This is a genomic window from Mycobacterium sp. P2_H7, from assembly GCF_056403275.1.
Window position 1 is genome coordinate 387,724 of record NZ_JBFUFU010000010.1, and the last position, 113,087, is coordinate 500,810.

Genomic DNA, 113,087 nt, shown 5'->3' on the forward strand with positions numbered 1-113,087 from the left:
GGTGCCGAGACGGCCGCGGCCCATCCGCAGCAGCAGCATCGCGAGATCTTTGCCTTCGGGGCCGAGCGCGCTGTAGCGCTCGATGACCTTCATCTCCCGGCTGTGCACCAGCCGGGTGCCGCCCGAGGCCATCCGGATCTTGCCGATGGTCTGGGAGACCTCTTTGCGGCGCGCGATGGCGGCCAGGATCTCGGCATCGAGCCGGTCGATCTCCAGGCGCAGCTCGTCGATATTCGGCGCTTCGGTTTCGGTACTCATGTTTTCCTCGCTGTTGGTGGGTTCTGATTTCATCCGGTTCCGGGCCTCACACAACAGACGAGCCCCGGATCCGGATGCGGACCGCGGGGCTCTGGGGAAGCAGCTAGACCACGGGCACCGCGGATCGGTACCCGTAAAAAAATCGTCCATGCTGATGGAGCACGATTCGAGTGTGCCACCAACGGCCAGGCCAGCGCAAAGTGTCACTGTCCGGCGGTAAGTTTGTCCTCGATATGACTCTTGCTCCTGACACCGACAACCTGCTGGACGGCCTCAACCCGCAACAGCGCCAGGCAGTGCTGCACGAGGGTTCGCCGCTGCTGATCGTCGCCGGGGCGGGCTCGGGGAAGACGGCGGTGCTCACCCGCCGGGTCGCCTACCTGCTGGCCGCCCGCGACGCCGGCGTCGGCCAGATCCTGGCCATCACCTTCACCAACAAGGCCGCCGCGGAGATGCGCGAGCGCGTAGTGGCGCTGGTGGGTCCCCGCGCCCGCAACATGTGGGTGTCGACGTTCCACTCGACGTGCGTGCGCATCCTGCGCAACCAGGCCTCACTGATGCCCGGGCTGAACTCGAACTTCTCCATCTACGACGCCGACGACTCACGGCGGCTGCTGATGATGATCGCCAAGGACATGGGCCTGGACACCAAGCGGTACTCGCCGCGGGTGCTGTCCAACGCCATCTCCAACCTGAAGAACGAACTGATCGACCCCGACCGCGCCGTCGCCGAGCTGACCGATTCCTCCGACGACATGTCGCGCACGGTGGCCTCGGTGTTCGGCGAGTACCAGCGGCGCCTTCGGGCGGCCAACGCCTTGGACTTCGACGACCTGATCGGCGAGACGGTCTATGTGCTGCAGGCATTTCCACAGGTTGCGCAGTACTACCGCAGACGGTTCCGGCACATCCTGGTCGACGAGTACCAGGACACCAACCACGCCCAGTACATGTTGGTGCGTGAGTTGGTGGGACATGATCCAGATGACCAGGTGCCCCCCGGCGAGCTGTGCGTGGTCGGTGACGCAGACCAGTCCATCTACGCGTTCCGCGGCGCCACCATCCGCAACATCGAAGACTTCGAGCGCGACTACCCGAACGCGACAACCATTCTGCTGGAACAGAATTACCGCTCCACCCAGACCATCCTGAACGCCGCCAACGCGGTCATCTCCCGCAATGCCGGGCGGCGCGAGAAGAGGTTGTGGACCGATTCCGGCGAGGGTGAGCTGATCGTCGGCTACGTCGCCGACAACGAGCACGACGAGGCACGGTTCGTGGCGGGCGAGATCGATGCGCTGGCCGACCAGGATCAGATCAACTACAACGATGTGGCGGTCTTCTACCGCACCAACAACTCGTCCCGTGCACTGGAGGAGGTGTTCATCCGGTCCGGCATCCCGTACAAGGTCGTCGGCGGTGTGCGCTTCTACGAGCGCAAGGAAATCCGCGACATCGTGGCCTACCTTCGGGTGCTGGACAACCCCGGCGACTCGGTGAGCATGCGACGGATTCTGAACACCCCGCGCCGCGGCATCGGCGATCGCGCCGAGGCATGCGTGGCGGTGTACGCGGAGAACACCGGCGCCAGCTTCAACGACGCGCTGCAGGCAGCCGCCGAGGGCAAGGTCCCGATGCTCAACACCCGATCGGAGAAGGCGATCGCCTCCTTCGTCGAGCTGCTGGACTCGCTGCGGGGCCGGCTCGACGGTGAACTCGGCGATCTGGTCGAGTCGGTGCTCGACCGCACCGGGTACCGTCGAGAACTCGAATCGTCCAGCGACCCACAGGATTTGGCCCGGCTGGACAACCTGAACGAATTGGTCAGCGTCGCACACGAATTCAGCATCGACCTGGCCAACGCGCAGGCGTTGCGCGAAGAAGAGGACCTGGTCGACGAGGACATCCCCGACACCGGGGTGCTGGCCCAGTTCCTGGAACGCGTGTCGCTGGTGGCCGACGCCGACGGCATTCCCGAGGAGGGGTCGGGAGTGGTCACCATGATGACCCTGCACACCGCCAAAGGCCTCGAATTCCCCGTGGTTTTCGTCACCGGCTGGGAGGACGGCATGTTCCCGCACATGCGCGCCCTCGGTGACCCGACCGAACTGTCCGAGGAGCGCCGGCTGGCCTACGTCGGTATCACTCGGGCCCGGCAACGGCTGTACCTCAGCCGAGCCAAGGTGCGGTCCTCATGGGGGCAGCCGATGCTCAACCCGGAATCCCGCTTCCTGCGCGAGATTCCGGAGGACCTGATCAACTGGCGTCGGGTCGAGACGCCGGCCTCGGTGTTGAGCGCGCCACGAAGCGTCGGCCGGTTCGCCGACTCGGCGCGTCCAGCACCGGCGAAGGCACGCAACAGGCAGATCATCACGTTGGAACCCGGCGATCGGGTGACACACGACAAGTATGGACTGGGCCGGGTGGAAGAGGTATCCGGCATGGGCGAATCGGCGATGTCGCTCATCGATTTCGGCAGCGCGGGCCGGGTCAAGTTGATGCACAACCACGCGCCGGTGAGCAAGCTCTAACCCGGATGGTTCCACGGCTGGTCGGCTACCTCCGCGGGGACGGGTAGCCGCGACTCCGGAAGCGGCGGTACCGATCCCAGTGCCGCGTTCTGGTCCAGTCGCGCGCCCGCGACCCGACCCTGACCCCAGCCGACGAGTTCGCGGTATCCACCCAGCAGGCCCGCCGCGGAGACAACGGCTTCATCGGCATGGGGGCTGCCCGGCGGCACCGGTGCCGAGACGGGTGAGACATACAGGGCATCGGTGGGACAGTAGGCCTCGCACATGAAGCAGGTCTGACAATCCGACTGCCGAGCGATCACCGGAATGCCGTCCGCGCCGCGGTCGAAGACATCGGTGGGGCATACCTTCACGCAGACATCGCAGGTGATACATGCACCGGCAGAGACGATCTCGATCACGCCACGGCATCCGAGGAGAGCAGGCGCGGCGCGCGCGGATCCGGTGCGGTCCACACGGTGTCCAGCCCGCCGACCAGGATCCGATGTGGGGAGCCCTGATCCGAGCCCGGCAGATCCTCGCGGCGGTGTAGGCCCCTGGTCTCGGCGCGGGCCAGCGACGCTGCCGTGATCCACCGGGCCGCGGCCACCAGTGCGAGTGCCTGGCGTGGTTTGTAGGCGTCGCGCGGTGCGACGGGGGTGCAGCCGCCGGACAGTTGCTGCCACATCACTTCCAGTGCGGCAGCGGATTCCGTCAGTCGCGAGTGTGATTTGCGGTAGCTGCGGGTGGGGGGAAGCACGTGTTCCTGCGCGGCGCGCACCACGTCGTCGACGGACGGGGCGGCGGCACTGCCCGTCGCGGTGCGGGTGCCCCAGATAGGTGCGGGCCTGCGGCGGCGCCCGAAGTTGGCCGCCGCCTGTCCGGCGAAGGTGCCCGACGCGATGGCCCACGCCCCGTTGTGGCTGCCGCCACCACTGACCGACCCGGTGATGAGTTCCCGCGTCGCCGTGTCGCCGGCCGCATACAGGCCAGGAACCGTTGTTGCACAATCAATTCCGGTCAGGCGCAGGCCTCCGGTGCCGCGTACCGAACCCTCGTACACCATCCGCAGCGGATAGGCGGTGGTGAACGGGTCGATGCCGGCCTTGTCCAGCGGCAGGAAATAGTTGGGCTGGGCATCGCGCATCGCCTGCCGGGCATGCGCGGGGGCGCGATCCAGGCGCGCGAACACGCGGTTGCCTTTGGCCAGCTCACGCTGGGCGTCCTGCCGTCCGATCAGTCCGGGCGCGGCCTGCAGGGGACGTCCGCGCTCGTCGTAGAAGCTGGCCCACTGCAGCATCCGGCCTTTGGTGTGGGTGCCCCACTCCGGCGCAAGCGCATAGGCGGTGCAGAATTCCATACCCGAGAGCTGCGCGCCGTGCTCGGCGGCCATCAAAAGACCGTCGCCGGTGTTCACGTTCGTCCCGAAAGCACCGGACAGGAAGGCGGTTCCGCCGGTGGCCAGCACCACGGCACCCGCGGTGATGCGCCAGGGCCGCCCGCCGTCCTGGCGGGCGATCCCCGTTGCGCCGCTGATGGCCCCGTCGGCGTCGGCGACCAGTTCCGTCGCGGGGTGGTGATCGAGAAGGTGCACGCCGCGCCGGTGGGCCCTGCGGCGCATGCGGCGCATGTATTCCGGGCCCTGCAGGCTGCTGCGCTGTGGACGTCCGTCCGCGCCGGTGGGGAAGGGATAACCCCAGTCGGCAAGCTGTCCGATCTGATCCCAGGCGGTCTCCACCACCCGGTACATCCAGTCGGAGTCGGTGAGTCCGCCTGCCGCGCGTTCGCGCTCCCGGATCGACTCCTCCCGGCGTGATCCCGGGCCGACGAGCCACAGGTTGTTGCCGCCGGAGGCGGTGGCACCGCTGGTCCCGCAGTACCCCTTGTCCACCAAAATGACTCGGGCGCCGCGGTCCGCCGCCGTGATGGCGGCCCAGGTGGCCGCGGGGCCTCCGCCGATCACCAGTACATCGGTGGACCGTTCATCGGGTTCGGTCATGGCCCACCTCCTCCTTGACGCCGAGTTCGTCGAGCAGGTCACGGCGTAGGTCGGCGAAACCGTCGGACCCGCGGGTACGCGGGAATGGCAGCTCGACGCGGCGGTCCAGCGACACCTGGCCGCCGGACAGCACGACGACGCGGTCCGCGAGCAGGATCGCCTCGTCGACATCGTGGGTGACGTGCAGGACCGCCATGTTCCGGCGAGACCAGAGTTCGTGCAACAGGCGGTACATCTTGAGCCGGGTCAGCGCGTCCAAGGCGCCGAACGGCTCGTCGAGCAACAGCAGGTCGGGTTCGCGGACCAGGGCACGCGCCAGGGCAACACGTTGTGCCTCACCGCCGGACAACGACAGTGGCCATGCCGCGGCCTTGTCGCCCAGGCCGACCTCGTCGAGGGCGGCCCGCCCGCGGGCAACCCGGCTCGGGGTGTCGGGACCCGAGCCGCGCAGTGCGAAAGTGACGTTGGGCAGGGCTCGGCGCCAGGGCAGCAGCCGGGGATTCTGGAACACCACCGCACGGGAGCGCGGCACGACGACCGATCCGGTGACCGCCTCGTCGAGGCCGGCCATCGCGCGCAGCAGAGTGCTCTTGCCGGATCCCGAGCGGCCCAGCATGGCGACGAACTCCCCGCCCGCGATCTGCAGGTCCAAACCATCGAGCACCTGCTGGGCGCCGAAAGACCGCCGGAGCCCGGTGATCTGGACGACTGCGGTCACGAGACCCCGTCGAATCCGTTGCGCCACGACAGCAGCAGCCGCTCCAGTATTCGCACCAAGGTGTAGGACAGCAGGCCGGCAACCGCGTAGATGACGATCACCAACAAGGACACGTCGAATTGGAGGTTGGTCTGGGCCCGCGACATCAGGAAGCCGATGCCCTCCGTGGTGTTGATCATCTCGGCGAAGATCAAGCTCAACCATGCGCTGGAGAGTCCGAGTCTCAGGCCGACAAGGAAATTCGGCATCGCGCCGGGCAGGATCACCTGGGTGATCAGGGTGTGCCGGGGCGCCTCGACGGTCTGGGCCATCTCCACCAGTTGCCGGTCCACCCCGCGGATGCCGGAGTAGGTGTTGATGTAGATCGCGATGGCTACACCGGTGGTGATCAACACGATCTTCGGGCCCTCGCCGATACCCATCCAGATGATGAGCAGCGGGGTGAGCGCGAAATTCGGTACGGCCTTGAGGATCTGCATGGTCCAGTCGAGCAGATCCTCGCCGCTGCGGGTGAGCCCCGCCAGCACCGCCAGCGTCAGTCCGATCAGAATGCCGAGCGCGGTGCCGGTCACCACCCTGGTCGCCGAAGCGCCGACGTGCAACGCCAACTGGCCGTCGCCGAGCAGACGCCACGCGGTGGCTGCCACCTCGGTGGGCGGCGGGAACAGGTTGCGATCGAGCAACTCCGTGGCCGAGCCGGTCGCCCAGGCCGCGAGGATTGCCAGTGGTCCGATCAGTCGGCGTAGCGGGCGGGGGATGCGCGCCCACAATCCTTTTCGGTGGCCAAGCCCCGCGACCACGTCGACCAGATCCGGCCCGGCCACCCCGGTGCCGACCGTGGCCGTCGCCGTCATGATTTTGCCCCGGCCCATTCCCGGACGGAGTACTCGTTGTCGAAGGAGCCATCGGCATTGAGGAACTCATACGCCGCCGACAACTGATCGAGGCCGACTGCCGGGAATGGTTCGGTATTGAATTCCTCTGCCCGGGTGGACTTCTTGACGTAGGCGAGATCCGTGTCATCGGTCTTGGCGACCCAGGCCAGATAATCGTCGAAATGCGCGGTGATGTCGGTGTTGACCGCGGTGACCGCCCGCTGCCACACCTCGCGGAAACCGGGGTGAGCATCGGTGAACGAGGCCAGCGTGATGTTGGCGCCGGTGCTACCGAGGGCGTGCTTGGACAGGCTGTCGATGACGGGGAAACCCTTGTCCTGGAGCTCGATTGCGCTGGCTCCGGTCAGGATGGTGGCGTCGATCTTTCCGGAGCTGAGGCCGGCGATGGATTCGGGCGTCGGCACATCGCGCACCTGGATTTTACCGGTCAGACCGGCAGCGTCGATGAGCTGACGCGCGGCCCGGTCCCGGATGGTGCCCTGCGGTGCCGTGACGGCCTTGTCGACCAAACCGCCGATCTCGGTAGGGCCACCCTTGGCGCCTACCAGCCAGGCATCGCCGTTTACCGAATCCAGCGACAGCAGAACCACTTTCGGGTCACGGCTGCGGGCCCGCAGCGCGGGGTTGTCGCCGACGGCGGCTACGTCGATGGCACCGGCGAACAGCGCGGACACGACATCACTGCCGGACTGGAAGAACGAGTACTCGATCTTGTCGACGCCGGCCGCTTTCAGCTTGTCGGTCAGGATGCCCTGCCGGTCACCCCAGCCCAGGGACCCGGCGGGTGTGCCTGTCACCGAGGTCGCGCCGATGCGCAGCGTGAAACCCTTCGACGAGTTCTCCGTACTGCTGCAGGCAACGGCCGTGAGGGCCAAGGCCGCGACCACGAGAAGGTGAAACAAGCGGCGGAACATGGGAGTGGCGGCCTCCGAGACGGTTTTGGCTGGCGTGGGTGCGCACGCGAATCAATCTCAGTAGACGTCGGTGTTCGAACTGCAGGCGACCGTTTGGCTCAAGCTGACTGGAAGAGTGCTGTGTACCGGACGGTCATTCCTGGCGCGCCCACCGCGCCGTCGCAGGCGCCAATGCCAGCACGATCGCCGCGACGGGCAGCACCGGCATCGCGTACACCACGGGATGCAGCCGGGCGCCCGCGATGAACAGGCAGCCGAAGATCAGCAGGCCGATGGCCGCCCCGACGACGATGAGCAACCGACCCATCCGGTGGCGCAACAGCAGCGCGATCAGGCCACCGATCCCCGCGGCGGCGGAGATCGCGGTCAGGAATCCGATGGCCACGCAGAACAACCGGTCGGTCCGCCACCAGCCCGCGATCAGGTCGGTGGCGATGACGGCGGTGGCCCAGCCCGTCAGGATGCTCAACACCGCGGCGGCGATGGCCGTGGCCGGCCCGGCGGCGCGACGCGACGGCACCGCGCGCGGAGTGGGCCTGGGGATGTAGCTGGTCTGCTCGGACTCGGCGGGGGTGCGGACGAACGTGGTGCGATCGTCGCCGAGTACGGGTGCGACGGCCGGAAACGAGCCGGTGGGGTTCCGGCGGATGATGCTGGTGCGGGGATCCTCGGGTATGGCTTCGGGACTCACGTCATCCAACGTAGGTGCCGGGGCTAAGCCCCCGCTGGGCGAGCCACGGCACCGGGTCGATGCGGTTGCTGCCGTTGAGCAAGACTTCGAAGTGGCAGTGCGGGCCGGTGGAGTTGCCGCGGTTGCCGATGGTCGCGATCTGATCGCCGGCCATCACGCGCTGACCCACCGACACCAGCCAGGTGTTGACGTGCCCGTACAGGGTGACGGTGCCGTCGCTGTGGCGGATCTTGACCCACGCGCCGTAGCCCGCGGTCGGTCCCGCGTCGACGACGGTGCCGTCCGAGACCGCCACGATGGGCGTGCCGATCGGTCCGGCGATGTCGATGCCGGCGTGCAGGACACCCCAGCGGTAGCCGAAGCCCGACGTCCACACGCCCTTGGTGGGCATGACGAACAGCGGCCGGGATAGCCGGGCCTCGCGCTCGGCGCGCTCCTGGGCGAAGGCGGCGGCCTTGGTGATCTCCTCGGCGTGCACGGCGGAGCTGGCCGCCGGCTCGACGGTGACGATCTGCATGCCGTCCGAGGAACCGGTGATGACGCCACCGCTGATCCCGGACTGGCCGGCCGTCAGCACGGTGTCCGATGCGGTGGTGGTCGAGTCAGCGGTGCTCAGGGTGTAGGCGCCCGAGGCGGTGGCGCCGGCGGCCATGGCGGCGATCAGCAGCCGGCTCTTCACGGCGCCGACGGTCTGCTTGCGATGCGAGCCGCCACCGAGACGCTGGCCGCGGATGTCGATGATGTCGGTCTTGGCCAGGCCGTCGCTCAGATCGGTGTGGCTGTCGCGGTAGCCGCGGGTCGAACGCTTGGGTTCATCGGAGTCGACTGCCGCTTCGAACTCGGAGGGCACCGCCAACCGCAACGGCACCAGATCGTCGGTGTCGTGCATGTCGTCGAGCTCCGGGGCGGCGATGACGCGCTGCTCCTTGTCGAAGGCCGAACTATCCCGGAAATCGAGTTCATGCAGGTCACCGAACTCGTTGAACGGGATGATGTCGGTGACTTCAGCGGCAGAGAGGGGACTGCTCTTGGTGCGAGCGCTCGTCGCGGTCCCCTTGTCGGGGCGGGGCGAACTGTGCTCAGGCAACCTGCGATGTCCTTCTTTTCGTGACCTTGCCGTGATCTGGACCAGTAGGCACGTTAACCAAACCCGGATGAGGGTGGCAACCTAAGTGGGTATTCCAACCGGGATTGTGAGCTGTATCACTGGCGGGCCCCGGTGAGATATAGCACAACTCAGGTGGGCGATGCGGGTGGTCGCGCCGAGGGTCGATAAAGTGCCCAGCGAGCCGGTCTAGGCCCACACGCTGAATTGAAGTCAAACGTCAACGCAGACAGACAGGGATTTCTCAGAGCTCATGGATCTCTTCGAATATCAGGCGAAAGAGCTGTTCGCCAAGCACAACGTTCCCACTACCCCCGGCCGCGTCACCGATTCAGCCGACGACGCCAAGGCGATCGCCGAAGAGATCGGCAAGCCGGTCATGGTGAAGGCTCAGGTCAAGGTCGGCGGCCGCGGTAAGGCCGGCGGCGTGAAGTACGCGGCCACCCCCGCTGATGCGCTGGAGCACGCCTCCAACATCCTCGGCCTGGACATCAAGGGCCACGTCGTCAAGAAGCTCCTTGTTGCCGAGGCCAGCGACATCGCCGAGGAGTACTACATCTCCTTCCTGCTCGACCGCTCCAACCGCACCTACCTGGCCATGTGCTCGGTCGAGGGCGGCATGGAGATCGAAGAGGTCGCCGCGACCAAGCCCGAGCGTCTCGCCAAGGTGCCCGTCGACGCCGTCAAGGGTGTCGACCTCGCCTTCGCGCGGTCGATCGCCGAGCAGGGCCACCTGCCCGCCGAGGTGCTCGACGCCGCGGCCGTGACCATCCAGAAGCTCTGGGAGGTCTTCATCGGCGAGGATGCCACCCTTGTCGAGGTCAACCCGTTGGTGCGTACGCCCGACGATCAGATCCTGGCGCTGGACGGCAAGGTCACCCTCGACGCCAACGCGGACTTCCGCCAGCCCGGCCACGCCGAGTTCGAGGACAAGGACGCGACCGATCCGCTGGAGCTGAAGGCCAAGGAGAACGACCTCAACTACGTCAAGCTCGACGGCGAGGTCGGCATCATCGGTAACGGCGCCGGTCTGGTCATGTCGACGCTCGACGTCGTCGCCTACGCGGGCGAGCGCCACGGCAACGTGAAGCCGGCCAACTTCCTCGACATCGGTGGCGGCGCCTCGGCCGAGGTGATGGCCAACGGTCTGGACGTCATCCTGGGCGACAGCCAGGTCAAGAGTGTCTTCGTGAACGTATTCGGTGGCATCACCGCCTGCGACGCGGTCGCCAACGGCATCGTCGGCGCGCTCAAGAAGCTCGGCGACAGCGCCAACAAGCCGCTCGTCGTGCGCTTGGACGGTAACAACGTCGAAGAGGGTCGCCGCATCCTCGACGAGGCCAACCACCCCCTGGTCATCCAGGCCGAGACCATGGACGCCGGGGCCGACAAAGCCGCCGAGCTGGCCAACAAGTAAGGGAGCCGAACAAAGATGTCAATCTTCCTCAACAAAGACAGCAAGGTCATCGTCCAGGGCATCACCGGCGGCGAGGGCACCAAGCACACCAAGCTGATGCTCAAGGCCGGCACCCAGGTCGTCGGCGGCGTCAACGCCCGCAAGGCCGGCACCACGGTCGCCCACGTCGATAAAGACGGCAACGATATCGAGTTGCCGGTGTTCGCTTCGGTGGCCGAGGCCATCAAGGAGACCGGCGCCGACGTGTCGATCGCCTTCGTCCCGCCGGCGTTCTCCAAGGACGCCATCATCGAGGCCATCGACGCCGAGATCCCGCTGCTGGTCGTCATCACCGAGGGCATCCCGGTGCAGGACAGCGCGTATGCGTGGGCTTATAACGTCGAAAAGGGCGAGAAGACGCGCATCATCGGGCCGAACTGTCCCGGCATCATCACCCCCGGTGAGTCGCTGGTCGGCATCACGCCGAACAACATCACCGGCAAGGGCCCGATCGGACTGGTGTCCAAGTCCGGCACCCTGACCTACCAGATGATGTACGAGCTGCGCGATCTCGGCTTCTCCACCGCCATCGGCATCGGCGGCGACCCGGTCATCGGCACCACCCACATCGACGCCATCGAGGCGTTCGAGAAGGATCCCGAGACCAAGCTGATCGTGATGATCGGCGAGATCGGTGGCGACGCCGAAGAGAAGGCCGCCGCCTACATCAAGGCCAACGTCACCAAGCCGGTCGTCGGCTACGTCGCGGGCTTCACCGCTCCCGAAGGCAAGACGATGGGCCACGCCGGTGCCATCGTGTCCGACGGTGCGGGCACCGCGGCCGGTAAGCAGGAGGCACTGGAGGCCGCCGGCGTGAAGGTCGGCAAGACCCCTTCGGAGACCGCCGCCAAGGCACGCGAACTGCTCGCCAACCTGTAAGTCGTTCTGACGGAAAGGCCCCCGCCACATCGGCGGGGGCCTTTCTGCTGCCGGCTACAGGTGCTCGGCCAGGAACCGCTCGACGGCGTGGTACATGTCGATCTGGTTGTCCGGGTTGAGGAATCCGTGTCCCTCGTCCGCCTTGACCATGTATTCGACCTCGACGCCACGGTCGCGCAGGGCGGCCACCATGTTGTCGGATTCGGCCTGCACCACCCGGGAATCGTTGGCGCCCTGCACCACCAGCAGTGGGGTGCGGATCTGGTCGACCTTGGTGATCGGCGAGCGCGCCAGCATATCGGCTTCCTGCGCCGGGTCCGACGGGTCGCCGACGTAGAGATGCCAGTTGCTCGCCAGGAACGGCCGCGCGACGGTCGGCAGGGTGCGCATGAAGTTGGGCAGGCTGGAGATACCGACGTAGTCGATGGCCGCGGCGAAGACATCCGGGGTGAACGTCACGCCGACCAGGCTGGCATAGCCGCCGTAGGAGCCGCCGAAGATCGCCACCCGGTCCTTGTCGGCAATGCCTTGTTGCACAGCCCAATTCACCGCGTCGATCAGGTCGTCGTGCATCTTGCCCGCGAATTCACCGATGGCGGCCTTGACGAACGCCTTGCCGTAACCCGTCGATCCGCGGAAGTTGACCTGCAGCACGGCGTATCCGCGATTGGCGAGCAGTTGTACATCGGGCTGAAAAGTCCAGCAGTCGCGAGCCCACGGACCGCCGTGGACCAGCAGCACCAGCGGTAGGGGTTCGGTGCCCTCGTCGTCCGACCCCACCGGCAAGGTGAGATACGAATGCAGGGCCAGGCCGTCACGCGAGGTGATGGTCACCGGTGTCATCGGGGCGAGGGCGCGGGGGTCCAGGTGCGGGTAGGGGCGGAATAGAAGTCGGCTCTCGCCGGTGGCGTGGTCGTAAAGATAAGTGGCCCAAGGGTCGCGATCGTGGGTGAAGTTCACCACCCAGCGCCGGCCCTCGGCATCGCAGGACAGCGCCGCCAGATCGCCGTCGGAGAGCCCGGACAGTTTCTCCAACACCTCGGCGAACTCCGGGTCCAGTGCGTGGATCACCTGACGCTCCCCGTAGTACCGGGCGCCGATCAGTTCGCCGCTGCGGGAACTGAGGATCAGCGGCGAGGGCAGCATCATCTGGGAGGCGAGGTCGAGGGTGGGGTGGCTGTCCACCTCGGTCTCCGCGCCGGTGGCCACGTCGACGCGTACCAGACGGGTGCGATCGGTGCCTTCGTTGGATCCCAGCCACAGACCGGTGCCGTCGGGTGTGACGGCGATGGGGTGGATGCCCAGCGGATAGTCGGTGCCGTCGTAGGTCTTGATGCTGCGCAACGACTTTGCGCCCTTGTCCCAGCGTGACAGCTCGACGTCGCCATCGGCGGTGAGGACGGAGGTGAACAGGTCGCCGTTCTCGCTGGACAGCCAGCTGATGACGTTGCCCGGGTTCTCCGCGAGCAGGGTCAGTTCTCCGGTGGCGATATCGAGTTCGTAGGCGTCGAACAGTTCGGGGTTGCGTTTGTTGAGTTGCACGACGGCCTTTCCCGGGCGGCCCTTGAGAAGGTCGAAATCGGCCCTGGTGCCGGGGAACGGCGTCAGATCGACCGCCGGGGCTTCCGGGTCCTCGAGGTCGACGCGATAGACGTGCCAATGTTCGTCGCCGCCGTTGTCCTGCATGTACAGCAGCCACCGCGAATCATGGGTCCACCGATAGATGTACACGCTGCGGGTGTCGTCGGCTGTGACGCAGCGGGCGGATTCCTCGGAGTCGAGGTCCTGTACCCACACGTTGAGCCGGTTCTTCCACGGTGCGAGGTAGGCAATCCGGGTGCCATCCGGCGAGATGTTCGCCGCTGTGCGCTCGGGCGGGCTGAAGAACTCCTCGACGGTGATCTTCTCGGGTCGCATGGTCGTCCTTTCTCGGGGCGTGTTTGTCCGACGGGCCTGCTGGTGCGCGGGCTCGGGGTGTATTCGGTTGGGGGAGTGGGTATCAGCGCACCACCGGGCCACCGAGGCGGCCGTCGGTCGCTTCCCGGATGCCGCGGTCGATCAGCCCGTACGCCTCGTCCTGGCTGACTTTCTTTCCCTCGATGATCACGGCGCGGCCGACGTCCTCGTCGATGACGCGGAAGGCTCCGGTGACGGTGGCGGCGCAGAGCCGCACCGTGAGGTCGTCGGCCGCCAGGTCCAGTCTGTCGGCGATCACCGGGATCAGACCGCGCTCCATCTCGTCGTGCACCATCAGGTAGGCCGTCCGCAACGCCGGGTCACTGGCGGACATGGTCGCGATCCGCAAGGCGGCGACTTCATCCGCGATGTCCTGCGGTGACAGTGGGTACGTGATGGCCTCGGCTGCGAGATGCTCGATGAGGGACAACTCGTGTGGCCAGCGATGCGCCGAGGCCAGGAATCGCTCCAACGACTTGGCCAGCAGCGGCTCTACACAGCTCTCCTTGGAACGGAAGTAGCGCCAGATGGTTCTGGTGGAAAGCCCTGCCGCAGCGGCGATATCGTCACCGCTGGTCGCTGCCACCCCGTTTTCCCAGAAGAGGGCAGCCGCATGTCTGGATACGGCCAGCCGGGCCTGCGCCTGCTTGTCGCTGATCTCGACCACACCCTTCCTGTCACTTAGTGACACCACCACTGTGGCACTTGGTGACAGGTTCGTCAAGGAGTAGGCAGGCCTTCGCGGTAACGCAGGACGTGGCGCACCAGCGGTTCGGTGAGGTCATACCAGCTGGCCCGCTTGTCTCCGGTCTCCGATTTCGCTGCCGCCACCCAGCGTGCGGTGACCAGCCGGCCCAGCGCGGCCGACGCGGTCTGGCTCGAAATACCCACTGCGGCGGCAAGATCAGAGACGGTTCGCGCACCGTCGCCGCGTGCGATCTCGACGACGAGGCGTTGTTCGCCGACCGGCAGCTGCCACAGGCGTTCCTGGTACGCGGGCGTGAGCCGGTCCAGCAGGGCCGTCACCACCGGTGTCACGGCGTGCAGTCCGTCGCGGTCGGCGATGTCGGCGACCATGCGCCATACCCGTGGTGCCCCGCCGGCCAGCGATGCGATCTCGGCGACGCGGCGCAGCCCGTCGGTTGATTCCACGTAACTCGCCAGAGCGTCGTTCCCGCGCTCGCGGGCAGCCCCGGCGACGATCCGGGCCGCGTCTGCGGCGGCCAACTCGGTCAGCTCCTCGATGATGAAGGATCCGTACCAGGGCCGGCTGCGCGACGACACCCCGGGAAACAATGCCGGTGATGTCGCCAGAATCGTCACCGCGGTGGATGTTTCGACCCAGGCGCGCAGGCTGCCCTGCCCCGCCTCGCCGATGGCGTCGAACACCCGGTCCAGATTCTCGATGACGGCGAGCACCATCCTGCCGTCGGCGATATCGAGGATGACGCGTTCCAGCGCGACGACGTCGTCGCGGGCGTGCTTGGTGCCCGGTTCGTGTGCGCGCAGGAGTTCGACCAGCAGGTCCGCGTAGCTGCCGATGGCCAGGGCGTCCTCGGGAATGACAAGGGGCAGTATGGATTCGGCGTGCTCTGTCAGTGTGCGATGCAGCGTGACCCGCACCGCGTGGGTCTTGCCGCTGCCGCGGGGCCCGACGATCAGGGTGTGTGGGCGCGACCCGTCGGCAGAGGCGGTGCCGAGGCGAGCGACGAGTCGCGCCAACAGGGCTTCCCGGCCGACCGTGCGTGCGTCGAGGTCCGCGGCGTCGGCGGTGCCGGGGCTGTACAGGGGAGCGCTCATGGTCGCGCCATCATCGTCGCAGTGCCCGCCAGGCGCGCTGCACCAGTCCGGATGCGAACGAGTCGTCGTCGCCATGGCGGCGTAGATAGTGATCCTGCTCCAGGCGCTCGATGAACGACACCAGCCGGTCGCGCTCCCGCACGGGCGACCCTTCGCTGCTGAGCAGTTGCAGAACTGTGTTGACGCCCAACGGTTCCGGGGCGTGGGCGTAGATGTCCAGCAACCCGGCGATGGCCGGTGCGTCCTCGCCGTAGTAATGGCGCAACCGGTCCCGGTAGTGCCGGAGATCCCATGGATCATGTGGGTCGGTGATGGCCGCATCGAGAAGCAGCGGGATGCGTTCGGCGCTCACCGGCTCGCCGAGCCGAGCGGCCGCGGCCACCAGATGCTGGATGTAATAGGGCACGTTCTCGGCCGCGCCGGCGATGGCCGCGGCTACCGCATGAGCGTCGGTGGTGTTCACCTGGGCACCCAGCAGGAGGCACTCGGCCAGGTAGGTGGCGTGATCGTGCCGGATCGGCCCGACCGTCACCTTGCGGATGTCGTTGACCGAACTCAGGGCCTCGCCGGAAATGTGGTGGAAGCCGATCGATCCCGACAGCACCGTGGCCAACCGGCCGGCGTGGTCCTGGCGCAGCCTGCGGAGGAGATGCAGGAAGCCGTCTCCGCCGCCCGCCTTCTCGCGTTCGAGATTGCGGGCCAGCACGGTGACCTCGTCGATGAACAACACCAGCGGCCCGTCGGCGGTGCGAGCCACCGACCGTTGGAGCAGGTCGTCGAGCGCGGCTTCGGCGCGGGCTCGTTCGAACCGCACCGGGCCGGTTCCGAAGGCGATCTTCCAGCGGTCGACCTCTTGGCGCAGCGTGGTGTCGAGTCGGCCGAGTTCACCCGCGAGGGCGGAGATGAACTCGGCATAGGACTGTCGTTCTGCGCTGACCGAGATGACGGTCAGCCCACTCTGGCGTGCGGTGTGGGCGACCAGGCGGGACAACGACGTCTTGCCGTGCCTGCGGTCACCGACCAGCGCGGCGCCGCCGTCCGGAAGGCTCGCCAGGATCTCCTGCTGCTCCCGAACCCGGCCGACGACATTCTCCGGTGGCACCACACCACCCACCACCAGGGACATCGGACGAACGGGCCAGGACATGTCGGTCATCCTACGTCCATGTTGTTGTACGTCGGAATAGACGTACAACAATTATGACGCGTAATAGCCCGGGAAATTGGAACGTGTTCCGGTTTTCCATTAGCCTGGCGAATTAACACGCGTCAGGAGATTTGCCATGGTCGATCCACGCACCCCCGTCATCGTCGGGGTCGGACAGTTCACCGAGCGGCTCGGCGATGCCGGCTACCGCGGGATGTCCTCGGTGGACCTGGCCGCCGCCGCAACCCGCGCCGCGCTGGAGAACACCGACGCCGACGCCACGGCCGTCGCGCGATCGATCGACGTGTTCGTCGGGCTCCGGCAGTTCGAGATCTGTACGCCGTTCTCGGAGGCGCCGCTGGGCTGTTCGGACAATTACGTGCGCTCGGTCGCGGCACGTGTTGGTGCCGACCCGGCCCGCGCCGTGCTCGAACCGTTGGGCGGGCACGGCTCGCAGAAGGTGGTGACGGAGTTCGCGGGTGCCATCGCCGCCGGCCATGCCGAGGTGGTGCTGGTACTGGGGTCCGAGAACGGCTCCACGCTGCGGTATTTCGCCGACCGTGACGACAAGCCGGATCATTCCGAGCAGGTCGGTGGTCAGCTGGAGGACCGCGGGTACGGATTCGACCAGTACATGAACGAGTACACCGCCACGCACGGACTCACCGGCGCGCCGGTGCAGTACGGGTTGCTGGACAACGCCCGGCGGGCCCGGCTGGGGGTGTCGGTCGATGACTACCGGCAGGCGATGGCCGAACTGTTCGCGCCGTTCTCCAAGGTCGCTGCCAAGAACCCGTATTCGTCGGCGCCGACCGAACGTTCTGCCGACGAGTTGGCCACCGTCACGGCCGCCAACCGGATGATCTGCGATCCGTACCCGCGCCTGATGGTGGCCCGCGATCAGGTGAACCAGGGCGCCGCGATCCTGGTGATGTCGGTGGCGGCGGCCCAGCGACTCGGGGTGCCCGAGGAGAAGTGGGTCTACCTGCGCGGGCACGCCGATATGGTCGAGCAGCCGCTGCTGGACCGGGCGGATCTGAGCACCAGCGCGTCTGCGGAACTGGCAGTGGCCGAGGCGCTTCGGGTCGCCGGCATCGGGCTGGCGGATGTGTCCACCTTCGATCTGTACAGCTGCTTCCCCTTCCCGGTGTTCACCGTGTGCGATACGGCAGGGCTGGCCACCGATGATCCGCGGGGGCTGACGCTGACCGGTGGTCTGCCGTTCTTCGGTGGCCCGGGCAACAGTTATTCACTGCACGGAATCGTCGAGACCGTCCACGAGATGAGGGACAGGCCAGGTCAATTCGGTCTGGTCGGCGCCAATGGCGGTGTGATGAGCAAGTATTCGGTCGGGGTCTACTCCGCCGACCCGGCCGAATGGGTGGCCGATCGCAGCCGCGACCTGCAAGCCCAGATCGACGCCCTGCCGACGGTCTCCGTCACCCGCCATCCCGACGGAATCGGCACCATCGAGACCTACTCGGTGCGCTACGACTGGACGCCGCCCACCGGGATCATCATCGGCCGCCTGGATGCCGACGGATCGCGCTTCATGGCGACGAGCACGGACGAGACGCTGGTGGCTCTGCTGTCCGACGGCGAGCCGCTCGGCGCAAGTATCTCGGTACAATCAACCGAGAACGGCAACCGCGCGACACTGGCCTGACGGCCAGCAAACACGTCCCCGCGGCCGTGTCGGCGCCACCGTCGCGCACCCGGACAGCGAAGCCGAATTACATTCTCGCTGATCCGAATTCGGTCAGGTGAGCAGGAATCGATCATGTAGTGCCGCGAGCAGTCGGCGTGCCTCGTCGACGCGGGTGTGCTGGCGGGTCAATCCGTCCGGACGTTTGGCGTCGGCCGGGTGGCTGCGCTTCCACTTCTCCTCGGCGGCGACGGCATACGCGCTCAATTCGGCGATCTCGGCCTCCAGGAGTGCCGCGAAAAGGCGGGCCTGCGCGGCGTCGGCCGTGCCGGGGTGCGATCTCCTGGCGGCCACGAGCACCGGCCGGGTGGGGATGCGGTATTCGTATTCGTCCGAGATCGGGGCGACTGACATGGGTGCATCGTTGGGTCTGAACCGGTGGATGTCCTGTGGGTTCTGCCATGCCTTCGTCGATCGACGTTCACCCGGAGGTCACCAAAAAGACGGCTGGAGGCTACCTTTCCGTCGGCCCAGCAAACCTACGGATCGACGGGATAGCGGCTGGGGATCGCGATGCGGTTCCAGGCGTTGATGACCACGGCCAGCCACTCGACCGCGGAGATCTCGTCGTTCGTCAGGTGGGCGGCCGCGTCTTCATAGATCGCATCGGGTAGTTGCCCGTCCGCGATCAGAGTGATGGCCTCCACCAACGCCAGCGCGGCCCGTTCCTTGACGTCGAAGTAGCCGGTCTCCCGCCAGGCCGGGAGCACCGCGATCCGATCGGCCGACTCGCCGTCGGCCGCGGCGTCCTTCGCGTGCATACGGACGCAGAACGCGCACTGGTTGAGCTGCGAAGCCCGCAGGCGCAACAGGTGCGCGAACCCGGTGGCGATGCCCGCCTTCTCGACCACCTCGGAGGCGAGCCGGTCGAGTCCGGCGACGGCGCGATACAGCTCGGGCGCGGATTTCCCGAGATTCACTCGTTGGGTCATGGCCCGTATTCTGCACCGCACGGGTTGGGCCCGAATGGAATTGGCGCCAACGAGTTGTGTCAGACGAGGGCGGCGAGCTTGCCGGCCAAGCGCTCGACGTAGGCGCCGACCTCCGCCTCGGACTTGTCCGGCAGGCCGAACAGCACTTCGGTGACGCCGAGTTCGCGCCAGTGCGCCAGCTTGTCCGCGTCGGGCTTGAAGTCGAGCGCGACGATCTGGGGTGCCGCGTCGCGGCCTGCCGCGGCCCAGGTGTCCTGCAGCAGCTTCACCGGCGCGTCGATGTCGAAGTCGCGCGGCGTGGTGATCCAGCCGTCGGCGGACTTTGCGATCCACTTGAAGTTCTTCTCGTTGCCCGCGGCGCCGACCAGGATGGGGATGTGCGACTGCACCGGCTTCGGCCACGCCCAGCTGGGGCCGAAGTTGACGAACTCGCCGTCGTACTCGGCTTCTTCCTGGGTCCAGAGCGCGCGCATGGCCTCCAGGTATTCGCGCAACATGGTCCGGCGCCGCCCCGGCGGCACCTTGTGGTCGGCGAGTTCGTCTGTGTTCCAGCCGAATCCGACACCCAGGCTGACCCGGCCGCCGGACAGGTGATCCAGCGTGGCGATCGACTTGGCCAGCGTGATGGGGTCGTGCTCGACGGGTAGGGCCACCGCCGTCGACAGCCGGACCCGATCGGTCACCGCGGCCACGCCACCGAGGGACACCCACGGATCCAGCGTGCGCATGTAGCGGTCGTCGGGCAGCGTCTCGTCGCCGGTTGTCGGGTGGGCGGCCTGGCGCTTGATCGGGATATGCGTGTGCTCGGGCACGTAGAAAGTCGTGAAGCCGTGATCATCGGCGAGCTTGCCGGCGGCGGCCGGGGCGATGCCACGGTCGCTGGTGAAGAGTACGAGCCCATAGTCCATGGCAAGAATTAGAACGTGTTCTAGTCCGTAGAGCAAGGCCGGGGTGTCACCTGCGGCCGGTATGACCGCAGGAAGGGTGCGTGCGACGGGTTCGGCAGGGTTGTCCGGCGGCGCCGGAATTGGACGCGGCGATGCCCGCCGGGGTGCCGACAGTTCTCAGGATCAGTCCGATCTATACCCGTGACGACGCGGTGCGACCGGGCTGGAATCAGCCGTCATGAGCACTGAACGGATTGCCGATCACGTCAAGTTCGCCTATTGGGTGCCCAATGTCAGCGGTGGTCTGGTGACCAGTGATATCGAGCAGCGCACGGACTGGAATTACGAGTACAACAAGAAGTTGGCGCAGACCGCGGAGAACAACGGGTTCGAGTATGCGTTGTCGCAGGTGCGGTACGAAGCCAGCTACGGTGCGGAGTTCCAGCACGAGTCGACCAGTTTCAGCTTGGCGTTGCTGTTGGCCACGGAGCGGTTGAAGGTGATCGCGGCGGTGCATCCGGGGTTGTGGCAGCCGGCGGTGCTGGCCAAGTTGGGCGCGACCGCTGATCACCTCTCGGGTGGGCGGTTCGCGGTGAATGTGGTGTCGGGGTGGTTCAAGGACGAATTCACCCACCTGGGTGAGCCGTGGCTGGAGCACGACGAGCGTTATCGGCGCAGTGCGGAGTTCCTGCAGGTGCTGCGCAAGATCTGGACCGAGGACGATGTCGACTTCCGCGGCGATTTCTACCGGATCCACGATTTCACGCTGAAGCCCAAGCCGTTGAACACCCCCGAGCGTCCCAACCCGGAGTTGTTCCAAGGGGGTAACTCGACGGCGGCGCGGCGCAACGGTGGGTTGTACGCGGATTGGTATTTCTCCAACGGGAAGGACTTCGCGGGTCTCACCGAGCAGGTGGTGGAGGTGCGTGATCATGCCCGGGAGGTGGGCCGTGAGGTGCGGGTGGGGTTGAACGGTTTCATCATCGCCCGCGATACCGAGAAAGAAGCCCGAGACACCCTGCGCGAGATCATCGCCAAGGCCAACAAGCCGGCGGTGGAGGGGTTCCGTGGGGCGGTGCAGCAGGCCGGTAACTCGACAGGTGACAAGAAGGGCATGTGGGCCGATTCGTCGTTCGAGGACCTGGTTCAGTACAACGACGGATTCCGGACCCAGCTGATCGGAACCCCGGAGCAGATCGCCGAGCGGATCGCCGCGTACCGCAAACGTGGGGTGGATCTGATCCTGGGTGGCTTCCTCCACTTCCAGGAAGAAATCGAGTACTTCGGCAAGCACGTCCTGCCCCTCGTCCGCGAAATCGAAGCGTCCGAAGACCACACGGTCGACGCCCCGGTGCTCGTATCGGCTTGACGTCTCTCACAAGTGGGTGCGCTAGCGTGGGTGGTCGAGATCGCTGACACAGGAGAGTCATGACCTACCCACCCGGTAGTCCCGGATATCCGCCCGCCCAGCAGAGCAATCAGTACGCCGCTCCGACCCAGCAGTTCGGAAAGCCCGCCGATCCGGCGGGTCCGTCCAAGCTGCCGATCTACCTGTTCGCCGCGGTCGCGGTGCTCGGACTGCTGACGTACGCGTTCAACTTCGGCCCGTTGCTGACGATCACGAGCTCGGATTTCCCGCAGTTCGGGAGCGCCAGCGGCAGCACCATCGGCATCGGCCTGGCCGTCGCCGCCTCCGTGCTCGCCGGACTGATCGCCGCGGTGGGCCTGCTGCCCAAGCAGAAGGTGTCCGCCGGTGTGGTGGCGGCCATCGCGCTGCTGTCGTTCCTGCTGGTCCTCGGCGAGGTGATCAACGCGCCGCAGGGTGTGACCATCGGCTGGGCGCTGTACCTGGTGATCATCAGCACCGTGCTGCAGGCGGGCGTCGCGATCGCGGCGCTGCTGCTGGAATCCGGCATCATCACCGCCCCGGCGCCGCGCCCGCAATACGAGCAGTCCTACGGGCAATACGGTGCGCCGTACTATGGCCAGCCGGGCCAGCCCGGAGCGCCCTACGGCCCGCCTCAGGGTCAGCCGCAGCAGCAGGGCCGACCCGGCTACGCGCCGCCGTCGCAGTATGGCGGCGGATACCCGGGACAGAACACCGGCGGTTTCTCCGCCGTCCCGGCACCCGGCCACCAGAGCGGCCCGCCGACGCCGCCCACCGGCTTCCCCGCGTTCGGGCAGCCGCAGCCGGCCGGCTCCTCGGAGCCGACCACCGCGGTCCCCATGCAGCCGCACGCCGCGTCCTCACAGCAAGCCGGGCCGCCGCCGTCGTAGTCTGGGCGTCGCGCGTCCGGCGGTCGGGTGCGTGAGCGCCGGCGAGGAGCGACCCAGCTAGTGGACAACCGTTCGGTCGACACCCGACAGGCACGTGACCTGCTGCGCGTCGCGTTCGGTCCGTCCGTGGTCGCCCTCGGGATCATCGCTGCCGTGACGTTGCTGCAGCTGCTCATCGCCAACAGCGATATGACGGGTGCCTTCGGCGCCATCGCCAGCATGTGGCTGGGCGTGCATCAGGTGCCGGTGTCGATCGGCGGGCGCGAGCTCGGCGTGATGCCGCTGCTTCCGGTGCTGCTGATGGTGTGGGGTACCGCACGGACGACGGCCGCGGCTTCGGCCCGGTCGTCGTGGTTCGTCATCCGCTGGGTGGTGGCCTCCGCGCTCGGCGGTCCGCTGCTGATCGCGGCGCTGGCGCTGGCGGTGATCCACGATGCCTCCTCGGTGCTCACCGAACTTCAGACACCGAATGCGGGGCGCGCCTTCGCCGGCGTGCTCGTGGTGCATGCCGTCGGCGCTGTCATCGGCGTGATCATCACCGGCAAGCTGCAGACCCTTCCATGGCTCCCGCGCTGGCTGCCCGACGCGCTGCGCGCGGCGGGTGCCGGTGTGCTCGCGCTGCTCGGACTGTCCGGCGTCGTCGCGGTCGGATCGATGGTCGTGCACTGGGGCACCATGCACGACTTGTTCGGGATCACCGACTCGATGTTCGGCCAGTTCAGCCTGGCGGTGCTGTCCGCGCTCTACATCCCCAACGTGATCGTCGGCACCGCGGCGGTGGCCGTCGGATCGAGCGTGCATGTCGGGCTGGCCACTTTCAGCTCGTTCACCGTGCTCGGTGGGGACATCCCGGCGGTGCCCGTGCTGGCGGCTGTGCCGACACCACCGTTGGGACCCATCTGGGTCGCGTTGCTGATCGTCGCCGCGGTCGCCGCGGTGGCACTCGGCCAGCAGTGCGCCCGGCGCCCGGTGCCGTTGCCTGCGGCCGCGGCGAAACTGGTGGTGGCCGCGGCACTCGCCGCGGCGGTCATGGCGTTGCTCGGGTACGCCGGCGGCGGACGCCTCGGCAACTTCGGCGACGTCGGGGTCGACCAGGTCACGTTCGCGCCCGCGGTGTTCCTGTGGTTCGTGTCCATCGGTGGGCTCACCGTGGCGATGGCCGGCGGTCTGGCGCGGCGACCCAAAACGGTCAAGCCGGTGCCGGTGCCTGTGTCGGAACCCGACCCTGAGCCCGAACCCGATGACGCCGTCACCGTGGTGTTCGGTGATCCCGAAGAACTCCAGATGATCGCCGAGCCCGAGGCGGCGGAACCGATCGACGAGCCGGAGCCGCCGCTCGACGTTGAGTTCGATCCGGCGTTTGATCCGGGGTTGGATCCGGAAGAGCACTTCCTGGCCGACGGGGATCCGGCCGAAAAGCCCCGCGAGCAGGGCGACTAGGCTGCTGGGCGTGCAGCCCCCGCTTCGAGTGCCCCCGACGGCGCCCTCGCGGCTGGTGGTGCTGGCGTCGGGCACCGGATCGCTGCTGGAAGCACTGCTGGCAGCGACTGCCGGGGACTTTCCGGGCGAGGTGGTCGCGGTAGGCACCGATCGGGCGTGCCACGCTCTGGAGATCGCCGCCCAGGCAGGTGTTCCGTCGTTCACCGTGCGGCTGGGCGACCATGACGACCGGGCCGGCTGGGATGCCGCGCTCACCGCGGCGGTCGCCGGCTACGAGCCGGACCTGATCGTCAGCGCAGGATTCATGAAAATACTTGGGCCGGAGTTTCTTTCGAGATTCTCCGGACGTGTCGTCAATACCCACCCGGCGTTGCTGCCTGCCTTCCCCGGCGCGCAGGGCGTCGCCGAGGCGTTGGCCTACGGGGTGCGGGTGACGGGCGCCACGGTGCACCTCGTCGACGCCGGGGTGGATACCGGGCCGATTCTGGCGCAGGAAGCCGTGCCCGTGCTCGATGATGACAACGCAGAGACTCTGCACGAACGCATCAAGGTGGTCGAACGTCGGCTGCTGGTGGACGTGCTGGCCGCGGTGGCTACCCGCGGTCTCACCTGGACGGGGCGAAAGGCTAACTTCGGATGAGCGACAAGAAACCGATCCGGCGCGCGTTGATCAGCGTGTACGACAAGACCGGACTGGGGGCGCTGGCCCGCGGACTGCATGACGCGGGCGTGACCATCGTGTCGACCGGTTCGACCGCGAAAACGATTGCCGAGGCCGGTGTTCCGGTGACGCCCGTGGAGGATGTCACCGGTTTTCCCGAGGTACTCGACGGACGGGTGAAGACGTTGCACCCGAAGGTGCACGCCGGGTTGCTCGCCGACACCCGTAAAGCCGAGCACCTCAGCGCGCTCGACGAACTCGGCATCGAAGCCTTCGAACTCGTCGTGGTGAACCTGTATCCGTTCAGCGAGACGGTGGCCTCCGGCGCCGCACCCGACGAGTGCGTCGAGCAGATCGACATCGGCGGCCCGTCCATGGTGCGTGCGGCGGCGAAGAACCATCCCAGCGTGGCCGTGGTCGTCGAGCCGCTGGGCTACGAGGGCGTGCTGGCCGCGGTGCGCGCCGGCGGGTTCACCCTCGCCGAGCGGAAGCGGCTGGCCGCGTTGGCCTTCCGGCACACCGCGGAGTACGACGTGGCGGTCGCGAGCTGGATGGGCACGGTGCTTTCCCCCGAAGAAGGCAACGCTCCCGACGGGCCGCCGCAGTGGGTCGGCTCGACCTGGCGGCGTGCCGAGGTACTGCGCTACGGCGAGAACCCGCACCAGGGTGCCGCGCTGTACCGCAACGACGCGGGCTGGCCGGGCCTGGCGCAGGCCGAGCAGTTGCACGGCAAGGAGATGTCGTACAACAACTACACCGATGCCGACGCCGCGTGGCGCGCCGCGTTCGACCACGAGCAGACCTGTGTGGCCATCATCAAGCACGCCAACCCGTGTGGGATCGCGATCTCATCGGTGTCGGTGGCCGATGCGCACCGTAAAGCCCATGAGTGCGACCCGCTTTCGGCGTTCGGCGGCGTGATCGCCACCAACACGACGGTCAGCGTGGAGATGGCGCAGACGGTGGCCGACATCTTCACCGAGGTGATCGTCGCACCGGCGTACGAGCCCGGTGCGGTGGAAGTGTTGTCGGGCAAGAAGAACATTCGCATCCTGGTCGCGTCCGAACCGCAGGAATCCGGTGTCGAATTCCGTCAGATCAGTGGCGGACTGCTGCTGCAGGAGCGCGACGCCCTGGACGCAGCCGGGGATGACCCGGCCAACTGGACGCTGGCGACCGGCACCCCCGCCGATCCCGCGACACTGGCCGATCTGGTGTTCGCGTGGCGCACCTGCCGCGCGGTGAAATCGAACGCCATAGTCGTCGCTTCCGACGGCGCGACCGTCGGCGTCGGTATGGGACAGGTGAACCGCGTGGACGCCGCCCGGTTGGCGGTGGAGCGCGGCGGTGACCGGGTCAAGGGTGCCGTCGCCGCGTCGGACGCCTTCTTCCCGTTCCCTGACGGACTCGAGACGCTGACCAATGCCGGCGTGAAAGCGGTTGTGCACCCGGGTGGTTCGGTGCGTGACGACGTGGTGACGGCAGCCGCCGAGGCCGCGGGTGTCACCCTTTACCTGACCGGGGCGCGGCACTTCGCGCACTGAGGCCGACTCGGGCCCACAGCGCGTCGCGGGCCCGGGTGACGATGGAGCGTCGGGTGTCCCTGGGCAGGGCCGACACCATCGTCCAGCCGATGCGCTCCAGGAAATCACGCTCGTCGGTGGGCCGTTGCGCACAGTCGATGCCGACCTTCCACTTTGGCCAACCCATCGCGATCACGAGGTCGCTGATGTGGAGCCTGGTGCGGGGTGTCGGTATGCCCGAGAAACTGTGCAGCATGAGGCGGACTTGCGTTTCCCAGCGCGATGCGGAACCGGCATCCATCCGGGCTATCGCCTGTCTGGCGGCGATCATTCCGTGCGCAGCTGGATAACGCTCCTCGAGGTGCCAGATGTCGTCCTTGCGCAAGCCGGTGATGCGGGCCAACGCATCGAGGTGTTCGACAGCGGCAACCAACTCCAGGTGTCGGGCGAGGTCGAGGGCCGTGCGTTCCGGGGTGGTGATCGGTACGGCCGCAATGACCCGGATCTCATCCACGGTGATGCGTTCATTGCGGACGATGATGCCGTCGGGGTGCTTGCTGTTCGGTGCGATGAGTTCAATTGACGCGGCATCCGAAATCCAGGGCACGCCGTACAGTGCGGCAGCGGTCCGGCCGGCGATGATGGCCCGACGGCCGCTCCACAGCCACGCCGCTGTGGTCCGGGCGATCAGACTGGGCGTAGTCCCCTTCGGCACATAGACATTCGGGTAGAGGGGGGTGAACCGCCAGCGCAGTTCACCCCTGGTGAGCATCCCGCTCGCGACGGCTTCCGAGCCGATGATCGGTTCCATAGCGGCATCGTGACAGGGGCCACCGACGTCTTTGGCGTGCTCCAGCGAGATCGACGTGATGGCTGTGGATAACTCACAACGACTCTGACGTCGATCTCGCTGGAGCACCCAACAAGACGACTACAGGCGTCAGGCGCTGGCCTCGTCGCGCTGCACCGTCGTCACATAGGCCACGAACGACGCGATCTCCTCGACGGCGCGGCGGGCGTCCGGGTTGACGTCGAAGGACAACTGGAACATGTGCATTGCCTTGTCCCACACCTGAACCCAGACCGGCACTCCGTCGGCGCGCAGCCGATCGGCCAGCGTGAAGGTGTCGTTGCGCAGCATCTCGTTGGTGCCGATCTGCAGCAGGAACGGGCCAAGTCCGCGCATGTTCGCCTCGGACGGCATCACCGGCACCGGCCGGGTGCCGTTCACGGTGGCGAACACGTCGTAGATGAACTTGACCGTCATGAATGGGAACAGCACGTCCATGTGTTCTTTGAGGGCATCGTATTTGAGCTGCATATCGGCAGACGTCAACGCGGACAGCAGGACCTGGCCCGCCGGTACCGGCAGGCCCGCGTCGCGGATCGCCAGCGCGGTGTCGGCGGCCATCAGACCACCTGCCGAATCACCGGCGAGCACAACGTGTTCCGGTGAGAAGCCGAGGGCCAGCACATGCTGGTATGCCTCCACCCCGTCCTCGACGGCCTCGTCGATGCTGGCCTGCGGAGCCAGTCGGTAACCGACGTTGAAGACCTGCGCGCCGGTGGACTCGGACAGTTTGGAGGCGAACCGCCGGTGCGAGTTGAGCCCGAGGGTGACCAGTGCTGAACCGTGGAAGTACACGATGACGCGTTCGGAGTCCCGCGCGTTCGGGGCGACGATCCACTCGGCGGGGCAGTGCGGCAGGGTCTCTTTGGTCACCGCGGTGCCCGGCAGGGGACGGATGATGCGTAGCGGCCGGTCGATGAGATCGAGGTGCGCCCGCTGCAGCCCGGCCGGCCATACCTTGTTGAACATCAGGCCGATGACCGTCAGCACGCCGAGCACCGGCCGGAGCAGGATCGACGTCAGCAAACCGAGCAGCTTGGACTGTCGCGAGGCAGGGCCGAACTGCACCGTCGTCGGCCGATCACGCCATTCGAGCAAATTCACGGTACCCATGGTACCGGGTATTCTGGCGGCTGGAAATCACAGGTGGCCATGCCTGCACCCGCGAGCAGTCGTAGCGTGGAGTGGTGACGTCACCTAACAATCTGCCCCGTACCGTCGGCGAGCTGCGCGCAACCGGGCACGTCGAACGCGGGATCAAGCAGGAGATCCGGGAGAATCTGCTGGTCCGCCTCGCGGACGGCGACGATATCTGGCCCGGTCTGTTCGGTTTCGAGGACACCGTGCTGCCCCAGGTCGAGCGGGCATTGATCGCCGGGCACGACTTCGTACTGCTGGGCGAACGCGGACAGGGCAAGACCCGTCTCCTTCGCTCGATTGCCGGACTGCTCGACGAGTGGACCCCCGTCATCACCGGCTCCGAACTCGGTGAGCATCCCTACAGTCCCATCACCCCGGAATCGATCCGGCGCTCCGCCGAGGTCGGCGACGACCTCCCGATCTCCTGGCGCCACCGCAGCCAGCGTTACACCGAGAAGCTCGCCACGCCGGACACCAGCGTGGCCGACCTGGTCGGCGACATCGACCCGATCAAGGTGGCCGAGGGTCGCAGCCTGGGTGACCCCGAAACCATCGCCTACGGCCTCATCCCGCGCTCGCACCGCGGCATCGTCGCCATCAACGAACTGCCCGACCTCGCCGAGCGCATCCAGGTGTCGATGCTCAACGTGATGGAGGAACGCGACATCCAGGTCCGCGGCTACACGCTGCGCCTGCCGCTGGACGTGCTCGTCGTCGCCAGCGCCAACCCCGAGGACTACACCAACCGCGGTCGCATCATCACTCCGCTCAAGGACCGCTTCGGCGCCGAGATCCGCACCCACTACCCGCTGGAGCTCGAGGCGGAGGTCGCCGTCATCAAGCAGGAGGCGCACCTGAGCGCGCCGGTGCCCGATTACCTGCTGCAGATCGTCGCCCGGTTTGCCCGGTCGCTCCGTGAATCCACCGCCATCGACCAGCGTTCCGGAGTGTCGGCGCGCTTTGCGATCGCCGCGGCCGAAACCGTAGCCGCCTCGGCGCGTCACCGTGGGGCACTGCTGGGGGAGCAGGAGCCGGTAGCCCGCGTGGTGGATCTCGGCACCGTGATCGACGTGCTGCGCGGCAAACTCGAATTCGAGTCCGGCGAGGAGGGCCGCGAACAGGTGGTGCTGGAGCATCTGCTGCGGCGCGCGACGGCCGACACTGCGTCCCGCGCGCTCGGCGGAATAGACGTGGGCCCACTCGTGGTTGCCGTCGAGGGTGGCTCGCCGGTGACGACGGGCGAACGGGTCAGCGCCAAGGACGTGCTGGCCGCCCTGCCGGATCTGCCGGTGCTTGACGCCATCGCCGAACGGCTCGGCGCGAACACCGACGGGGAACGTGCCGCCGCGGTGGAGCTGGCATTGGAAGCGTTGTACCTGGCGAAGCGGATCGACAAGACCTCGGGTGAGGGCGAAACTGTTTATGGCTAAAAACCTCTCGCGGTACTCGCGATATACCGGTGGCCCGGATCCGCTGGCGCCCCCGGTCGATCTGCGCGAAGCGCTGGAACTGATCGGCCAGGACGTGATGGAGGGCAGCTCCCCGCGCCGTGCCCTCTCCGAGTTGCTGCGCCGCGGCACCCGGGACATGCCGGGCGCGGACAAGCTCGCCGCCGAGGCCAACCGCAAACGTCGGGAATTGTTGCAGCGCAACAATCTCGACGGCACCCTGCAGGACATCAAAAAGCTGCTCGACGAGGCGGTGCTGGCCGAGCGCAAGGAGTTGGCCCGCGCGCTCGACGATGACGCCCGGTTCGGCGAGATGCAGATGGAGTCACTGTCACCGTCGCCGGCGAAGGCGGTGCGCGAGCTCGCCGACTACGAGTGGCGTTCGCCGGAGGCCAAGCAGAAGTACGACGAGATCCGGGATCTGCTCGGCAGGGAGATGCTCGACCAACGCTTCTCCGGGATGAAGCAGGCGCTGGAGAACGCGACCGACGAGGACCGTCAGGCCGTCAACGAGATGCTCGACGATCTCAACGGTCTGCTCGACAAACATGCCGCCGGGCAGGACACCGAGCAGGACTTCGATGATTTCATGGCCAAGCACGGCCAGCATTTCCCGGAGAACCCGCAGAACGTCGAAGAGCTGATCGACTCGCTGGCCAAGCGCGCCGCGGCCGCCCAGCGCTTCCGCAACAGCCTGTCCGCCGACCAGCGTGCCGAGCTCGATGCGTTGGCGCAGCAGGCTTTCGGCTCGCCGTCGCTGATGAACGCGCTGGACCGGCTGGACTCCCACCTGCAGGCCGCCCGGCCCGGCGAGGACTGGTCGGGGTCGCAGGAGTTCTCCGGTGGCGATCCGCTGGGCATGGGTGAGGGCGCGCAGGCCCTGGCCGACATCGCGGAGCTGGAGCAGCTGGCCGAGCAGCTGTCGCAGAGCTACGCGGGCGCCACGATGGAAGACGTCGACCTGGATGCGCTGGCCCGCCAGCTCGGCGAGGACGCGGCGGTCAACGCCCGCACGCTGGCCGACCTGGAGCGTGCGTTGATGAATCAGGGCTTCCTGGACCGTGGTTCGGACGGTAAGTGGCGGCTGTCGCCCAAGGCCATGCGCCAACTGGGTCAGGCCGCCCTCCGCGACGTCGCGCGGCAGCTGTCGGGCCGCAACGGGGAGCGCCAGACCCGGCGGGCCGGCGCGGCAGGCGAATTGACCGGAGCCACCCGGCCGTGGGAGTTCGGCGACACCGAACCCTGGAACGTGACGAGAACTCTCACCAACGCGGTGCTGCGCAACGCGGGCACCGGCGAGGGGGGCCCGCTGCGGATCACGGTCGACGACGTCGAGATCTCCGAGACCGAGACCCGCACCCAGGCCTGCGTGGCGCTGTTGGTGGACACCAGCTTCTCGATGGTGATGGAAAACCGATGGCTGCCGATGAAGCGCACCGCGCTGGCACTGAGTCATCTGGTGAGCACCAGGTTCCGGTCCGACGATCTGCAGATCATCGCGTTCGGCCGGTATGCCCGCACGCTCAGTGCAGCCGAACTCACCGGACTGGAAGGCGTGTACGAGCAGGGCACCAACCTGCACCACGCGCTGGCCCTGGCCGCCCGGCACCTGCGCAGGCACCCGAATGCGCAGCCGGTCATCATGATCGTCACCGACGGTGAACCCACCGCGCATCTCGAAGACTTCGGCGGCGGTGACGGCTCACAGGTGTTTTTCGATTACCCGCCGCACCCGCGCACCATTGCGTGCACGGTCAAGGGTTTCGACGAGATCGCCCGGCTGGGCGCGCAGGTGACCATCTTCCGGCTCGGCAACGAGCCGAGCCTGGCACGGTTCATCGACCAGGTCGCCCGCCGGGTGCAGGGCCGCGTGGTCGTCCCCGATCTGGACGGGCTGGGTGCAGCGGTGGTCGGTGACTACCTGACGTCGCGGCGCCGGTAGGCGTCAGTCGTCGTCGGTGCCGGGGTGGCGGCGCTTCTTACGCTTCACGCCGACGCTGCCCCACAGCGAGAACCCACGCACCCGCACGCGCGGGGCGCCAGGCGAGCCGCTGCCGTCCACGCTGTGGTCGAAGCTGCCCATCACCGCGACCCCGCCGATGTCGACGTTGATCTCCGGCGGCACCAGGATGGTTTGGCCGCCGAAGATCGAATAGCTGCGGATCTCCACGTCGGGTGTGGTGAAGTCGGCGTAGCGAAGGTCGACCACGCCACCGCCGAACAGCGCGAACGTGGTCAGCTTCATGGGGACGTTCCACCGCCCGCGCCGTTCGTAGCCGCTCATGATGGCCAGCAGCAGGGTCGACGGTGCCGGACGACAGACACCCTTACCGGTGGTGCTACCGCCGGGCAGATCGGCGCTGAGCCGCTCCAGATCGGCGCACGTCTGCGCGGCATACGCCTTGGCCAGCCGGGTCTCGTACTCGTCCAGTGAAAGGCGACCCTGAGCGGCGGCATCGGTCAGCAACTGAGCGACCTGAATCCGGTCGGTGTCGGCAGCCCGTACCGATCCGCTCCGCGGCGCTGTGGGGCTCATCAGTGCCATCTGTTCTTTGCGCAGGCGCTCATCACTGACGAGCCTACGACGAATGTCGGCACATGCAATACCGGCGGCCAAATATTGTCGCGCTCGCCGATGTTTGCTGTAATTGCATCCCTCGGGTCAGGACGGCCAGTTCGGCGACCGCTTCTGGAGGAAGGCGAGCATGCCTTCGCGGGCTTCGTCGGAGACGAACAGTTCCGCCGACTGGACCGCGAGCTCCTCGGCGTGTGCATCGAAGTCGGCCAGGGTGCGCGCCGTGGTCAGGGCCTTTGACGTTCGTAGCCCCTGCGGCGAGGCCTTCCCGATCTCGGCGGTCAGTGCCGTCACCGTGGGATCGACGTCGTCGGTGGCGATGCTGATGAGGCCGATGGCAGCGGCTTGGGCGGAATCGAACTTCTCACCGGTGACGAAGTAGCGACCCGCTGCGCGAGCGGTCAACTTCGGCAGCAGAGTCAACGAGATGATCGACGGCGCGACCCCGATCCGGGCCTCGGTCAGGGCGAAGGTACTGGCCGGCCCGGCCACCGCGATGTCGCAGGCGCCGACCAGTCCCATGCCGCCGGCCCGCACATGTCCGTCCACCGCCGCGATGACGGGGATGGGCAGTTCCAGGATGGAACGCAGCACCACCGTCATCTCGCGGGCCCGGTCCACCGCGAGGTCGCCGGGATCGCCGCCGGTCGCCTCGCTCAGGTCCGCGCCTGCGCAGAACGTCTTACCGGTGTGCCCGAGTACCACCGTGCGGATCCCCGGTGCGTCGGCGGCGCGCGCCAGCCCGTCGCGCAACTGGGTCACCAGGGTGGTGGAGAGCGCGTTGTGGTTGTGCGGTGAGTCCAGGGTGAGCCGCGCGACGACGCCGTCGGTGTCGTAGCGGACCAGGGTGTCTGTCATCAGTGGGACCTCATCAGTAGGACCGCGGCAGGCCCAGTGAGGTCTGGGCGATGAAGTTGAGGATCATCTCGCGGCTGACGGGGGCGATGCGGGCCAGCCGGGAGGCGGTGAGCACCGATGCGATGCCGTACTCCTTGGTCAGTCCGTTGCCGCCGAGGGATTGCACGGCCTGGTCGACCGCGCGTACCGACGCCTCGCCTGCGGCGTATTTGGCCATGTTGGCGGCCTCTGCGGCGCCGAAGTCGTCCCCGCCGTCGTAGAGCGAGGCGGCCTTCTGCATCATCAGTTTGGCGAGTTCGATCTCGATGTGGTTCTGCGCCAAGGGATGTGAGATGCCCTGGTGTGCGCCGATCGGCGTCTTCCAGACTTGGCGGGTCTTGACGTAGTCGGTGGCCTTGTTGATGGCGAAGCGGCCCATGCCGACCGCGCTGGCGGCACCCATGATCCGTTCGGGGTTCAGCCCGGCGAACAACTGGGCGATGGCAGCGTCCTCGGAGCCGACGAGGGCGTCGGCGGGGAGCCGGACATCGTCGAGGAACACCTGGAACTGGAACTCGGGGCTGACGATCTCCATCTCGATCTTGGTCCAGTGCAACCCGGGGGTGTCGATCGGCACCACGAACAGCGCGGGCTTGAGGTTGCCGGTCTTGTGATCCTCGGTGCGCCCGACGACCAGCACGGCTTGCGCCTGGTCGACCCCGGAGATGTAAACCTTCTGGCCGGACAGGATCCAGTCGCTGCCGTCGCGGCGCGCGGTGGTGGTGATGCGGTGGCTGTTGGATCCGGCGTCGGGTTCGGTGATGGCGAAGGCCATGGTGATCGAGCCGTCGGCGATGCCCGGGATCCAGCGCTTCTTCTGGTCCTCGGTGCCGAACTTGGAGATGATGGTGCCGTTGATGGCGGGGGAGACGACCATCATCAGCAGCGCCGACCCGGCGGCCGACATCTCTTCCATGACCAGGCTCAGTTCGTACATGCCGGCGCCGCCGCCGCCGTACTCCTCGGGCAGGTTGACCCCGATGAAGCCGAGTTTGCCTGCCTCATTCCACAATTCGGTGGTGTGCTGCCCGGCGCGGGCCTTCTCCAGATAGTAGTCCTGGCCGTAGTTGGCGGCCATGGCCTTGACGGCGTCACGCAGGGCGCGCTGTTCCTCGGTTTCGATGAAGCTCATGGTTGTTCTCCTTCGGGGGTCTGGACAAGGGCGAGTACGGCGCCGACGTCGACCTGCTGACCGGCGGCGACATTGAGTTCGGTGAGCACACCCGCGTGCGGGCTGGCGAGGGTGTGCTCCATCTTCATGGCCTCCAGCCAGATCAATGGCTGCCCGGCGGTGACGGTGTCGCCGACCACGGCGCCGACGCGCACCACCGATCCCGGCATGGGGGCGAGCAGCGACCCGTGAGCGACGGCGTCGTCGGGGTCGGGGAAGCGCGGCACCGCGGTCAGTCGCACCGCACCCAGCGGGGAGTCGACGAAAACCTCGTCACCGTAGCGGGATACGTCGAACGCCCGCTCCACTTCGCCTACCGTCAGCACCACCCGGTCGGGTGTCGCGGCCACCACGGACACGGCGTCCCCGTCTGGAAGTTCGACACCGGCTCGGGTGAACCGGTAGCGGACCAGATGTTCATCGCCGGCCGCGTCCCGGTATGTCCGGGTCTGATACCCCGAGGCGAGGTTGCGCCAGCCGCTGGGCGCGGGCGCGAATACCGTTGCGGTGGCGCGGTTGTGCGCCGCATCGGCCAGCGCGGCGGCCATGCAGGACGGAGCGCTCGCCGCAGCGGATGAGGCGGCGAGCGAGGCCAGCCCGTGGGTGTCGAAGAACGCCGTGTCGGTGTCACCGGCGCGGAAGGCCTCGTGGCGCAACACATTGACCAGCAGATCGCGGTTGGTGGTGATCCCGTGCAGCTCGGCGCGGGCCAGCGCGTCAGCCAGGATCGAGGCGGCCCGCTCCCTGGTCGGGGCGAAGGAGATGACCTTGGCCAGCATCGGGTCGTAGAACACCGAGACCACCGAGCCGTCGACGATGCCGGAGTCCACCCGCACGCCGCTGCGGCCGCCCAGCGTGCCGAACTCGGTGCGCGCGCCCGGCACGCCGAACCGGTACACCGGACCGGCCTGGGGTTGCCAGTCCTTGGCCGGATCCTCGGCGTAGAGCCGCGCCTCGATCGAATGCCCGTGCGCAGCGGGAGGTTCCGGATCCAGCCGGCCGCCGTCGGCCATGTCGATCTGCAGCTCGACCAGATCCAGGCCGGTGGTCTCCTCGGTGACGGGATGCTCGACCTGCAGCCGGGTGTTCATCTCCAGGAAGAAGAAGTCATCACCTTCACCCGAGGCCATGAACTCGACCGTGCCTGCGCCGGTGTAGCCGATCGCGCCGGCGGCGAGGCGGGCCGCCTCGAACAACTTCTCCCGCATCCCCGGCGTGCGTTCCACCAAGGGCGACGGCGCCTCCTCGATGACCTTCTGATGCCTGCGCTGGATGGAGCATTCGCGTTCCCCGACCGCCCACACGGTGCCATGTGCGTCGGCCATCACCTGGACCTCGATGTGGTGACCGCTGGCCAGGTAGCGCTCGCAAAACACCGTCGGATCACCGAAAGCCGACTGGGCTTCCCGCTGCGCGGCGGCGACTTCGTTTGGCAGCGCGGCCAATTCACGTACCACCCGCATCCCGCGGCCACCGCCGCCGGCCGATGCCTTGATCAGCACCGGCAGCTCGGCTGCGGTCACGGTGTCCGGGTCGAGTTCGGCCAGCACCGGTACCCCGGCCGCCGACATCAACTTCTTGGCTTCGATCTTGGAGCCCATCGCTGCCACCGCGGGCACCGGCGGGCCGATCCAGATCAGCCCCGCTTGCTGCACGGCGGCCGCGAAATCAGGATTCTCCGAGAGGAACCCGTAGCCGGGATGGATCGCGTCGGCGCCGGAGGCCCGGGCGGCGGCGATCAACTGGGCGCTGTCCAGGTAGCCGTTGCGGCCCTCCAGACGGACCCGGGTGTCGGCGTCGGCGACGTGTGGGGAGGCGGCATCGGGATCGGTGTACACCGCGACGGTGCTGATACCGAGCCGACGGCAGGTGGTGAAGACGCGGCGGGCGATCTCACCGCGGTTGGCAACCAGGACGCTACGAATCATCGGCTGTGCTTTCTGTTCTTCGCGCAAGCGCTCATCACTACATCCTGAAGACGCCGAAGTTCGACGTCCCCTCGATCGGGCCACTGGCAATGGCGGACAGGCACATTCCCAGCACGGTCCGGGTATCGCGCGGATCGATCACCCCGTCGTCGTAGAGCCGGCCGGACAGGAACACCGGTAGCGACTCCGCTTCGATCTGCGCCTCGACGGCGGCTCGCAGCGCGGCATCGGCGTCCTCGTCGACGGTTTGGCCGCGCGCCTGCGCGGCGGCGCGCGACACGATCGAGAGCACCCCGGCCAACTGGGTGCCGCCCATCACCGCGGATTTGGCGCTGGGCCAGGCGAACAGGAAACGTGGATCGTAGGCCCGCCCGCACATGCCGTAATGCCCGGCGCCGTAGGAGGCGCCGATCAGCAGGGAGATGTGCGGCACCGTCGAATTGGAGACGGCGTTGATCATCATCGAGCCGTGCTTGATCATCCCGCCCTCTTCGTACTGCTTACCCACCATGTAGCCGGTGGTGTTGTGCAGGAACAACAACGGGGTGTTGGAACGGTTGGCCAGCTGGATGAACTGGGTGGCCTTCTGGGACTCCTCGCTGAACAGCACACCCCGCGCGTTGGCCAGGATGCCCACCGGATAGCCGTACAGCCGGGCCCACCCGGTGACCAACGACGAACCGTAGAGCGGCTTGAACTCGTCGAAGTCGGAGTCGTCCACGATCCGGGCGATCACGTCGCGCGGATCGAACGGGATGCGCAGGTCGGCTCCGACCAGCCCGATCAGCTCTTCGGGGTCGAACCGCGGCTCGGTCACCGCAGCGGGGGCCGGGCCCTGCTTGTGCCAGTTCAGCCGCGCCACGACGCGCCGGCCGATCCGGATGGCATCCAGCTCGTCGGCTGCCAGGTAGTCGCCCAGACCGGAAGTGCGCGAATGCATCTCCGCCCCGCCCAGGGACTCGTCATCGGATTCCTCGCCGGTGGCCATCTTCACCAGGGGCGGCCCGGCCAGGAACACCTTGGAGCGTTCCTTGATCATCACGACGTGGTCGGACATGCCGGGGATGTAGGCGCCGCCCGCAGTGGAGTTACCGAAAACCAGCGCGATGGTCGGAATGCCGGCCGCGGACAACCTGGTCAGATCCCGGAAACCGCGGCCGCCCGGGATGAAGATCTCCTTCTGGGTGGGCAGGTCGGCCCCGCCCGATTCGACCAGGGAGATCAGCGGCAGCCGGTTCTCCAGGGCGATCTGGTTGGCCCGCAGCATCTTCTTCAACGTCCACGGATTTGTGGTGCCGCCCTTGACCGTCGGGTCGTTGGCGACGAGCATGCACTCGACGCCTTCGACGGCGCCGATGCCCACCACCACACTGGCGCCGACGGTGAAGTCGGTGCCCCAGGCTGCCAGCGGGCTGAGCTCCAGGAACGGCGCATCGGGATCGAGCAGCAGTTCGATGCGCTCGCGCGCCGTCAGCTTCCCCCGGGCATGATGGCGCTCAACATATTTCGGTCCGCCACCGGTCAACGCCTTGGCGTGCTCGGTGTCGAGGTCCGCGAGCTTGGCGGTCATCGCCGCGGCCGCGTCGGTGTAGGCGGCCGAACGTGGATCCAGGGTGGATTTCAAGCGTGTCATGACTGATACCCCAACGTCTTGGCGGCCAGCGAGGTGAGGATCTCGGTGGTCCCGCCGCCGATGCCGAGGATCCGCATGTCGCGGTACTGCCGCTCCACCTCGGACTCGGCCATATAGCCCATGCCGCCGAACAATTGGACGGCCTGGTTGGCCACCCACTCGCCGGACTGGACGGCGGTGTTCTTCGCGAAACACACCTCGGTGATCAGATTCGACTCGCCGGCCAGTTCACGTTCCACCAGGGCCCGGGTGTACACCCGGGCGACATCGATGCGGCGGGCCATCTCGGCCAGCGTGTTCTGCACGGACTGACGGGTGATCAACGGCTTGCCGAAGGTCTCCCGGTTACGGCACCAGTCGACGGTCAGGTCCAGGCAGCGCTGCGCACTCGAATACGCCTGGGCAGCAAGGCCCACCCGTTCGGAGACGAAGGCTCCGGCGATCTGCAGGAAGCCGCTGTTCTCGACACCTACCAGATTCGCGGCCGGCACCCGAACGTCGGTGTAGGACAGTTCGGCGGTATCGCTGGAACGCCAGCCCATCTTGTCCAGCTTGCGGCTCACCTCGAAACCGGGGGTGCCCTTGTCGACGACGATGAGCGACACCCCGGCCGCTCCGGGCCCGCCGGTGCGCACCGCGGTCACCACGTAGTTGGCCCGCACGCCGGAGGTGATGTAGGTCTTGGCGCCGTTGATGATGTAGTACGGCCCGTCAGCGCCCGAAATCAACTCAGCTTTGGTGGTCAGGTGCCCGACATCGGAGCCGCCACCGGGTTCGGTGATCGCCAGGGATCCGATCAGGTTGCCCTGCAACGTCGGACGCACATAGGTGTCGATCAGGCGCTGGTCACCCGAGGCGATCATGTGCGGGACCGCGATGCCGCAGGTGAACAGCGATGCGAACACGCCACCGGGAGCACCCGCCTGGTGCATCTCCTCGCAGATCACGACGGCGTCGGCGCCGTCGCCGCCCCCGCCGCCCACCGACTCGGGCATGCCGGCCCCGAGCAGGCCGGCCGCGCCGGCCTTGCGATGCAGATCCCGCGGCAGGTCGCCGCTGCGCTCCCACTCGTCGGCGTATGGCAGGACTTCGCGTTCGGCGAAGGTGCGCACCGCTTTGCGGAGCTCGTCGCGTTCTGGGGTGTGCCAGATGTCGGTCACAGCAACCTTTCCGGGATGTCGAGATATCGGGATCGCAACCATTCACCGAGGCCCTTGGCCTGCGGGTCGAACCGGGCTTGATAGGCGACACCCTTGCCGAGAATGCCGTCGATGACGAAATTGACCGCACGCAGATTCGGCAGCACGTGCCGGGTGACGCCCAGAGTGGCTGTCTCAGGCAATAATTCGCGCAGCTTGTCCACCGTCAGGGTGTGTACCAGCCACTGGAACTGGGGATCGGTCCGCACCCATACCCCGACGTTGGCCGACCCACCCTTGTCGCCGCTGCGGGCACCCGCGATGCGGCCGAGCGGGGCGCGGACCACCGGTCCGTCGGCGGGCGGCGCAGGCAGCGGGGGCTCCTCGACCGCGTCGAGTTCCAGGGTGTCGGTGGCGGGGGCGATGTCGACGCGGCCACCGTCGGCGTGCACCGCGATATGGGGCACCAGCCCGGCGTCGACGTAGCCGGGAGAGAACACGCCGTACACCTGGCCCTCGCCCGGGGATGAGGTCGAGGTGAAACCCGGATAGCTGGCGAGTGCCAGTTCGACTGCAGCCGAAGAGAACTGGCGTCCGACGGTGGCCGGATCGGGATCGCGCACCACACAGTGCAACAGCGCGCTGGCGGTTTCCTCGGTGTCGGCATCGGGGTGGTCGGTGCGGGCCAGCGTCCACACCAGCTCGGCGGGCCGCGTTTTCAGGCTGCTCTCCAGCTGGCGTTGCAGCAGTTCGGCCTTGGCTTCGATGTCCAGGCCGGTGAGCACGAACGACGTCGCATTGCGGAAGCCGCCGATGCTGTTGAGCGACACCTTCAGCGTCGGCGGCGGTGCCTCCCCGCGAACCCCGGCGACCAGTACCCGATCCGGTCCGTCGGCGGACAGCGTCACCGAATCCATCCGCAGCGTGACGTCGGGGTTCGCATAGCGCGCCCCGGTGATCTCGTAGAGCAGTTGTGCGGTCACGGTGTCGGTGCTGACCAGCCCGCCGGTGCCGTCGTGCTTGGTGATGACCGAGGATCCGTCGGCGGCGATCTCGGCCAGCGGGAAGCCGGGGCGCCCGAGGTCGGCGACCTCGGTGAAGAAGGAGAAGTTGCCCCCGGTCGCCTGGGTGCCGCATTCGATGATGTGGCCCGCGGCGACGGCACCGGCCAGCGCGTCGTAGTCGGTGCGGGTCCAGCCGTGGTGGGCGGCGGCCGGCCCGACGATCACGGAGGCGTCGGTGACGCGCCCGGCAACAACGACGTCCGCGCCCGAGTTCAGGCAGTCGGCGATGCCCCACGCGCCCAGGTAGGCATTGGCCGAGAGGGGGGCGCCGAACCCCAGCTGGTCCGCGCGCGAAACCAGGTCATCGCCCTCCACGTGGGCCACGTTGACGGTCAGGCCCAACCGGTCGGCGAGCTCGCGCACCGCGGTGGCCAGGGCCGCGGGGTTCAGCCCGCCGGCGTTGGCGACGATCTTGACGCCCTGGTCCAGCGCCAGGCCGAGGGACTCCTCCAACTGGCGCAGGAAAGTCTTCGCGTAGCCCAGGCCCGGATTCCTGGCGCGGTCGCGCGCCAGGATGAGCATGGTGAGTTCGGCGAGGTAATCGCCGGTCAGGTAGTCCAGCTCTCCGCCGGAGAGCATCTCCCGCATCGCCGCGAGGCGATCCCCGTAGAAGCCTGAACAGTTGCCGATTCGGACGGCTGCAGACGCCACGCATTCTCCCTTGAACTGGACGCGATCAGACCACGGCCCAACCAACCGGTAGGTTATCGGGTACCGCCGGTCTCGAGTCAAGGGGCGAGTGGCGCGCACAGGCTCGTTTTGGAGCCGACGCGGCTCACCGGCTATCCTCAATTGCAATTGTCGCCGCTGATGTTCCGCGCGACTTTGACTTTTGGGAACCAAATCTTAAGGAGGAGCACGTCATGGCCGTGCCGAAGCGGAGAATGTCGCGCTCGAATACCCGGAGCCGTCGCGCACAGTGGAAGACCGAGGCCACCGGCCTGGTCAACGTGAACGTGGCCGGACAGCAGCACAAGGTGCCTCGTCGCCTGCTCAAGGCTGCCCGTCTCGGTCTCGTCGACCTCGACCGCAAGTAGCGCGCTGAGCTGGGTTCCACCCGGCTTCGACCGCTCTGCGGCGCGCCTCTCAGGTCGCTCTCAGACACGCAGGTGACACTGTGGCGGTGCGCATTCTTGTCGTTGACGATGATCGCGCTGTGCGCGAATCACTGCGCCGGTCGCTCTCCTTCAACGGGTACTCGGTCGAGTTGGCCCAGGATGGTGTCGAGGCGCTGGATCTGATTTCCAGTGACCGCCCCGACGCGTTGGTTCTGGATGTCATGATGCCGAGGCTCGATGGCCTGGAGGTCTGTCGGCATCTTCGGAGTACCGGTGACGATCTGCCGATCCTGGTTCTTACCGCCCGGGATTCGGTATCCGAGCGGGTGGCCGGCCTCGATGCCGGTGCCGATGACTACCTTCCCAAGCCGTTCGCCCTCGAAGAGCTGCTGGCCCGGATGCGCGCGCTGCTGCGGCGCCGGGTGCCGGACGACAGCATCGAGAACCGTGCGCTGACCTTCTCCGATCTGAGCCTGGATCCGGTGACGCGCGAGGTCACCCGTGGTGAACGGTCCATCAGCCTGACCCGCACCGAGTTCTCCCTGCTGGAGATGCTGATCGCCAATCCGCGCCGAGTGCTGACCCGCAGCCGCATCCTCGAAGAGGTGTGGGGTTTCGATTTCCCGACGTCGGGCAACGCCCTCGAGGTGTACGTCGGTTACCTGCGTCGCAAGACCGAGGCCGAAGGAGAATCGCGGCTGATCCACACCGTTCGCGGGGTGGGTTACGTGCTGCGTGAGACTCCACCCTGATGTCAGACGTGAAAGCGCCGCCCCGTCGATACGGCACGGTCCGCAACGTCAGTTCGGTGTCGTTGCGCTGGCGGGTGATGCTGCTCGCCATGTCGATGGTGGCCATGGTCGTGGTCCTGATGGCCGTCGCCGTGTACGTGGTGGTGTCGCGGTCGGTGTTCGCCGATATCGACACCCAGTTGCACAGCCGGGCCCAGCTGCTCATCGAGAGCGGGTCGCTCGCCGCTGATCCGGGCAAGGCCATCGAGGGCACTGCCTATTCGGATGTGAACGCGATGCTGGTCAGCCCGGGTCGCTACATCTACACCGCCAACCAGCAGGGCCAGACCCTGCCGCTCGGCGCGCCGGAGAAGGCGGTGGTGCAGGGCGAGCTCCTGATGTCGCTGCGTACGGCCAACGATCAGCGGGTGCTGGCCGTGCATCTGGCCGACGGCAATTCGCTGCTGATCTCCAAGAGCCTCCGCCCGACGCTGGCGCTGCTCAAACGGCTGGGCACCATTCTCGCGATCGTCGGTGGTGCGGGTATGGCCGTGGCCGCCATCTCCGGTGGGATGGTGGCGCGAGCCGGCCTACGCCCGGTGGGCAGACTGACCCAGGCGGCCGAACGGGTGGCCCGCACCGATGACCTGCGGCCGATCCCGGTGCTCGGCACCGACGAACTCGCGCGCCTCACCGAGGCGTTCAACATGATGCTGCGGGCGCTCGCCGAATCCAGGGAACGCCAGGCCAGGCTGGTCACCGACGCGGGCCACGAACTGCGCACGCCGCTGACCTCGCTGCGCACCAACGTCGAGCTGTTGATGGCGTCGATGGCGCCGGGAGCGCCCCGGCTGCCGGACGACGAGATGACCGGCCTGCAAGTCGACGTCATCGCCCAGATCAGTGAATTGTCCACGCTGGTGGGCGATTTGGTGGACCTGAGTCGGGACGACGCCGGCGCCGTCGTCCACGAGGCGGTGGACATCTCCGACGTGGTGGAGCGCGCCCTGGAGCGGGTTCGCCGGCGCCGTGGCGATATCGAGTTCGACGCCGATGTCATCTCGTGGGAGATCTACGGCGATGCCGCGGGGTTGTCCCGGGCGATCCTGAATCTGCTGGACAACGCGGCGAAGTGGAGCCCGCCCGGCGGCCGGGTGACGGTGCGCCTGCAGCAGCGCGACGCCGTGCACGCCGAACTGGTGGTCGCCGATCGGGGACCCGGCATTCCGCCGGAGGAACGCGACCTGGTGTTCGAGCGGTTCTACCGGTCCACCTCGGCGCGGGCCATGCCCGGATCCGGTCTCGGCCTGGCGATCGTCAAACAGGTGGTGCTCAAACACGGTGGGACGCTTCGGGTTGAGGACACCGTGCTCGGTGGTGATCCGCCGGGCACGTCGATCCGGGTCGTGTTGCCCGGGCGGCGGGCGATCCTCGACGGCAACGCCGATGTGTCGGCCGCGACACGCACCGTCAATTCGGTGGACGGCGCGGTGGCGGGCGCGGAGAATCATTGACGTTCGGCCTGGGGGAGTGTGGCGCATCGGGACGCGAGGGGGATTCGGCGTCCCTTGTCGATCTCTAAGTGGATTCTCAGCCCAGCTGGGCACTGTGTAGGTGATGGATGCGTTGACCAGGAAACAGGACCTCGACGGAAAGAGCGCGGAGCCACATGACGAACCACCCCAGGTACACGCCCCCGCAGCGCCCCGGCGGGTATGAGCCAGGGTCCGGGTATCCCACTCCGCACGGTGTCCCGCAGGCAGGTCCTCAACACGGCGCGCAGCATGGTCCGCAGACCGGCTACCAGCCGACCTACGACTGGCGTTACGCGCAGCAGCCCCGTCAGCAGCACCCCCCGCAGCCGCAATACGATCCCTATCGGCCGTCCGCAGTACCCCCACCGAGGCCGGAGAAGCGTTCGCGCACAGGCGCTTTGGTCGCCGGAGCGGTTGCCATAGCGGTGGTGTCGGCCGGTGTCGGAGGTGGGGTGGCGGTCCTGGCCCAGCCCGACCAGACCACGGCCACCTCGTCGTTCGGTGGTGCGACCCCGGGTATGCCCGCCGCGAACCTGCCCGTCGGCTCGGTCGAGCAGGTCGCGGCGAAAGTGGTGCCCAGCGTGGTCAAGCTGGAGACCGACATGGGCAGGGCGTCCGAAGAGGGCTCGGGCATCATCTTGAGCACCGACGGGCTGATCCTGACGAACAACCACGTGGTGGCCGGCGCCGGTCCCGGCACTCCGCCCCTGCCCGGGGCGCCGAGCGCGCCCGCGGGGGCCGCGCAGACAAAGGTGACCTTCGCCGACGGCCGCACCGCGATGTTCAGCGTCGTCGGTACCGACCCCAGCAGTGACATCGCGGTGGTGCGCGCCCAGGGCGTCTCCGGTCTGACGCCGATCACGGTGGGTTCTTCGGAGAACCTGCGGGTCGGTCAGGACGTGGTGGCCATCGGATCGCCCCTCGGTTTGGAGGGCACCGTCACCACCGGCATCGTCAGCGCGCTGAACCGGCCCGTGGCGGCCGGCGGCGACGCCAAGAATCAGAACACCGTCCTGGACGCCATCCAGACCGATGCCGCGATCAACCCGGGTAACTCCGGTGGTGCGCTGGTCAACATGAGCGGCGAGTTGGTCGGCGTGAACTCGGCCATCGCCACCCTCGGTGGCGACTCCGGCCAGTCCCAGAGCGGTTCGATCGGTCTCGGTTTCGCGATCCCGGTCGACCAGGCCAAGCGCATCGCCGATGAGCTGGTCCAGGGCGGGACCGCCTCGCATGCCTCCCTGGGCGTTCAGGTCGGTAACGACGCAGCCGTCGACGGCGCCAAGATCGTCGAGGTGACTGCCGGTGGTGCGGCGGCGTCGGCCGGCCTGCCCAGCGGTGTCGTGGTCACCAAGGTCAACGACCGGGTGATCGGCAGCGCTGACGCACTGGTGGCGGCGGTGCGCTCGAAAGCGCCGGGCACCAAGATCACCGTGACCTACCTGGATCCGTCCGGGAAGCCGGCCACCCTCGACGTCACGCTGGGCAAGGCAGCCCAGTGACGCGCACGCGTGGCGACGCACGGCTGTCGGCTGCTTCGTTGTCTCCGGCCGGATATACGGTTGCACTCATGGAACAACCTGGGTCGGTGTTAGGGCGTGCACTCGTCGTCGTGGTCGACGACCGGACTGCACATGGGGAAGAGGATCACAGCGGGCCGTTGGTCACCGAATTGCTCGGTGAGGCGGGATTCCTGGTCGACGGTGTCGTGGTGGTGGCCGCCGATGAGGTGGAGATCCGCAACGCGCTGAACACCGCCGTCATCGGCGGCGTCGACCTGGTCATCTCGGTCGGCGGCACGGGTGTGAGCCCACGCGACGTCACTCCGGAGTCCACCGTCGACATCCTGGACCGCGAGCTGCTCGGCATCTCCGAGGCGCTGCGGTCGTCGGGTCTGTCCGCCGGCATCATCGACGCGGGCGTCTCGCGTGGACTGGCCGGGATCTCCGGCAGCACCCTCGTGGTGAACATCGCCGGTTCTCGGGCCGCGGTGCGCGACGGTATGGCCACGCTCGGTCCGCTCGCGGGTCAGATCATCGGCCAGCTGTCCAGCTTGGACATTTAGCACCGTTTGTCAGGCCCGGAATATGACCGTTCTCGCACGTGAGGGAAGAAATCGCAGGCCCGCAGCGTTACGTTCATGTGAACACGCCGGTGCCGATAAATGTGATGTTGGTCACAGCAGGAGCGTGATGTGAGCGGACCCTCCAAGCCATCGCGAGATGTAGTTAACGCCATCTTCGGCGAGGAGCTGCCGAGCACGACGCGTGACGAGCGGGCCGAGGATTTGCCGGCCGACGCGTCCGAACGGGACCGGTGGCTGCGTGACAACGTGCCGCCACACCACGGCTGAGCTGTGATTTCGTCCTGATCGGCTGGAATCTTCTTGATTTCGAGAGAAATCGCTGCGCGACTCGGCGTGCAAGGCAAATTTGTCACCGCTGTGGTGTGACGCCCCTGGTGCGCTCGATCGTTGCTGGTTATGCATGCCTCAGCAAACTTTGCGAGTGTGAGACATGGTCGGCCGGCGGCGCCATGTACGCGTTGCCGGGTGGATGCCTCCCCGTTATGTTCCTCGTGTCAACGATGAGCAAAGAGTAAGAGCAACATGTGGGCTTTCTAATTCGGTCCACATGGAGGTCTTGCAAGGTGTGAGGTTGCGCTAGGGCCGGGCCTCACATCGACAGATACGGTGTCACGCCAGAACACCGTCGGCACAGCTAGGGAGAACATGAAGGCATTCAGTCGGGTGCTGCTTGCGATGGTGGCGGCTATTGCCGCGCTGTTCGTGGGCACGGGCACCTCTCACGCGGGTCTGGACAACGAGCTGAGCCTCGTCGATGGCAAGGACCGGACCCTGACCATCCAGCAGCGAAGTACATCGTGTCGGGCGAGGGTGCCGATGACTTCGAGGGCACGTTGGAGCTGGGTTACCAGATCGGCTTCCCCTGGTCGCTGGGTGTGGGTATCAACTTCAGCTACACCACCCCGAACATCCTGCTCGACGATGCGACGCCGGCGAACCCGCTGCAGGTCATCACCCCGAACCTGTTCCCGGGTGCGTCGATCAGCGCGGATCTGGGTAACGGCCCGGGCATCCAGGAGGTCGCGACGTTCTCCACCGATGTGGCCGGTGCCAACGGTGCGGTCGCGGTGTCCAATGCGCATGGCACGGTGACCGGTGCTGCCGGTGGTGTGCTGCTGCGTCCGTTCGCTCGGTTGATCGCCAAGGAGGGTGACTCGGTCACCACCTACGGCGAGCCATGGAACATGAACTGTGAGCAGAACCACCTCGGCGTCGGCGACGACTTCCTTCTCCTTACGGAACCTGCTGAACGGCACCACGATCAGGAAGTACACGACCGTGGCGACCAGGACGAAGTTGATGGCGGCCGACAGCAGCACGTTGAGGTCGACGGTCTGCCCGCCGCCGATGTTGATGCGCAGGATTCCGTAGTCGGAATCGCTGCCTGCGCCGATACGGTTGATCAGCGGCTGGATGATGCTGTCGGTGAACTTGGTGACCAGCGCCGTGAACGCGGTACCGATGACGACGGCGACCGACAGATCGACGATGTTGCCGCGTAGGAGGAACTCTTTGAAACCTTTGAGCATGCGGGGACCCTTCCTGCAGTTGCGATGACGTGATCGACGACGCAAACCTTACCGAGCAGACGGCACGTCGTCCTCAGTGAAATGTGACCGTGATCTGCCTGGTCAGTGCCATGCCCGCCACCTTGTTGGCCGCTGTGCGAGGCAAGGCCACCAGGACGACCCGGTCCGCGCCCGTCGCCGCACCCGTCCCGCGTGGGGATACCAGTGCCACCACCGCGTCGGTGGCGATCACTTCCGGGTCGGCGTCGGTGCCGCCTGCGGTGCTGCCGCCGGCCAGGATGTCGACCACATCGCCGGGCCGGATCAGGTCGACCAGCGCGTCGTCGGCCAGGTGCAGCGAGACGATGCGAGCCTGCGGTCCCGCGGTGGCCTCGGCCAGGCGCGACCCGAGCAGTCGCACATCGGTGAGTACCTCGCCGCGGCGCGCCGGCCCGGCGAGGGTCGCGTCCAGTGCGGCCGCGAGGTCGCTCTGTGCGCCGTCGGGAACCGTTGCGGCCGTGCGGGCCTCGATCTGGATGTCCGCGGGGGTGAGTGCCGTCCCGGGCTCCAGGTCGCGCGCTGCGACGAGAACGGGACGTACCGCGGTGTCGGAGTCGGGACGCAGCGCGGTCACTGCCGCGAGGACGACGAGCAGGCCTGCCGCGCACCGGCGGGCCGCCACGGTGCGGCTCCAGTCGGGACGCACAGCGCGCCGAAATCGGGTCCACAACGCAGGATTCAGTGATTCCCCCACGCGGCCACGCTAGGCCGCCGAAGGGGACGTGCACAGCCCGCGTCGGCGAGCCTGTGGATAACTAGCTGGACGCCGCCGCGGCCGGGGCCGAAGTTCCCGACCCGGAGCCGGATTTCGAACTCGAGTTGGTGGGCGTCGACGAGGACGAGGTGCTCGACGAATCCGACGACGAGGTGCTCGACGAGCTGTCGCTCTTGGCCGACGAGCTGCCGCCGTTGCTGCTCGACTTCGAGGAGTCGCGGCTGTCGTTGCGGTAGAAACCGCTGCCCTTGAAGACGACACCGACCTTGCCGAACAGCTTGCGCAGTCGGCCGGAGCACTTGGGGCATGTGGTCAGCGCATCATCGCTGAACGCCTGCACGGCATCGAAGCGGTTGTCGCATTCGGTACACGCATAGGAATAGGTAGGCACGAAAACCTCCGAGACAGTCAAACTTTCTAGCACTCTACCGGCTCAAGTGCTAGAACCGCCAAACGGGTCAGGACATTCCCTGTCCGGTCAGGGCCACCACGCCCAGCCCCGGTGTGAGCATGTGCGTCATCGCGACGTCGTGCGGTTCGGCTGGCACCTCGTCGAGCAGTTCGTCGTCGCGCACCACCGCGATCAACCGGGCATCCGGATCGGCCAGCGGGAGCGCCCGATCGTAGAAACCGGCGCCGCGGCCGAGCCGATTCCCGCGCCGGTCGACCGCCAACGCCGGCACCAGGACCACCGCCGCGGCGCAGATCGCGCCGGGTTCCCGCCACGGCGGCGCAGGTTCACGCAGGCCGAACGGCGCGGCGACCAATCCGCCGGGCACGTAGTCACCCCATTGCATGGGCTGTCCGTCGCGGGCCACCGGCAGCAGCACCCGGACCCCGGCGTCGACGAGCGTGTCGAGCATGGCGACCGACCCCGGTTCCGACCCCACCGGAACGTAGCCGCACACCGTGCCGCCGAGCGGGTGCAGCATCGTGATGTGTGTTTGCAGGGCAGCCGCTTCGGCCTGCCGCTGCTGTGGGGTCACTGTGCGACGAGCCGCGAGAATCCGCATCCGGAGCGCGCGTTTTGTCAGGATTGCCACGATTGCGCTGCTATCCCTTCGCCTATCAACGCGCTGGCATTAGTGTGTCGAGGATGACACAGGCACAGGTACCGATCCCGCGGACGGCCGTCGTTCCCGCGGCCGGTCTGGGGACTCGCTTTCTCCCCGCCACCAAGACTGTCCCCAAGGAATTGCTGCCGGTGGTGGACACCCCGGGGATCGAGCTCGTGGCCGCCGAGGCCGCCGAAGCCGGCGCCGAACGGCTGATCATCATCACCTCCGAGGGTAAGGACGGTGTCGTCGCGCACTTCGTCGAGGACCTCGTTCTCGAGGGGACGCTGGAAGCCCGCGGCAAGCACGTGATGCTGGAAAAGGTGCGTCGCGCGCCCGCCCTGATCAAGGTCGAGGCCGTGGTTCAGGCCGAGCCGCTGGGACTGGGTCACGCGGTCGGCTGCGTCGAGGAGAAGCTGCTGCCCGACGAGGACGCCATCGCGGTGCTGCTCCCCGACGATCTGGTCCTGCCGACGGGTGTGCTGGAGATCATGTCCAAGGTGCGGGCCAAGCGCGGCGGCTCGGTGCTGTGCGCCTTCGAGGTGCCCGAGGACGAGATCAGTGCCTACGGTGTTTTCGACGTCGAGGTGGTGCCCGACGCGGCCAACCCGAACGTGCTGAAGGTCAAGGGGATGGTCGAAAAGCCCAAGGCCGAAGACGCGCCGTCGCTGTTCGCGGCCGCCGGCCGCTACGTGCTGGACCGCGCCATCTTCGACGCGCTGCGCAGGGTCGACCGTGGTGTCGGCGGCGAAATCCAGCTCACCGATGCGATCGCGCTGCTCATCGAAGAGGGCCATCCGGTGCACGTGGTGGTGCACCGCGGGTCCCGACACGACTTGGGAAATCCCGGCGGCTACCTCAAGGCTGCGGTTGACTTTGCGTTGGAGCGCGACGACTACGGACCGGAGCTGCGGCGATGGTTGGTCGAGCGATTGGACCTGGTCGAGAGATAGCGACTGCGCGGCCGGTCCTGAACAGGAGAAAGGCGTGCGGTGCGTTCGGTTGAGGAGCAGCAGGCCCGAGTAGCGGCTGCTGCGGTGGCGCCACGTCCGGTGCGAGTGGCGATCGCCGAATCGCAAGGCTTGATGTGCGCCGAAGAGGTGGTCACCGAGCGCCCGTTGCCGGGCTTTGACCAGGCTGCCATCGACGGCTACGCCGTCCGCAGCGTCGACGTCATCGCGGTCGGTGGCACGGACGACGACGGGGTGAGCCGGGAGGTCAGCCTCCCGGTCGTCGGGCACGTCGACGCGGGCGCCCGCACCCCCAGCCGGCTGCAACCGCGCCAGGCCGCCCGGGTACAGACCGGTGCGCCGATGCCTACGCTGGCCGATGCGGTGCTGCCGCTGCGCTGGACCGACGGCGGTCAGTCCCGGGTGCGGGTGCTGCGCGGGGTGCGTTCGGGCGCCTACGTTCGCCGCACCGGGGACGACGTTCAACCGGGAGACGTGGCCGTCCGGGCCGGGACGATCGTCGGCGCGGCGCAGGTGGGTCTGCTGGCCGCGGTGGGCCGCGATCGGGTGCTGGTGCATCCGCGGCCCCGGATGTCGGTCCTCTCGGTGGGCGGCGAACTGGTGGACGTGTCCCGCACGCCCGGCAACGGGCAGGTCTACGACGTCAACTCCTACGCGCTGGCCGCGGCCGGGCGGGATGCCGGCGCCGAGGTGAACCGGGTCGGCATCGTCGGCACGGATCCCGCGGAGTTGCGTGAGGTCGTCGAGGGCCAGATCAGCCGGTCCGAGGTGGTGGTCATCGCCGGCGCGGTGGGCGGGGCCGCCGCGGAGTCGGTGCGCTCGGTGCTCTCCGAACTCGGGGAGATGGAAGTGGTGCGGGTCGCCATGCACCCCGGTTCGGTGCAGGGTTTCGGCCAACTCGGCCGCGACGGGGTGCCGGTGTTCCTCCTGCCGGCCAACCCGGTGAGCGCGCTGGTGGTCTTCGAGGTGATGGTCCGGCCGCTGATCCGGATGTCGCTGGGCAAGCGGCAGCCGATGCGCCGGGTGATCCAGGCCAGGACGTTGGCACCGATCAGTTCGGTGGCCGGGCGCAAGGGTTTTCTACGTGGGCAGCTGATGCGCGATCAGGACAGCGGCGAGTATCTGGTGCAGGCGCTGGGCGGCACCCCGGGTGCGTCCTCGCATCTGCTGGCCACCCTGGCCGAGGCGAACTGTCTGGTGATCGTGCCCAGTGAGGCCGAGCAGATCCGCACCGGCGAGGTCGTCGACGTCGCGTTCCTCGCACAGCGCGGCTGACCCACGTGAGCGCAGCGTGCGGAGCGAACCGACAGATGGCACGCGAGAGCCGAGCTTGCGAGGCAATCGCGTGAGTCGCTGGCGTACGAGTGCGGTGCATCCCGGATGGCCGCTGCCCGCGGGGCCCATCCGGGTGCGGGCCGGGCTGGTGAGCCTGCGCCCGATCCGGCTGCGCGACGGCGCCCAGTGGAGCAGGCTGCGCCTGTCCGACCGTGCACATCTTGAACCGTGGGAACCCAGTGCCGAGGTGAGTTGGGAAGTGCGCCATGCACTTTCGTCTTGGCCGGCGGTGTGCTCAGGGCTGCGCGGGGAGGCCCGCAAAGGCCGGATGCTGCCGTATGTGATCGAGCTGGACGGCCAGTTCGCCGGCCAGATCACGATCGGCAATGTGACGCACGGTGCGCTGCGCTCGGCGTGGATCGGGTACTGGGTGGCCAAGGATTTCACCGGCGCGGGCGTGGCGACCGCGGCCCTGGCGCTGGGGCTGGACCACGCGTTCGGGCCGGTGATGCTGCACCGGGTGGAAGCGACCGTGCGGCCGGAGAACACGGCCAGTCGTGCCGTGCTGGCGCGGGCGGGTTTCCGGGAGGAGGGCCTGCTGCGCCGCTACCTCGACGTGGACGGAGCGTGGCGCGACCATCTGCTGGTGGCGCTCACCCTCGAAGAGGTGCAGGGATCGGTGGCCGCGCAGTTGGTGCGCAGCGGCCGGGCCAGTTGGACCTGACCCCGGATTCATTCCGGCTTTTCATCGATTTCGACGACACGATGTGGCCAATGTGACTCGTGTTACTGGTGGTGCTTGTACTCAGCGAATTACAGGTGTGTAATTGTCTCGGCGCGCCGTGGACGGATGCGCTGGTCACAGACCTAGCCTGAAGGGGAAAGGAAAGGCGTCATGCCAAGCATCCCCCAATCTCTGTTGTGGATCTCGCTCGTCGTGCTCTGGCTTTTCGTGCTGGTGCCGATGCTGGTGAGTAAACGCGACACGGTCCGCCGCACCAGCGATGTCGCGCTTGCGACTCGGGTGCTCAACACGGGCCGCAACACCCGTCTGCGCCGGCGCACCCGGCCTGCCGACGGGCACCACAGCGACCCCGAATGGCAACCGGAAGAAGCCGAGTACGTCGGCGACCTCGACGACGCCGAGGATGACGCCGCCGAGCAACCCGCACGTCGTGCGGTGGTGCTGGCCGCGGCGGTCGAGGTGCCCGTCGAATCGCCCTATCTGGACGTGGACATCGTCGAAGAGGATTCCGGCGCCCTGCCCATCGGCAAGTCGTTCGGCAGTGCCGTCGACGCCGGCGCGCCCCAAACCGATGAATTGCCTTTGGATTTCGGCGATGCGGAGCCGGCGGCCGAACCCGTACCGGAGCCGGTGGCCGAGGACATTCAAGAGGCCGCAGCCGGAGTAGGCGAGGCGACCGAAACGACCGCGGACGAGTCCGTGGACGATCTATCCGATGGCACCGACGACGACTACGAGTACGTCGAGGACACCTCCGGGCTGGAAGCCGAAGAAGAGACCGGCGCCGAGTCGCTGACGGCGGCGCGGCGCAACCGCTTCGAGTCCAAGACCGCCCAGGCGGTGAGCGCACGCAAGTACACCTTCCGCAAGCGGGTGCTGTCGGTGATGGCGGTGCTGCTGGCGGTGACGGCCGGGCTCTCCTTCCTGCTCGGCCCGAGCGTGTGGTGGGTGTGCGGATCCCTCGGTGCGGTGACCTTGCTGTACCTGGCCTACCTGCGCCGCCAGACCCGCATCGAGGAGCAGCTGCGCCGCCGTCGTGCGCACCGCATGATGCGGTCCCGGCTGGGCGTCGAGAACACCGACGACCACGAGTACGACGTCGTGCCCGCGCGGTTGCGCCGGCCCGGATCGGCGGTGCTGGAGATCGACGACGAAGACCCGATCTTCGAGCATCTGGAGTACACCCGGGCTGCTCGGAGCTGGGATCTTCCGCGGGCCGCGGGCCAATAGCGGCCGGTTTCGGTCGCCGCCGCTGTTCCTGGTAACGTGCTACCGGCACAAGGGGCTATAGCGCAGTTGGTAGCGCGTCTCGTTCGCATCGAGAAGGTCAGGGGTTCGATTCCCCTTAGCTCCACAGAGTTTGAGCAGTTCAGGGCGGTTTTGGCGAACTCGGGTTTCTATCCGGTCCGCGGTGGCTTTGATCGCGGCATCAAGACGGTCCGCAACACCCCGCCGCGCTGGTCGGCGAACACCAAGGTATCGCGATCCTTCGCAACCATAGGCGCGGCAAGCTCCTCGCCAAGCGCGGCAGGGAATGACACAGATCGCCGTTCCCATGCCTTCGGCGTACTCCACTGCAACCCAACGGATTCCGTCACCGACCGTGACACGTTCACGCGGCGGGCGCAGCATATCGAAAGCCATAACACGTAGTGCGGCCATCTTGCCCCAGCGCAGTCCGGTGTAAGCGATGCCGACAACGACGATGGCGTCGCCCTCGCGGGCGACCGGTTGGGCCGTAACGCCGCCGAAGTGATGACTACCATTCGCGACCTCGGGGAGAGGGGGATCGTGTTGCGGTCGCTCCGCGAAGGCATCGATACGTCGAATGCTGCTGGACGCATGGTCGCAGGCGTGCTCGCCAGCCTCGCGGAGCTTGAGTTGGAACTGGGCAAGGAACGCCGTACCGCTTCGCGGGAGGCGCGGCGGGCACGCGGCCAGTCGATTCGCCGCCCGAAGGCTCTTGATGACTCCAAGACGGCGTTGGCGCGACGGATGCACGCTAGCGGCGAGTCCGCGAGCACCATCGCGGCCACTCTCGGTGTATCGCGGGCGGCTGTACATCGCGTATTGGCCGAGGACGCCGACGAGTGACCTAGCGGCAGCAATTCGGGTCTAGGACCGTGCAGAGTGCGATCAATGCATCGCGGCGCGGGCGGTGGTACACGTTCATGCCGCGACGTTCGGATTCGACCAGACCCGCCCGGCGCAACTGGGACAGGTGGTGACTGACCGTGGACTCGCTCAGTTCAACCGCCGTCGCCAGGTCACAACTGCACACCTCACCGGCATCTGAGCTGAACAGCAGCGAGACCAACTTGACGCGAACCGGGTCCGCTAATGCCTTGAGTCGCAGCGCAATCTCTAGTGCAGCCTGATCGCTGACCGGACCAGCGGCCACTGGCGAGCAGCAGACTGGCGCGGACATGTCCACTGAGGGCAACGTCTTCGGCATGGACCCATCTTGCCATGGATATTGACATACGTCGAAGAGGTGGCAGCATGGTCCCTGACCATAGTTCGACATAAGCCACATAGGTAGGAGTCGTTATGTCCCGCGCTCAACTCGCCCTCAACGTCGATGACTTGGACGAAGCGATCACCTTCTATTCGAAGCTGTTCAACACTCGGCCGGCCAAGGTGAAGCCCGGTTATGCGAACTTCGCGATTGTCGAGCCGCCGTTGAAGCTGGTCCTGCTGGAAAACCCCGGCAAGGGCGGCACCATCAACCACCTCGGCGTCGAGGTCGAGTCCAGCGCGACCGTGCACGCTGAGATCGCCCGCCTCACCGACGAGGGTTTGTTCACCGACGAGGAGATCGGCACCACCTGCTGCTTTGCTACCCAAGACAAGGTCTGGGTCACCGGACCCGCTGGCGAGAAGTGGGAGGTCTACACCGTGCTTGCCGACTCCGACACGTTCGGCACCAGCCCCGAACACTCTGACGGGGGCACCGCCGAGGGCGGCGCCTGCTGTGGTGGCACCGCCTCCGATGCCGAGGCCGCGAAATCGACCGCTACTAACGCCTGCTGCTGAACTCATGAACTCGCCCGCCGCAACCGATGCTGACACCGCAGTCGTCGGGAAACTCTCTCTGCTGGACCGGTTCCTGCCGGTATGGATCGGCCTTGCCATGGCGGTCGGCCTGCTCTTGGGCCGTCTCGTACCAGGACTGAACACCGCGCTGGACAAGGTGCAAGTCGATGGCATCTCGCTGCCCATTGCACTGGGCCTGTTGATCATGATGTATCCGGTCCTGGCCAAGGTCCGCTACGACCGACTCGATACCGTCACCGGGGACCGCAAACTTCTCCTCAGTTCCCTCGTGCTGAACTGGATTCTTGGTCCCGCGCTGATGTTCGCGCTCGCCTGGCTGCTGCTGCCAGACCTGGCCGAGTACCGCACCGGCCTGATCATCGTTGGACTCGCTCGCTGCATCGCGATGGTCATCATCTGGAATGACCTCGCCTGTGGGGATCGTGAAGCCGCCGCCGTCCTGGTCGCACTCAACTCGGTCTTTCAGGTCGTCATGTTCGCCGTGCTCGGCTGGTTCTACCTGTCGGTGCTGCCCGGCTGGCTCGGCCTGCAACAGACCACCATCAGCACCTCGCCGTGGCAGATCGCCAAGTCGGTGATCATCTTCCTCGGCATACCGCTGCTCGCCGGATACCTCTCACGACGCCTCGGAGAGAAAGCAAAGGGCCGCGAGTGGTACGAGGCGAAGTTCCTCCCGCGGATCGGGCCATGGGCGCTGTACGGCCTCTTGTTCACCATCGTCATTCTCTTTGCGCTGCAAGGCGATCAGATCACCAGTCGCCCGCTGGACGTTGTCCGTATCGCGCTACCGCTACTGGCCTACTTCGCAATCATGTGGGGTGGCGGCTACCTGCTGGGCGCTCTGCTCGGGCTGGGCTATCAACGCACCACCACCTTGGCGTTCACCGCAGCGGGCAACAACTTCGAACTCGCCATCGCCGTCGCCATCGCGACCTACGGCGCAACTTCGGGGCAGGCACTCGCCGGAGTCGTCGGCCCGCTCATCGAAGTCCCCGTACTCGTCGCGCTGGTCTACGTCTCCCTCGCTTTGCGACGCCGCTTCACCAACGCCACATCACCATCGACCACCACGCCCGATAGGAGCACACCATGACCGACAGTCCCGTCTCCTTAGCCGCCCACATTCGGCGCGACCGATCCATCGACCAGCAGCTTGCATTGAAGTCAGCAGCGACCCGCCTGCACATCGACTTCGGGGAACACTTCGGCGTCGAAACCATCGAACGATTCCTGCACTCGTCCTACGATCAGTTCGCCGGGCGCGCCAGCATCCCCAACTTTCTACCACTGCTCGCCGAACGCTGGGCACGCCAACGCCTTACCGCCCTGGCTCGCGTCGAGGGCAAGATCACCCACACCAAACCCACCGTGCTGTTCCTCTGCACCCACAACGCAGGCCGCTCCCAAATGGCGCTCGGATACTTCAACCATCTGGCCGGAGACCAAGGTGTGGCCTGGTCGGGCGGATCCGAACCAGGCAACGAAATCAACCCCGCCGCCGTGGCCGCCATGTCCGAGGTCGGCATCGACATCACCCGCGAGTTCCCCAAGCCTTGGACCGACGAAATCGTCCAAGCCTCCGACGTAGTTGTCACCATGGGCTGCGGCGACGCTTGCCCGTTCTTTCCCGGAAAGCGTTACGAGAACTGGGAACTGCCTGACCCAGCCGGCCAAGGTATCGACGCCGTCCGTCCGATCCGAGATGACATCGAGGAACGGGTGCGCCGCCTTCTCGCCGAACTCGGCATCGACCCTGAACGCCGATGACCGAGGCAACGCGTAAGCCCTCAGTGCTGTTCGTCTGCGTCAAGAACGGCGGCAAGTCCCAGATGGCCGCCGGCTTGATGGCGAAGATTTCGGGGGGGGGGGGCAGTGCAGGTGTACTCGGCTGGCACCAAGCCTGGCACCGCCGTCAACAATTTTTCCGCCCAGGCCCTCGCCGAAGTCGGTGTCGACATCACAGGAAACACACCGACACTCATTGATCCGCGCCTCGTGCGTGAAGTCGATCTCGTGATCACTCTCGGTCGCGAAGCCAGGTCAACCCCGTTTCTGGAACTCAGTTTGAGAACTGGGACACCGATGAACCCTCCGTGCGCGGAATCGACGGCATCGAGCGGATGCGCCTGGCCCGCGACGACATCGCGGCACGCGTGGCATCACTGCACTGCCGATGAACGGAGCCGATGTAGCAGGCAAGTCCGAACGTTTCGCCGAGATCGGGTTAGTCGCCACCCCGAGTAGAACTGTCGGCGCAGCCACCGATGAGCCATAGCTTGATAGAAGGCGCACCAACTCTTTGGTGGCAATGATCCGCGCCTCGCTCACCGGAAGGGACACCGTATGACCACGCTCGTGGACCAACCAGCCCCGAGAACAGACGCACCGCCACCGTCCCAACCGGTCAATGCTCCGGAAGGAAACCCTGGCCTCATCGGCCTACCCCTGATCATTCCCGGCGCGCTTGGCCTCGGAGCCACCAACACGGGCATCGTCAGCAGCTCCAACGCCGCCATACCCATCCTCTTGTCCGCCACCGCAGTCGGACTGCTCATCACCACCATTTGGTCGGCAGCACTGCGACAAAACGTCAACGCCACCATCTACGGCACCTTCTTCGGCTTCTACGGCAGCTACGCTGTCCTCGCACTCGGCCTCACCCACAACTGGTTCGACATCGCGCAGACGGACATCAAGCAGACCACTTCCCTGTGGCTGGCAAGCTGGCTGCTGTCCATCAGCGTGCTGACCGTCCTCACGCTTCGCCTGCCGTGGCTCTACCCGGCAGTGCTCGCCATCGTTGACACTGCGCTAGTCCTCCTGCTCATCGGAAACCAGACGCAGCAGCCCTGGGCCAATCACGCAGCAGGATGGCTAGTGTTCCTTTTTGTCGCCGTGGTCGTCTACTTCTACTTCGCGGCGCTCTGGGAAGAGTTAGGCGGACGAGTGCTACCTCTAGGCCGACCACTAGTGGGCTAGGCTTCGTCAGCTTTGGAAGAGGGTAGGGGGCGGGTCAAACGTCCCTTAGCTCCACAACTCTTGGCTCCACAACGAGAACCTCAGCCGCGGCTGGGGTTCTTTTTATTCTGCGCGACAGGATGTTTGCGGCGGCGCTGGTCCTCCCGGTGTGCGTCGGGCACCATGGGTGACCAGAAGGGTCTGGATGGACGCTCGTCGGGCGTATGGACCCCGATCAGAAGGCGTGCTGTGGTCGAGATGTTGCTCGACACCACCGGCCGGCAGCGAACCACGGACGCTCTGCGCGTGATCAGCGCCGAGATTCTCACGCGAGAGACACCGGCACCCGTCGAGCCGGCGACGCTGCTCGGCCGCGCGATCGACTTCATGGAGGGCAATGCACACCGCGACATCTCCCTGACGGACAACGCGCAGGTCGTCTACATCACCCCGCGCGCCCTGCAGTACATGTTCCGCAAGCATCGCGATTGCACGCCGACCGAGTACCTGCGGCTGGTGCGGTTACGCCACGTGCACACCGAACTGGTGGCCGGCACCCGCGCCACCACGACCGTCGGTGAGATCGTGAAGAGTTGGGGCTTCGCCCACCTGGGCCGCTTCGCCGTCTACTACCGCGAGCGGTACGGGCGCAGTCCCCACGACACGCTGCGGGGTTAGTGCTCGGGATTGACTCCGGTCGTCTGGAAGATCACCCTGCGCCCGATCGCCACGGCGTGGTCGGCGAAGCGTTCGTAGAACCTGCCCAGCAGGGTGACGTCCACCGCGCTGGCGACTCCGTGGTCCCATTTCTTGTCCATCAGCACCGTGAAGAGGTGCTTGTGCAGGTGGTCCATCGCGTCGTCGTCACGGCTGATCTGGGCGGCCTTCTGGGGATCGCCCGACAACACGACCTCCTGGGCGCAGTTGCTGAGTTCGACTGCGATGCGGCCCATTTCGGCAAAGTATCCGTCGACTTCCTCGGGCACGACGTGGCTGGGATGGCGCCGGCGCGCGATCTTGGCCACGTGTAGGGCCAGCCCACCCATCCGCTCGGAATCGGCCAGGTTCTGCAACGAGCCGACCACCAGTCGCAGATCGCTCGCGACCGGTGACTGCAAGGCCAACAGCACGAACGCGGCTTCCTCGGCCTGGACCCGCAATTCGGCGAGGTGGTCATGATCGGTGATGACCTGCTCGGCGGTCAGCAGGTCGGCCTGGAGCAGGGCCTGGGTGGCGCGTTCCATCGCGGTGCCGGCGAGCCCGCACATCTCGCTGAGCGTCCGGGTGAGCCCGTCGAGCTGCTCTTGGAAGGCGGTCCGCATTGACACACAGTAGATGCTCAACGGCGCGGGATGCGCATTTGGTGAATTCACCGTTAATGTGACCTAGCTGGGGGGTGAAACCAGTTGCCTGGCTCGGTAGGCAGCGACTAGTAAGGAATGACCGCGAAGATATGGCCGGGGGGCCGAGGGGGAGCCGTGGCGTTATCGGATGTTCTCGCCCGAATTTTAGGGTTTCTGCGAGCAGGTTATCCCGAAGGTGTTCCGCCGGGTGACTACATCCCGTTGGTGGCCGTCTTACGGCGACGCCTTTCCGAGGACGAAGTACTTACGCTGGCAAGCGAATTGATTTCCGCGGGAAGTAAACCCGCGCACGGTACCGATGTCCGGGTGGCCATCACCAAGTTGACAGACGAAATGCCCTCGCATGAGGACGTGCAACGCGTCGAACACCGCCTGCTGGCCGCCGGCTGGCCCATTGATGATCCGCTGACATTCCCGAAATAGGTTGGGGCACATGGTCATAGACAGCAGGCCTGACCACGTCGCCGACGCCGTGGTGCTGCGCATGGTGCAGCCCGCCGAACGTGCCCAGGCCGAGCTGTTCGCCGACGTGCTCCGCAATGAGATCGCCACCATGACGGTCAAAATCGCGAAAGCCGAGGCGGATTGGCGGCGCCGCTGCCAGGAGAAGGGATACGTGGAACCGCCCTGCCGCATTGCGGTGGTGCTGCAGCGCATCGACGAGGCCACCCAGATGCTCGAAGCGATCGACGAGCGCTTTCTGCGCGTCCGGTGAGGGAATAGGCGCGGACCGCTGCGACGTTGCCCGCCAGTATGAGCAGACCATTCGGAGAATCAGAACGCGAAGATTTCCTGGCAGCCAAGCACGTCGGGGTGCTGTCCGTGGCAGCGGGCGACGGACGACCGCCCGCGAGCGTGCCGATCTGGTACGACTACACTGCGGACGGACTCATCCGGATCAACACCGGCGCCGCCTCCCGCAAGGCCCGCCTCATCGAGCGCGCTGGTGTGGTAACGCTGGTGGTGCAACATGAAGAGCCGCCCTACCAGTACGTCGTCGTCGAAGGCAGCGTCGTGGAGACGGTCGCGCCCGCGCCTCAGGATGCACGGGAAGCGATTGCCATCCGGTATCTCGGCGAGGAAGGTGGACGCGCCTTCGTCGAGAGCATGAAGGATGCGCCGAGCGTGCTGTTCATCGTGCGGCCCGACCGATGGTTGACCGCGGACTACTCCTGACGGGATTCGCTCTCCGAGCGGTCCCCCCGGCAGCAGTCTGTACCGGGGGAACCTGGCGCGGAGACCACCCGGGCTGGCACCCACACGCCTGTCGCTACTAATCCCCTCCCGATAGCTGGTTGAAACCTATGATCGCCGAGCTCAGGGTTCCAGTACCAACTTGCCGGTCATCCGCCCCGTTCGGCTGAGCCGGTGGGCTTCCTCGGCGGCCGTGAGCGGCAGCGTCTGGGCGATGGCGATCCGCAGACTGCCATCGACCAGTGCGGCCACCAACGGCTCAAGCCGGGCACCGGTGGGCCTGCCCAAAATTCCCTTGGACTTTCGTGGCGCCATCAGCCGCTGCAGTGCCGCCCCCGCGTCGTCGCCGGCGACCATGATGTGCCGCCCGCCCCGAGCCAGCAGGGCTCGGCAACGGCGGCCGGAGTATCCGCCGGCGCAATCGACGATCACGCTGAACGGCCCGTGGGCTCGTGCCTGAGTCAGCGCGTCACCGCGGGTGTAGTCGATGACCACATCGGCGCCCAGATCGAGCACCCGAGCGACATTGCCGGTCGAGCAGACGCCGCCGACGAAAGCGCCCTCACTGCGGGCTATCTGCACCACCAGCTGGCCGACGCCACCGGAGGCGCCGAGCACCAACACCCGGCGTTCGGCCGACGGCACCCGCCGGATCCGGCCCAGGTCCACCACCGCCATCCACGCGGTGACGCCGGGAATGGGCAGGGCGCCGGCCACCGTGATGTCCACGGAATCGGGCAGCCGGCAGATCTGGTCCTGACGCACCAGCACCGTGTCGGCGTACGAGCCGTGCTGTCGGCGGGCGAAGTTGGTGCCACCGACCACCCGATCGCCGACGGCGACGCGGGTCACCCCGGGCCCGACGGCGTCGACCACCCCGGCGAAATCGACGCCGACGATCACCGGCGGCCGCGGTCCCAGGAGACGCGCCGCCCATCGCAGCGGCCCGTGGCTGCGCATCTTCCAGTCCACGGGGTTCACCCCGGCCGCCTGCACGCACACCCGGACTTCGTGCTTACGCGGTTGCGGGGTGGGCAGTTCGAGCAGTACCAGGGGCGCGCCTGCCGCCCAGGTCCGCTGGGCCATGGCCTTCATCGCCTCATCGTAGGAGCGGATGCCTATGCTGACGGCGAGAATGAGTCGCTCGCAGACCAATTGGCGGGCGGTACCATTCCTCTGGACGGGGGGGGAGACGCGATGGCCGGCACCGGCGGGGGATTGCGCGATCGCGCCGTCGTCATCGGGGTAGGCGTGGCCGTCGTACTTGGCGTGGCGGTGCTGATCGGCAGTCTGACCGGCTGGTTCGGCCTGACCGGAGATCCTCGCCACGATGCCGCCACCACCGCGTGCCAGGACGCTGTGCGCGGGACGTTGGCCGCTCCTTTGACCGCGCAGTTCGGCACCCTGCGCGCGCGAGAGGATTCGTTGTCGGAGGATGACCATGTCCGGCTCGGGTTCGACGCCGGAAAGGTGGCCGCGGTGTGGGCGGTCAACGGTACCGTGAACTCCCAAGGTCGTGACGGCAAGAATGCGAGTCTGGAATTCGCCTGCCGTGCAGCCTTCTTCGATGACAAAGCCATCCGTACCTCGATCAATTACGGAAGTGCCGACCTGCCAGGGCAGCTGAAGGGCCGGGCGTAGCGACCGCCGCTGGACATCGCGGACACGTTCGCACTGCAGAGCCGCGCTGCGCATGTCGTTGGCGGCGGACGTCCACAACTGCGGCTTGGCCTGGCGCAGTTGTGCGAAAGTGACCTTGACTGTGTCTTCCCCCGGGACATCGGCCAGACGTGTGATGTCATCGTAGGCACAGCCCGGACGGAGCCTGAGCACGGATTTGCGGCGCCGGGGTAGGGCGTCGCCTAAGGTTCGAAAGACGATCGAGGGGAGGCTCCGTGGCGGCGTCGTTGGTCGAGCACATCCCGGCTGGAATCCTGCTGTTCATCCTGATCGTGGTCATCTCCGGCGGCGCGGTGCTGATCCTGAGGGTGATGCGTCATCGTTTCCCGGCGCTTACCCTCGACGAACACAATGACGTCACCCGCTTCACCTATGGCGTGATCGGCTTCGTCTACGCCTTCTTCATCGGTTTCGTCGTCTCGTCGATGTGGGGTCAGATCAACACCGCGGACGGCAACGCCCGGGCCGAGGGTGCGGCTGCAGTGCAGATGGCCACGGACGTGACGGTGTTCGCCCCGGCCGACCGGGGTCGGGTGCGGGCCGCCCTGCTGGCCTACGAGAACGCCGCGATCGCCGAATGGAGCGACGGCGGTAACCAGCGGTCGCCGGCCGCCGACCGGGCGCTGACCGACCTGCGCACCGCCTACACCCAGATCCAGACGACGAACGACGCCCAGAAGACCTTTCTCTCAACATCGTTCGCCAACCTGGACAAGATCGCCCAAGCGCGGACCGTGCGTATCCTGCAGGCCCGCAACGACGACGGTCCGCCCTGGCCGATCTGGGCGGTGGTGTTCATCACCAGCGCCATGGTGCTGGGCACCGCGATCATCTACGGCGTCGAGCGCCCGGCGATGCACTACCCGATGGTGGTCATCGTCGGAGTGCTGGTGGCCACCAACCTGTTTCTGGTCCTCGAACTGGCCCATCCGTTCATCGGCGACATCGCGACCTCGCCGAACCCGTTGCATGAGGCGGTGCAGGTACTCAGCGAGCCGAGTGTCTGAATTCGCAAACACCTTGCCGCCCAGTGCTTGTGCGGATATCGCACGGCCGCCCCGATTCTGTCGAACCGCGCATGGTGAGACCGTGCACGCGCTATACCTGAGCGCATGGGGGAGCATTCGGGTGTGATCGGTGTGCGTGGAATGGCGGTAGCGATGGGGCTCGGTGCCGCCGTCTTATCGGGGTGGGGCGCCGGCACGGCGTGGGCCGAGGACGGTGCGTCACCCTCGGCGGCCGAATCGGCACCGGCGGCCGGTGCGGAGCCGAAGGCCGACCCGACGGCGAAGAAGCCTCCCGCTCACCGCGGTCCCGCCGCGCTCGGGAAGAAGTCCGACGCCGACGACGCCGAGCCCGCCGCAGCCCGTCCCCCGAACGCCCGGCCCGGCGTCCGCCCGCACCGGTCGCTGAAGGCCACGCCCACGTCGGCAACGGCGGTGCTCGCGACCACGCCGGCCGACCCGAAACCGGTCCGCAAGCCGAAAACTCCTGCCGCGCAGTCGCAACTCGCAGCTCCGGTGGTGAGCAGGCGCGAGCTGCAGGCCAGGCCCGACCTGCCGACCACCGCGCAGTCGGCACCCGTCGCGACGGCCGAAGTGGCCGATTCCATCACCCACACGGGTCCGCCTACCCTCATCGACCGGGTGACGGTCGCTGCGCTGCGGGTGGTGCGGGTGGTGTCCAAGATCATCGGCGTCGATCTGTACGGGCAGATCGGCAAACTGATCGCCAGCGCCAACCCACCGTTCTTCGTCAAGTTCGGCCTCGACGTCCGCAAGACCGAGTTCGAGGCGTCGCCTGGAAATACCTGGAAGGTCTGGGAATTCACCCCGCCCGAACCGTCGGGCAAGACGGTCGTCGCCGTCCACGGTGGCGGGTTCATCCTGCAGCCGAACCTGCTGCACTGGATCGACTACTCGAATATGGCTCGGCAGACCGGCGCCACCGTGGTGGTCCCGATCTATCCGTTGGCCACCACCGACAAGGGCACTGCCGTCACGGTCGTCCCGGCGATGGCCGACTACATCGCGAACCAGGTCGCCGCGCACGGTGCCGAGAACGTCAGCGTCTACGCGGACTCGGCCGGCCCCAACCTCGCCCTCGGCGCGCTGCGGGAGATGGTCCAGCGCGGCGACGCGCTGCCCGCCCGCATGGTGCTCATCTCCTTCACCCCCGACCTGTCGCTGTCGAATCCTGATCTCTACACGACCGACGACCCGATCATCGACATCAACGATCTCGGCTTCTACAGCACCGTCAACCACTGGGGGGACGGCCTGGATCCGCGGGACCCGATGATGAGCCCGCTGTTCATCGAACCCGAAGTGCTGCGAGCCTTCCCGCAGACCACCGTCTACATCGGGTCGCTGGAATACATGCTGCCCGACATGCTGCTGTTCCAGCAGAAGGCGGTGTCCTCGGGGGCGCCCTTCTCCCTGGTGATCGGCGACGGCCAATTCCACGACTGGCCCATCGGCGGGCTGCCGATCAACTCGCAGGCGCCCAAGGTGCGCCGCGACATCTACCGCGAACTCGGCCTGCTGATCTAATCGTCGCGGTTGGCCAGATAGTCGCGCACGTCGTCGTCGAGCCGGACGCCGAACGAACGCAACATCCAGCCCAGCGTCTCGTACGCGCCGACGGTGAAGATGACGTCCAGGATCTGCTGGGTGCTCAGCTGTGCGGTCAGCGCCGCCCATGTCGCGTCACCGATCACGCCGTCGGAGACCAGCTCGTCGGCGGTGCGCAGCAGCGCCGCGTCGGCTTCCGACCAGTCCGAGTGATCCGGACCCCACGCAATCGCGGTGACCTCGTTGCGTGAGATCCCGACATCACCGGCGATCACCACATGCTGGGCCCACTCGTATTCGGACTGGCGCAGCACTGCCGTGCGCAGAATGAGCAGCTCGCGCTGACGCGGGGTCAGCGAGGTGGCCGACAGCAGATGACCGTTGAAGGTGAAGAACGCCCGCGCCAGTTCGGGGTGGTACGCCAGCGCGCCGAGCACGTTGAGCCCCTTGGGCCTGCCCTCGGTGGCGATCGGCTCGTGGCGGCGCACCGGCGGGTTCATCGCCGCCAGGGCCTCGCGCATCGTCGGCGGCCACTGCTTCGGGGGCAGCGGGTCAACACGGGTCATTGCGGCCGGTCCTCTCCTGGCTGACGGCCGTCCACGATGACGCCGGCGGCGTCTTCGATCGGCCGGATGATGGTGGTGAAATCCGATTCGGCGCCCTGATCGATCAGGGCTGCCTCCCAAGATTGCCCCACGGCCTCCGACACCGGCAGGGCGAGGCCCAGTTCGGCCGCTTCCTGCAGGCACAGGCGCAGGTCCTTGACCATCAGCCCGGTCGCGAACCCGAAGTTGAAGGTACGAGGCAGGATGGCGCGCGGGAACTTGTCGCGGCTGGCGTGGGTGGCGCCGGAGCCGGCGTTGAACACCTCGATCATCACCGATGGGTCCAGGCCCGCCTTGACGCCCATCACGACCGCTTCCGCGGTCGCGGCCAGCGTGGTGGCCGCCAGCAGGTTGTTGGCCAGCTTCATCGTCTGCGCCGCACCGGGTTTCGCGCCGATGAAGATCGGCCGCCCGAGCAGTTCCAGCAATGGGAGCAGCGCATCGAAGTCGGGTCGGGCCCCCGACACCACCAACGCCAGCGTCCCGTTCTGGGCGCCGCGGACCCCGCCGCTGACGGGGCAGTCCAGGGCTGCGATACCTCGGTGGGCCAACACACCGTGGATGTGCGCGGCCTGTCCGGCACCCACCGTGGACAGGTCGACGAACCGCCGGACCGCGGACCCGTGCACGATTCCCTCTGGTCCGGTCGCCACCGTCAGCGACGCCTGCACCGACGGCAGACTCGCCAACACGGTCTCGGCCCGGTCGGCGACGTCGCGGGGCGATGACGCCGGGGTCGCCCCCAGCGCCGCGGCTTCGTCGAGCACCTCGGCCCGGGTGTCGCACACGGTGACGTCGTGGCCGGCGTCGATGAGCCGGCGGGCCATCGGGAAGCCCATGTTCCCGAGCCCGACGAAGCCGACCGTCACGCGCCGTCGAGTTCGGCGAAGACCTCACGGGCGATGCGGAAGCTGTCGACCGCGGCGGGCGCACCCGCATAGACGGCGACCTGCAGGAAGACCTCGCGAATCTCCTCGCGCGTCACGCCGTTGTTCAGGGCGCCACGAAGGTGGGTGCGCAGTTCCTGCGGCCGGTTGAGGATGGCGATCATCGCCAGGTTGAGCATGCTGCGGGTCTTGAGTTCCAGACCCTCGCGGCCCCAGACAGCGCCCCAGCAGTACTCGGTGAGCAGATCCTGCAGCGGAGCACTGAACTCGTCGGCGTTGCGCATGGCCGCGGCGACGTACTCCTCGCCGAGCACGGCGGTGCGGACCTGCCGTCCGCGGTCGTAGGTCTGCTGATCCACGTGAGCCCTCTTTCACATCGGCAAGGGCCCGGCGCGGTCAGGTGGCGGCAGGCTCGTGCAGTTTCCACAAGTTGTTGGCCAACAACCTCTGCAACTTATCGACCACAGCGGTCACCTCGGCGTCGGTACCCACGAAACCGGCGTAGAAGCCCATGCCGAACATCAGCACCAGCAGCATCTCCACGAGGGTGTCCGGGTCGGTGCCGGGATCGAGTTGGCCCTGCGCCACGGCTTCGGTGACCGCGCTGCCCACGAACGCGCGCACGTCGTCACGCGGGGCGTAAGCATCCTGGCTCAGCTCGGGGTGGCGGTGGGATTCCAGCATCGAGGTCACCAGGAACGCCGCGGCCGAGTCGTACTCCCGGTGTGCCAGCAGGATCCCGCTGAGGAACGCCGACAGCCTGTCCACCAGCGTGGTCTGGCCGGCAGCGGCAGTCACGCCCGAGGTGATCAGCGCGGTGTTCGTCGCCGTCAGCACCTCGTGATACAGGGCCCGCTTGTTGGGGAAGTAGTGGTTGATCGCGGGCCGGGTCAGATCGGCGCGCTCGGCGATCGCCTGGAAAGTGGCCGCATCGTAGCCAAGTTCGCTGAAAACCTGTCGAGCCGCGCGGATGATTCGCTCACGAGTCTCCGAGCCGTTAGCTGCCCGGGGGCGACCGCGAGTGCGGCGCAGCGCTTGAGTCATACGCGGAGTTTGCCACACTTATCTGACCGTTGCGTAGAAATGCTGCTCATGACTGCTCGTACAGTCGCCGCACAGCAAAGTTTCGTCAGCGCCGCGGCGCCACCATGGACCAGGCCCGCCGGAAGCCGTAGCCTCGTGACGTGTCCGGACTGACCGATGCGCGCGCCGGTGAACTGGCCGCATTGGAGTTCTTCGCCGGGTGTCCGGCTCCGTCCTTGGTACCCCTGGCTGCTCTGCTGAAAACGCTCACCGCGGCCCCCGGTGAGGTGCTCATGCGCCAGGGTGAGCACGCCGTGTCCTTCCTGCTGATCGGCACGGGGCATGCCGAGGTCTCCCACGTCGGGGCGGACGGCGAAGCGACGGTGGTGCCGCTGCATCCCGGCCTGGTGGTGGGTGAGATCGCCCTGCTGCGCGACACTCCGCGAACCGCGACGGTGACGGCGACCGGACCGCTGACCGGCTGGGTGGGGGACTCCGAGGCGTTCGCCACCATGCTGGAACTGCCCGGCGTGATCGAGCGGATGATGCGGACCGCCCGGCAGCGGCTCGCGGCGTTCATCACCCCCATCGCCGTCCGGTTGCGCGACGGCACCGAGCTGTATCTGCGGCCCGTGCTGCCCGGCGACAACGAACGCACCATCCACGGCCCGGTTGAGTTCTCCAGCGAGACGCTCTATCGCCGGTTCCAGAGCACCCGGACGCCGACGGCGTCGCTGATGGCCTACCTGTTCGAGGTCGACTACGTCGACCACTTCGTCTGGGTGCTGACCGACGGGGCCGACGGGCCGGTGGTCGCCGATGCGCGTTTCGTTCGCGAGGGACCCGACGCCACGACCGCCGAGGTCGCGTTCATCGTGGGCGACGCGTACCAGGGTCGTGGCATCGGCACGTTCCTGATGGATGCGCTCGCGGTGGCGGCCCGCGCCGGCGGGGTGACGACGTTCACCGCGCGCGTGCTGTCGGAGAACTACCCGATGCGGGCGATCATGGACCGCGCCGGCGCGCACTGGGAGCGTGACGACCTCAATGTGGTGACTACCGTTGTCGACGTGCCCGATGTGTCGATGAGCCCGAAGCGGTACCGCGCCATCTACGAGATGGCCCGCAACGCGATGCGGGCGGTGGGGTGATGGCCAGACCGCCGCTGTCCAAAGACACCCGGCTGTGCATCTCGCTGGCCGCGCGGCCGAGCAACATCGGCACCCGGTTCCACAACCATCTCTACGAGGAACTGGGCCTGGACTTCCTCTACAAAGCGTTCACCACCACCGACATCGCGGCCGCGATCGGCGGTGTGCGCGCACTGGGGATTCGGGGCTGCTCGGTGTCCATGCCGTTCAAATCCGACGTCATGGCGCTGGTCGATGAGATCGAACCGTCGGCCGGGGTCATCGAATCGGTCAACACCATCGTCAACGACGACGGGCACCTGCGCGCGTCGAACACCGATTTCCTTGCGGTGCAACAACTCATCGCGTCCAATGCGCTGGATCCCGACGGGACCGTCGTCATCAAGGGCAGCGGCGGGATGGCCAGTGCGGTGGCAAGTGCGTTCCGGGACAGTGGTTTCGGTTCGGGTGTCATCGTCGCGCGCAATGCCGAAGCCGGCCGCTCACTGGCCGGCAGGCTGGGTTATGACTACGCACCCGAGGTCGGCGCGCTGCGCCCGGCCGTGCTGGTGAATGTCACCCCGATCGGGATGTCGGGCGGTGCCGAGGAATCGCAGCAGGCCTTTGACGATGACGCAATTGCCAAGTCGGACACGGTGTTCGATGTGGTGGCGCTGCCCTCGGAGACGCCGCTGATCACCGCTGCGCGGGCGGCGGGGATCAAGGTGATCACCGGTGCGGAGGTGATCGCGCTGCAGGCGGCCGAACAGTTCGAGCGCTATACCGGGGTGCGGCCGTCTGCCGAACAGATCGCGACGGCCTCTGCGGTGTCGCGCGCTTAAGGTGCGTTGACGACGACGATCGGCCGCCTCACCCGCTCGAGCATGTGCCCGTTGAAGCCCGCGTACATCAACCGGCCCTGGACGAACCAGTTGATCGAGGAGTGGACCGCGGCTGCGGTCGGCGGTGCATCCGCGGGAAGTGCAATCTCGAACGGGAAGGTCACGGGTACACCGGCGCGCAGTTGAATTTTCTTGCCCAGCTGCACAATTCGACCGTCGAGTTGGGTTCCCGGGCCAGGTGTGCGGGTCAGTGGGTGGGACTCCCTATCGCGCTGCCACGAGATGGCGAAGTCGCCGTCGGGCAGGTCCATCGTGGGCGTCAGGGTGGCCTGGCCGATGATGGGCACCCCGGCCCGCTGCACCGGCGACGTCAGCGTGATGTCGATGAGCGTCTCGGCCCCACCGGAAACCACTTCCAGCGGCTCGACATAGGCCTCGACATCGGCGGTGCCGATGAGGACGGTGAATTCACCACGGGCATCGACATCGCGGCCGCCGCGGTCGATGGTCAGCCGACACTCCCAGCGGGCGATCGACGGTGATGACGCGGGCGCCCAGGACGGGATGCGAAATGTCGACGAGGTACCGGTGAACTGGCCGGTGGCGATCGGAACGTCTTGGACGATGACGCTGACCCAGTCCTCGGTGTCGCGGTCGCCGCCGTAGCTGGTGCCCACCTGACCGGCGGTCCAGATGGTGTCGTTGCCTGCGGCCACCGCCGAGTCGACCCGGCCGGCCCAGTGGTAGTTGTAGAAGTTCGTGTAACCCCAGTCCAGGCGCGCGGACCGGACCTTGTCTACCGGTTTGTCGGTGGTGACGGTCGCCTGGACCGTCTGTCGCGGCGTGACGATGCCCGGCGATACAACGACGGACATGCCGCCGGAGCGGCTGAACAGTCCCACTACGGCTGGTCCACTACGTCTCGTACCACTTCTTGTTCTTGTACTTCGCCCGGTTGGCGGCGTACTCCTCGGGGTGGTTCTTCTTCTGGTGGGCGCGCACCGGCCAGAAGAGCACCCAGAGCACCGGATAGACGGTCACGTAGAACAGCAGGTGGAACGCTGCCCCGACGAGCACGGTGAATATCCAGGCCGGCCAGATGATGATCAGGCAGAACTGGATGAACTGCTTGAGCACCACCGGGTAGCCCTCGGCCATGGACAGCAGGTACCGCGGGCTCATCACCTTCAGGTATTGCTGGACCTTGGACGTCTCCGCCTCGGCCTCAGCCTGGGCTTCACTGATATCGCGACCGCGTTCGTCGCGGGTCTGGCCGCGCTGAGGGGGAGGTGGTTCGTGCGGTACGGGCTGCGTCATGGGGTGATCGTAGTTTGCTCGTCAATGGCTGACGTGGCATCCATCAGGGGGCCCATGTCCTCCTCGGTGCCCTCGGCGTTGAGTTGCAGGACGAACAGATCTTCGCCGGCGGGGATGAGCACGGTCTTCTGGGCGATCAGCAACTTCTGCCCGTCTTTGACGTACGTCCCGCCAACCTGGATGGCGTCGAAGCCGCCCAGTTTGCCGTTCTGTCCGGCGTTGCCGCCGTCGAATTCGGGCAGGTTCTTCAGCTCGTTGGGGGCGTACTCCACGATCTTTGCTGAATCGGCACCGGTGAGCTTGGACATGATGGCGGTGATGGACGGCGGAACCGCTCCGGCCGGCGGACCCGCCAGTACGATCTGCCCCCACGCCCAATCCGGCGCCTTCGCGCCGGCGTCCGCCCAGCCCTCCGGGATCGGGAGGTTCAGCGTGGGCGTGCCCGGATCGCCTCGCTTGACCGGGGTTTGGGCGATCTTTTCGTCCTTGATGTAGTCGGCGATCGTGTAGTTCGGGCCGCTGGCACTGGCCTTGGGGGTGGGTTCGGCCTTCGGCGCGGCACTGGTGCTCGACGTCGCAGAAGTCGCCGACGTGCTCGTGCTGTCCTTCGCCGCGCTCTCGGTCTTGGTGTCCGATCCGCCGCAACCGGCCAGGGCGAGCCCCAGGACGGTGGCCGCCGCCACGAGGCCGAGGGCCGGCCGTCGGACGCTGATCTGTCGTGTCATGCGTGCTCCTGTGGGGTCGCGCCGTCTGCTGGGCAGATGCTGTTAGAAACCTATGTCACTGGGCGTGAATCGGTCGGTGACGTTACCGGTCAGCGCGTCGTCGTAGGGGTTGATCGCCAGAGGTTGCGGGCCGAAGGGCAGTTTGTCGAATTCGACCCAGAGGACGCTGGGGCTGGTGGTGAGTTCGAAGTAATAGACGCGGTGCGTGAGGTCGCTGACCGTCCGGTACTCGGTGTTGTACACCCCGAAGTCGCCGTACGGAGCGCCGAACGGCACCGACACGTTGCGCATGATCGCCATGACGCCGGCCACCGCCTGACGCTCGCCGGTGGGTTCGGGGAGCAACGCCTGGTAGTAGGCGGCGCGCTGGAACCGGTCGACGGGATTGACATTGCCGGGCAGCGGGAGATCCCGGCTGGGGTGGGAGAAGTCGTGCTCGGCGAGCAGCGCCAGTTGTTCGTCGTAACTGGGGTCGTTGGTCATCAGGGTGAACTGCGGCCCGTGGTGGACGACGAGCTCGCCCGCGGCCAGCTCGAGGATCGCCGAATCACCGGAGGCATCCTCGATCGCCAGATGCAGGGTGGCCTCCCGGCCGCGGGCACCGACCATCACCAGTTGCACGTCGTTCATCAGGGCCAGCGCCTCCTGCACCGAGGCGGCCTGATCCAGCAGATACTGCGCCCACAACCCGGTGTGCAGGCCGGCCCTGGTGCTGTCGCGCGGACCGGTGTCGGTGGACTTCAGGTACAGCGCGTGCACCCCGAGGCCGCGCTCGTTGAATCCGTCCACGGTGCCCAGGCCGTAGACGCTGGTGATGAGGCTGTTGTAGCGGCTGGTCCAACGCAGTGGGTTGTCCGCGACCACCACGTGGTCCAGCAGCTTCCCGCCGTCGCGGTCGCGGCCGGCGCCGAAGGCGATGAGCAGCGGTTCGGTCGATTCCGGCCAATCCATACTGCGGCCGGTCAGTTTGGCGAGCTGATTACTGTTCCAGAAGACCCGGGTGCACATGAGGATGTGGTATCACAGCGGCGTGCGCACGTTGGTGGTTTGCCTTCTGGTGGCCTCGGGTGTGGCCGCGTGTGGGACATCCTCAGACAGCGCACCGTCGACACCGGCGGGGACCCCCACCGCGGCCGCCACCGTCAACCCGGCCGCGGTGGCGCGGGCCCGGGGCGACCTACCGCCCGGATACGAGGTCGTCGATCTCGCCGAAAACGCTGCACCCGTGACCTTTTGGGGCTTCAAGCCAGGATGGGCCGCTACCCCGGAGCAGTGCGGTGCGTTGGTCGATCCGGGTGCCGGCGCACCGGTGCGCGGCTGGTCGGCATCCGGACCCGGCGGAATCATCTACGCCGTCGTCGCGGGACCGGGCGCCCGGGAAGCCGCGCCGCAGGAGTGTGCGGCGTGGTCCCTCGCGGGTGGGCACACCGGTGCCGCCGTGACCGAGCTGCCCGCCCCCGCCATCGCGGCGGCGTCGACGGTCGCGATGAGCGCGGTGGCCACCACGACCGTCGAAGGCGGCACCCAGACCCGGATGCACGCCGACACCGTCACCGCGTATCTGCGCGGCACCTACGTCGCCTCGGTCACCGTGGTCACCGATCCGGGATCCGTTCAGCAGATGCTCCCACCGGATATCGCGCCAAGCCTGCTGGCGCAGGTGGTTTCGGCGGTTGCGGGATGAGCACCGGTAGATTGGCGGCGATGCTCACCCCACGAGCGGCCGCCCTCGTGGCCTGCGCCGCCGCCCTGACCGCCTGCTCCGGTGCCACCCCCGCACCTGCGGACATCGCTCGCGTCGCCGACGTGAAATCGCAGTTCGGACCCGAATTTCAGGTGAAGACCGTCGCACCCACCGGCGTGGACCCCAAGCTGCTGTCGGGGCAGCCCATGCCCGCCGGGGTGAAGGTGGACCCGCCGGATTGTGCCAAGTTCGCCAACGGGATCACGGTGCCGCCCGGGCTGCAGGGCAACATGGCGGCCACCACCGCCGAGGGCAACGGCAACCGGTACATCGCCATCGCGGTGGAGACCTCGCAGCCCATCCCGTTGACCGATCCCGGACCTTCTTGTCAGAAGGTGGGTTACGACGGTCCGGGTGTCCGCGGCCAGATCGAGGTGGTGGACTCCCCGCAGATCGACGGCGCACGGGTGCTGGGCACGCACCGCGTGGTGCAGACGGCGGTGCCCGGGGGGCCGCCGCGCACCGGTGAATTGTTCAACTACGTGGCGAGTTTCGACACGTTCCTGGTGCTCGTGACCGCCAATCCGCTGGTGCTTCCGGACAAGCCGCCGGCGCCCGTGGATACCGCGAAGGCCAGGGACCTGTTGGTTGCCGCGGTCGCGGCCGTGCGCGGCTGACGGTCAGCGGACATCGCGGGGCCGGAACTGGATGCTGATCCGCGGACCGATCGCCCGCGCCGTCTTGGGGATCGCGTGCTCCCAGGTGCGCTGACACGACCCGCCCATCACCAGCAGATCGCCGTGGGCCTGCGGTAGCCGCAGGGTGCGCCCGCCGGAGCGCGGCCGCATGGCGAAAACCCTTCGCGCGCCCAGGCTGACGATGGCCACCATGGTGTCGTCGGTGCTGCTGCGGCCGACGGTGTCGCCGTGCCAGGCCACGCTGTCGTCGCCGCCGCGGTAGAGGCACAGACCGGCCGTGGTGAACCGCTCACCCAGTTCACCCGCGTAGATGTCGTTGAGTCGCACCCGCAGCCGGGCGATGCCGGGGTGTGGTGCGGCGTCGGTGGCGAGGTCGTGAAAGCTGACAAGCCGCGGCACATCGAGTACCCGGTCATACATCTGCCGGCGTTCGGCACGCCACGGAATGGCCGTCAGCAGCTCGTCGAACAGTGTGTCGTCCCCGCCCAGCCACCCCGCCCGCACGTCGATCCACGCACCGTCGCCCAGATAGCGACGTTCCGAGTGGTCGAAGAGCGACCCCTGAACGGCCAGAGACACCAGGGAAGCGTATCGCACATGCGTTCGATATCAGAGCTTGGCGGCGCCGGGTCCCTGCTCGGACAGCATGTCTCCGGGGTTCGACAGCAGGCATGTCTTCAGGCTGAGGCAGCCGCACCCGATGCAGCCGGCCAGGTTGTCGCGCAGGCGCTCCAGGTGCACGATGCGGTCGTCGATGTCCTGGCGCCAGCCGGCGGACAACTTGGCCCAGTCCTTGCTCGTGGGCACCCGGTCGGTGGGTAGCGATGACAGGGCGTCGCGGATGCGCGCCAGTGGGATGCCCAAACGCTGCGACATCCGGATGAACGCCACCCGGCGCAGGGTCTCGCGCGGATAGCGGCGTTGATTACCCGTGGTGCGCCGGGAGGCGATCAGTCCCTCGCGTTCGTAGAAGTGCAACGCCGAGACCGCCACACCACTGCGGTGTGACATCTCACCCGGTGTCAGCTCTTGGGACTCCATACACCTCAACCATAGTTGAGTTAACGTTGCCGGTGTGGAAACAGCGCGGGTACTGGGGTGCAATTCGGAAGTGGGGACATTGCGGGTTGCCATCCTGCACCGCCCCGGCGCCGAGTTGCAGCGCCTGACCCCGCGCAACAACGACAGCCTGCTGTTCGACGGTCTGCCCTGGGTGGCCAAGGCGCAGGAGGAGCACGACGCGTTCGCCGCGGTGCTGGCCTCCCGCGGTGTCGAGGTGCTCCTGCTGGCCGATCTGCTCGCCGAGGCACTGGCCTCCGGGGCGGCCAGGATGCACGGCATCTCCGCGGCCGTCGATGCGCGGCGCCTGGGTATTCCACTGGCCCAAGAACTTTCGACCTACCTGCGAACCCTGGACGCCGCCACCCTGGCGCACGTGCTGATCGCCGGCATGACCTTCACCGAGCTGCCCTTCGCCGGCAGCGAGTTGTCCCTGGTGCGCCGCATGCACCACGGCGCCGACTTCGTCATCGACCCGCTACCCAATTTGATGTTCACCAGGGACTCGTCCTTCTGGATCGGTCCGCGGATGGCGATCACCTCGCTGGCGCTGCCTGCCAGGTCCCGTGAATCGTCGTTGACCGACCTGATCTACGCCCACCACCCCCGCTTCCTGGGGGTGCGGCGCGCCTACGAATCGCGTTCGGCGCCGGTCGAAGGTGGTGACGTGCTGCTGCTGCGGCCGGGGGTGGTGGCCGTCGGGGTGGGTGAGCGCACCACGCCGGCCGGTGCGGAAGCGTTGGCGCGCAGTCTGTTCGACGATGAGCTGGCGCACACCGTGCTGGCCGTGCCGATCGCCCAGCAGCGCGCGCAGATGCATCTGGACACCGTGTGCACCATGGTCGACGTCGACGCGGTGGTGATGTACCCGAACATCGTCGACTCGCTCTCGGCGTTCACCATGCGCCGCACCGCCGGCGGTGGGGTCCAGATCGATGACGAAGCGCCGTTCGTCACGGCGGCAGCCGCGGCGATGGAGATCGACACGTTGCGGGTGATCGACACCGGCCTCGACCCGGTCACCGCGGAACGTGAGCAGTGGGATGACGGCAACAACACCCTGGCCCTGGCGCCGGGCGTGGTGGTGGCCTACGAACGTAACACCGAAACCAATGCACGCCTTGAAGATTCGGGAATCGAGGTGTTGACCATCGCGGCTTCCGAGCTGGGCAGTGGACGCGGTGGCCCGCGCTGCATGTCCTGTCCTGCCGCGCGCGACCCGCTGTAACGTCGAGAGCATGCCCACTGTTCTCTGGTTCCGGCGCGACCTGCGATTGCACGACCTTCCCGCCCTGCTGGATGCCGCCGAGCCCGACGGTGAGGTACTGGCCTGCTACGTCCTGGATCCCCGGCTGAAGGCCAGTTCGGGCGCCCGTCGCCTGCAATACCTGTACGACGCGCTGCGCGACGTGCACGAGCAGCTCGACGGCAGGCTGCTGGTGACGCGGGGCCGCGCCGAGAATCGGATTCCGGCCCTGGTCAAGCAGATCGGCGCCACGTCGGTGCACGTGTCGGGGGACTCCACCCCGTACGGCAAGCGGCGCGACGACGCGGTCCGTGAGGCGCTGGGCGAGGTGCCGCTGGAAGAGTCGGGCTCGCCCTACCTGGTTTCACCCGGGCGGGTCACCAAGGACGACGGCACCCCCTACAAGGTGTTCACTCCGTTCTTCCGGATGTGGCGCGAGCACGGCTGGCGATCGCCTGCGAAGACCGGCCCGAAAGCGGCCCGCTGGATCGACCCGGCCGATCTCGATGGCGGCGTGGACATCCCGGCCGGGGACACCGAGCTGGAACTGCCCGCCGGGGAGACGACGGCGCGCAAGGCCTGGAAACGGTTTGTGTCCGGCGGGCTGCAGGACTACGAGGAGGACCGCAACCGGCCCGATCTCGATGCCAGCAGCCGGATGTCGGCACATCTGAAGTTCGGTGCCATCCATCCTCGTACCATGGCCGTCGACCTCGGCAAAGGCGAAGGGGCGCAGGCATATCTACGTGAGCTGGCCTTCCGCGACTTCTACGCCGACGTGCTGCACCACTGGCCGCGCAGCGCATGGTGGAACTGGAACCGCAACTTCGACCCCATCGTGGTGGACGAGGATGCCGAGGCGAAGAAGCGCCTCGAGACGTGGAAGGCGGGCAAGACGGGCTTCCCGATCGTCGATGCCGGCATGCGCCAACTCGCCGAGACCGGATTCATGCACAACCGGGTCCGGATGATCACGGCCAGCTTCCTGGTCAAGGATCTGCACCTGCCGTGGCAGTGGGGCGCGCGCTGGTTCCTGGAACAGCTGGTGGACGGTGACATGGCCAGCAATCAGCATGGCTGGCAGTGGGCGGCCGGCTGCGGCACCGACGCCGCGCCGTACTTCCGGGTGTTCAACCCCGACACCCAGGGCAAGAAGTTCGACCCCGACGAGGTCTACGTGCGGCGCTGGGTGCCGGACTACGGCAGCCCCGACTACCCCGCCCCGATGGTCGACCACAAGGCCGAACGCGCCGAGGCGCTCCGACGGTATGACGGGATCCGGTGACGACGTGGCCGATATGTCTGATGACCAGAGGGTCTATGTTGCGTCGGCGCCGCTGCCGGCGGCGCGAACCGGGTTGTTGACCGGATTCGATCCCGGCAGCCGCACCCTGGCGGCGGGCTATCGGATCGCGCCGCAGTTCCGGTCCATCCCGGTGGACATCGTGCTGGACAAGGACGTCGCCGTGCGGTTGCGCGACGGCGTGACGATCCACGTCGATGTGTTCCGGCCGGCGGGTAGCGAGAAGGTCCCGGTGATCGTCGCGTGGAGTCCGTACGGCAAAGGGCAGGGCACCTCGGCCAGTGTGATGGGGGTCTTCGGAATGGTCGGCCTGGACAACGCGGTCGTGTCGGGGCTGGAGAAGTTCGAGGGCCCTGATCCGGCGTACTGGTGCGCGCACGGTTACGCGATCTGCAATCCGGACATACGCGGGGTGGTGGACTCCGGTGGCGACAGCGTGTTGTGGGACCGTCAGGAGGGGCGGGACTGCCACGACCTGATCGAGTGGCTTGCCGAACAGCATTGGTGCAGTGGCAGAGTCGGGATGAGTGGGACCTCATACCTTGCGGTGTCGCAGTGGTTCACCGCGGCTGAGCAACCACAGCACCTGGCGGCCATCAACCCCTGGGAAGGCGTCAGCGACGTCTATCGTGATCTGGTGATGCGCGGTGGTATGCCGGACATGGGTTTTGCTCGGCAACTGCAAGAAGGCAGCTTCTTCGGCGCGAACCGGAAAGAGGACATCCTCACCGAGGCGCAGCGATTTCCGTTGGTCAATGCGTTGTGGGAGAACAAGATTCCCGACTTCGACAAGATCGCGGTGCCGGCCTACGTGGTGGCCAGCTATTCCAACACCCTGCACACCGCGGGCACGTTCCGGGCGTGGCGCCGGATGGCTTCCCAGTGCAAGTGGCTGCGGATCCACAACTCGCAGGAATGGCCCGACTACTACGACGAGGCAAACGTCGAGGATCTGCGGAAGTTCTTCGACCACTATCTGAAGGACATCGACAACGACTGGGAATCGACACCCCGCGTTCGCTACTCGGTTCTCGATCTGGCGGGCGGCGACCAGGTCGGTGTCGTTGCGGACGACTTCCCGCCGCAGGAATGCGTCGCGACGAAGTACTACCTCGACGGCACGTCCCGTGCCTTGAGCGCCGAGGCGCCGGCCGACGCGGCCACGGTCGCCTACGACGTCGACGCCGTCCCGAATGCGGTGTCGTTCATCATGAAATTCGACAAGGAGACGGTGCTGGTCGGCTATCCGAAGGCGCACCTCTGGGTCGAAGCGCGCAGGTCCGATGACATGGATCTCTTCGTGCTCCTCCAGAAGCTCGATGCGTACGGCACCCCGCTGCAACAGTTCACCGTGCCCAACGACAACGCCAGAATCCACGATCTCACCGACCACGGGGCGAGCATCCTGCGCTACAAGGGAGCCGACGGACGGCTGCGGGTGTCGGCTCGTCACCTGGACGAGACCCTCTCGACCGATGACGTGCCCGCGCACAGCTTCGACCGGGTCGACAAGCTGACGCCGGGTGAGATCGCCTGCGTCGACATCGATCTGCTGCCGATCGGCCTGCGCTTCCACGCAGGCGAGCAGTTGCGTTTCATCGTCAGCGCAGCGAACCTACTGGGAACGCTGATGCCGGCCATCGCCGAATACGTCGGCGCCAACGTGGGGCAACACGTCATCCACACCGGCGGCGATCACGCGTCCTACCTCCAACTGCCGGTGCTGGGAACGCGCTAACGCCAGCTGGGCAACCAGATCTGCATGTTCCATGTCGCCTGCGAGATGGGTAGTCCGGTGAGGATCGGATACATCCACGCGAAGTTCGTGATCACCAGCGCCACATAACAACTCACCGCGAGCAGGCCCAGCGTGCGGCGTTCGGCGTTCTGCCCCGGTTGATACAGGATGTCGCCCAGGATCAACGCGATCGCCATGATCAGGAACGGCGCCATGGTGGTGGCGTAGAAGAAGTACATCTGCCGGTCGATGTCGGCGAACCACGGCAGGAAGCCGGCGCCGTATCCCACCAGCACCACGGCGTAGCGCCAGTCGCGGCGGACGAACGTCCGCCACAAGGCCCAGCCGAGTACCGGCACCGCCACGAACCACATGGCTGGCGTGCCCACCAGCATCACGGCCTTCACGCAGGACTGCGCCCCGCAGCCGGGCACGTTCTGCTGATCGATCGCGTACAGCACCGGCCGCAGCGACATCGGCCACGTCCACGGCTTCGATTCCCACGGATGATGGTTGCCCGCGGCATTCGTCAGGCCGGAATGGAAGTGATACGCCTGATAGGTGTAGTGCCACAACGACCGCAACGCGTCCGGCACCCAGCTGTCCAGGCCGATCGAGCGGCCCTCTTCGTGCCGGTCCACTGCGGTCTCGGAGGCGAACCACGGCGCATAGCTGGCCAGGTACACCAGGAACGGGATGAGCCCGAGCACGTATACCGACGGCACCAGATCGCGGCGCAGGGTGCCCACCCACGGCCGCGGTACCCGATACTGGCGGCGGGCGGCCACGTCGAACGCCAGCGTCATCAGCCCGAAGAACACGATGAAGTACAGACCGGACCATTTCGTGGCGCAGGCCAGCCCCAGCAGCACGCCCGCGCCGAACCGCCACCAGCGCACGCCCAGGCGCGGGCCCCAGGGCGTCTCGGCGATCCGGCCCTCCATCAAGGCCACGTGCATGCGGGATCGCACGTCGTCGCGGTCGACGATCAGCGCGCCGAACGCCGCCACCACCCACATCACCAGGAACACGTCGAGCAGGGCGGTGCGAGCCGAGACGAAGCTGACGCCGTCGGCGATCAGCAGCAGCCCGGCGATGCCGCCGATGAGGGTCGAACGGGCGATCCGGCGCACGATGCGCGCCGTCAGCACCACGATGATGACGCCGCATACGGCGCCGGAGAACCGCCAGCCCAGGCCGTCGTAGCCGAAGATCCATTCGCCGATCGCGATCAGCTGCTTGGCCACCGGCGGATGTACCACAAGGCCGTAACCGGGGTTGTCCTCGACACCGTGGTTGCCCAGCATCTGCCAGGCCTGCGGTGCGTAGTGCTTCTCGTCGAAGATCGGGGTGTGCGCATCGGTCGGCGAGCCGAGATTGAGGAAACGGGTCAGCGCCGCCAGCGCCCCGATGATGAGGGTCATCACCCAGCCCTGCACGCGATCCAGCGGTCCGAAGTCCGGGACGGGGACGAGCGGGCCGGGGCTGATCACGGGAACGGCGCGCTCCGGCTGCACGGTATGAGGAGCGGTCATCACCGACGATCGTATTCTGTCCAAGTGTCAGACCCCGGGCTCGGCCGACTGCTGCTCGCGGCCACGCCGCTCGGACAGCCCGCAGATGCGTCCGCCCGCCTGGTCGAGGCACTGTCGACCGCCGACATCATCGCGGCCGAGGACACCCGGCGGGCCCGCACGCTGGCCGCGGCGCTGGGCGTGACGCCGTCGGGCCGCTGGCTCAGCGTGTTCGACCAGAACGAGGCCACGCGGGTGCCCGCGCTGCTCGACGAGATCCGCGGCGGCGCGACGGTCGTCCTGATCAGCGACGCCGGGATGCCGCTGATCAACGATCCGGGCTACCGGCTGGTGACGGCCTGCATCGCGGCCGGGCTCGTGGTGCAGTGCCTGCCCGGCCCGTCGGCGGTCACCACCGCGCTCGCGGTCTCCGGGCTGGGCGCCGACAAGTTCTGCTTCGAGGGATTCGCCCCGCGCAAACAGGTGGCCCGCCGCACCTGGCTGAGCAGCCTGGGCGCCGAACAGCGCACCGCGGTGTTTTTCGAGTCGCCGCGCCGGCTGGCCGACACCCTGCGCGACGCGGTGGACACCCTGGGCGCGGACCGGCGTGCGGTGGTCTGCCGCGAATTGACCAAGACGCACGAGGAGATCAAGCGCGGCACCCTCGGGGAGTTGGCCGACTGGGCGGCCGACGGGGTGCTCGGCGAAATCACCGTGGTGCTGGCCGGCGCGGTGCCCAAGGTCGACGCCGCGTCCCTGGTCGCGCTGGTGCTGGAACTGGTCGACGACGGCGCCCGGGTCAAGGATGCGTGTGCCGAGGTGATTGCCGCTCATCCGGGCGCGCCGTCGCGGCGCGAGCTTTACGATGCGGTTCTGAAGTCACGCGAGTAAGGGCAGGCCGCTCATGACTACGACGATGTTCGTGATCGTGTTGGTCGGCGGAATCCTGGCCTTGCAGGCGCTCATCGCCGTGCCGACCGTCATCTGGTGGCGCCGGCGCAGTCGGGCGGTTGCCGCGTGGATGGCGGCCGAACTCGAAGGGGAGACGGTCGTGCTCGGGCCGGAGAAGGGTACTTATCGCGGGGCGAACGTCCCGGGCTACCCGGTGGTGAAGAACAACGGGATGATCGCGCTGACCCGGCGGCGGCTGATCTTTCGCACGCTGACGAACACGACCATCGAGGTCCCCGTGGACGCGATCACCGGGGTGCGGGAACAGTCGGTGTTCAAAGGGTCGGTGACCGGCGGGCGGCCACACCTGATCGTCACGACGGCCGGCGGGGACATCGGTTTCTACGTCTTCCCCGGTATCGTGCCGTGGATCGCCGCGCTCACCCCGACGACACGTCTGTGAACTGACGGACGATCGAAGCGGCCTTGTCGAGGCATTCCTGCCACTCGCGGTCCGGGTCGGAGTCGGAGGTGATCCCACCGCCGACACCCAGCACGGCCTGCCCGTGGGCGTCGAACTCGACGGTGCGGATTGCGACGTTGAGCTCGGTGCCCGCCGAGGGCGAAGCCAATCCGATTGTGCCGCAATACACTCCGCGACCCGCGTGCTCCCACTCGGCGAGCAGTGTCCGGGCCCGGCACTTCGGGGTCCCGGTCACCGACGCCGGCGGGAAGGTCGCGTCGAGCACCTCGCTCATCGGGGTGGCGACCGGTATCCGTGCGGTCACCGTGGACACCAGGTGCCAGACACCGGGCGCGGGCCGCACCGCCAGCAGTTCGGGCACCGTCACGCTGCCGGTGACGGCCACCCGGCCCAGGTCGTTGCGGACCAGGTCGACGATCATCACGTTCTCGGCGACGTCCTTCACCGAGGCACGCAGGGCCGCCGGTGATTCATGAAGGGGCAGTGTCCCTTTGATCGGACTCGAGGTCACCTGCTCGCCGTGGCGGCTGAGGAACAGTTCGGGGGACAACGACGCCACCGCACCCCAGTCGCCTGCCACGAACGCCGCCCGGGACGGCGACGTGCGGGTGACCGCGTCGACGAAGAAGTCCAGGGGGTCACCGTCGATGCGGCCGGTGTACTGGGTGCACACGCAGGCCTGGTACACCTCGCCGGCGGCAATTGCCTCCAGGCAGGCCAGCACCCCGGCCCGGTGCACAGCCCGGTCCGGCACCTGCCACGTGAGCTCGAACGGGCGCGCAGGGGTGGCGGTGACGCCGGCCAGCCAGTCGGGAAGCTCGTTCTCGGAAAGGCTTTCGTGCCACCAATGGCCGTCGCGGTCCTGGCGCAGCACGCAATCAGACCAACCGCCGGCGGCCGCCGGGATGCGCGTGTCGCCGTCGGGGTAGGACAGGTAGCCGAACCAGCCGCCGCCGACTACCGGGCCTGCGCCCGGCGCCGCGTCGAACACCCGGTCACCCGGCACGGCAGCCAGGCTCGGCGCGATGACGGCCCGCGACCCGAACCAGTCACCGATCAGGGCCGCCGGCGGCGGCAGGCCGCGGCGCCGCCCGGCGTCGGCGACGGCACGCAGCACTCCCGGGGCATCGCCCAGGTCCGCCAGTCGCTCGATCCGCACGGATCAAGCGTGACAGAAGCTAGCGGCTCATCGCGCGGGGGACCAGGATCGTCGACAGCTTCGCCGGATTGCGCATCGCATAGAAGTGGCTGATCACACCGTCGGTGATCTCCACGGTGATCACGCCTTCCAGGTTGTCGCCCAGGTAGAGGACCAGTGCGGGGGCGTTGTTGTACATCGCCAGGTCGATGCGGGCGTCGGGGCTTTCGCCCGCCACCCGCATCAAGCCGAGCACCAGCCTGGCCACCTTGTCGGCGCCGTGCACCGGCCGTCGCGCAGCGCTGACCTTGCCGTCACTGTCGGCCGTCCACACCACGTCGGGGGCCAGCAGCTCGATCAGGGCCGCCACGTTGCCGGTGGCCGCGGTCGCGAAGAACTGGGCGGTCAGCTGTTCGCTCACCGACGCGTCGACGGGTTGGAAGCGCTTGCGCCGCGCGTGCACGTGTTCGCGGGCGCGGTGCGCCATCTGGCGTACCGCGGGGGTGGATCTGCCCACCGCAGCGGCGATCTCGTCGTGGCTGAACCCGAACACCTCGCGCAGCACGAAGATCGCGCGCTCGTCGGGGGTCAAGGTCTCCAGCACCACCATCATCGCCATCGACACCGATTCGGCGAGCACCACGTCGGCCGAAGCGTCCTGCACCAGAACGGGTTCCGGTAGCCACGGTCCGACGTACTCCTCGCGGCGGCGCGCCGTCGCGCGTAACGCGTTGAGCGACTGCCGGGTCACCAGCTGCGCCAGGTACGCCTTGGTATCGGTCACCGCGTCGAGGTCCACCTCGGCCCAGCGCAGATAGCTCTCCTGCAGCACATCGTCGGATTCGGTTGCCGAGCCCAGGATTTCGTAGGCGATGGTGAACAGCAGCGGCCGCAGCGCGGTGAACCGCTCGGCGTGCTCGCTCACGCCGGCAGGGCCATCTCGAGCTTCTTGGCGCGCTTGCCGCCCTTGAGCCAGAAGTAGGCGCCCGGCTTGCGGGCCTCCTTGCGCAGGAACGCCAGCGTGCCCTTGCACACCTGCTCCTTGATCAGCGCCGCCGCGCGACCGCCGACATAGAGCCGAATCGGGGTGTCGTCGGGCCGGGCGATCTGGATGGTGCCGCCGTCGCGGCCGAGGCTGATGCACTGCCCGGTGAAGGCCTGATTGATCGCGGCCGGTTCGGTGCCCGCCATCCGCGCGAGCACGGTGTTGGCGGCCTGGGCGCCCAACGGCAGGGCGGCCTGGCAGCTCATCCGCAGCGGGACGCCCGACGGCGCGGCCGCGTCGCCCGCGGCGATCACCCGCGGATCGCCGATGCTGGTGAGGGTTTCATCCGTGAGCAGCCGGCCCATGTCATCGGTACGGAGCCCGCTGTCCGCAGCCAGGGTGGGCACCCCGAACCCGGCGGTCCACACCGTCGCCGCGCTGGCGAGCGTGCGGCCGTCGGACAGGGTCACGTCGTCGGCGCTGACGCCGGTCACCGTCGCCCCTTCGGTCAGCGTCACGCCAAGCTTGGTCAGTTGTTTGGCCACCGATTTGCGGCCCGGCTGGCTCAACGACGGACCCAGTACGCGTCCCGCGACCAAGGTCACGGTGCGACCACCCTCGGCGAACTCGGCGGCCGCCTCGATCCCGGTCAGGCCGCCGCCCACCACGACGATGGGAGCGGATTCCGGAACGTCCTGCAGCCGGGCTTGCAGGCGCTGCGCGTCCTCCAATTCGCCGAGTGGGTAGGCGAATTCGGGTGCGGCGCCGCTGGTGCTGCCGACCGCATAGATCAGATAGTCGTAGTCCAGCGCGGCGCCGGAGGCCAGCTCGACCCGTCGCGCCGCGGTGTCGATCCGGGTGGCGCGCTCGACCACCAAAGTCACCTGCTCGGCGAGCAGTTCGTCGTAGCCGGCGGTGGCGTCGTCGTTGCCGATCGCCAGCTGGTGTAGCCGGATCCGTTCGACGAATTCGGGCCGGGCGTTGACCAGCGTCACGCCGGTGCCGGGCCGCTGCAGCAGATGGTTGGCGGCCAGCACGCCTGCGTAGCCGCCGCCGAGGACAACAACTTTCTGGGTGGTGCTTTTCTCAGTCATGCCCTCAAGACACCGCCCATCGTCCAAGTGTGACAGCGAGTGACGCGCATCACGCGATTTGTGGAGTCTCACCCGCAATGGTTACGGCCGACGCTCCACGAATCACGCGGGCTCGGGGACCTGGTAGCGCGGGAACACGCCTTCGGGCTTGGGCAGGGCCGTCCCCGGCACCAGGCGGGTGCCGACGGCGGAAAAATCGCGCTGGTCTGCGGGCTGGCCGAGCAGGTCCAGCAGCGTGGCCATCGACGTCGGCATCACCGGCTGGGTGATCAACGCGGCGATGCGCACGGTCTCCAGCGTCGTGTACAGGACCGTGGCGAACCGCTCCGGATCGGTCTTGCGCAGCACCCACGGTTCCTGGGCGGAGAAATACCGGTTGGCGGCGCCCAACACCGTCCATGTGGCGTCCAGCGCCAGATGCATGGACTGCTCGTCGTAGTGGCCGCGCACCCGCTCGAGCAGCGCGTCGGCGGCGGCGAGCATGTCGGTGTCCGCGGCGGTGAACGCGCCCGGCGCAGGTAGCAGGCCGTCGAGGTTCTTGTTCACCATCGACAGCGACCGCTGGGCCAGGTTGCCCAGCTCGTTGGCCAGGTCGGCGTTGATCCGCCCGATGATCGCGTCCTCGCTGTAGCTGCCGTCCTGGCCGAACGGCACCTCACGCAGGAAGAAGTAGCGGACCTGATCCACGCCGAACTCGTCGACCAGCACCAGCGGGTCCACCACGTTGCCCAGCGACTTGCTCATCTTCTCGCCCTTGACGTTGATGAAGCCGTGCGCGAAAACCCTTCGGGGCAGCTCGATCCCGGCCGACATCAGGAAGGCGGGCCAGTACACCGTGTGGAACCGGATGATGTCCTTGCCGATCATGTGAAGGTTCGCCGGCCAATACCTGGCGAAGTCCTCGGATGCGGTGTCCGGGAACCCGACCCCGGTCAGGTAGTTGGTCAGCGCGTCCACCCACACGTACATGACGTGGTCGGGGTGGTCCGGGACGGGCACGCCCCAGTCGAAGGTGGTGCGTGAGATGGACAGGTCGCGCAGCCCACCGGACACGAAGCTGACGACCTCGTTGCGCCGCACGTCGGGGCCGATGAACTCCGGATGCTCCGCATAGTGGGCCAGCAGCCGCTCGGCGTAGGCCGACAGCTTGAAGAAGTAGGTCTGTTCCTCGGTCCAGGTGACCTCGGTGCCCGTCTCGACCGCGAACCGACCGCCGTCGCGTTCCTCGGTCTCGTCCTCGGTGAAGAAGCGCTCATCGCGCACCGAATACCAGCCCTGGTAGCTGCCCAGGTAGATGTCGCCGGACTCGTTCATCCGGCGCCAGATCTCCTTGGACGCCTCGTAGTGGTCGGCGTCGGAGGTCCGGATGAACCGGTCGTAGGAGGCGTCGAGGCGTTCCTGCATCCGCTCGAACACATCGGAGTTGCGCTTGGCCAGTTCGGCGGCGGTGATACCCAGCTTGGCCGCGGTCTCGGCCATCTTCAGGCCGTGCACGTCGGTGCCGGTCAGGTAGCGCACGTCGAATCCGTCGAGGCGCTTGAACCGGGCGATCGCGTCGGTGGCGATGTATTCGTAGGCGTGCCCGATGTGCGGATCGCCGTTGGGGTACGCGATGGCGGTGGTGATGTAGAAAGGCTCGCTCATTTGGTCTCACCTTAAGGTGTCAGCGTGAGCTCCAAGAGACAGAAACCGCCCGCCCCGGAGCCGCTGACCCCGCTGATCGACGCCCACACCCATCTGGACGCGTGCGGCGCCGAGACGGCACAGGACGTGCACGCGATCTTGGACCGAGCGGGACAGGCCGGCGTTCAAACCGTGGTGACCATCGCCGACGATCTGGACGCCGCGCGCTGGGCTGCCCAGGCGGCGGGCTGGGATGACCGCGTCTACGCCGCGGTGGCCTTGCATCCCACCCGCGCCAACGCCCTCGACGACGCCGCCCGGGCCGAGCTGGAGTCGCTGGCCGCAAACCCGCGAGTGGTCGCCGTCGGGGAGACCGGGATGGACATGTACTGGCCCGGCAAGCTCGACGGGTGCGCCGACCCCGTTCAGCAGCGTGACGCCTTCGCCTGGCACATCGACCTGGCCAAGCGGACCGGTAAGCCGCTGATGATCCACAACCGGGACGCCGACGCCGAGGTGCTCGACGTCCTGGCGGCCGAGGGTGCCCCGGAAGCGGTCATCTTTCACTGCTTCTCCTCGGGGCCGGAGATGGCCAGGACCTGCGTGGCGAACGGCTGGACGCTGAGCCTGTCGGGGACGGTCAGCTTCCGTAATGCGCACGCCCTGCGGCAGGCCGCCGGCCTGATCCCGGACGGCCAGCTGCTCGTCGAGACGGATGCGCCGTTCCTGACGCCGCACCCGTTCCGCGGCGCCCCCAACGAGCCTTACTGCCTGCCGTACACGGTTCGTGCCCTGGCCGAATTGACCGGCCGGTCCGCTGCCGAACTGGCCGAGGTGACGACGGCCAACGCACGGCGCATCTACCGTCTTCCGGCTGCGTAATTGGCGCCGGCCGCGAATTTTCGTTACCTTCCTGTGATAGAACGCGGGCGACCAACCGGGTCGCGAGGTCCGCGGGCCCACCTGGGTCGAGAGCCGGGGACAACAGACTCTTGAACATCCTGAATAAGATCCACGAAGTGCGTTCGCCGGCGTTACGGCTGCTCGTGGGTGCGCTGTTATTGACACTCGTGTTTGCTGGCGGCGTGGCCGTCGCGTCCCACAAGACCGTGACACTGACCGTCGACGGCGCTCCGATCACGGTGACCACGATGAAGTCCAAGGTCATCGACGTGGTGCAGGAGAACGGGTTCACCGTCGGCGAGCGCGATGATCTGTTCCCCGCCGCCGGGACCGTGGTGCACGACGCCGACAACATCGTCCTGAGCCGCAGCCGGCCCGTGCAGATCTCCCTCGACGGTCAGAACAGCAAAGAAGTGTGGACCACCGCGTCGACGGTGCAGGGCGCGTTGGCGCAGCTCTCCATGACCGACACGGCGCCCGCCGCGGCCTCCCGCGGGACCAGGGTGCCCCTGGCCGGGATGTCATTGCCCGTGGTCAGCGCCAAAACGGTGCGACTCGACGACGGCGGCGCCATCCGGACCGTGCGACTGGCCGCACCGAATGTCGCAGGCTTGCTCGATGCCGCCGGTGTGCCGTTGCAACAGCGCGACTCCGTCGTGCCTGCCGCGGGTTCGCCCGTCGTCGACGGCATGCAGATCCAGGTCACCCGGCTCCGGATCGAGAAAGTCACCCAGCAGCTGCCGCTGGTTCCGGTCAGTCAGCGCATCGAAGACGCGACCATGAACATGAGCCGGCAGGTCGTCGTGGATCCCGGAACGCCGGGCGTTCAGGACGTGACCTTCGCCGTGGCCAAGGTCAACGGTGTGGAGACCGGGAGATTGCCAGTAGCCAATGTCGTCGTCTCCCCGGCGCGCGATTCTGTGCTGCGAGTGGGCGCCAAACCGGGCACCGAGGTGCCGCCGGTGACCATGCCGAGAGCCTGGGACGCCGTTGCCCAGTGCGAATCCGGAGGTAATTGGGCCATCAACACCGGCAACGGATATTTTGGTGGAGTCCAATTTGATCAGAACACATGGGAACGACAGGGTGGTCTGAGGTATGCTCAGCGCGCGGATCTGGCAACCCGTGAGGAACAGATCGCGATTGCTGAAGTGACGAGGGCGCGTCAAGGATGGGGCGCCTGGCCTGTGTGTAGTGGGAGGGTAGGTACGTCCTGATGACGATCCGACTCCTCGGGCGTACCGAGATCCGGCATCTGGCGCGAGAGATCGACTTCCGGCCGCGTAAGGCGTTCGGGCAGAACTTCGTGCATGACGCCAACACGGTGCGGCGCATCGTGTCGGCCTCCGGCATCCACCGGCAGGACTGTGTGCTCGAAGTCGGGCCCGGCCTGGGATCGCTGACGTTGGGCCTGCTGGACCGCGGATCGCGGGTCACCGCCGTCGAGATTGATCCGGTGCTGGCGCATCAGCTCCCGAAGACCATCGCGAACCATTCGCACAGCGAGATCAGCCGGTTGACCGTGCTGAACCGCGACATCCTCACCCTCAAAGCCGGCGATCTGGATGAGCAGCCCACTGCACTTGTGGCGAATCTGCCGTACAACATCGCAGTGCCGGCGCTCATCCACCTGCTGTCCGAGTTCCCGTCCATCAAGACGGTCATGGTGATGGTGCAGGCCGAGGTCGCCGAGCGCCTGGCCGCCGAGCCCGGCGGCAAAGAGTACGGGGTGCCCAGCGCCAAGGTCCGCTTCTTCGGCAACGTGCGCCGCTACGGCATGGTGTCGCCGACGGTCTTCTGGCCGATCCCGCGGGTGTACTCCGGCCTGGTCCGCATCGACCGGTACGAGACGGCCCCGTGGCCCACCGACGATTCCTTCCGCCAGCAGGTTTTCGAGCTCATCGACATCGGCTTCGCGCAGCGTCGCAAGACCTCGCGCAATGCCTTCGCCGAGTGGGCGGGCTCCGGCAACGAGTCGGCGGAGCGGCTGCTGTCGGCCAGCATCGACCCGGCCCGTCGCGGCGAGACCTTGTCGATCACCGATTTCGTCCGGCTGCTGCAGCGTTCCAGTGAACTCGAGGTGCCGTCCGCACCCTCGATCGAGTCCGTCGACGCCGCCGAGTCCATCGACAACACCGAGGCCTCGCTCAGCTGAGCGTCGACGCGGGATCTGTTCTCGTCGTCTTCACCGGCGGCACCATCGGTTCCCGGCTGTCCGGAGACGTGATCGGGCTGGCGCCCGGCCAGACCCGGCTGCTGTTCCAGGATTACGACATCGCGGGTTTCGACGTGGTCGAACCGCTGTCCCTGCTCAGTGAGAACGCCAGACCCTCCGACTGGACCGCCATGGCCGCCGCCGTCACCGCCGCCATCCAGCCGCAGCACACCGGCGTCGTCGTCACCCATGGCACCGACACCCTGTCCTACGGCGCCACCGCGCTGGCCTTCGCGCTGTGTGATGTGCAGATTCCCGTCGTCGTGGTCGCCAGCAACCGGCCGCTCGACCATCCGGATGCCAACGGGCACAGTAACTTTCGTGACGCACTGGACGTCATCGCGACGGCCCGCGGCGGCGGTGTCTTCGTCACCTTCCGCAATCCCGACGGCCGCCGGTTGGTGCACGTCGGTGCGCGGGTGCAGCCGTCGACACCGATCCGGCACGAGGTGCACAGCGACGGGGAGGTCGACATGGCAGCCGGCACCGCGGCGCTGCCCCGCCGCGAGCGTCCGCCCTGGCCGGCCGGACCGGTTCGCTTCGGGGCGCGGGTGCTGTTCCTGCGCCCCTATCCGGGTCTGGACTATCACGCGGTCGATCCCAGCGGCTACGACGCCGTCGTGCACGAGACCTACCACTCCGGGACCGCATGCTCGGTGGACCCGGCCGGGCCCACCGACGTCACCGAGTTCGCGCGACGCTGCCGGGCGGCCGGGGTGCCGATCTTCCTCGGGCCCGTCCCGGATGACGTCACCGCGTATGAATCGGTGACGGGGTTCGGCGCGGCCGGCCTGATCCCGTTCAGCGGCATGCGGGCCGAAACCGCTTACGTGAAAGTCTCTTTGGGCACCGGTATGGGTCTGGCGGGGGAAGCGCTCACCGATTTCGTGTGCCGCCGGGAGATCGCGGGGGAGTTCGTCCGCTGAGGTGGGCGTTTCCGTCGCCGGGACGGAACGAATAGTGTCGATCCGTGCCCTCCTCCGACGGAAACACCGCGTCCGACTGGGTGGCTACTGGGTCGGTGACCGTGCGGGTACCGGGCAAGGTCAACCTCTACCTCGGCGTCGGCGATCTGCGCGATGACCGCTACCACGAGCTGACCACGCTTTTTCACGCCGTGTCGCTGTTCGACGAAGTGACGGTGCGCAACGCCGACCTGCTGTCGCTGGAGATGACCGGTGAAGGGGTAGCCGGGCTGCCGACCGACAACCGCAACCTGGCGTGGCGGGCGGCCGAACTGATGGCCGATCACGTCGGCCGGGCACCCGATGTGGCCATCTCGATCGCGAAATCCATCCCGGTGGCCGGCGGGATGGCCGGTGGCAGCGCCGACGCGGCCGCCGTGCTGGTCGCGATGAACACGTTGTGGGAGCTCGGGGTGGCCCGGCGTGATCTACACACGCTGGCTGCCAAGCTGGGCAGCGACGTGCCCTTCGCGCTGCACGGCGGGACGGCGCTGGGCACCGGGCGCGGTGAGCAATTGGCCACGGTGCTGGCCCGCAGCTCCTTCCACTGGGTGCTCGCCTTTGCCGAGAAGGGTCTGTCGACGCCCGCGGTGTTCGGTGAGATCGACCGGTTGCGGGCGGCGCAGGACCGCGACGCCCCGCCGCGTCTGGACGATGTCGAGCCGGTGCTGGCGGCATTGTCGACCGGCGATCCCGGTGAGCTCGCGGCGCTGCTGGGCAACGATCTGCAGCCGGCGGCGCTGAGCCTGCGCCCGGATCTGCGCCGCACCCTGCGCGCGGGCACCGAGGCCGGGGCACTCGCGGGCATCGTGTCGGGATCCGGCCCCACCTGCGCATTTCTGTGCGAATCGGGGGATGCCGCAGTCGCGGTCGGCGCGGCGCTCTCCGGGGCCGGCGTGTGCCGCACCGTGCGGGTGGCGAGCGGTCCGGTGCCGGGTGCGCGCGTTGTCGCCGAGGTGTGACTCATACCTCAATTCTCGGGACAGTTTGGCAGTTACTTAAGGGTTCTTTAAGATGAGTCACGGTGGAAACTACTGTGGATTTGATCGTTCCCCACGCAACAAAGTTGTTCGGGGGAGCTGGGTTCGCTGGACCATCACCATTTCGAGACACAACTGCTTCCCAATTGTGTGCGCGCGCCTCTCGAATAGCGCGTGCTAGCAGGCGGAATATAGGGAAACGTGCAATGACACTGGGGTCGACGTCGCCGGCGACGCGCTCTCAGACATTCAGGAGGTTGCCGTGAGCCGATTTACCGACAAGATGTACCGCAGCGCCCGCGAGAGCGCGCGGGGCATGGTGACCGGTGAGCCTTACGAGCCCATCCGCCACACCTGGGGCGAAGTTCACGAGCGCGCCCGCCGCATCGCCGGTGGCCTGGCCGCCGCGGGCATCGGCCCCGGCGACTCCGTCGGCGTCCTGGCCGGCTTCCCCGTCGAGATCGCCCCCACCGCCCAGGGCGTGTGGATGCGCGGCGGCAGCCTGACGATGCTGCACCAGCCCACCCCGCGCACCGACCTCGCGGTCTGGGCCGAAGACACCATGACCGTCATCGGGATGATCGAGCTGAAGGCCGTCATCATCTCCGAGCCCTTCGTCGTCGCCATCCCGGTGCTCGAGGAAAAGGGCATCAAGGTCCTCAAGGTGGCCGACCTGCTGGCCGCCGACCCGATCGACCCCGTCGAGACCGACGAAGACGACCTGGCCCTGATGCAGTTGACCTCCGGGTCCACCGGGTCGCCGAAGGCCGTGCAGATCACCCACCGCAACATCTTCTCCAATGCCGAGGCCATGTTCATCGGCGCTGAATACGACGTCGACAAGGACGTCATGGTCAGCTGGCTGCCCTGCTTCCACGACATGGGCATGGTCGGCTTCCTCACCATCCCCATGTACTTCGGCGCCGAGCTGGTCAAGGTCACGCCGATGGACTTCCTGCGCGACACCCTGCTGTGGGCGCGCCTGATCGACAAGTACAAGGGCACCATGACGGCGGCCCCGAACTTCGCGTACGCGCTGTTCGCCAAGCGGCTGCGCCGTCAGGCCAAGCCGGGCGAGTTCGACCTGTCCACCCTGCGCTTCGCGCTGTCCGGCGCCGAGCCGGTCGAGCCGGCCGATGTCGAGGATCTGATCGACGCGGGCAAGCCGTTCGGCCTGCAACCCGGTGCGATCCTGCCGGCCTACGGTATGGCCGAGACCTGCCTGGCGGTCTCGTTCTCCCCGTGCAACGCCGGTCTGGTGGTCGACGAGGTCGACGCCGACCTGCTGGCCGCCCTGCGGCGTGCCGTGCCCGCGAGCAAGGGCAACACCCGTCGGCTGGCCTCGCTCGGCCCGCTGCTCACGGATCTGGAAGCCCGGGTGGTCGACGCGGACGGCGCGGTATTGCCGACGCGCGGTGTCGGCGTCATCCAGCTGCGCGGTGAGTCGGTGACCCCCGGCTACATCACCATGGCCGGATTCCTGCCCACCCAGGACGAGCACGGCTGGTATGACACCGGCGACCTCGGCTACATCACCGACGAAGGCAACATCGTCGTGTGCGGCCGCGTCAAGGACGTCATCATCATGGCCGGCCGCAACATCTACCCGACGGACATCGAACGGGCCGCGGGCCGCGTCGAGGGCGTGCGTCCGGGGTGTGCCGTCGCGGTGCGCCTCGATGCCGGCCACTCCCGCGAGACCTTCGCCGTGGCCGTGGAGTCCAACGCCTACCAGGATCCGATCGCGGTGCGCCGGATCGAGCACCAGGTCGCGCACGAGGTGGTGACCGAGGTCGACGTCCGTCCGCGCAACGTGGTCGTGCTGGGCCCGGGCACCATCCCGAAGACACCGTCGGGGAAGCTGCGCCGCGCCAACTCGGTCGCGCTCGTCACCGGATAACTTCTCCCCGAACAGACGTCGACTCCCGCATTTCCGCCTGGAAATGCGGGAGTTTCCGTCTGCTCGGCATAGCTGGGTATATCTGGCTATACTCAGATGATGACGGATCGCCTGCCCTCGCGCCTCGCCGACCATCCGACCGTGCGGGCGGTGCGCGCCCGCACGGCGCCACCGGTGCCACCCGTGATCGACGCAGACTGGCTGCGCCGGCTCTGCCTGGATGCCGGGGCCGACGACGTCGCGTTCGCCTCGTTCGACGATCCGGCGTTGGCATCCGAACGCGAACACGCCGAGACCGCACTGCCCGGGGTGCGCAGTTACATCTCGCTGGTCGTGAAGATGAACCGCGACAACGTGCGGTCCTCGGAGCGCAGCGTGGCCAATCAGGAGTTCCACCGCAGCGGGGAGATCATCAACGAGGCCGCGCACCGCGTCACCCGCGCCCTGGAGGACACCGGTTATCGGGTGATCAACCCGTCGGCGACCTTCCCCATGGAGATGGACAAGTTCCCCGGCCGCATCTGGGTGATAGCGCACAAGCCGGTGGCCGTGGCGGCGGGCCTGGGCGTGATGGGTATCCACCGCAACGTCATTCATCCCAAGTTCGGCAACTTCATCATCCTGGCCACCCTGCTGGTGGGCGCGCCGATCTCCGAATACGGTGCACCGCTGGACTATTCGCCGTGCCTGGAATGCAAGCTGTGCGTCGCGGCCTGCCCGGTGGGGGCCATCGGCAAGGACGGCGAGTTCGACTTCGTGGCCTGCTCGGTGCACAACTACCGGGAATTCATGGGCGGGTTCACCGACTGGGCGCAGACCATCGCCGACAGCGCCGACGCCGAGGACTTCCGCTCCCGGGTCAGCGATTCGGAGAACGCCTCGATGTGGCAGAGCCTGTCGTTCAAGGCCAATTACAAGGCGGCCTACTGCCTGGCGGTCTGCCCGGCGGGTGAGGACGTCATCGAGCCCTACCTCGACAACCGCAAGGGCTTCATGGATCTGGTGCTCAAACCACTGCAGGAGAAAAAGGAAACGCTCTACGTCCTGCCGAACTCGGCGGCCAAGGCCCATGCCGAGAAGCGTTACCCGCACAAGACGGTGAAGGTCGTGGACAGCGGGATCCGCGGGCGGTGATCAGTAGGCTGGTTCGATGAACCGGCGTCTGCATGTGGTGTTCGGCTGGATCGCGGTCTTCGGTGCGGCGCTGTCTCTGCTGACCGTGCTGGCACTGGACGCCGTCCTCGGTGGCGAACCGCTGCGCGGCCGGACGCTGCGCCGGGCCACCATCTCCGAATACGTGTTCACCACCGGCGGTTGGCTTTTCGTCACGGCGGTACTCGCCCTGGCGGTCGGGTCGGCGCTGCTGCTCGCGGGCTTGATCCATGCCGGGCGGATACCGCCGCTGTCGGTGGGCTCGGTGCTGTTGGTGCTGTGGGTGATCGGACTGCTCGGTGTGGTCGCGTTCCCCAAACACAACTGGGCGGTGGGGCCCAGCGCCAGCGGCGCCGTGCACCGGGTCGCGACGCTGCTCGCCTTTGTGGCGCTGCCGGTGGCGGTGCTGGTGATCGCGCGCGGACAGGAGCGCTGGGCGCGGGCCGCGCGCTGGCTGGCGTGGGGTTCCATCGGGTGGCTCAGCGTGCTGTTCGGCGCCATCGCGGTGGGCATGGTGACCGGTGCCTCGTGGTGGCGGATCATCCCGCTCGGCTTGGTGGAGCGGGGGATCGCGGGGTTCGAGGTGGCCGCGGTGATCGCGTTGGGGGTATGGCTCATCCGCGGTGCCCCTCAGGCTGCCATGTCTTCATAGACCCGCCACACGGCGGCCTCGTGGTCCGCTCCGGTGAGGTCGCGGTCGGCGACGGCCAAGGCGGTCGCGTGCCCTTTCAGTGCGGTGAACAGGTCGGCGGTCTCGCGGTCGTTGATCCCGCCTATTCGCACCACCGTGAGGGTGCGGACCTCGCGGCGGAACTGGTCGACCAGCACCATGGAGACGGCGCCCGCCGCCAGTGTGGCAAACGTCGATATCGTCAGCGCACCAACGGGTCCCGCGGACGGCAGCAGGGCCACTTCGAGGACCAGCCACAGCGCAAGACCCCATGTCGGCCACGCCCGCCACACCCGCAGCAGGCGGCGCTGCTCGGGTGTCAGGCCGGGTGGGAACACCACCAGCCGGTAGCGGGTGACCCCGTGCCGGGTCACCGAGATGGCCAGTGATCCCCAGGTCCGGTCGCCGTCGAGCAGGCGGGTGAGTCGCGTGGTGGTGGTGCTCATGGTTTCCGGTCTACGCCCGGCCACCGGCCGCGGCGGCGTCGTGAACGGAATCTTTACGGGGCGCCCGGCGATCTTGACGTCGTTAAAGCATTGGCCGGTTGTCGTGATCTCTCGCTACGGTTGAGCAATGACCGCACCGGCCATCGAGGCGATCGATCTCGTCAAACATTTCGGGGACAATCCAGCGGTCGACGGGGTGAGCTTCTCGGTACCTCAAGGAGCGGTGCTCGGGCTACTGGGCCCCAACGGCGCGGGCAAGACCACCACGGTGCGGATGATGACCACGCTGTCGGAACCCACCAGCGGAACCGCGCGGGTCGCAGGCTTCGACGTGCGCACCCAACCCGACCTGGTCCGCCGCAACATGGGCCTCACCGGGCAGGCCGCCACCGTCGATGAGCTGCTCACCGGCCGGGAGAACATCCGGATGATCGGCGGGCTGTACGGAATCGGCCGCAAGGACCTCAAGGCTCTCGGCGACCGGCTCCTCGAGCAGTTCGATCTGGTGGCCGCCGGCGACCGGCCCGTGCGCTCGTATTCCGGCGGCATGCGTCGCCGGCTCGATCTGGCGGTCAGCCTGATCGCCGCGCCGCCCGTGCTGTTCCTGGACGAGCCGACCACCGGGCTGGACCCGCGCAGCCGCAGCGACCTGTGGGAGGTGCTGCGGGAACTCGTCGCCGGCGGCACCACGCTGCTGCTCACCACGCAGTACCTGGAGGAGGCCGACCAACTGGCCGACAACATCGTCGTCATCGATCACGGCCGGATCATCGCCGAAGGCACCCCGCTGCAACTCAAGGATCGGGCCGGCAACGCCAGCCTGGTGGTCACCGTGTCGCACGCGGCCGACCTGCCCGCGGCCAGGGAACTGGTGGCCCGGACGGGCACCGAGGTGCACGTCGACATCGGGGCCCGGCAGCTCACCGCGGCGGCCGACGGCATCGCCGACCTCACCCGGGTGGCGAATTGGCTGCAGGACAGTGGCATCAAGGTCGACGACATCGGGTTGTCCCGGCCCAGCCTGGACGACGTGTTCCTGTCGCTCACCGGGCACCGCGCCGAGAACGTCGAGGAGGTGGAGGTGTGACGGAGATCAAGCCCACCAACATCGCCCAACAGTCCTGGATCATGGTGAAGCGCAACATGATCCACACCAAAAGGATGCCCGAGATGCTCAGCGACGTGACGGTGCAGCCGATCATGTTCGTGCTGCTGTTCGCGTTCGTGTTCGGCGCCTCCATCGCGACGCGGGGCGGGGCGTCCTACCGGGAGTTCCTGCTGCCGGGCATCCAGGCGCAGACCATCGTGTTCACCGCGTTCGTCGTCGCATCGGGCATCACCGCGGACGCCGAGAAGGGGGTGATCGACCGGTTCCGCTCGCTGCCCATCCGGCGGTCCTCGGTGCTGATCGGCCGCAGCATCGCCAGCCTGATCCACTCGTCCATCGGCATCGTGGTCATGGCGATCACCGGGTTGTGCATCGGCTGGCGGATCCGCGGCAGCGTCGGCGAGGCGGTGCTGGCGTTCGCGCTGATCCTGGTGTTCGGGTTCGGGATGATCTGGTTCGGCATCCTGGTCGGCTCGCTGATGCGGTCGGTGGAGGCTGTCAACGGGGTGATGTTCACCGTGCTGTTCCCGATCACGTTCCTGGCCAATACCTTTGCGCCCACCGAACCGATGCCGCGCTGGCTGCGGGTGGCCGCCGAATGGAATCCGGTGTCCTCGCTGGCGCAGGCCATGCGGGAGTTGTGGGGCAACGGCCCGGCCGCACCGCCGGATGCGCAGCTGCCGCTGCATCATCCCGTGCTGGCCACGGTCCTGTGGTCGCTGGCGATGACGGCCGTGCTCGCGCCGTTCGCGCTGCGGGCGTATGCGCGGCGGACGTCGGACTGAGCACTTGTAGGCCGTTCGGACGAATTTGTTGTCGAAGTCAATTTTCAGCAAACAGACTGAGGATTCCCTGATAGTTTCACTGCGAACTTGCTGTTGAACCGCCATCAGACCGTGACATCCCGCGAACAGACGCGCTGACCCCGAGGTCCAGCGCGGGGTGAAACGTGTCCTCAGACAGGGGATGTCATGGGTTATGCGAAGCATGTCGGGCGCGTCGGTGCTCTGGCGGTAGCGCTGGGGATCGGATCTGCGATCGGTGCAGTGCCGGCGTGGGCGGGTACACCTGACTCGGAGTCCTCGTCCAGTGCGCCGTCATCGAGCAACGACAGCCCATCCGGTGCGAGTTCTGACGCAAGTTCCCCGCCGTCGGGTTCCGCGGCACCGCCAGCGGATCCCAAGCCGGAAGCGGCGTCAGAAGGCTCCTCCGACAGTGCGGAGAGCGCTGTCGCCCCTAAGCGTTCCCATCTACCCAAGCCGAACAAGAAGTCACCGAAGGCGTCCGCATCGGCCGAGCCATCAGCGGCCACCACCGCGAAGGTCGAGAAGAAGCCTCAACGCAAGGTGGACCCGGCGCCACGCGCCACTGTCGCGACGTCTGATGCCCCGACAGTGTCGGTGTCCGCGCCGGCGGCCAGCGAACCGGTTACCACGCCGGTCGCGCCTAAGGAGAAGAAGGATCTGGCGGTCGCAGTAATCGCGGCCGTCGCCGATCCGTTCAACAGTTCAGGTGGACCCGCCGCTCCGGTGCAATCGCCGGCGTCCTGGGTCGCGCTGGCGGCAGTACGGCGTGAGGTCGAGACGTTGCTGACCGGGGCCCAGCCGGAAGACAGCGGAACCCCACTGAGCACTGCGCAGGCGGCCGCGGCGGTGAACGCGCCACCGACGATCGGCGCACCCACCTATACGACAGCCGACCCGACAACCGGGACGGTGACAGGCAAGGTCGTCGCGACTGATCCCGAGGGAAAGAAGCTCTCGTACGCCCTCGTCGCCGCTCCCGAGCAGGGAAAGTTGTTGCTCGACAAGAAGACCGGAGCATTTACCTACACCCCAACCGCTGCGCAGCGTCTCCTTGCCGGTTTGGGTGGCGCCGGGTTCGTCGAGTTCGGGGTGACGGTCTCCGATGGGGTCAAGGTCAACAACCAGATTGCCAATCTTCATGTAACCATCGCGCCGACACCGATCACCGACGCGGGAGTCTTGGCCACCGGTAAGAACGTGACCGGCGTGGTGGCCACGGATACTCGGGCCTACCTGACGAATTACGACGACAAGACGATCACCGTCGTCGACACCATCCACCGGACAGTGCTGGGCACCATCGAACTCGAAGGTGAGCCGATCTCGGCGGTCGTCGCCCCCGACGGCAAGAAGCTGTACGTGAGTGTCGATTACACCGATCACATCGCAGTCATCGACACGGCAACCAACGCTGTGTCGTCCACCATTGTGCTCAAAGAGCGCTACCCGATCGGCGTGGCTGTCAGTCCGAATGGCAAGACGCTGTACGTCACCACGATGACGTACGACAAGAACGGAAATCAGGTCGCGTCGGTCGCTAAGGTCAGCACGTCCAGCGGCAAGGTCACCGGTACGGTCAAGCTTCCCGGTGCCCTTCCCACCTTCTATGACATCGAAGTCGCGCCGGACGGCAAGAAGATCTACGTAATCGCCGACGTGCCGACGGACGACCCCAATGTTGCGGCATCAGCGCTGTACGTGTTCTCGTCGTCGTCGAGCAGCGCCAAGGTTATTGCCACCGGCGACTACCTCACCGACGTCGAGATGAGTCCGGACGGAACCCGTGCCTATCTCAACGAGGTCACTGAAGGCACGATCTTCGCCATCGACACCAAGACCTACAAAGTGGTGGGCACCGTTGATACCTATCCGGAAGCCGTCGGGGGTCTGACGATCGGTGGGGACGGCTCGGTGTTGCTGGCCGTGGACACGGTCAACAACAGGGTGCTCGCGTTTGACACCCTGACCGCAGCGCTCTTGACTGCGACACCTGTCACGGCCACCACTACTGGCTTCTATCCTGGTGCCGTGCTGTCGCCGGACGGCATGGAGCTGTACTACGTCGGTGACGACGACCAGCTGCAGATCATTTCACTGGTGCCGCACAATGACTTTCCGGTCGCTCATGCGCCCGTGGTCAATGCGCCCGGTACCGGCGGAGTCGTCACGGGGCATCTGACCGTTGCCGACTCGAACGGCGATTCGCTCACGTTCTCGGCTGCCCCGACTAAGGGGTCGATCGTATTCAACACCGACGGCTCGTTCACCTACACCCCGACAGCAGCCGCACGGCATGCGGCTGCCACCGGTGCGCCGGGGGCGACGTCGGAGACCTTCGTAGTCACCATCTCCGATGGCCGCCGCGGCGTTCTGACCCAGGGTGTGAAGGTCGACATTGCGCCGCTCAACATTGATCCGACCGGGAAAGCCAAAGCAGGCAAGCCGAGTTCATCGACCGGCGTGGTCAAGGGAACGGTGACCGGATCCGATAAGGACAAGGACGGGCTGACCTACACCGCCACGGATCCGGCCAAAGGTGACGTGACGATCGATGGCAAAGGTCGGTTCGTCTTTGCCCCGACCGATGCCGCCCGGCATGCAGCGTCGGCCGTCGGTGCGACGGACGCGGATAAGACCGAAACCTTTACGGTGACGATCAGTGACGGTCATGGCGGTACCTATGACGTACCGGTGACGGTAAAGATCAGCCCGAAGAATGTGGCTCCGGATCAAGCCGCTATCTCGAGCATCGTCGTCAAGCAGACGACGGGCCGCACCACTGGTGCCATCACCGCCGTGGATGCGGACGGTGACTTGTTGACCGTCACCGGTCCGTCGGCGACCAAAAAGGGGGTTGTTGTTCTCAACGCGGACGGGACCTTTATCTATACCCCGACGACCGCGGCCCGCACTGCTGCGAGTGTTGCAAGGGCGAGTGTTGCCACGAAAACGGACAGTTTCGTAGTGACCGTTCTCGATGGCCATGGGGGCAAGAAAACCCTGAAGGTCGTGGTCGACATCAAGCCGGTAACTGCTGGCAACCATCTGCCGATTGCCGGAAAGCCCACTTCTGAGAACACCGTCAACACGGCCACCGGGGTGGTGTCGGGGCAGGTCAAGGTAACCGACTCAGACGGAAATGCGTTGCGGTACTCGATAGATAAGTCGATTGCAGCCGCCGACGGGACACTTACTCTGAATCAGACGACGGGTGCGTTCGTCTTTACTCCGAGCAATCAGGCGCGCTACCACGCTTGGTTCACTGACGGCGACGATGCCATCAAGTTCGCCGTTGAGGTTTCCGACGGTGTCGATGCCTCTTATGTGGACGTGATCGCACCGGTAGTCGGGGTTCATCCGGACCAGGACGGGACGCTTACAACTGCGGAGCTGAAAGATCTGGTCGCGGCGGGCGACGTCGAGATCGCACAGAATGACTTCGGCGGCATACGCGCGATTGACGGGCGATTTACATCCGCCACAGTTACAGACGCAGCGGGTGCAGCAGCAGTCCTGAATGCTATTGCAATGCATCTGAACGCACAGTCGGAATTTGTCCAAGTTTCCAATATCACGGTGCAGGCCAATGGTGCTGAGAAATTTTATCGCGCAAACCAGACGGTCAACGGGATTCCCGTACTCGGTAGTAGCGTGATACTCGCGACCGATGCAGCAGGCAATGTCACTGGAGTGTTCAGCGGGTACGACCCGCAGTTGGAGTCTGTCAATACGACTCCCAGCGCAGCAGTCGACCAGCGTGCGGAAGCTGAATTAAAGGCGAGGGCGGCCCTCGCGAACGGATTGCCGCTGTCAGCAGATCCTGCTGCTGTGTCGGACTTTCTTGCCACACTCACATTTGACTCCGACCTGGTTATCTTCAATTTGAAGAGCGATGTACCGCCGAGTCTTGCTTGGCGAGTTCAGATTTCGACAGAGTTGCCGCCAGTCGGCGCCGATTCTGCGCCCTTGGTTGCAGGAGTCGCGACCTACTATATCTATGCCAACAGTTCCAACGCTGGCAATGTCTTGGCGGAAGTCTTTCCGTTTGACGCAGCCTCGGTCTCACAGTCAGCGCACGGGTACAAGTTCTTCGCTGATTCTCGTTCCGGGGGAACGGTTCTGGTCGATATGAGGCGTGACATCACCACGAATCGCATTGTCTATCAGTGGAACTTCCTTGGTGCACGCTGGGGTGGCTACGATGCAGAGCTGGTACGAAAGGGCTCGGCTTGGGCGAAAGATGCCGTAGCAGCGCACACAAACATGGCATTGGTCTATGACTACTATCTGCGCGTATTCAATCGTGACTCGTTCGATGGGCGCGGAGCGCCTATCGTCCTGAACGTCGAATTTGATGAGGATGACGACGCGTGGTGGAGCAGCGTCGCCAAGGAGTTCGTATTTGCCGGCGGCGGCCACCAATACGCTGAAGATGTTGTGGGGCACGAGTTCACCCACGCAGTAATTCAATACGTGGTCGGCGCCGGTGGACAGGTGTGGGCGGAGGCTGAATCCGGCGCGCTCGGCGAAGCCTACGGGGACATCATCGGCAGCCTGATCGAAGGCAAGCCCAGGGGCAGTGCTGATCGGTGGCTCATCGCTGAAGATTCCGACGCAGTTGGTGGCCGCATCGCGATGCGGAGCATGAAGGATCCATCCTCGTTCGAGTGGGGTAGGTCGGGAATCGATTACTCCCACGACTTTGACACGCGATACCTTGGGACCCGCGACGACTTCGGCGAGCACATCAACAGCACGATTTTCAGTCACGCCGCCTACCGGATGATCATGGACCCGGAGGATGGTGCATCACTCCGCGGGTGGGGCCGGACATCCACCGTCACAGATGAGCAGTGGGCAAAAGTCTTCTACGGCTCGCTCTTCCGACTGAACAACAACGCAACCTTCGTCGATGCGCGATCAGCGGTCATCAGTTCAGCGAAGGCACAAGGATTCACCCAACCGCAGATCGAGGCGATTCAGGATGCGTTCGACCATGTGGGCATCCGCGCGACTAACTACGGGCTAGGAGCTTACGACACGGTCAAGTTGTGCAGCAATTCCTGTGAGCCAAAGGATCTCGCTGCCAGTGCCAGTGGAAATAGGGTGTTCGTGCTCGTTGGCAACACCGTGAAGATCGTGGAAACCAATCCGGTTTCAGGCAGTCCCACAGTCGACACCGCGAATGTCGGTAGCAATCCCACGGCCATCGCCGTCAGCAACGACGGGTCGCGAGCCTTCGTCACAAATACGAGCGCTGGGACAGTTTCTATCGTCCAGAAACTGTTCGGCGTAGGCGCGCAGCCGACCGTGACCACGGTCGCCGTCGGGGTTTCTCCGACTGGAGTGGCGCTGAGCGCCAATGGGACCCGCGCCTACGTAGCGAACTCGGGAAGTGGCACGGTCTCGATAATCGACTACTCGTACGCGGGCGGCACGGCCACACCGGCTGTGCGTACCGTCACGTTGGGCGGTCAGCCAACCAAGGTAGCAGTTAGTGCAGATGGAACACGCGCCTATGTCACAAACGCATTGGACGGAACGGTGTCCCTGATCACGTACACCGGTGGCACACCAACGGTTCAGTCCATTGCAGTCGGCAGTGGGCTTCGCGAGGTTGCGGTGAGCGCCGACGGCAGCCGGGCGTTGGTATACGGTGCCGGCGGGTCCGTGTACGTCATCAAATCCGCTGCGGGAGTGAACCCCACGTCGACAAGAGTGCCGGGCTCCTACAATTCGTATACTGACTATTCGTATACCGACGGATTCATAGCCTTGAGTGCCGATGGCACGCGCGGTTACGTCACCGACCACAATTCGAAGTTTGTAGCGATCATCGACTTGGCCACCGTGACTCCTTCTGTATGGTCTGTGTACCTCACCGAAGACCTGTCCAATGACTATCCGCACTCAGTGGCTACGACCACTACCGGGTCACGTGGCTTCGTTGTTACGCATAACAAGCTCTATGTAGTTGATGCCCGCACCCACGAGTACTACACGGCAAACATTCCGTTGGGAATCAACAACAATGCCAGTGATTTTCAACAGGTGGCGGTCAGCGCGAACGGTGCCTATGTGATGGCCACTGATATCAACGGTAACTTGACGATTCTGAACGCGACCGCCTTCTGACTAACCTCCGCGAGCGTGCGCAAAACACCAGACATCACGGTGCGTCGCTGTGCAAACACGCACGCTCGCGGATACAAGGAAAGGGCCAGAGCTACCAGGCGTGCACGGTGTTCTGCGCGGCCTCCACGCCGAGCTTCAACAGCAACTCGGTCGCGTCGGCGGCGTTCTCGCAGAGCAATGGAACCTCGGGCCGCTCAACGGAATTGAAGGCCTCCAGCACGAACGCTGCCGGATCTTTGCGGCCGGGCGGACGGCCGACGCCGATGCGCACCCGCTGAAAATCCTTGGTGCCCAAGGCGGATGCGACCGAACGCAGCCCGTTGTGGCCGCCTTCGCCGCCGCCGAGCTTCAGCCTGATCCGGCCGAAGTCGATGTCCAGTTCGTCGTGCAACACCACGACGTCGCCGGGCAGCACCGAGTAGAACTTGGCCAACGGCCCGACCTGACGGCCGGACTCGTTCATGTACACCCGGGGTTTGGCCAGCACCACGGACCGGTCTCCCAACCGGCCCGTGGCGACGTCAGCCCCGGACTTCTTGTGCAGTTTGAAACCCGAGCCGATCCGATCGGCCAGGATGTCGGCCACCATGAAGCCGAGATTGTGCCGGGTCTTGGCGTAGTTGGGCCCGGGGTTACCGAGCCCAACCACCAGTAGCGGCTCAGTCAAAACTATTCGGCGGCTTCGGCTTCGGCGGCGGGCTCCTCGGTGGCAGCCTCCTCCGTAGCGGCGGTCTCGCCGGCACCTTCGGCGTCCAGTTCCTCGGACGTCGGCGCAGCCACCACGTTGACCACCAGGGTGTCGGGGTCGACGATGAGGCTGGTGCCCTCGGGCAGCTCGATCTGGCCGGCGGTGATCTGGGTGCCCGCTTCGAGGCCCTCGACCGACACGGTCAACTGCTCGGGGATCGACAGGGCCTCGGCCTCGACCTGGATGGTGTTGGCGTCCTGGGTGACCAAGGTGCCGGGCACGGCGTCACCCTCGACGACGACGTTCACGTCGACGGTGACCTTCTCGCCACGGCGCACGACCAGCAGGTCGGCGTGCACGATGTTGCGCTTGATCGGGTGGATGACGATGGACTTGGTCAGCGCCAGCTGCTCCTTGCCGGCGATGTCCAGGGTCAGGATCGCGTTGGTGCCCGAATGACGCAGCACGGCGGCGAAGTCGCGCGCGTTGAGCTCCAGGTGCTGCGGGTCTTCACCGTGGCCGTACAGCACGGTGGGCACGTTGCCGTCGCGACGGGCCTGGCGCGAGGCGCCCTTGCCGGTGCGGGGACGCACCGCGGCGGTGAGCTTGTTGGGGGCCGAGTTCTTGGCCATGTGTTGTTCCTCCTGTAACCGGTTCACACACGGCCAGGGTCCAACTGAATGGGTTCCCGTCGATAACGGTAGGCCTTCTGCATTTACAGGAGAATCCACCCTCGCCGTGACGTCAGCAAGGGTAGCCGATACCGGCCTCAGATCTGAAATTCGGTGCCCGTGAGCTGCGCGGACAGCTGCCACAGCCCTTCGGCGGTGCGCTCCGAGCGGGCCAGCGGGCTGCGCGGGCCGGGGCCGGTCGCGCCCCGCATGCCGAACTTGGGGCCGATGAAGCTGTCGCCGGGCACGTCCTGGGATGCGGCGAACAAGGTCTGCCTGGCGCCGAAGTCGGCATCGGTGGCGACCTTGTTGGCGGCCAGCCACACCTTGGTGCCGACGGCGTTGCCGGTCTGCCCCTGCAGGTTGGTGGCCGAGTAACCGGGGTGCGCGGCGATCGCCCGGACCGGGGAGCCGGCCGCGGTGAGCCGGCGCTGCAATGCGCTGGTGAACAGCAGGTTGGCCAGCTTGGACTGGCCGTAGGCCGGCCAGGCCAGGTACGGCCGGGACTTCCAGTTCAGATCCTTGAGGTTGATCCAGCCGATCAGGTGCATCAGTGAGGCCACCGTCACCACCCGATCGGTGATCTTGGGCAGCAGCAGATTGGTCAGCGCGAAGTGCCCGAGGTGGTTGGTGCCGATCTGGCTCTCGAACCCGTCGGCCGTCTGCGCGAACGGCACCGCCATGATGCCGGCGTTGTTCACCAGCACGTCCACCGCGCCGACACCGGAGGCGAAGTCCCGGATCGAGGCCAGGCTCTGCAGATCCAGTGCGGCGACGGTGACGTCGCCGGTCATCTGCGCGGCGGCGGCATTGCCCTTGTCCACGTTGCGCACGGCCAGCGTGACCGACGCACCGACGCGAGCCAGTTCACGGGCGGTGACCAGACCGAGGCCGCTGTTGGCTCCGGTGACGATGACGCGGCGCCCGGCGAACGAGGGCAGGTCTGCGGCTGTCCAGCTCATGCTGGGAACACTACTTACTTCGCTGCGACCTTGAACCCGGAGATGATGCCCTCGATGTCCTTGCCCTGCTTCTGCGCCTCGTCGGCGTAGCTGGTGATGGTCAGCTGGATCAGATAGCGCTGGCCCAGGGCGGGCTGCTGGCCGGGAGCAGGCTTCGGCGGCGTACCGGTCGCGATGATAATGCGGTTGTAGCTCTGCATCCGGCGCCCGTTGAGGTCATAGGTGCCCTCGATCATCGACGACGGGAAACCGCGGAAGTTGTCGGCCGAGCCGTTGAGTTTGGTGAAGTTCTGCGACAGCTGCGCATCGGCGTCGGCATGCTTGAGGGTCTCGGCAATGTCGAAGTTCCCGGTCAGCTTGAACACCATCAGCATGGCCGTCGGATAGGTGTCGCCCTTGGCGATCACCCGGGTCCCCGGTGAGAGGTTGACATTGCTGTAGGCCTGCCAGCCGGCCGGCCGCGGCAGATCCACGGTCAGATCGGTGATCTTCTCCGGCGCGATCGGGTCGCCGGTGACACCGACGCTTTCCAGATAGGCCGAGAGCGGCACCGGCTTGGCGGCCGCGCCGGGTGCCGCGCTGGTCGTGGTCGTCGTGGTGGTGGTCCAGATGGACTGGTAATCCGGGGTGTCGTCCCCGCAGCCGGCCAACAAGAAAGCCAGCGCCACAACCCAAGCCGCGATTCTCACAGGATTTCGCGGACCCGATCGATCGGCCTTGCCAGCCGGGTGCCCTTGTCGGTGACCACCAGGGGCCGCTCGATCAGGATCGGGTGTTCGGCCAGCGCATCGAGCAGTTCATCGTCGGAAGCGTCGGCCAGACCCAGCTCGCCATAGAGCGATTCGCGCTTGCGCACCGCGTCGCGGACACCGATGCCGGCATCGGCGATCAGCGTGGCCAGCTCGGCCCGGGTCGGCGGCGTCTTCAGGTACAGCACGATCTCGGGCTCGATCCCGTTCTCGCGCAGCAGATCCAGCGTCTTACGGGAGGTCGAGCACTTCGGGTTGTGGAAGATGCGCGCACCCACGTTACGCGGACCCGTCGAAAAGTCCTGTCACCGAACCGTTTTCGAAGACCGCGCGGATGGTGCTGGCCAGCAGTGGGGCAATGGAGAGCACGGTCAGCTGCGGGAACTGCTTGTCCTCGGTGATCGGCAGGGTGTTGGTGACGATGACCTCACGCGCACCGGAGTCGGCCAGCCGCTGGGCGGCCGGGTCGGACAGCACGCCGTGGGTCGCGGCCACGATGACATCGGTGGCGCCGTCCTCGAGCAGCAGCCGGACCGCGCCGGCGATCGTGCCACCGGTGTCGATCATGTCGTCGGTCAGGATGCAGACCTTGCCCCTCACGTCACCGACGACGCGGTTGGACTTCACCTGGTTGGGCACCAGCGGGTCGCGGGTCTTGTGGATGAAGGCCAGCGGGACACCACCGAGGGAATCGGCCCACTTCTCGGCGACGCGCACGCGGCCCGAGTCGGGGGAGACGACGACCTTGTCGGCATCGCGGTACTTGTCGGCGATGTAGCCGCACAGCAGCGACTGCCCGCGCATGTGGTCCACCGGGCCGTCGAAGAATCCCTGGATCTGATCGGTGTGCAGATCCACCGTGACGATGCGGTCGGCGCCTGCGGTCTTGTACAGGTCGGCGACCAGGCGCGCGGAGATGGGCTCGCGGCCGCGGTGCTTCTTGTCCTGCCGGGCGTACGGATAGAACGGCAGGATCGCGGTGATGCGCTTGGCGCTACCGCGCTTGAGCGCGTCGATCATGATGAGCTGTTCCATCAGCCATTGGTTCAGCGGCGCCGGGTGGCTCTGCAGGACGAAGGCGTCGCAACCGCGCACCGACTCGTCGAAGCGGACGAAGATCTCGCCGTTGGCGAAGTCCCGCGCCGTCTGCGCGGTGACGGGTACGTCGAGCTCCTTGGCTACCTGCTCGGCGAGCTCGGGATGAGCCCGGCCCGAGAAGAGCATCAGGTTCTTGGGATTGTCGGTCCAGTCGTGGCTCACAGTTGTGCCTTCGCCGGTCGGGGTCGAATACGCGCCAATCGTACGTAGCCCGACGGGGCAGTCGTTGCCGGGTTACCAGAATCCGAACGTCAGGCGTCTTCTGGCGGGCGGGCCGCTGCAGCTTGATTCGCGGCTCGCGCCGCGGAAGCCGCCTTCGAGTCCGGTCGCTTGCGCACCACCCAACCCTCGATATTGCGCTGCGGACCAGCGGATATGGCCAGCGCTCCGGGTGGCACGTCCTCCCGCAGCACCGTCCCGGCGCCGGTGTAGGCGCCGTCCCCGACGGTGACGGGCGCCACGAACATCGTGTCCGAGCCGGTCCGGACGTGAGAGCCGACGGTGGTGCGGCGCTTGGTCTCGCCGTCGTAGTTCACGAACACGCTGGACGCCCCGATATTGCTGTGCTCGCCGATGTCGGCGTCACCGACATACGTCAGGTGCGGCACCTTGGTGCCGGTGCCGATGACCGCGTTCTTCGTCTCCACGAACGCGCCGAGCTTGCCGTGGGCGCCCAGTTCGGTGCCCGGCCGCAGATAGGTGAACGGCCCGACGGTCGCGCCCGCCCCGATCACCGACAGCTCGCCGTGTGTGCGGATGACCGAGGCGCCGTCGCCCACCTCCATCGATGTCAGCGTGGTGTCCGGTCCGATGGTGCAGTCGGAGCCGATCGCGGTGGCCCCCAGCAGTTGGGTGCCGGGCGCGATGACGGTGTCGGGGCCGATCTCGACGTCGGCATCGATCCAGGTGGTGCGCGGATCGGCGACGGTGACCCCGTTGCGCTGATGCCGCTCGATGATGCGGCGGTTGAGTTCGGCCGCCAGCGCCGAGAGCTGCACCCGGTCGTTCACCCCGGCGACCAGGGTGGTGTCGGCGACGTGCTGGGCACGCACCGGCAGACCGTCCCCGCGGACCAGGCCGATGGCATCGGTCAGGTAGAGCTCGCGTTGGGCGTTGTCGGCGCGCAGCCGGCCCAGCGCGGACCGCAGCGCTGCCGCGTCGAAGGCATACACCCCGGAGTTGACCTCGCCGATGGCACGCTGCGTGGCATCGGCGTCGGCCTGTTCGACGATCGCGAGCACGGCGCCCGCCTCGTCGCGGATGATGCGGCCGTAGCCGGTCGGGTCGGGCAGCGTCGTGGTGAGGATGGTGGCCCCGCCGTTGTCGTGGGTGCTCACCAGCGCGGCCAGCGTCTCGGCATCCAGCAGTGGCACATCGCCGGAGGTGACCACGACGGTGCCGGTGAAGTCGTCGGGCAGGCCCGACAAGCCGACGCCGACCGCATGGCCGGTGCCCAGCTGCTCCTCCTGCACCACGGTGACGATCCGGCCGCCGGCCCGCTCGGCGACCCGGGTCACCTCCGCACCCACCAGGTCCCGGCCGTGGCCGACGACCACCACGACGTGGCTGGGTTGCAGCGGGGTGACGGCCAGCAGGGCGTGCGCAAGCATGCTGCGCCCGCCCAGCGGATGCAGCACCTTCGGGGTGTTCGATCGCATCCGGGTGCCTGCCCCGGCGGCGAGGACGACTACAGCGATGTCGGTCGACACGACTCTCCTCAACACATCAGTTCGAGGTCGCTCGCGGAATGAGATTGCTCCGTCGCCAGGACTCGAACCTGAACTATCTGAACCAAAATCAGAGGTGCTGCCGATTACACCACGACGGACCGATCAACCCGAGACTCTAGTGCAACCCACTACTCTTCAAAACGTGGCAGCACCAGAGAAGGAAGCCCGCACCCCTCGTGCGCGGATGACCGGCTCCGAGCGCCGCCAGCAGCTCATCGAGATCGCCAAGTCGCTGTTCGCCGACCGTGGATACGACGGCACCTCGATCGAGGAGATCGCGCAGCGTGCGAACGTCTCCAAACCCGTGGTGTACGAGCATTTCGGCGGTAAGGAAGGGCTCTACGCCGTCGTCGTCGACCGCGAGATGTCGGCCCTGCTCGACGGCATCACGTCCTCGCTGACCAACAACCGGTCCCGGGTGCGGCTGGAGCGGGTGGCGCTGGCGCTGCTCACCTACGTCGAGGAACGCACCGACGGTTTCCGGATCCTGATCCGCGACTCGCCGGCCGCCATCACCTCGGGCACCTACTCGACGCTGCTCAACGACGCCGTCAGCCAGGTGGCCTCGATCCTGGCGGGCGATTTCTCCCGGCGCGGCCTGGATCCGGACCTTGCGCCGCTCTACGCGCAGGCGCTGGTGGGCTCGGTGTCCATGGCCGCACAGTGGTGGCTCGATGTGCGCCAGCCCAGCAAGGAAGTGGTGGCCGCGCACCTGGTCAACCTGATGTGGAATGGGCTGACCCATCTGGAGGCCGATCCCGTACTGGAAGCCGACTAACCGAGATCGCGGGACAGCAGGTCCTCGGTGGTCTCCCGGCGCACCGACAGATGTGCCCGTCCGTCGCGCACCACCACGATCGGCGGCCGCGCGACCAATGCGTCACCGCGGTCGGCGGTGCCCGAGATGGCCAGCAGGTCGCCCGGATGCAGATCGGTCGGCAGGGTCGCCTGCGCGCAGATCACCTCACCGGCCCGGCCGAGCACGGTGACCGGCCGTACCGATCCGAGCGGATGCCGGTTGGCCACGACGGCCGCACCGGACCCGGTGCCGTCGACCGTCACCGTGCTCCCGGCGACCGCCACCACGCGCGCGCAACTCACCAACGCCCTGGCCGCAATGGCGTGCCCCGATTCGACGACGACGATGGGACGCGGGAAACGTTGCGCCGCACAGCCCTCGTCGAGGGCGTCGTCGATGGCCTCGTCGAAGTCGGTCAGCTCGGCGCCCACCTCGCCGATGTGGATCTCGGACAGCGTGACACCGTGGCGGTCGCGGATGTCGGCCATGTCCGACAGGGCCTGCTTGATCTGATCGGCACCGCAGCGCAGCCCGGCCGTCCGCAGCATCGGCTGGTGGCACACCCGGCCGGCAAGGTCGGCCGACTCGATCAGCACCTGCTGCGGGCGGTGCAGCTGCGAGGCCAGCAGCGCGATCTCGGTGCCGCACCCCACGACCATCCGGCCCACCCCGGCGGTGGCCCGCAGATCGGTGGTGGTGCGGGCGCAGCCGTGCGCGACGATGCGGCCCGGATCGACACCGCCGGCCAGTCCGGCGGCGAGCTCGGCCGGGCTGCGCACCGCCAGCCCGACGCCTTCGTCGGCCACCCAGCGGGCCACCTCCCTGGTCAGCAGGGCGTGTGCGGCGTACACGGTCCGGCGTTCCGGCAGAGCCACCCGGTGGCGGCGCACCCGGTAACGGAACTCGGCCTCGTCGAGCACCAGAACCGGCGCGCCGAACTGGTCGGCGACCTCGGTCAGCGCCACCCCGCCCACGCACAGCCGGCCCTCGGCATCGACCTGGGCGGTCACCGGCCACACCGCAGAGTCGACCCGTTGGAGGGCTGCCCGGCGCAGCGAGTGCACCGCATCGAGAAGAGTCATGACCCCACGGTGCGCGGGGTCACGGCCAGGCGCCACGATCTTGACGCACTATTGACACCGGCGCACCAATTCTTGACACCGCAGCGCCGCCACTAGACTGGGCGCCATCATGACCGCACCGGGGCACCATTCTGTCGAGACCCCGCTGGCGGGCCTCATCGAGCTGGCATTCACCGATCCCGGCCTGCGCGCCGTCACGGAGCGCCCGGACACGCTGAACCTCGTCGGACCCGCCAGCGCGCGTCCCTTCGTCGCCGCCGCGGCCGCGCAGGCCGGACCGCTGCTCGTCGTCACCGCCACCGGCCGGGAAGCCGATGACCTGACCGCCGAACTGCGCGCCGTCTTCGGCGACGCCGCCGCGCTGTTCCCGTCCTGGGAGACGCTGCCGCACGAACGGCTCTCACCCGGTGTCGAGACCGTCGGCGCGCGGATGCGGCTGCTGCGCCGGTTGTCACATCCCGACGACGACCGGCTCGGCCCGCCGCTACGGGTGGTCGTCACCACCACCCGTTCCCTGCTGCAGCCGATGGCACCCGAGCTGGCCGACGTGGAGCCGGTCACCCTGACCGTCGGCGCCGAGACCGATTTCGACGCCACCATCGCCCGGCTGGTCGAGCTGGCCTACACCCGCGTCGACATGGTCGCCAAGCGTGGTGAGTTCGCCGTCCGCGGCGGCATCCTCGACGTGTTCGCCCCTACCGCCGAACACCCTGTGCGCGTGGAGTTCTGGGGCGACGAGGTCAGCGAGATGCGGATGTTCGCCGTCGCCGACCAGCGCTCGATCGCCGAGATCGCCATCGACCACCTGATCGCCGTGCCCTGCCGCGAGCTGCTGCTGACGCCGGAGGTGCGCGAGCGGGCAGGCCAGCTCGCGGGCGCCCGTCCTTCCACCGACAACACCATCGCCGGCACCGTCGGGGACATGCTGGCCAAGCTGGCCGAGGGCATCGCCGTCGACGGGATGGAAGCCCTGGCGCCGGTGCTGCGCCCCGACGATCTGGTGCTGCTCACCGAGCACCTGCCGGCCGGCACGCCGGTGCTGGTGTGCGACCCGGAGAAGGTGCGGTCCCGCGCCGCCGATCTGATCAAGACCGGCCGCGAATTCCTGGAGGCGTCCTGGTCGGTCGCCGCGATGGGGGGCGACGCCCCGATCGACGTGGAGGATCTCGGCGGCTCCGGCTTCCGCGGTCTCGACGAGGTGCGTGCCACCGCGGCCGCCGGCGGCCACCCGTGGTGGACGCTGAGCCAGCTCACCGCCGAAGGTGCCACCGAACTGGACTTGCGGCCCGCGCCGTCGGCACGTTCCCAGCAGTCGCTGGAAGAGATCTTCGCCATGCTGCGCGCCCACGCCGCCACCGGTGGCTTCGGCGTCATCGTGACACCGGGCACCGGCACCGCGCACCGCGTCGTTGAGCAACTCGGCGAATCTGATATCCCGGCAACACTTCTGGAGTCCGGGGCGACGCCGAAGGCCGGCGTGGTCGGCGTGCTCAAAGGGCCGCTGCACGACGGGCTGGTGCTGCCCGGTGCGAACCTGGTGATCATCACCGAGACCGACCTGACCGGCAACCGGGTCGCCGCAGTCGAGGGCAAAAGGCTTGCGGCCAAACGGCGTAACGTCGTCGACCCGTTGGCGCTCACGGCGGGTGACCTGGTGGTGCACGACCAGCACGGCATCGGCAAGTTCGTCGAGATGACCGAACGCGTGGTCGGCGGCGCCCGCCGGGAGTACCTGGTGCTGGAGTACGCGTCGGCCAAGCGTGGCGGCGGGTCGGACCGGCTGTACGTGCCGATGGACTCGCTGGATCAGCTGTCCCGGTACGTCGGCGGCCAGGCGCCCACCCTGAGCCGGCTCGGCGGCAGTGACTGGACGAACAC

Annotated in this window: 107 protein-coding genes, 2 tRNA genes and 5 pseudogenes (2 of these 114 only partly in view); 58 read left to right on the forward strand and 56 right to left on the reverse strand. The window is 67.1% G+C overall.

Annotated features, from left to right (window positions below):
- A protein-coding gene (locus AC1DY7_RS17250; protein WP_477494909.1) for a chorismate mutase crosses the window boundary here: on the reverse strand, positions 1 to 291 show its 5' portion. The gene continues 6 nt to the left of window position 1, outside the view; the window shows 291 of its 297 coding nt (coding positions 1–291); it begins with the start codon at positions 289 to 291; its stop codon lies off the left edge, out of view.
- Positions 292 to 491: 200 nt separating this feature from the next.
- On the opposite strand from AC1DY7_RS17250, the gene pcrA reads away from it, so the two are divergent.
- Positions 492 to 2,789, forward strand: a complete 2,298-nt coding sequence (gene pcrA / locus AC1DY7_RS17255) for a DNA helicase PcrA (RefSeq protein ID WP_477494910.1) — start codon at positions 492 to 494, stop codon at positions 2,787 to 2,789.
- On the opposite strand, the gene AC1DY7_RS17260 is transcribed toward pcrA, so the two are convergent.
- The 7 genes from AC1DY7_RS17260 to AC1DY7_RS17290 form a co-directional block, all read right to left on the reverse strand.
- Entirely contained in the window at positions 2,786 to 3,190 is a 405-nt protein-coding gene (locus AC1DY7_RS17260; protein ID WP_477494911.1) for a 4Fe-4S dicluster domain-containing protein, read from the reverse strand. The genes pcrA and AC1DY7_RS17260 overlap by 4 nt on opposite strands.
- Complete coding sequence (locus AC1DY7_RS17265) at positions 3,187 to 4,767, reverse strand: FAD-binding protein (protein ID WP_477494912.1); 1,581 nt, start codon at positions 4,765 to 4,767, stop codon at positions 3,187 to 3,189. Before AC1DY7_RS17265 ends, AC1DY7_RS17260 begins: the two co-directional genes overlap by 4 nt.
- Positions 4,751 to 5,485: an ABC transporter ATP-binding protein gene (locus tag AC1DY7_RS17270; protein WP_477494913.1), complete on the reverse strand. Its 735-nt coding sequence runs from the start codon at positions 5,483 to 5,485 to the stop codon at positions 4,751 to 4,753. Before AC1DY7_RS17270 ends, AC1DY7_RS17265 begins: the two co-directional genes overlap by 17 nt.
- Positions 5,482 to 6,357, reverse strand: a complete 876-nt coding sequence (locus tag AC1DY7_RS17275) for an ABC transporter permease (protein ID WP_477494914.1) — start codon at positions 6,355 to 6,357, stop codon at positions 5,482 to 5,484. Before AC1DY7_RS17275 ends, AC1DY7_RS17270 begins: the two co-directional genes overlap by 4 nt.
- Positions 6,336 to 7,295, reverse strand: coding sequence for an ABC transporter substrate-binding protein (locus AC1DY7_RS17280; protein WP_477494915.1), 960 nt, complete (start codon positions 7,293 to 7,295; stop codon positions 6,336 to 6,338). The genes AC1DY7_RS17275 and AC1DY7_RS17280 overlap by 22 nt, the downstream gene beginning before the upstream one ends.
- A 133-nt stretch (positions 7,296 to 7,428) precedes the next feature.
- A complete protein-coding gene (locus tag AC1DY7_RS17285) occupies positions 7,429 to 7,995 on the reverse strand; it encodes a hypothetical protein (protein ID WP_477494916.1) in 567 nt (188 codons plus the stop codon).
- Positions 7,988 to 9,073 carry a M23 family metallopeptidase gene (locus AC1DY7_RS17290; RefSeq protein WP_477494917.1) on the reverse strand — a complete coding sequence of 362 codons (1,086 nt, stop codon included), beginning with the start codon at positions 9,071 to 9,073 and terminating at the stop codon, positions 7,988 to 7,990. The genes AC1DY7_RS17285 and AC1DY7_RS17290 overlap by 8 nt, the downstream gene beginning before the upstream one ends.
- A 271-nt stretch (positions 9,074 to 9,344) precedes the next feature.
- On the opposite strand from AC1DY7_RS17290, the gene sucC reads away from it, so the two are divergent.
- Together sucC and sucD are read left to right on the forward strand one after the other, a co-directional pair.
- Positions 9,345 to 10,508 (forward strand): ADP-forming succinate--CoA ligase subunit beta, encoded by a 1,164-nt coding sequence (gene sucC, locus AC1DY7_RS17295; protein ID WP_477494918.1) that lies wholly within the window; start codon positions 9,345 to 9,347, stop codon positions 10,506 to 10,508.
- Between the two features lie 15 nt (positions 10,509 to 10,523).
- Positions 10,524 to 11,426, forward strand: coding sequence for a succinate--CoA ligase subunit alpha (sucD, locus tag AC1DY7_RS17300; protein WP_477494919.1), 903 nt, complete (start codon positions 10,524 to 10,526; stop codon positions 11,424 to 11,426).
- A 54-nt stretch (positions 11,427 to 11,480) separates the two neighbouring features.
- On the opposite strand, the gene AC1DY7_RS17305 is transcribed toward sucD, so the two are convergent.
- From AC1DY7_RS17305 to AC1DY7_RS17320, 4 genes are all read right to left on the reverse strand, one after another.
- Entirely contained in the window at positions 11,481 to 13,343 is a 1,863-nt protein-coding gene (locus AC1DY7_RS17305) for a S9 family peptidase (protein WP_477494920.1), read from the reverse strand.
- An 82-nt stretch (positions 13,344 to 13,425) separates the two neighbouring features.
- Complete coding sequence (locus AC1DY7_RS17310; protein WP_477494921.1) at positions 13,426 to 14,049, reverse strand: TetR/AcrR family transcriptional regulator; 624 nt, start codon at positions 14,047 to 14,049, stop codon at positions 13,426 to 13,428.
- 53 nt (positions 14,050 to 14,102) lie between these two features.
- Positions 14,103 to 15,182, reverse strand: a complete 1,080-nt coding sequence (locus AC1DY7_RS17315) for a MarR family transcriptional regulator (RefSeq protein ID WP_477494922.1) — start codon at positions 15,180 to 15,182, stop codon at positions 14,103 to 14,105.
- A gap of 10 nt (positions 15,183 to 15,192) precedes the next feature.
- Complete coding sequence (locus AC1DY7_RS17320) at positions 15,193 to 16,308, reverse strand: ATP-binding protein (RefSeq protein ID WP_477495064.1); 1,116 nt, start codon at positions 16,306 to 16,308, stop codon at positions 15,193 to 15,195.
- Between the two features lie 157 nt (positions 16,309 to 16,465).
- On the opposite strand from AC1DY7_RS17320, the gene AC1DY7_RS17325 reads away from it, so the two are divergent.
- On the forward strand, positions 16,466 to 17,995 hold the full coding sequence (locus tag AC1DY7_RS17325) for an acetyl-CoA acetyltransferase (RefSeq protein ID WP_477494923.1): 1,530 nt from the start codon (positions 16,466 to 16,468) through the stop codon (positions 17,993 to 17,995).
- Positions 17,996 to 18,088: 93 nt separating this feature from the next.
- On the opposite strand, the gene AC1DY7_RS17330 is transcribed toward AC1DY7_RS17325, so the two are convergent.
- The 3 genes from AC1DY7_RS17330 to AC1DY7_RS17340 form a co-directional block, all read right to left on the reverse strand.
- A complete protein-coding gene (locus AC1DY7_RS17330) occupies positions 18,089 to 18,388 on the reverse strand; it encodes a hypothetical protein (RefSeq protein WP_477494924.1) in 300 nt (99 codons plus the stop codon).
- A gap of 125 nt (positions 18,389 to 18,513) precedes the next feature.
- Positions 18,514 to 18,966, reverse strand: coding sequence for a carboxymuconolactone decarboxylase family protein (locus AC1DY7_RS17335; RefSeq protein ID WP_477494925.1), 453 nt, complete (start codon positions 18,964 to 18,966; stop codon positions 18,514 to 18,516).
- Positions 18,967 to 19,025: 59 nt separating this feature from the next.
- Positions 19,026 to 19,874, reverse strand: coding sequence for an LLM class F420-dependent oxidoreductase (locus tag AC1DY7_RS17340; protein WP_477494926.1), 849 nt, complete (start codon positions 19,872 to 19,874; stop codon positions 19,026 to 19,028).
- 217 nt (positions 19,875 to 20,091) lie between these two features.
- Here AC1DY7_RS17340 and sfnG point away from each other — a divergent pair, with 217 nt between their 5' ends.
- From sfnG to purH, 5 genes are read left to right on the forward strand one after another with little or no spacing between them, the layout of a single operon-like run.
- The gene (gene sfnG, locus AC1DY7_RS17345) at positions 20,092 to 21,222 is read left to right on the forward strand and encodes a dimethylsulfone monooxygenase SfnG (RefSeq protein WP_477494927.1); all 1,131 of its coding nucleotides are present in this window, start codon (positions 20,092 to 20,094) and stop codon (positions 21,220 to 21,222) included.
- Between the two features lie 59 nt (positions 21,223 to 21,281).
- Entirely contained in the window at positions 21,282 to 22,130 is an 849-nt protein-coding gene (locus AC1DY7_RS17350; RefSeq protein WP_477494928.1) for a DUF5336 domain-containing protein, read from the forward strand.
- A 60-nt stretch (positions 22,131 to 22,190) separates the two neighbouring features.
- Positions 22,191 to 23,570 (forward strand): cell division protein PerM, encoded by a 1,380-nt coding sequence (locus AC1DY7_RS17355; RefSeq protein ID WP_477494929.1) that lies wholly within the window; start codon positions 22,191 to 22,193, stop codon positions 23,568 to 23,570.
- Positions 23,571 to 23,580: 10 nt separating this feature from the next.
- Positions 23,581 to 24,210 (forward strand): phosphoribosylglycinamide formyltransferase, encoded by a 630-nt coding sequence (purN, locus tag AC1DY7_RS17360; RefSeq protein ID WP_477494930.1) that lies wholly within the window; start codon positions 23,581 to 23,583, stop codon positions 24,208 to 24,210.
- Positions 24,207 to 25,775, forward strand: coding sequence for a bifunctional phosphoribosylaminoimidazolecarboxamide formyltransferase/IMP cyclohydrolase (purH, locus tag AC1DY7_RS17365; protein ID WP_477494931.1), 1,569 nt, complete (start codon positions 24,207 to 24,209; stop codon positions 25,773 to 25,775). Before purN ends, purH begins: the two co-directional genes overlap by 4 nt.
- On the opposite strand, the gene AC1DY7_RS17370 is transcribed toward purH, so the two are convergent.
- Both AC1DY7_RS17370 and AC1DY7_RS17375 read right to left on the reverse strand, forming a co-directional pair.
- Positions 25,735 to 26,565 carry a hypothetical protein gene (locus AC1DY7_RS17370; RefSeq protein ID WP_477494932.1) on the reverse strand — a complete coding sequence of 277 codons (831 nt, stop codon included), beginning with the start codon at positions 26,563 to 26,565 and terminating at the stop codon, positions 25,735 to 25,737. The two genes, purH and AC1DY7_RS17370, sit on opposite strands and share 41 nt — an antisense overlap.
- Positions 26,566 to 26,694: 129 nt before the next feature.
- Positions 26,695 to 27,708 (reverse strand): alpha/beta hydrolase, encoded by a 1,014-nt coding sequence (locus AC1DY7_RS17375; protein ID WP_477494933.1) that lies wholly within the window; start codon positions 27,706 to 27,708, stop codon positions 26,695 to 26,697.
- An 83-nt stretch (positions 27,709 to 27,791) separates the two neighbouring features.
- On the opposite strand from AC1DY7_RS17375, the gene AC1DY7_RS17380 reads away from it, so the two are divergent.
- Positions 27,792 to 29,174, forward strand: a complete 1,383-nt coding sequence (locus tag AC1DY7_RS17380; RefSeq protein ID WP_477494934.1) for a sigma 54-interacting transcriptional regulator — start codon at positions 27,792 to 27,794, stop codon at positions 29,172 to 29,174.
- Entirely contained in the window at positions 29,167 to 31,134 is a 1,968-nt protein-coding gene (locus tag AC1DY7_RS17385) for a vWA domain-containing protein (RefSeq protein ID WP_477494935.1), read from the forward strand. Before AC1DY7_RS17380 ends, AC1DY7_RS17385 begins: the two co-directional genes overlap by 8 nt.
- A gap of 3 nt (positions 31,135 to 31,137) precedes the next feature.
- On the opposite strand, the gene AC1DY7_RS17390 is transcribed toward AC1DY7_RS17385, so the two are convergent.
- From AC1DY7_RS17390 to AC1DY7_RS17420, 7 genes are all read right to left on the reverse strand, one after another.
- Positions 31,138 to 31,728: a DUF1707 SHOCT-like domain-containing protein gene (locus AC1DY7_RS17390; protein ID WP_477494936.1), complete on the reverse strand. Its 591-nt coding sequence runs from the start codon at positions 31,726 to 31,728 to the stop codon at positions 31,138 to 31,140.
- 126 nt (positions 31,729 to 31,854) lie between these two features.
- Complete coding sequence (locus AC1DY7_RS17395) at positions 31,855 to 32,625, reverse strand: enoyl-CoA hydratase family protein (RefSeq protein WP_477494937.1); 771 nt, start codon at positions 32,623 to 32,625, stop codon at positions 31,855 to 31,857.
- 13 nt (positions 32,626 to 32,638) lie between these two features.
- Positions 32,639 to 33,796, reverse strand: coding sequence for an acyl-CoA dehydrogenase family protein (locus AC1DY7_RS17400; protein ID WP_477494938.1), 1,158 nt, complete (start codon positions 33,794 to 33,796; stop codon positions 32,639 to 32,641).
- Positions 33,793 to 35,763 carry an acetyl/propionyl/methylcrotonyl-CoA carboxylase subunit alpha gene (locus AC1DY7_RS17405; RefSeq protein WP_477494939.1) on the reverse strand — a complete coding sequence of 657 codons (1,971 nt, stop codon included), beginning with the start codon at positions 35,761 to 35,763 and terminating at the stop codon, positions 33,793 to 33,795. The genes AC1DY7_RS17400 and AC1DY7_RS17405 overlap by 4 nt, the downstream gene beginning before the upstream one ends.
- Before the next feature lie 37 nt (positions 35,764 to 35,800).
- Complete coding sequence (locus AC1DY7_RS17410) at positions 35,801 to 37,396, reverse strand: acyl-CoA carboxylase subunit beta (RefSeq protein ID WP_477494940.1); 1,596 nt, start codon at positions 37,394 to 37,396, stop codon at positions 35,801 to 35,803.
- Entirely contained in the window at positions 37,393 to 38,556 is a 1,164-nt protein-coding gene (locus AC1DY7_RS17415; protein WP_477494941.1) for an acyl-CoA dehydrogenase family protein, read from the reverse strand. The genes AC1DY7_RS17410 and AC1DY7_RS17415 overlap by 4 nt, the downstream gene beginning before the upstream one ends.
- The gene (locus tag AC1DY7_RS17420) at positions 38,553 to 40,250 is read right to left on the reverse strand and encodes an acyclic terpene utilization AtuA family protein (protein ID WP_477494942.1); all 1,698 of its coding nucleotides are present in this window, start codon (positions 40,248 to 40,250) and stop codon (positions 38,553 to 38,555) included. Before AC1DY7_RS17420 ends, AC1DY7_RS17415 begins: the two co-directional genes overlap by 4 nt.
- Before the next feature lie 212 nt (positions 40,251 to 40,462).
- Here AC1DY7_RS17420 and rpmF point away from each other — a divergent pair, with 212 nt between their 5' ends.
- The 7 genes and pseudogenes from rpmF to AC1DY7_RS17455 form a co-directional block, all read left to right on the forward strand.
- A complete protein-coding gene (rpmF, locus tag AC1DY7_RS17425; RefSeq protein WP_024453127.1) occupies positions 40,463 to 40,636 on the forward strand; it encodes a 50S ribosomal protein L32 in 174 nt (57 codons plus the stop codon).
- An 86-nt stretch (positions 40,637 to 40,722) separates the two neighbouring features.
- A complete protein-coding gene (locus AC1DY7_RS17430; RefSeq protein WP_477494943.1) occupies positions 40,723 to 41,409 on the forward strand; it encodes a response regulator transcription factor in 687 nt (228 codons plus the stop codon).
- Complete coding sequence (locus tag AC1DY7_RS17435) at positions 41,409 to 42,902, forward strand: HAMP domain-containing sensor histidine kinase (RefSeq protein WP_477494944.1); 1,494 nt, start codon at positions 41,409 to 41,411, stop codon at positions 42,900 to 42,902. The genes AC1DY7_RS17430 and AC1DY7_RS17435 overlap by 1 nt, the downstream gene beginning before the upstream one ends.
- A gap of 155 nt (positions 42,903 to 43,057) precedes the next feature.
- A complete protein-coding gene (locus AC1DY7_RS17440; RefSeq protein WP_477494945.1) occupies positions 43,058 to 44,425 on the forward strand; it encodes a S1C family serine protease in 1,368 nt (455 codons plus the stop codon).
- 68 nt (positions 44,426 to 44,493) lie between these two features.
- Positions 44,494 to 44,988 (forward strand): MogA/MoaB family molybdenum cofactor biosynthesis protein, encoded by a 495-nt coding sequence (locus AC1DY7_RS17445; RefSeq protein ID WP_477494946.1) that lies wholly within the window; start codon positions 44,494 to 44,496, stop codon positions 44,986 to 44,988.
- Positions 44,989 to 45,117: 129 nt separating this feature from the next.
- Complete coding sequence (locus AC1DY7_RS17450) at positions 45,118 to 45,276, forward strand: hypothetical protein (protein ID WP_477494947.1); 159 nt, start codon at positions 45,118 to 45,120, stop codon at positions 45,274 to 45,276.
- A 378-nt stretch (positions 45,277 to 45,654) separates the two neighbouring features.
- A pseudogene (locus AC1DY7_RS17455) lies at positions 45,655 to 46,199 on the forward strand (MspA family porin); the annotation flags it as partial.
- Here the strand turns inward: AC1DY7_RS17455 and mscL are convergent.
- The 4 genes and pseudogenes from mscL to AC1DY7_RS17475 form a co-directional block, all read right to left on the reverse strand.
- A pseudogene (mscL, locus tag AC1DY7_RS17460) lies at positions 46,200 to 46,538 on the reverse strand (large-conductance mechanosensitive channel protein MscL); the annotation flags it as partial. It lies immediately after the preceding pseudogene.
- A gap of 73 nt (positions 46,539 to 46,611) precedes the next feature.
- Complete coding sequence (locus AC1DY7_RS17465; protein WP_477494948.1) at positions 46,612 to 47,271, reverse strand: SAF domain-containing protein; 660 nt, start codon at positions 47,269 to 47,271, stop codon at positions 46,612 to 46,614.
- A 61-nt stretch (positions 47,272 to 47,332) separates the two neighbouring features.
- The gene (locus AC1DY7_RS17470) at positions 47,333 to 47,683 is read right to left on the reverse strand and encodes an FmdB family zinc ribbon protein (protein WP_477494949.1); all 351 of its coding nucleotides are present in this window, start codon (positions 47,681 to 47,683) and stop codon (positions 47,333 to 47,335) included.
- Between the two features lie 67 nt (positions 47,684 to 47,750).
- Entirely contained in the window at positions 47,751 to 48,335 is a 585-nt protein-coding gene (locus tag AC1DY7_RS17475; RefSeq protein WP_477494950.1) for a 5-formyltetrahydrofolate cyclo-ligase, read from the reverse strand.
- Positions 48,336 to 48,388: 53 nt separating this feature from the next.
- Here AC1DY7_RS17475 and AC1DY7_RS17480 point away from each other — a divergent pair, with 53 nt between their 5' ends.
- The 6 genes and pseudogenes from AC1DY7_RS17480 to AC1DY7_RS17505 all read left to right on the forward strand — a co-directional run.
- A complete protein-coding gene (locus tag AC1DY7_RS17480) occupies positions 48,389 to 49,300 on the forward strand; it encodes a UTP--glucose-1-phosphate uridylyltransferase (RefSeq protein WP_477494951.1) in 912 nt (303 codons plus the stop codon).
- Positions 49,301 to 49,339: 39 nt separating this feature from the next.
- The gene (gene glp / locus AC1DY7_RS17485; protein WP_477494952.1) at positions 49,340 to 50,593 is read left to right on the forward strand and encodes a molybdotransferase-like divisome protein Glp; all 1,254 of its coding nucleotides are present in this window, start codon (positions 49,340 to 49,342) and stop codon (positions 50,591 to 50,593) included.
- Between the two features lie 70 nt (positions 50,594 to 50,663).
- Positions 50,664 to 51,317 (forward strand): GNAT family N-acetyltransferase, encoded by a 654-nt coding sequence (locus tag AC1DY7_RS17490; protein WP_477494953.1) that lies wholly within the window; start codon positions 50,664 to 50,666, stop codon positions 51,315 to 51,317.
- A 171-nt stretch (positions 51,318 to 51,488) separates the two neighbouring features.
- Positions 51,489 to 52,568, forward strand: coding sequence for a divisome protein SepX/GlpR (sepX, locus tag AC1DY7_RS17495; protein ID WP_477494954.1), 1,080 nt, complete (start codon positions 51,489 to 51,491; stop codon positions 52,566 to 52,568).
- 51 nt (positions 52,569 to 52,619) lie between these two features.
- Positions 52,620 to 52,692: transfer RNA gene (locus tag AC1DY7_RS17500), tRNA-Ala, on the forward strand.
- Positions 52,693 to 53,060: 368 nt separating this feature from the next.
- Positions 53,061 to 53,432: pseudogene (locus tag AC1DY7_RS17505) on the forward strand (recombinase family protein); the annotation flags it as partial.
- A 1-nt stretch (position 53,433) separates the two neighbouring features.
- Here the strand turns inward: AC1DY7_RS17505 and AC1DY7_RS17510 are convergent.
- Positions 53,434 to 53,793, reverse strand: a complete 360-nt coding sequence (locus tag AC1DY7_RS17510; RefSeq protein WP_477494955.1) for an Rv2640c family ArsR-like transcriptional regulator — start codon at positions 53,791 to 53,793, stop codon at positions 53,434 to 53,436.
- Between the two features lie 95 nt (positions 53,794 to 53,888).
- Here AC1DY7_RS17510 and AC1DY7_RS17515 point away from each other — a divergent pair, with 95 nt between their 5' ends.
- From AC1DY7_RS17515 to AC1DY7_RS17540, 6 genes and pseudogenes are all read left to right on the forward strand, one after another.
- On the forward strand, positions 53,889 to 54,374 hold the full coding sequence (locus AC1DY7_RS17515; RefSeq protein WP_477494956.1) for an ArsI/CadI family heavy metal resistance metalloenzyme: 486 nt from the start codon (positions 53,889 to 53,891) through the stop codon (positions 54,372 to 54,374).
- A gap of 4 nt (positions 54,375 to 54,378) precedes the next feature.
- Positions 54,379 to 55,449: pseudogene (arsB, locus tag AC1DY7_RS17520) on the forward strand (ACR3 family arsenite efflux transporter); the annotation flags it as partial.
- A gap of 35 nt (positions 55,450 to 55,484) precedes the next feature.
- Positions 55,485 to 56,162, forward strand: coding sequence for an arsenate reductase ArsC (locus AC1DY7_RS17525; RefSeq protein ID WP_477494957.1), 678 nt, complete (start codon positions 55,485 to 55,487; stop codon positions 56,160 to 56,162).
- Positions 56,159 to 56,572, forward strand: a pseudogene (locus AC1DY7_RS17530) (arsenate-mycothiol transferase ArsC). Before AC1DY7_RS17525 ends, AC1DY7_RS17530 begins: the two are co-directional and overlap by 4 nt.
- A gap of 166 nt (positions 56,573 to 56,738) precedes the next feature.
- Positions 56,739 to 57,374 carry a GPR1/FUN34/YaaH family transporter gene (locus AC1DY7_RS17535; RefSeq protein ID WP_477494958.1) on the forward strand — a complete coding sequence of 212 codons (636 nt, stop codon included), beginning with the start codon at positions 56,739 to 56,741 and terminating at the stop codon, positions 57,372 to 57,374.
- A 237-nt stretch (positions 57,375 to 57,611) separates the two neighbouring features.
- Positions 57,612 to 58,031 (forward strand): helix-turn-helix domain-containing protein, encoded by a 420-nt coding sequence (locus tag AC1DY7_RS17540; RefSeq protein WP_477495065.1) that lies wholly within the window; start codon positions 57,612 to 57,614, stop codon positions 58,029 to 58,031.
- Here the strand turns inward: AC1DY7_RS17540 and phoU are convergent.
- A complete protein-coding gene (gene phoU, locus AC1DY7_RS17545; protein ID WP_477494959.1) occupies positions 58,028 to 58,675 on the reverse strand; it encodes a phosphate signaling complex protein PhoU in 648 nt (215 codons plus the stop codon). The genes AC1DY7_RS17540 and phoU overlap by 4 nt on opposite strands.
- 156 nt (positions 58,676 to 58,831) lie before the next feature.
- Here phoU and AC1DY7_RS17550 point away from each other — a divergent pair, with 156 nt between their 5' ends.
- From AC1DY7_RS17550 to AC1DY7_RS17560, 3 genes are read left to right on the forward strand one after another with little or no spacing between them, the layout of a single operon-like run.
- Positions 58,832 to 59,140, forward strand: a complete 309-nt coding sequence (locus tag AC1DY7_RS17550; protein ID WP_477494960.1) for a DUF3349 domain-containing protein — start codon at positions 58,832 to 58,834, stop codon at positions 59,138 to 59,140.
- Positions 59,141 to 59,150: 10 nt separating this feature from the next.
- Entirely contained in the window at positions 59,151 to 59,432 is a 282-nt protein-coding gene (locus tag AC1DY7_RS17555) for a hypothetical protein (protein ID WP_477494961.1), read from the forward strand.
- A 38-nt stretch (positions 59,433 to 59,470) separates the two neighbouring features.
- Complete coding sequence (locus AC1DY7_RS17560) at positions 59,471 to 59,893, forward strand: pyridoxamine 5'-phosphate oxidase family protein (RefSeq protein WP_477494962.1); 423 nt, start codon at positions 59,471 to 59,473, stop codon at positions 59,891 to 59,893.
- Positions 59,894 to 60,034: 141 nt separating this feature from the next.
- Here AC1DY7_RS17560 and AC1DY7_RS17565 read toward each other — a convergent pair whose 3' ends face one another.
- Positions 60,035 to 61,006, reverse strand: coding sequence for an NAD(P)-dependent alcohol dehydrogenase (locus tag AC1DY7_RS17565; RefSeq protein WP_477494963.1), 972 nt, complete (start codon positions 61,004 to 61,006; stop codon positions 60,035 to 60,037).
- 102 nt (positions 61,007 to 61,108) lie between these two features.
- Here AC1DY7_RS17565 and AC1DY7_RS17570 point away from each other — a divergent pair, with 102 nt between their 5' ends.
- The 3 genes from AC1DY7_RS17570 (at position 61,109) to AC1DY7_RS17580 (ending at position 64,143) form a co-directional block, all read left to right on the forward strand.
- A complete protein-coding gene (locus tag AC1DY7_RS17570; RefSeq protein ID WP_477494964.1) occupies positions 61,109 to 61,552 on the forward strand; it encodes a hypothetical protein in 444 nt (147 codons plus the stop codon).
- Positions 61,553 to 61,806: 254 nt separating this feature from the next.
- Positions 61,807 to 62,598 (forward strand): bestrophin-like domain, encoded by a 792-nt coding sequence (locus AC1DY7_RS17575; protein WP_477494965.1) that lies wholly within the window; start codon positions 61,807 to 61,809, stop codon positions 62,596 to 62,598.
- Positions 62,599 to 62,703: 105 nt separating this feature from the next.
- On the forward strand, positions 62,704 to 64,143 hold the full coding sequence (locus AC1DY7_RS17580; protein ID WP_477494966.1) for an alpha/beta hydrolase fold domain-containing protein: 1,440 nt from the start codon (positions 62,704 to 62,706) through the stop codon (positions 64,141 to 64,143).
- On the opposite strand, the gene AC1DY7_RS17585 is transcribed toward AC1DY7_RS17580, so the two are convergent.
- From AC1DY7_RS17585 to AC1DY7_RS17600, 4 genes are read right to left on the reverse strand one after another with little or no spacing between them, the layout of a single operon-like run.
- Positions 64,140 to 64,730, reverse strand: a complete 591-nt coding sequence (locus tag AC1DY7_RS17585) for a carboxymuconolactone decarboxylase family protein (protein WP_477494967.1) — start codon at positions 64,728 to 64,730, stop codon at positions 64,140 to 64,142. The two genes, AC1DY7_RS17580 and AC1DY7_RS17585, sit on opposite strands and share 4 nt — an antisense overlap.
- The gene (locus AC1DY7_RS17590; protein WP_477494968.1) at positions 64,727 to 65,638 is read right to left on the reverse strand and encodes an NAD(P)-dependent oxidoreductase; all 912 of its coding nucleotides are present in this window, start codon (positions 65,636 to 65,638) and stop codon (positions 64,727 to 64,729) included. The genes AC1DY7_RS17585 and AC1DY7_RS17590 overlap by 4 nt, the downstream gene beginning before the upstream one ends.
- The gene (locus AC1DY7_RS17595; protein WP_477494969.1) at positions 65,635 to 66,015 is read right to left on the reverse strand and encodes a carboxymuconolactone decarboxylase family protein; all 381 of its coding nucleotides are present in this window, start codon (positions 66,013 to 66,015) and stop codon (positions 65,635 to 65,637) included. The genes AC1DY7_RS17590 and AC1DY7_RS17595 overlap by 4 nt, the downstream gene beginning before the upstream one ends.
- Before the next feature lie 37 nt (positions 66,016 to 66,052).
- On the reverse strand, positions 66,053 to 66,700 hold the full coding sequence (locus AC1DY7_RS17600; protein ID WP_477494970.1) for a TetR/AcrR family transcriptional regulator: 648 nt from the start codon (positions 66,698 to 66,700) through the stop codon (positions 66,053 to 66,055).
- 140 nt (positions 66,701 to 66,840) lie between these two features.
- Between AC1DY7_RS17600 and AC1DY7_RS17605 the strand changes: the two genes are divergently transcribed.
- Positions 66,841 to 67,830 carry a GNAT family N-acetyltransferase gene (locus AC1DY7_RS17605; protein WP_477494971.1) on the forward strand — a complete coding sequence of 330 codons (990 nt, stop codon included), beginning with the start codon at positions 66,841 to 66,843 and terminating at the stop codon, positions 67,828 to 67,830.
- A complete protein-coding gene (locus AC1DY7_RS17610) occupies positions 67,830 to 68,651 on the forward strand; it encodes a shikimate 5-dehydrogenase (RefSeq protein WP_477494972.1) in 822 nt (273 codons plus the stop codon). Before AC1DY7_RS17605 ends, AC1DY7_RS17610 begins: the two co-directional genes overlap by 1 nt.
- Here AC1DY7_RS17610 and AC1DY7_RS17615 read toward each other — a convergent pair.
- The 4 genes from AC1DY7_RS17615 to AC1DY7_RS17630 are packed head-to-tail and all read right to left on the reverse strand — an operon-like array spanning position 68,648 to position 71,701.
- Positions 68,648 to 69,526 (reverse strand): hypothetical protein, encoded by an 879-nt coding sequence (locus AC1DY7_RS17615; RefSeq protein ID WP_477494973.1) that lies wholly within the window; start codon positions 69,524 to 69,526, stop codon positions 68,648 to 68,650. The two genes, AC1DY7_RS17610 and AC1DY7_RS17615, sit on opposite strands and share 4 nt — an antisense overlap.
- A 40-nt stretch (positions 69,527 to 69,566) precedes the next feature.
- The gene (locus AC1DY7_RS17620; protein ID WP_477494974.1) at positions 69,567 to 69,968 is read right to left on the reverse strand and encodes a hypothetical protein; all 402 of its coding nucleotides are present in this window, start codon (positions 69,966 to 69,968) and stop codon (positions 69,567 to 69,569) included.
- Positions 69,965 to 70,693 carry an envelope biogenesis lipoprotein LpqN gene (gene lpqN, locus AC1DY7_RS17625; protein WP_477494975.1) on the reverse strand — a complete coding sequence of 243 codons (729 nt, stop codon included), beginning with the start codon at positions 70,691 to 70,693 and terminating at the stop codon, positions 69,965 to 69,967. Before lpqN ends, AC1DY7_RS17620 begins: the two co-directional genes overlap by 4 nt.
- A gap of 42 nt (positions 70,694 to 70,735) precedes the next feature.
- A complete protein-coding gene (locus AC1DY7_RS17630) occupies positions 70,736 to 71,701 on the reverse strand; it encodes a linear amide C-N hydrolase (protein ID WP_477494976.1) in 966 nt (321 codons plus the stop codon).
- A 22-nt stretch (positions 71,702 to 71,723) separates the two neighbouring features.
- On the opposite strand from AC1DY7_RS17630, the gene AC1DY7_RS17635 reads away from it, so the two are divergent.
- The gene (locus AC1DY7_RS17635) at positions 71,724 to 72,377 is read left to right on the forward strand and encodes a DUF5642 family protein (RefSeq protein WP_477494977.1); all 654 of its coding nucleotides are present in this window, start codon (positions 71,724 to 71,726) and stop codon (positions 72,375 to 72,377) included.
- Positions 72,374 to 73,054: a DUF5642 family protein gene (locus AC1DY7_RS17640; protein ID WP_477494978.1), complete on the forward strand. Its 681-nt coding sequence runs from the start codon at positions 72,374 to 72,376 to the stop codon at positions 73,052 to 73,054. The genes AC1DY7_RS17635 and AC1DY7_RS17640 overlap by 4 nt, the downstream gene beginning before the upstream one ends.
- 3 nt (positions 73,055 to 73,057) lie before the next feature.
- Here AC1DY7_RS17640 and AC1DY7_RS17645 read toward each other — a convergent pair whose 3' ends face one another.
- Complete coding sequence (locus AC1DY7_RS17645) at positions 73,058 to 73,654, reverse strand: alpha-ketoglutarate-dependent dioxygenase AlkB (RefSeq protein WP_477494979.1); 597 nt, start codon at positions 73,652 to 73,654, stop codon at positions 73,058 to 73,060.
- A gap of 30 nt (positions 73,655 to 73,684) precedes the next feature.
- Complete coding sequence (gene soxR, locus AC1DY7_RS17650) at positions 73,685 to 74,116, reverse strand: redox-sensitive transcriptional activator SoxR (RefSeq protein WP_477494980.1); 432 nt, start codon at positions 74,114 to 74,116, stop codon at positions 73,685 to 73,687.
- A 52-nt stretch (positions 74,117 to 74,168) separates the two neighbouring features.
- Between soxR and arcA the strand changes: the two genes are divergently transcribed.
- The 3 genes from arcA to AC1DY7_RS17665 are packed head-to-tail and all read left to right on the forward strand — an operon-like array spanning position 74,169 to position 78,421.
- Positions 74,169 to 75,362, forward strand: coding sequence for an arginine deiminase (arcA, locus tag AC1DY7_RS17655; RefSeq protein WP_477495066.1), 1,194 nt, complete (start codon positions 74,169 to 74,171; stop codon positions 75,360 to 75,362).
- A gap of 10 nt (positions 75,363 to 75,372) precedes the next feature.
- Complete coding sequence (locus tag AC1DY7_RS17660; RefSeq protein WP_477494981.1) at positions 75,373 to 76,665, forward strand: cryptochrome/photolyase family protein; 1,293 nt, start codon at positions 75,373 to 75,375, stop codon at positions 76,663 to 76,665.
- 13 nt (positions 76,666 to 76,678) lie between these two features.
- Positions 76,679 to 78,421, forward strand: a complete 1,743-nt coding sequence (locus AC1DY7_RS17665; protein ID WP_477494982.1) for a CocE/NonD family hydrolase — start codon at positions 76,679 to 76,681, stop codon at positions 78,419 to 78,421.
- On the opposite strand, the gene AC1DY7_RS17670 is transcribed toward AC1DY7_RS17665, so the two are convergent.
- On the reverse strand, positions 78,418 to 79,956 hold the full coding sequence (locus tag AC1DY7_RS17670; RefSeq protein WP_477494983.1) for a dolichyl-phosphate-mannose--protein mannosyltransferase: 1,539 nt from the start codon (positions 79,954 to 79,956) through the stop codon (positions 78,418 to 78,420). The genes AC1DY7_RS17665 and AC1DY7_RS17670 overlap by 4 nt on opposite strands.
- A 24-nt stretch (positions 79,957 to 79,980) precedes the next feature.
- Between AC1DY7_RS17670 and rsmI the strand changes: the two genes are divergently transcribed.
- Together rsmI and AC1DY7_RS17680 are read left to right on the forward strand one after the other, a co-directional pair.
- Positions 79,981 to 80,826, forward strand: a complete 846-nt coding sequence (gene rsmI, locus AC1DY7_RS17675; RefSeq protein WP_477494984.1) for a 16S rRNA (cytidine(1402)-2'-O)-methyltransferase — start codon at positions 79,981 to 79,983, stop codon at positions 80,824 to 80,826.
- Positions 80,827 to 80,839: 13 nt separating this feature from the next.
- Positions 80,840 to 81,289: a hypothetical protein gene (locus tag AC1DY7_RS17680; RefSeq protein ID WP_477494985.1), complete on the forward strand. Its 450-nt coding sequence runs from the start codon at positions 80,840 to 80,842 to the stop codon at positions 81,287 to 81,289.
- Here the strand turns inward: AC1DY7_RS17680 and AC1DY7_RS17685 are convergent.
- From AC1DY7_RS17685 to metG, 4 genes are all read right to left on the reverse strand, one after another.
- Positions 81,267 to 82,469, reverse strand: coding sequence for an aminodeoxychorismate synthase component I (locus AC1DY7_RS17685; RefSeq protein ID WP_477494986.1), 1,203 nt, complete (start codon positions 82,467 to 82,469; stop codon positions 81,267 to 81,269). The two genes, AC1DY7_RS17680 and AC1DY7_RS17685, sit on opposite strands and share 23 nt — an antisense overlap.
- A gap of 19 nt (positions 82,470 to 82,488) precedes the next feature.
- A complete protein-coding gene (sigJ, locus tag AC1DY7_RS17690) occupies positions 82,489 to 83,373 on the reverse strand; it encodes an RNA polymerase sigma factor SigJ (protein WP_477494987.1) in 885 nt (294 codons plus the stop codon).
- Positions 83,370 to 84,527 (reverse strand): NAD(P)/FAD-dependent oxidoreductase, encoded by a 1,158-nt coding sequence (locus AC1DY7_RS17695; RefSeq protein ID WP_477494988.1) that lies wholly within the window; start codon positions 84,525 to 84,527, stop codon positions 83,370 to 83,372. The genes sigJ and AC1DY7_RS17695 overlap by 4 nt, the downstream gene beginning before the upstream one ends.
- A gap of 102 nt (positions 84,528 to 84,629) precedes the next feature.
- Positions 84,630 to 86,171, reverse strand: coding sequence for a methionine--tRNA ligase (metG, locus tag AC1DY7_RS17700; RefSeq protein ID WP_477494989.1), 1,542 nt, complete (start codon positions 86,169 to 86,171; stop codon positions 84,630 to 84,632).
- Positions 86,172 to 86,195: 24 nt separating this feature from the next.
- On the opposite strand from metG, the gene AC1DY7_RS17705 reads away from it, so the two are divergent.
- The 8 genes from AC1DY7_RS17705 to AC1DY7_RS17740 all read left to right on the forward strand — a co-directional run bounded on the left by AC1DY7_RS17705 (position 86,196) and on the right by AC1DY7_RS17740 (position 94,917).
- Positions 86,196 to 87,032 (forward strand): TatD family hydrolase, encoded by an 837-nt coding sequence (locus AC1DY7_RS17705; protein WP_477494990.1) that lies wholly within the window; start codon positions 86,196 to 86,198, stop codon positions 87,030 to 87,032.
- Between the two features lie 110 nt (positions 87,033 to 87,142).
- Positions 87,143 to 88,270, forward strand: coding sequence for a transglycosylase family protein (locus tag AC1DY7_RS17710; RefSeq protein WP_477494991.1), 1,128 nt, complete (start codon positions 87,143 to 87,145; stop codon positions 88,268 to 88,270).
- On the forward strand, positions 88,270 to 89,208 hold the full coding sequence (gene rsmA / locus AC1DY7_RS17715) for a 16S rRNA (adenine(1518)-N(6)/adenine(1519)-N(6))-dimethyltransferase RsmA (protein WP_477494992.1): 939 nt from the start codon (positions 88,270 to 88,272) through the stop codon (positions 89,206 to 89,208). Before AC1DY7_RS17710 ends, rsmA begins: the two co-directional genes overlap by 1 nt.
- Positions 89,205 to 90,194 (forward strand): asparaginase, encoded by a 990-nt coding sequence (locus AC1DY7_RS17720; protein WP_477495067.1) that lies wholly within the window; start codon positions 89,205 to 89,207, stop codon positions 90,192 to 90,194. Before rsmA ends, AC1DY7_RS17720 begins: the two co-directional genes overlap by 4 nt.
- A 44-nt stretch (positions 90,195 to 90,238) precedes the next feature.
- Entirely contained in the window at positions 90,239 to 91,195 is a 957-nt protein-coding gene (locus tag AC1DY7_RS17725) for a 4-(cytidine 5'-diphospho)-2-C-methyl-D-erythritol kinase (RefSeq protein WP_477494993.1), read from the forward strand.
- A 280-nt stretch (positions 91,196 to 91,475) separates the two neighbouring features.
- Entirely contained in the window at positions 91,476 to 93,113 is a 1,638-nt protein-coding gene (locus AC1DY7_RS17730) for a fatty acyl-AMP ligase (RefSeq protein WP_477494994.1), read from the forward strand.
- A 99-nt stretch (positions 93,114 to 93,212) separates the two neighbouring features.
- A complete protein-coding gene (locus AC1DY7_RS17735) occupies positions 93,213 to 94,247 on the forward strand; it encodes a 4Fe-4S binding protein (RefSeq protein ID WP_477494995.1) in 1,035 nt (344 codons plus the stop codon).
- A gap of 16 nt (positions 94,248 to 94,263) precedes the next feature.
- Positions 94,264 to 94,917, forward strand: coding sequence for a DUF998 domain-containing protein (locus AC1DY7_RS17740; RefSeq protein ID WP_477494996.1), 654 nt, complete (start codon positions 94,264 to 94,266; stop codon positions 94,915 to 94,917).
- On the opposite strand, the gene AC1DY7_RS17745 is transcribed toward AC1DY7_RS17740, so the two are convergent.
- Entirely contained in the window at positions 94,896 to 95,381 is a 486-nt protein-coding gene (locus AC1DY7_RS17745; RefSeq protein ID WP_477494997.1) for a DUF6611 family protein, read from the reverse strand. The genes AC1DY7_RS17740 and AC1DY7_RS17745 overlap by 22 nt on opposite strands.
- 127 nt (positions 95,382 to 95,508) lie before the next feature.
- Between AC1DY7_RS17745 and AC1DY7_RS17750 the strand changes: the two genes are divergently transcribed.
- The 3 genes from AC1DY7_RS17750 (at position 95,509) to AC1DY7_RS17760 (ending at position 103,430) form a co-directional block, all read left to right on the forward strand.
- Complete coding sequence (locus tag AC1DY7_RS17750) at positions 95,509 to 96,468, forward strand: ATP-binding cassette domain-containing protein (protein WP_477494998.1); 960 nt, start codon at positions 95,509 to 95,511, stop codon at positions 96,466 to 96,468.
- The gene (locus AC1DY7_RS17755) at positions 96,465 to 97,274 is read left to right on the forward strand and encodes an ABC transporter permease (protein WP_477494999.1); all 810 of its coding nucleotides are present in this window, start codon (positions 96,465 to 96,467) and stop codon (positions 97,272 to 97,274) included. Before AC1DY7_RS17750 ends, AC1DY7_RS17755 begins: the two co-directional genes overlap by 4 nt.
- A gap of 186 nt (positions 97,275 to 97,460) precedes the next feature.
- Positions 97,461 to 103,430: an Ig-like domain-containing protein gene (locus AC1DY7_RS17760; protein WP_477495000.1), complete on the forward strand. Its 5,970-nt coding sequence runs from the start codon at positions 97,461 to 97,463 to the stop codon at positions 103,428 to 103,430.
- A 91-nt stretch (positions 103,431 to 103,521) separates the two neighbouring features.
- Here the strand turns inward: AC1DY7_RS17760 and pth are convergent, their stop codons facing one another.
- The 8 genes from pth to AC1DY7_RS17800 form a co-directional block, all read right to left on the reverse strand.
- The gene (pth, locus tag AC1DY7_RS17765; protein ID WP_477495001.1) at positions 103,522 to 104,097 is read right to left on the reverse strand and encodes an aminoacyl-tRNA hydrolase; all 576 of its coding nucleotides are present in this window, start codon (positions 104,095 to 104,097) and stop codon (positions 103,522 to 103,524) included.
- 2 nt (positions 104,098 to 104,099) lie between these two features.
- Complete coding sequence (locus AC1DY7_RS17770; protein WP_477495002.1) at positions 104,100 to 104,750, reverse strand: 50S ribosomal protein L25/general stress protein Ctc; 651 nt, start codon at positions 104,748 to 104,750, stop codon at positions 104,100 to 104,102.
- A 137-nt stretch (positions 104,751 to 104,887) separates the two neighbouring features.
- Positions 104,888 to 105,751, reverse strand: coding sequence for an oxidoreductase (locus tag AC1DY7_RS17775; protein WP_477495003.1), 864 nt, complete (start codon positions 105,749 to 105,751; stop codon positions 104,888 to 104,890).
- A gap of 14 nt (positions 105,752 to 105,765) precedes the next feature.
- A complete protein-coding gene (locus AC1DY7_RS17780; protein WP_477495004.1) occupies positions 105,766 to 106,419 on the reverse strand; it encodes an LpqN/LpqT family lipoprotein in 654 nt (217 codons plus the stop codon).
- Between the two features lie 17 nt (positions 106,420 to 106,436).
- Positions 106,437 to 106,778, reverse strand: coding sequence for an arsenate reductase (glutaredoxin) (arsC, locus tag AC1DY7_RS17785; RefSeq protein WP_477495005.1), 342 nt, complete (start codon positions 106,776 to 106,778; stop codon positions 106,437 to 106,439).
- A 1-nt stretch (position 106,779) separates the two neighbouring features.
- Positions 106,780 to 107,760 (reverse strand): ribose-phosphate diphosphokinase, encoded by a 981-nt coding sequence (locus AC1DY7_RS17790; protein WP_477495006.1) that lies wholly within the window; start codon positions 107,758 to 107,760, stop codon positions 106,780 to 106,782.
- A gap of 89 nt (positions 107,761 to 107,849) precedes the next feature.
- On the reverse strand, positions 107,850 to 109,256 hold the full coding sequence (gene glmU / locus AC1DY7_RS17795) for a bifunctional UDP-N-acetylglucosamine diphosphorylase/glucosamine-1-phosphate N-acetyltransferase GlmU (protein ID WP_477495068.1): 1,407 nt from the start codon (positions 109,254 to 109,256) through the stop codon (positions 107,850 to 107,852).
- Positions 109,257 to 109,354: 98 nt separating this feature from the next.
- Positions 109,355 to 109,426 (reverse strand) — tRNA-Gln (locus tag AC1DY7_RS17800).
- An 86-nt stretch (positions 109,427 to 109,512) separates the two neighbouring features.
- On the opposite strand from AC1DY7_RS17800, the gene AC1DY7_RS17805 reads away from it, so the two are divergent.
- The gene (locus AC1DY7_RS17805; RefSeq protein WP_477495069.1) at positions 109,513 to 110,106 is read left to right on the forward strand and encodes a TetR/AcrR family transcriptional regulator; all 594 of its coding nucleotides are present in this window, start codon (positions 109,513 to 109,515) and stop codon (positions 110,104 to 110,106) included.
- On the opposite strand, the gene AC1DY7_RS17810 is transcribed toward AC1DY7_RS17805, so the two are convergent.
- Positions 110,103 to 111,209, reverse strand: coding sequence for a diaminopimelate decarboxylase (locus AC1DY7_RS17810; protein WP_477495007.1), 1,107 nt, complete (start codon positions 111,207 to 111,209; stop codon positions 110,103 to 110,105). The genes AC1DY7_RS17805 and AC1DY7_RS17810 overlap by 4 nt on opposite strands.
- A gap of 109 nt (positions 111,210 to 111,318) precedes the next feature.
- On the opposite strand from AC1DY7_RS17810, the gene mfd reads away from it, so the two are divergent.
- A protein-coding gene (gene mfd, locus AC1DY7_RS17815; RefSeq protein WP_477495008.1) for a transcription-repair coupling factor crosses the window boundary here: on the forward strand, positions 111,319 to 113,087 show its 5' end (the start). The gene runs 1,849 nt beyond the window's last position; only the first 1,769 of its 3,618 coding nucleotides appear in the window; its start codon is at positions 111,319 to 111,321; its stop codon lies off the right edge, out of view.

What these genes read in the sequence shown, in the direction of transcription:
- soxR (WP_477494980.1), bottom strand. Translation starts at nt 74,116, where the DNA reads ATGGAGTCCCAAGAGCTGACACCGGGTGAGATGTCACACCGCAGTGGT.
- AC1DY7_RS17760 (WP_477495000.1), top strand. Translation starts at nt 97,461, where the DNA reads ATGGGTTATGCGAAGCATGTCGGGCGCGTCGGTGCTCTGGCGGTAGCG.
- sucC (WP_477494918.1), top strand. Translation starts at nt 9,345, where the DNA reads ATGGATCTCTTCGAATATCAGGCGAAAGAGCTGTTCGCCAAGCACAAC.
- AC1DY7_RS17670 (WP_477494983.1), bottom strand. Translation starts at nt 79,956, where the DNA reads ATGACCGCTCCTCATACCGTGCAGCCGGAGCGCGCCGTTCCCGTGATC.
- AC1DY7_RS17340 (WP_477494926.1), bottom strand. Translation starts at nt 19,874, where the DNA reads ATGGACTATGGGCTCGTACTCTTCACCAGCGACCGTGGCATCGCCCCG.
- AC1DY7_RS17745 (WP_477494997.1), bottom strand. Translation starts at nt 95,381, where the DNA reads ATGAGCACCACCACCACGCGACTCACCCGCCTGCTCGACGGCGACCGG.
- phoU (WP_477494959.1), bottom strand. Translation starts at nt 58,675, where the DNA reads ATGCGGACCGCCTTCCAAGAGCAGCTCGACGGGCTCACCCGGACGCTC.
- purH (WP_477494931.1), top strand. Translation starts at nt 24,207, where the DNA reads ATGAGCGACAAGAAACCGATCCGGCGCGCGTTGATCAGCGTGTACGAC.
- AC1DY7_RS17580 (WP_477494966.1), top strand. Translation starts at nt 62,704, where the DNA reads ATGGGGGAGCATTCGGGTGTGATCGGTGTGCGTGGAATGGCGGTAGCG.
- AC1DY7_RS17615 (WP_477494973.1), bottom strand. Translation starts at nt 69,526, where the DNA reads ATGTCCGTCGTTGTATCGCCGGGCATCGTCACGCCGCGACAGACGGTC.
- AC1DY7_RS17680 (WP_477494985.1), top strand. Translation starts at nt 80,840, where the DNA reads ATGACTACGACGATGTTCGTGATCGTGTTGGTCGGCGGAATCCTGGCC.
- AC1DY7_RS17735 (WP_477494995.1), top strand. Translation starts at nt 93,213, where the DNA reads ATGACGGATCGCCTGCCCTCGCGCCTCGCCGACCATCCGACCGTGCGG.
- AC1DY7_RS17330 (WP_477494924.1), bottom strand. Translation starts at nt 18,388, where the DNA reads ATGTCAGTCGCCCCGATCTCGGACGAATACGAATACCGCATCCCCACC.
- sucD (WP_477494919.1), top strand. Translation starts at nt 10,524, where the DNA reads ATGTCAATCTTCCTCAACAAAGACAGCAAGGTCATCGTCCAGGGCATC.
- AC1DY7_RS17750 (WP_477494998.1), top strand. Translation starts at nt 95,509, where the DNA reads ATGACCGCACCGGCCATCGAGGCGATCGATCTCGTCAAACATTTCGGG.
- AC1DY7_RS17555 (WP_477494961.1), top strand. Translation starts at nt 59,151, where the DNA reads ATGGTCATAGACAGCAGGCCTGACCACGTCGCCGACGCCGTGGTGCTG.
- AC1DY7_RS17445 (WP_477494946.1), top strand. Translation starts at nt 44,494, where the DNA reads ATGGAACAACCTGGGTCGGTGTTAGGGCGTGCACTCGTCGTCGTGGTC.
- sepX (WP_477494954.1), top strand. Translation starts at nt 51,489, where the DNA reads ATGCCAAGCATCCCCCAATCTCTGTTGTGGATCTCGCTCGTCGTGCTC.
- AC1DY7_RS17515 (WP_477494956.1), top strand. Translation starts at nt 53,889, where the DNA reads ATGTCCCGCGCTCAACTCGCCCTCAACGTCGATGACTTGGACGAAGCG.
- pcrA (WP_477494910.1), top strand. Translation starts at nt 492, where the DNA reads ATGACTCTTGCTCCTGACACCGACAACCTGCTGGACGGCCTCAACCCG.
- AC1DY7_RS17610 (WP_477494972.1), top strand. Translation starts at nt 67,830, where the DNA reads ATGGCCAGACCGCCGCTGTCCAAAGACACCCGGCTGTGCATCTCGCTG.
- AC1DY7_RS17410 (WP_477494940.1), bottom strand. Translation starts at nt 37,396, where the DNA reads ATGACACGCTTGAAATCCACCCTGGATCCACGTTCGGCCGCCTACACC.
- rsmA (WP_477494992.1), top strand. Translation starts at nt 88,270, where the DNA reads ATGACGATCCGACTCCTCGGGCGTACCGAGATCCGGCATCTGGCGCGA.
- AC1DY7_RS17315 (WP_477494922.1), bottom strand. Translation starts at nt 15,182, where the DNA reads ATGAGCGCTCCCCTGTACAGCCCCGGCACCGCCGACGCCGCGGACCTC.
- rpmF (WP_024453127.1), top strand. Translation starts at nt 40,463, where the DNA reads ATGGCCGTGCCGAAGCGGAGAATGTCGCGCTCGAATACCCGGAGCCGT.
- AC1DY7_RS17740 (WP_477494996.1), top strand. Translation starts at nt 94,264, where the DNA reads ATGAACCGGCGTCTGCATGTGGTGTTCGGCTGGATCGCGGTCTTCGGT.
- lpqN (WP_477494975.1), bottom strand. Translation starts at nt 70,693, where the DNA reads ATGACACGACAGATCAGCGTCCGACGGCCGGCCCTCGGCCTCGTGGCG.
- sfnG (WP_477494927.1), top strand. Translation starts at nt 20,092, where the DNA reads ATGAGCACTGAACGGATTGCCGATCACGTCAAGTTCGCCTATTGGGTG.
- AC1DY7_RS17395 (WP_477494937.1), bottom strand. Translation starts at nt 32,625, where the DNA reads ATGACAGACACCCTGGTCCGCTACGACACCGACGGCGTCGTCGCGCGG.
- AC1DY7_RS17440 (WP_477494945.1), top strand. Translation starts at nt 43,058, where the DNA reads ATGACGAACCACCCCAGGTACACGCCCCCGCAGCGCCCCGGCGGGTAT.
- AC1DY7_RS17810 (WP_477495007.1), bottom strand. Translation starts at nt 111,209, where the DNA reads ATGACTCTTCTCGATGCGGTGCACTCGCTGCGCCGGGCAGCCCTCCAA.
- AC1DY7_RS17390 (WP_477494936.1), bottom strand. Translation starts at nt 31,728, where the DNA reads ATGAGCCCCACAGCGCCGCGGAGCGGATCGGTACGGGCTGCCGACACC.
- AC1DY7_RS17280 (WP_477494915.1), bottom strand. Translation starts at nt 7,295, where the DNA reads ATGTTCCGCCGCTTGTTTCACCTTCTCGTGGTCGCGGCCTTGGCCCTC.
- AC1DY7_RS17775 (WP_477495003.1), bottom strand. Translation starts at nt 105,751, where the DNA reads ATGAGCTGGACAGCCGCAGACCTGCCCTCGTTCGCCGGGCGCCGCGTC.
- metG (WP_477494989.1), bottom strand. Translation starts at nt 86,171, where the DNA reads ATGAGCGAGCCTTTCTACATCACCACCGCCATCGCGTACCCCAACGGC.
- AC1DY7_RS17570 (WP_477494964.1), top strand. Translation starts at nt 61,109, where the DNA reads ATGGCCGGCACCGGCGGGGGATTGCGCGATCGCGCCGTCGTCATCGGG.
- AC1DY7_RS17400 (WP_477494938.1), bottom strand. Translation starts at nt 33,796, where the DNA reads ATGAGCTTCATCGAAACCGAGGAACAGCGCGCCCTGCGTGACGCCGTC.
- AC1DY7_RS17620 (WP_477494974.1), bottom strand. Translation starts at nt 69,968, where the DNA reads ATGACGCAGCCCGTACCGCACGAACCACCTCCCCCTCAGCGCGGCCAG.
- AC1DY7_RS17770 (WP_477495002.1), bottom strand. Translation starts at nt 104,750, where the DNA reads ATGGCCAAGAACTCGGCCCCCAACAAGCTCACCGCCGCGGTGCGTCCC.
- AC1DY7_RS17405 (WP_477494939.1), bottom strand. Translation starts at nt 35,763, where the DNA reads ATGATTCGTAGCGTCCTGGTTGCCAACCGCGGTGAGATCGCCCGCCGC.
- AC1DY7_RS17265 (WP_477494912.1), bottom strand. Translation starts at nt 4,767, where the DNA reads ATGACCGAACCCGATGAACGGTCCACCGATGTACTGGTGATCGGCGGA.
- AC1DY7_RS17325 (WP_477494923.1), top strand. Translation starts at nt 16,466, where the DNA reads ATGGTCGATCCACGCACCCCCGTCATCGTCGGGGTCGGACAGTTCACC.
- AC1DY7_RS17275 (WP_477494914.1), bottom strand. Translation starts at nt 6,357, where the DNA reads ATGGGCCGGGGCAAAATCATGACGGCGACGGCCACGGTCGGCACCGGG.
- AC1DY7_RS17565 (WP_477494963.1), bottom strand. Translation starts at nt 61,006, where the DNA reads ATGAAGGCCATGGCCCAGCGGACCTGGGCGGCAGGCGCGCCCCTGGTA.
- AC1DY7_RS17640 (WP_477494978.1), top strand. Translation starts at nt 72,374, where the DNA reads ATGAGCACCGGTAGATTGGCGGCGATGCTCACCCCACGAGCGGCCGCC.
- AC1DY7_RS17510 (WP_477494955.1), bottom strand. Translation starts at nt 53,793, where the DNA reads ATGCCGAAGACGTTGCCCTCAGTGGACATGTCCGCGCCAGTCTGCTGC.
- AC1DY7_RS17535 (WP_477494958.1), top strand. Translation starts at nt 56,739, where the DNA reads ATGACCACGCTCGTGGACCAACCAGCCCCGAGAACAGACGCACCGCCA.
- AC1DY7_RS17560 (WP_477494962.1), top strand. Translation starts at nt 59,471, where the DNA reads ATGAGCAGACCATTCGGAGAATCAGAACGCGAAGATTTCCTGGCAGCC.
- AC1DY7_RS17660 (WP_477494981.1), top strand. Translation starts at nt 75,373, where the DNA reads ATGCCCACTGTTCTCTGGTTCCGGCGCGACCTGCGATTGCACGACCTT.
- glmU (WP_477495068.1), bottom strand. Translation starts at nt 109,256, where the DNA reads ATGCGATCGAACACCCCGAAGGTGCTGCATCCGCTGGGCGGGCGCAGC.
- AC1DY7_RS17435 (WP_477494944.1), top strand. Translation starts at nt 41,409, where the DNA reads ATGTCAGACGTGAAAGCGCCGCCCCGTCGATACGGCACGGTCCGCAAC.
- AC1DY7_RS17695 (WP_477494988.1), bottom strand. Translation starts at nt 84,527, where the DNA reads ATGACTGAGAAAAGCACCACCCAGAAAGTTGTTGTCCTCGGCGGCGGC.
- AC1DY7_RS17335 (WP_477494925.1), bottom strand. Translation starts at nt 18,966, where the DNA reads ATGACCCAACGAGTGAATCTCGGGAAATCCGCGCCCGAGCTGTATCGC.
- AC1DY7_RS17350 (WP_477494928.1), top strand. Translation starts at nt 21,282, where the DNA reads ATGACCTACCCACCCGGTAGTCCCGGATATCCGCCCGCCCAGCAGAGC.
- AC1DY7_RS17540 (WP_477495065.1), top strand. Translation starts at nt 57,612, where the DNA reads ATGTTGCTCGACACCACCGGCCGGCAGCGAACCACGGACGCTCTGCGC.
- AC1DY7_RS17600 (WP_477494970.1), bottom strand. Translation starts at nt 66,700, where the DNA reads ATGACTCAAGCGCTGCGCCGCACTCGCGGTCGCCCCCGGGCAGCTAAC.
- AC1DY7_RS17370 (WP_477494932.1), bottom strand. Translation starts at nt 26,565, where the DNA reads ATGGAACCGATCATCGGCTCGGAAGCCGTCGCGAGCGGGATGCTCACC.
- AC1DY7_RS17480 (WP_477494951.1), top strand. Translation starts at nt 48,389, where the DNA reads ATGACACAGGCACAGGTACCGATCCCGCGGACGGCCGTCGTTCCCGCG.
- AC1DY7_RS17585 (WP_477494967.1), bottom strand. Translation starts at nt 64,730, where the DNA reads ATGACCCGTGTTGACCCGCTGCCCCCGAAGCAGTGGCCGCCGACGATG.
- AC1DY7_RS17665 (WP_477494982.1), top strand. Translation starts at nt 76,679, where the DNA reads ATGTCTGATGACCAGAGGGTCTATGTTGCGTCGGCGCCGCTGCCGGCG.
- AC1DY7_RS17630 (WP_477494976.1), bottom strand. Translation starts at nt 71,701, where the DNA reads ATGTGCACCCGGGTCTTCTGGAACAGTAATCAGCTCGCCAAACTGACC.
- AC1DY7_RS17805 (WP_477495069.1), top strand. Translation starts at nt 109,513, where the DNA reads ATGACCGGCTCCGAGCGCCGCCAGCAGCTCATCGAGATCGCCAAGTCG.
- AC1DY7_RS17320 (WP_477495064.1), bottom strand. Translation starts at nt 16,308, where the DNA reads ATGTCCCTGGTGGTGGGTGGTGTGGTGCCACCGGAGAATGTCGTCGGC.
- AC1DY7_RS17305 (WP_477494920.1), bottom strand. Translation starts at nt 13,343, where the DNA reads ATGCGACCCGAGAAGATCACCGTCGAGGAGTTCTTCAGCCCGCCCGAG.
- AC1DY7_RS17525 (WP_477494957.1), top strand. Translation starts at nt 55,485, where the DNA reads ATGACCGACAGTCCCGTCTCCTTAGCCGCCCACATTCGGCGCGACCGA.
- AC1DY7_RS17385 (WP_477494935.1), top strand. Translation starts at nt 29,167, where the DNA reads ATGGCTAAAAACCTCTCGCGGTACTCGCGATATACCGGTGGCCCGGAT.